The organism is Sphingomonas citricola, assembly GCF_019429535.1.
Classification (GTDB): Bacteria; Pseudomonadota; Alphaproteobacteria; order Sphingomonadales; family Sphingomonadaceae; genus Sphingomonas; species Sphingomonas citricola.
In genome coordinates this window covers 1-115343 of record NZ_JAHXZM010000004.1, presented here as the reverse complement: position 1 = coordinate 115343, position 115343 = coordinate 1, and the positions used below count along the sequence as shown (strand labels likewise).

Annotated in this window: 96 protein-coding genes and 2 pseudogenes (1 of these 98 running past the window's edge); 58 read left to right on the top strand and 40 right to left on the bottom strand. The window is 68.3% G+C overall.

What is annotated here, in order from left to right; genetic code table 11:
- Positions 1-1298: the 5' portion of a metalloprotease TldD gene (gene tldD, locus KZ810_RS11095; RefSeq protein WP_219769180.1), read on the bottom strand. The gene continues 130 nt to the left of window position 1, outside the view; the window shows 1298 of its 1428 coding nt (coding positions 1-1298); the start codon lies at positions 1296-1298; its stop codon lies off the left edge, out of view.
- Between the two features lie 65 nt (positions 1299-1363).
- Positions 1364-1606 carry a zinc-finger domain-containing protein gene (locus tag KZ810_RS11090; RefSeq protein WP_219769179.1) on the bottom strand — a complete coding sequence of 81 codons (243 nt, stop codon included), beginning with the start codon at positions 1604-1606 and terminating at the stop codon, positions 1364-1366.
- Between the two features lie 78 nt (positions 1607-1684).
- Here KZ810_RS11090 and KZ810_RS11085 point away from each other — a divergent pair, with 78 nt between their 5' ends.
- Positions 1685-2632, top strand: coding sequence for an ABC transporter ATP-binding protein (locus KZ810_RS11085; RefSeq protein ID WP_219769178.1), 948 nt, complete (start codon positions 1685-1687; stop codon positions 2630-2632).
- Positions 2633-2652: 20 nt separating this feature from the next.
- Here the strand turns inward: KZ810_RS11085 and KZ810_RS11080 are convergent, their stop codons facing one another.
- Positions 2653-3573: an ABC transporter substrate-binding protein gene (locus tag KZ810_RS11080; protein WP_219769177.1), complete on the bottom strand. Its 921-nt coding sequence runs from the start codon at positions 3571-3573 to the stop codon at positions 2653-2655.
- Entirely contained in the window at positions 3570-4103 is a 534-nt protein-coding gene (locus KZ810_RS11075) for a hypothetical protein (RefSeq protein WP_219769176.1), read from the bottom strand. The genes KZ810_RS11080 and KZ810_RS11075 overlap by 4 nt, the downstream gene beginning before the upstream one ends.
- Before the next feature lie 244 nt (positions 4104-4347).
- Between KZ810_RS11075 and nadB the strand changes: the two genes are divergently transcribed.
- The 4 genes from nadB (at position 4348) to KZ810_RS11055 (ending at position 11652) form a co-directional block, all read left to right on the top strand.
- The gene (gene nadB, locus KZ810_RS11070) at positions 4348-5934 is read left to right on the top strand and encodes an L-aspartate oxidase (RefSeq protein ID WP_219769175.1); all 1587 of its coding nucleotides are present in this window, start codon (positions 4348-4350) and stop codon (positions 5932-5934) included.
- Positions 5935-6150: 216 nt separating this feature from the next.
- Positions 6151-7239: a serine hydrolase gene (locus tag KZ810_RS11065; RefSeq protein WP_258044787.1), complete on the top strand. Its 1089-nt coding sequence runs from the start codon at positions 6151-6153 to the stop codon at positions 7237-7239.
- A gap of 97 nt (positions 7240-7336) precedes the next feature.
- Positions 7337-10120, top strand: coding sequence for a DNA polymerase I (gene polA / locus KZ810_RS11060; RefSeq protein ID WP_219769173.1), 2784 nt, complete (start codon positions 7337-7339; stop codon positions 10118-10120).
- Positions 10117-11652 (top strand): lipopolysaccharide biosynthesis protein, encoded by a 1536-nt coding sequence (locus tag KZ810_RS11055; RefSeq protein WP_219769172.1) that lies wholly within the window; start codon positions 10117-10119, stop codon positions 11650-11652. Before polA ends, KZ810_RS11055 begins: the two co-directional genes overlap by 4 nt.
- 69 nt (positions 11653-11721) lie before the next feature.
- On the opposite strand, the gene purH is transcribed toward KZ810_RS11055, so the two are convergent.
- From purH to KZ810_RS11035, 4 genes are read right to left on the bottom strand one after another with little or no spacing between them, the layout of a single operon-like run.
- Positions 11722-13293 (bottom strand): bifunctional phosphoribosylaminoimidazolecarboxamide formyltransferase/IMP cyclohydrolase, encoded by a 1572-nt coding sequence (gene purH, locus KZ810_RS11050; protein ID WP_219769464.1) that lies wholly within the window; start codon positions 13291-13293, stop codon positions 11722-11724.
- Positions 13294-13326: 33 nt separating this feature from the next.
- Positions 13327-15078 (bottom strand): heparinase II/III family protein, encoded by a 1752-nt coding sequence (locus KZ810_RS11045; RefSeq protein WP_219769171.1) that lies wholly within the window; start codon positions 15076-15078, stop codon positions 13327-13329.
- Positions 15075-15737 (bottom strand): ribulose-phosphate 3-epimerase, encoded by a 663-nt coding sequence (rpe, locus tag KZ810_RS11040; protein WP_219769170.1) that lies wholly within the window; start codon positions 15735-15737, stop codon positions 15075-15077. The genes KZ810_RS11045 and rpe overlap by 4 nt, the downstream gene beginning before the upstream one ends.
- 44 nt (positions 15738-15781) lie before the next feature.
- Positions 15782-17053 carry an RsmB/NOP family class I SAM-dependent RNA methyltransferase gene (locus KZ810_RS11035; RefSeq protein WP_219769169.1) on the bottom strand — a complete coding sequence of 424 codons (1272 nt, stop codon included), beginning with the start codon at positions 17051-17053 and terminating at the stop codon, positions 15782-15784.
- 99 nt (positions 17054-17152) lie between these two features.
- Between KZ810_RS11035 and KZ810_RS11030 the strand changes: the two genes are divergently transcribed.
- The 3 genes from KZ810_RS11030 to tal all read left to right on the top strand — a co-directional run bounded on the left by KZ810_RS11030 (position 17153) and on the right by tal (position 20726).
- Positions 17153-17314 carry a DUF1674 domain-containing protein gene (locus KZ810_RS11030; protein ID WP_219769463.1) on the top strand — a complete coding sequence of 54 codons (162 nt, stop codon included), beginning with the start codon at positions 17153-17155 and terminating at the stop codon, positions 17312-17314.
- A gap of 135 nt (positions 17315-17449) precedes the next feature.
- Complete coding sequence (tkt, locus tag KZ810_RS11025; protein ID WP_219769168.1) at positions 17450-19525, top strand: transketolase; 2076 nt, start codon at positions 17450-17452, stop codon at positions 19523-19525.
- A 94-nt stretch (positions 19526-19619) separates the two neighbouring features.
- Entirely contained in the window at positions 19620-20726 is a 1107-nt protein-coding gene (tal, locus tag KZ810_RS11020) for a transaldolase (RefSeq protein ID WP_219769167.1), read from the top strand.
- A gap of 68 nt (positions 20727-20794) precedes the next feature.
- Here tal and wecB read toward each other — a convergent pair whose 3' ends face one another.
- The 3 genes from wecB to KZ810_RS11005 form a co-directional block, all read right to left on the bottom strand.
- Complete coding sequence (wecB, locus tag KZ810_RS11015) at positions 20795-21955, bottom strand: non-hydrolyzing UDP-N-acetylglucosamine 2-epimerase (RefSeq protein ID WP_373369158.1); 1161 nt, start codon at positions 21953-21955, stop codon at positions 20795-20797.
- 67 nt (positions 21956-22022) lie between these two features.
- Positions 22023-23027 carry a GDP-mannose 4,6-dehydratase gene (locus tag KZ810_RS11010; protein WP_219769166.1) on the bottom strand — a complete coding sequence of 335 codons (1005 nt, stop codon included), beginning with the start codon at positions 23025-23027 and terminating at the stop codon, positions 22023-22025.
- Between the two features lie 99 nt (positions 23028-23126).
- Positions 23127-24191, bottom strand: coding sequence for an acyltransferase family protein (locus KZ810_RS11005; protein WP_219769165.1), 1065 nt, complete (start codon positions 24189-24191; stop codon positions 23127-23129).
- A gap of 185 nt (positions 24192-24376) precedes the next feature.
- Here KZ810_RS11005 and KZ810_RS11000 point away from each other — a divergent pair, with 185 nt between their 5' ends.
- From KZ810_RS11000 to KZ810_RS10955, 10 genes are all read left to right on the top strand, one after another.
- A complete protein-coding gene (locus KZ810_RS11000) occupies positions 24377-24844 on the top strand; it encodes a hypothetical protein (RefSeq protein ID WP_219769164.1) in 468 nt (155 codons plus the stop codon).
- Entirely contained in the window at positions 24814-26097 is a 1284-nt protein-coding gene (locus KZ810_RS10995; RefSeq protein ID WP_219769163.1) for an SGNH/GDSL hydrolase family protein, read from the top strand. Before KZ810_RS11000 ends, KZ810_RS10995 begins: the two co-directional genes overlap by 31 nt.
- Before the next feature lie 109 nt (positions 26098-26206).
- Positions 26207-27661 (top strand): O-antigen ligase family protein, encoded by a 1455-nt coding sequence (locus KZ810_RS10990; RefSeq protein WP_219769162.1) that lies wholly within the window; start codon positions 26207-26209, stop codon positions 27659-27661.
- On the top strand, positions 27654-28526 hold the full coding sequence (locus KZ810_RS10985; RefSeq protein ID WP_219769161.1) for a glycosyltransferase family 2 protein: 873 nt from the start codon (positions 27654-27656) through the stop codon (positions 28524-28526). Before KZ810_RS10990 ends, KZ810_RS10985 begins: the two co-directional genes overlap by 8 nt.
- Positions 28523-29827, top strand: coding sequence for a hypothetical protein (locus tag KZ810_RS10980; RefSeq protein WP_219769160.1), 1305 nt, complete (start codon positions 28523-28525; stop codon positions 29825-29827). Before KZ810_RS10985 ends, KZ810_RS10980 begins: the two co-directional genes overlap by 4 nt.
- Complete coding sequence (locus KZ810_RS10975) at positions 29812-31080, top strand: glycosyltransferase family 4 protein (RefSeq protein ID WP_219769159.1); 1269 nt, start codon at positions 29812-29814, stop codon at positions 31078-31080. The genes KZ810_RS10980 and KZ810_RS10975 overlap by 16 nt, the downstream gene beginning before the upstream one ends.
- A gap of 57 nt (positions 31081-31137) precedes the next feature.
- Positions 31138-32073 (top strand): SDR family oxidoreductase, encoded by a 936-nt coding sequence (locus tag KZ810_RS10970; protein WP_219769158.1) that lies wholly within the window; start codon positions 31138-31140, stop codon positions 32071-32073.
- Complete coding sequence (locus tag KZ810_RS10965) at positions 32055-33221, top strand: glycosyltransferase family 4 protein (protein WP_219769157.1); 1167 nt, start codon at positions 32055-32057, stop codon at positions 33219-33221. The genes KZ810_RS10970 and KZ810_RS10965 overlap by 19 nt, the downstream gene beginning before the upstream one ends.
- A gap of 39 nt (positions 33222-33260) precedes the next feature.
- Positions 33261-34358 carry a Gfo/Idh/MocA family protein gene (locus tag KZ810_RS10960; protein ID WP_219769156.1) on the top strand — a complete coding sequence of 366 codons (1098 nt, stop codon included), beginning with the start codon at positions 33261-33263 and terminating at the stop codon, positions 34356-34358.
- A gap of 8 nt (positions 34359-34366) precedes the next feature.
- Entirely contained in the window at positions 34367-35254 is an 888-nt protein-coding gene (locus KZ810_RS10955) for a hypothetical protein (protein WP_219769155.1), read from the top strand.
- 49 nt (positions 35255-35303) lie between these two features.
- Here the strand turns inward: KZ810_RS10955 and KZ810_RS10950 are convergent, their stop codons facing one another.
- The 5 genes from KZ810_RS10950 to KZ810_RS10930 all read right to left on the bottom strand — a co-directional run bounded on the left by KZ810_RS10950 (position 35304) and on the right by KZ810_RS10930 (position 40521).
- Positions 35304-37424 (bottom strand): GumC family protein, encoded by a 2121-nt coding sequence (locus tag KZ810_RS10950; RefSeq protein WP_219769154.1) that lies wholly within the window; start codon positions 37422-37424, stop codon positions 35304-35306.
- 64 nt (positions 37425-37488) lie between these two features.
- The gene (locus KZ810_RS10945; protein ID WP_219769153.1) at positions 37489-38778 is read right to left on the bottom strand and encodes an outer membrane beta-barrel protein; all 1290 of its coding nucleotides are present in this window, start codon (positions 38776-38778) and stop codon (positions 37489-37491) included.
- Between the two features lie 94 nt (positions 38779-38872).
- Positions 38873-39424 (bottom strand): polysaccharide biosynthesis/export family protein, encoded by a 552-nt coding sequence (locus KZ810_RS10940; RefSeq protein ID WP_219769152.1) that lies wholly within the window; start codon positions 39422-39424, stop codon positions 38873-38875.
- Between the two features lie 117 nt (positions 39425-39541).
- On the bottom strand, positions 39542-40084 hold the full coding sequence (locus KZ810_RS10935) for a glycosyltransferase (protein ID WP_219769151.1): 543 nt from the start codon (positions 40082-40084) through the stop codon (positions 39542-39544).
- A complete protein-coding gene (locus KZ810_RS10930; protein WP_219769150.1) occupies positions 40081-40521 on the bottom strand; it encodes a glycosyltransferase family protein in 441 nt (146 codons plus the stop codon). Before KZ810_RS10930 ends, KZ810_RS10935 begins: the two co-directional genes overlap by 4 nt.
- A gap of 355 nt (positions 40522-40876) precedes the next feature.
- Here KZ810_RS10930 and KZ810_RS10925 point away from each other — a divergent pair, with 355 nt between their 5' ends.
- The 5 genes from KZ810_RS10925 (at position 40877) to KZ810_RS10905 (ending at position 47845) form a co-directional block, all read left to right on the top strand.
- On the top strand, positions 40877-41596 hold the full coding sequence (locus KZ810_RS10925) for a metallophosphoesterase family protein (protein ID WP_219769149.1): 720 nt from the start codon (positions 40877-40879) through the stop codon (positions 41594-41596).
- Positions 41597-41718: 122 nt separating this feature from the next.
- Positions 41719-41991, top strand: coding sequence for a hypothetical protein (locus KZ810_RS10920; RefSeq protein ID WP_219769148.1), 273 nt, complete (start codon positions 41719-41721; stop codon positions 41989-41991).
- Positions 41992-42407: 416 nt separating this feature from the next.
- Positions 42408-44807, top strand: a complete 2400-nt coding sequence (locus KZ810_RS10915; protein ID WP_219769147.1) for an O-antigen ligase family protein — start codon at positions 42408-42410, stop codon at positions 44805-44807.
- 92 nt (positions 44808-44899) lie between these two features.
- On the top strand, positions 44900-45601 hold the full coding sequence (locus KZ810_RS10910; RefSeq protein ID WP_219769146.1) for a polysaccharide biosynthesis/export family protein: 702 nt from the start codon (positions 44900-44902) through the stop codon (positions 45599-45601).
- An 18-nt stretch (positions 45602-45619) separates the two neighbouring features.
- Positions 45620-47845, top strand: coding sequence for a GumC family protein (locus KZ810_RS10905; protein WP_219769145.1), 2226 nt, complete (start codon positions 45620-45622; stop codon positions 47843-47845).
- Between the two features lie 30 nt (positions 47846-47875).
- On the opposite strand, the gene KZ810_RS10900 is transcribed toward KZ810_RS10905, so the two are convergent.
- A complete protein-coding gene (locus KZ810_RS10900) occupies positions 47876-48271 on the bottom strand; it encodes a Rap1a/Tai family immunity protein (protein ID WP_219769144.1) in 396 nt (131 codons plus the stop codon).
- A gap of 54 nt (positions 48272-48325) precedes the next feature.
- Between KZ810_RS10900 and KZ810_RS17375 the strand changes: the two genes are divergently transcribed.
- Complete coding sequence (locus tag KZ810_RS17375; RefSeq protein ID WP_308461538.1) at positions 48326-49363, top strand: cell wall hydrolase; 1038 nt, start codon at positions 48326-48328, stop codon at positions 49361-49363.
- A gap of 4 nt (positions 49364-49367) precedes the next feature.
- On the opposite strand, the gene KZ810_RS10890 is transcribed toward KZ810_RS17375, so the two are convergent.
- From KZ810_RS10890 to KZ810_RS17250, 4 genes are read right to left on the bottom strand one after another with little or no spacing between them, the layout of a single operon-like run.
- Complete coding sequence (locus tag KZ810_RS10890) at positions 49368-50534, bottom strand: acyltransferase family protein (protein WP_219769143.1); 1167 nt, start codon at positions 50532-50534, stop codon at positions 49368-49370.
- Positions 50531-50827, bottom strand: a complete 297-nt coding sequence (locus KZ810_RS17370; protein WP_219769142.1) for a hypothetical protein — start codon at positions 50825-50827, stop codon at positions 50531-50533. Before KZ810_RS17370 ends, KZ810_RS10890 begins: the two co-directional genes overlap by 4 nt.
- Positions 50817-51239, bottom strand: coding sequence for a hypothetical protein (locus KZ810_RS10880; RefSeq protein WP_219769141.1), 423 nt, complete (start codon positions 51237-51239; stop codon positions 50817-50819). The genes KZ810_RS17370 and KZ810_RS10880 overlap by 11 nt, the downstream gene beginning before the upstream one ends.
- A 59-nt stretch (positions 51240-51298) precedes the next feature.
- Entirely contained in the window at positions 51299-52588 is a 1290-nt protein-coding gene (locus KZ810_RS17250) for a sugar transferase (RefSeq protein ID WP_258044784.1), read from the bottom strand.
- Positions 52589-53091: 503 nt separating this feature from the next.
- Here KZ810_RS17250 and KZ810_RS10870 point away from each other — a divergent pair.
- The gene (locus KZ810_RS10870; RefSeq protein WP_219769140.1) at positions 53092-54552 is read left to right on the top strand and encodes an O-antigen ligase family protein; all 1461 of its coding nucleotides are present in this window, start codon (positions 53092-53094) and stop codon (positions 54550-54552) included.
- On the opposite strand, the gene KZ810_RS10865 is transcribed toward KZ810_RS10870, so the two are convergent.
- Positions 54536-56515, bottom strand: coding sequence for an acyltransferase family protein (locus KZ810_RS10865; RefSeq protein WP_219769139.1), 1980 nt, complete (start codon positions 56513-56515; stop codon positions 54536-54538). The two genes, KZ810_RS10870 and KZ810_RS10865, sit on opposite strands and share 17 nt — an antisense overlap.
- 66 nt (positions 56516-56581) lie before the next feature.
- On the opposite strand from KZ810_RS10865, the gene KZ810_RS10860 reads away from it, so the two are divergent.
- The 9 genes from KZ810_RS10860 to KZ810_RS10820 all read left to right on the top strand — a co-directional run bounded on the left by KZ810_RS10860 (position 56582) and on the right by KZ810_RS10820 (position 68591).
- A complete protein-coding gene (locus KZ810_RS10860; protein WP_219769138.1) occupies positions 56582-57811 on the top strand; it encodes a glycosyltransferase family 4 protein in 1230 nt (409 codons plus the stop codon).
- Complete coding sequence (locus tag KZ810_RS10855) at positions 57808-58821, top strand: glycosyltransferase (protein WP_219769137.1); 1014 nt, start codon at positions 57808-57810, stop codon at positions 58819-58821. The genes KZ810_RS10860 and KZ810_RS10855 overlap by 4 nt, the downstream gene beginning before the upstream one ends.
- The gene (locus KZ810_RS10850) at positions 58818-60158 is read left to right on the top strand and encodes an oligosaccharide flippase family protein (RefSeq protein WP_219769136.1); all 1341 of its coding nucleotides are present in this window, start codon (positions 58818-58820) and stop codon (positions 60156-60158) included. The genes KZ810_RS10855 and KZ810_RS10850 overlap by 4 nt, the downstream gene beginning before the upstream one ends.
- Positions 60155-61348, top strand: a complete 1194-nt coding sequence (locus tag KZ810_RS10845; protein WP_219769135.1) for a glycosyltransferase family 4 protein — start codon at positions 60155-60157, stop codon at positions 61346-61348. The genes KZ810_RS10850 and KZ810_RS10845 overlap by 4 nt, the downstream gene beginning before the upstream one ends.
- On the top strand, positions 61345-62469 hold the full coding sequence (locus KZ810_RS10840) for a glycosyltransferase family 4 protein (RefSeq protein WP_219769134.1): 1125 nt from the start codon (positions 61345-61347) through the stop codon (positions 62467-62469). The genes KZ810_RS10845 and KZ810_RS10840 overlap by 4 nt, the downstream gene beginning before the upstream one ends.
- Before the next feature lie 9 nt (positions 62470-62478).
- Positions 62479-63840: an O-antigen ligase family protein gene (locus tag KZ810_RS10835; RefSeq protein ID WP_219769133.1), complete on the top strand. Its 1362-nt coding sequence runs from the start codon at positions 62479-62481 to the stop codon at positions 63838-63840.
- On the top strand, positions 63837-65144 hold the full coding sequence (locus tag KZ810_RS10830) for a hypothetical protein (RefSeq protein ID WP_219769132.1): 1308 nt from the start codon (positions 63837-63839) through the stop codon (positions 65142-65144). Before KZ810_RS10835 ends, KZ810_RS10830 begins: the two co-directional genes overlap by 4 nt.
- 233 nt (positions 65145-65377) lie before the next feature.
- Entirely contained in the window at positions 65378-66142 is a 765-nt protein-coding gene (locus KZ810_RS10825; protein WP_219769131.1) for a WecB/TagA/CpsF family glycosyltransferase, read from the top strand.
- A 34-nt stretch (positions 66143-66176) separates the two neighbouring features.
- On the top strand, positions 66177-68591 hold the full coding sequence (locus tag KZ810_RS10820) for a beta propeller repeat protein (protein WP_219769130.1): 2415 nt from the start codon (positions 66177-66179) through the stop codon (positions 68589-68591).
- Between the two features lie 27 nt (positions 68592-68618).
- Here the strand turns inward: KZ810_RS10820 and wecC are convergent, their stop codons facing one another.
- Positions 68619-69914 carry a UDP-N-acetyl-D-mannosamine dehydrogenase gene (gene wecC, locus KZ810_RS10815; protein ID WP_219769129.1) on the bottom strand — a complete coding sequence of 432 codons (1296 nt, stop codon included), beginning with the start codon at positions 69912-69914 and terminating at the stop codon, positions 68619-68621.
- Positions 69915-70020: 106 nt separating this feature from the next.
- Here wecC and KZ810_RS10810 point away from each other — a divergent pair, with 106 nt between their 5' ends.
- On the top strand, positions 70021-70221 hold the full coding sequence (locus tag KZ810_RS10810) for a hypothetical protein (RefSeq protein WP_219769128.1): 201 nt from the start codon (positions 70021-70023) through the stop codon (positions 70219-70221).
- A 1812-nt stretch (positions 70222-72033) separates the two neighbouring features.
- A complete protein-coding gene (locus KZ810_RS10805) occupies positions 72034-73809 on the top strand; it encodes a DUF885 domain-containing protein (RefSeq protein WP_219769459.1) in 1776 nt (591 codons plus the stop codon).
- Positions 73810-73813: 4 nt separating this feature from the next.
- Here the strand turns inward: KZ810_RS10805 and KZ810_RS10800 are convergent, their stop codons facing one another.
- Positions 73814-74290, bottom strand: coding sequence for a nucleoside deaminase (locus KZ810_RS10800; protein WP_219769127.1), 477 nt, complete (start codon positions 74288-74290; stop codon positions 73814-73816).
- A complete protein-coding gene (locus KZ810_RS10795; RefSeq protein WP_219769126.1) occupies positions 74287-74514 on the bottom strand; it encodes a hypothetical protein in 228 nt (75 codons plus the stop codon). Before KZ810_RS10795 ends, KZ810_RS10800 begins: the two co-directional genes overlap by 4 nt.
- Before the next feature lie 167 nt (positions 74515-74681).
- Here KZ810_RS10795 and KZ810_RS10790 point away from each other — a divergent pair, with 167 nt between their 5' ends.
- A complete protein-coding gene (locus KZ810_RS10790; RefSeq protein ID WP_219769125.1) occupies positions 74682-76778 on the top strand; it encodes a M13 family metallopeptidase in 2097 nt (698 codons plus the stop codon).
- A 97-nt stretch (positions 76779-76875) separates the two neighbouring features.
- Here the strand turns inward: KZ810_RS10790 and katG are convergent, their stop codons facing one another.
- Together katG and KZ810_RS10780 are read right to left on the bottom strand one after the other, a co-directional pair.
- The gene (gene katG / locus KZ810_RS10785; protein WP_219769124.1) at positions 76876-79149 is read right to left on the bottom strand and encodes a catalase/peroxidase HPI; all 2274 of its coding nucleotides are present in this window, start codon (positions 79147-79149) and stop codon (positions 76876-76878) included.
- A gap of 30 nt (positions 79150-79179) precedes the next feature.
- Positions 79180-79878: an MIP/aquaporin family protein gene (locus tag KZ810_RS10780; RefSeq protein WP_219769123.1), complete on the bottom strand. Its 699-nt coding sequence runs from the start codon at positions 79876-79878 to the stop codon at positions 79180-79182.
- A gap of 637 nt (positions 79879-80515) precedes the next feature.
- Here KZ810_RS10780 and KZ810_RS10775 point away from each other — a divergent pair.
- The 10 genes and pseudogenes from KZ810_RS10775 (at position 80516) to KZ810_RS10740 (ending at position 91010) form a co-directional block, all read left to right on the top strand.
- On the top strand, positions 80516-83572 hold the full coding sequence (locus KZ810_RS10775; RefSeq protein ID WP_373369157.1) for a TonB-dependent receptor plug domain-containing protein: 3057 nt from the start codon (positions 80516-80518) through the stop codon (positions 83570-83572).
- A gap of 574 nt (positions 83573-84146) precedes the next feature.
- The gene (locus KZ810_RS10770; protein ID WP_219769122.1) at positions 84147-84695 is read left to right on the top strand and encodes a hypothetical protein; all 549 of its coding nucleotides are present in this window, start codon (positions 84147-84149) and stop codon (positions 84693-84695) included.
- Positions 84696-84777: 82 nt separating this feature from the next.
- Entirely contained in the window at positions 84778-84873 is a 96-nt protein-coding gene (locus KZ810_RS10765; protein WP_219769457.1) for a hypothetical protein, read from the top strand.
- Entirely contained in the window at positions 84866-85435 is a 570-nt protein-coding gene (locus tag KZ810_RS10760) for a tail tape measure protein (RefSeq protein WP_219769121.1), read from the top strand. Before KZ810_RS10765 ends, KZ810_RS10760 begins: the two co-directional genes overlap by 8 nt.
- A 129-nt stretch (positions 85436-85564) precedes the next feature.
- A pseudogene (locus KZ810_RS10755) lies at positions 85565-86197 on the top strand (non-contractile tail sheath protein); the annotation flags it as partial.
- Between the two features lie 14 nt (positions 86198-86211).
- Positions 86212-86523: pseudogene (locus KZ810_RS17440) on the top strand (DUF2460 domain-containing protein); the annotation flags it as partial.
- 50 nt (positions 86524-86573) lie between these two features.
- Positions 86574-87758, top strand: coding sequence for a GTA baseplate fiber-binding domain-containing protein (locus tag KZ810_RS17245; RefSeq protein WP_258044882.1), 1185 nt, complete (start codon positions 86574-86576; stop codon positions 87756-87758).
- On the top strand, positions 87758-88255 hold the full coding sequence (locus KZ810_RS10750; RefSeq protein ID WP_219769120.1) for a DUF2793 domain-containing protein: 498 nt from the start codon (positions 87758-87760) through the stop codon (positions 88253-88255). Before KZ810_RS17245 ends, KZ810_RS10750 begins: the two co-directional genes overlap by 1 nt.
- Before the next feature lie 113 nt (positions 88256-88368).
- Positions 88369-89490 carry an OmpA family protein gene (locus KZ810_RS10745; protein ID WP_219769119.1) on the top strand — a complete coding sequence of 374 codons (1122 nt, stop codon included), beginning with the start codon at positions 88369-88371 and terminating at the stop codon, positions 89488-89490.
- A gap of 146 nt (positions 89491-89636) precedes the next feature.
- Positions 89637-91010: a glutamate--cysteine ligase gene (locus KZ810_RS10740; protein ID WP_219769118.1), complete on the top strand. Its 1374-nt coding sequence runs from the start codon at positions 89637-89639 to the stop codon at positions 91008-91010.
- A gap of 88 nt (positions 91011-91098) precedes the next feature.
- Here KZ810_RS10740 and KZ810_RS10735 read toward each other — a convergent pair whose 3' ends face one another.
- Both KZ810_RS10735 and KZ810_RS10730 read right to left on the bottom strand, forming a co-directional pair.
- Positions 91099-92406 carry a methyltransferase family protein gene (locus KZ810_RS10735; protein ID WP_219769117.1) on the bottom strand — a complete coding sequence of 436 codons (1308 nt, stop codon included), beginning with the start codon at positions 92404-92406 and terminating at the stop codon, positions 91099-91101.
- A 46-nt stretch (positions 92407-92452) separates the two neighbouring features.
- A complete protein-coding gene (locus tag KZ810_RS10730; RefSeq protein ID WP_219769116.1) occupies positions 92453-93034 on the bottom strand; it encodes a DUF2585 family protein in 582 nt (193 codons plus the stop codon).
- Positions 93035-93110: 76 nt separating this feature from the next.
- Between KZ810_RS10730 and KZ810_RS10725 the strand changes: the two genes are divergently transcribed.
- The 3 genes from KZ810_RS10725 to KZ810_RS10715 all read left to right on the top strand — a co-directional run bounded on the left by KZ810_RS10725 (position 93111) and on the right by KZ810_RS10715 (position 95464).
- Entirely contained in the window at positions 93111-93497 is a 387-nt protein-coding gene (locus KZ810_RS10725; protein ID WP_308461537.1) for a winged helix-turn-helix domain-containing protein, read from the top strand.
- Positions 93498-93566: 69 nt separating this feature from the next.
- Positions 93567-94688 carry an NADH:flavin oxidoreductase/NADH oxidase gene (locus KZ810_RS10720; protein ID WP_219769114.1) on the top strand — a complete coding sequence of 374 codons (1122 nt, stop codon included), beginning with the start codon at positions 93567-93569 and terminating at the stop codon, positions 94686-94688.
- Between the two features lie 71 nt (positions 94689-94759).
- Positions 94760-95464, top strand: coding sequence for a phosphatase PAP2 family protein (locus tag KZ810_RS10715; protein WP_219769113.1), 705 nt, complete (start codon positions 94760-94762; stop codon positions 95462-95464).
- A gap of 7 nt (positions 95465-95471) precedes the next feature.
- Here KZ810_RS10715 and KZ810_RS10710 read toward each other — a convergent pair whose 3' ends face one another.
- Together KZ810_RS10710 and galE are read right to left on the bottom strand one after the other, a co-directional pair.
- Entirely contained in the window at positions 95472-96302 is an 831-nt protein-coding gene (locus tag KZ810_RS10710; protein ID WP_219769112.1) for an HpcH/HpaI aldolase/citrate lyase family protein, read from the bottom strand.
- A 2-nt stretch (positions 96303-96304) separates the two neighbouring features.
- Positions 96305-97315, bottom strand: a complete 1011-nt coding sequence (gene galE, locus KZ810_RS10705) for a UDP-glucose 4-epimerase GalE (RefSeq protein ID WP_219769111.1) — start codon at positions 97313-97315, stop codon at positions 96305-96307.
- A gap of 63 nt (positions 97316-97378) precedes the next feature.
- Between galE and msrA the strand changes: the two genes are divergently transcribed.
- Together msrA and KZ810_RS10695 are read left to right on the top strand one after the other, a co-directional pair.
- Positions 97379-97927 (top strand): peptide-methionine (S)-S-oxide reductase MsrA, encoded by a 549-nt coding sequence (msrA, locus tag KZ810_RS10700; RefSeq protein ID WP_219769110.1) that lies wholly within the window; start codon positions 97379-97381, stop codon positions 97925-97927.
- A 92-nt stretch (positions 97928-98019) separates the two neighbouring features.
- Complete coding sequence (locus KZ810_RS10695; RefSeq protein ID WP_219769109.1) at positions 98020-98307, top strand: hypothetical protein; 288 nt, start codon at positions 98020-98022, stop codon at positions 98305-98307.
- Between the two features lie 37 nt (positions 98308-98344).
- Here KZ810_RS10695 and KZ810_RS10690 read toward each other — a convergent pair whose 3' ends face one another.
- On the bottom strand, positions 98345-99271 hold the full coding sequence (locus KZ810_RS10690) for an L-threonylcarbamoyladenylate synthase (protein ID WP_219769108.1): 927 nt from the start codon (positions 99269-99271) through the stop codon (positions 98345-98347).
- Between the two features lie 37 nt (positions 99272-99308).
- On the opposite strand from KZ810_RS10690, the gene KZ810_RS10685 reads away from it, so the two are divergent.
- Positions 99309-100979 carry an acyl-CoA dehydrogenase gene (locus KZ810_RS10685; protein WP_219769107.1) on the top strand — a complete coding sequence of 557 codons (1671 nt, stop codon included), beginning with the start codon at positions 99309-99311 and terminating at the stop codon, positions 100977-100979.
- A 12-nt stretch (positions 100980-100991) separates the two neighbouring features.
- Here the strand turns inward: KZ810_RS10685 and KZ810_RS10680 are convergent, their stop codons facing one another.
- From KZ810_RS10680 to KZ810_RS10665, 4 genes are read right to left on the bottom strand one after another with little or no spacing between them, the layout of a single operon-like run.
- The gene (locus KZ810_RS10680) at positions 100992-101477 is read right to left on the bottom strand and encodes an Ivy family c-type lysozyme inhibitor (protein ID WP_219769106.1); all 486 of its coding nucleotides are present in this window, start codon (positions 101475-101477) and stop codon (positions 100992-100994) included.
- Positions 101474-101896 (bottom strand): hypothetical protein, encoded by a 423-nt coding sequence (locus KZ810_RS10675; RefSeq protein WP_219769105.1) that lies wholly within the window; start codon positions 101894-101896, stop codon positions 101474-101476. Before KZ810_RS10675 ends, KZ810_RS10680 begins: the two co-directional genes overlap by 4 nt.
- A 51-nt stretch (positions 101897-101947) precedes the next feature.
- On the bottom strand, positions 101948-102304 hold the full coding sequence (locus KZ810_RS10670) for a GntR family transcriptional regulator (RefSeq protein ID WP_219769104.1): 357 nt from the start codon (positions 102302-102304) through the stop codon (positions 101948-101950).
- A gap of 37 nt (positions 102305-102341) precedes the next feature.
- Positions 102342-102914 (bottom strand): nitroreductase family protein, encoded by a 573-nt coding sequence (locus KZ810_RS10665; RefSeq protein ID WP_219769103.1) that lies wholly within the window; start codon positions 102912-102914, stop codon positions 102342-102344.
- Between the two features lie 128 nt (positions 102915-103042).
- Here KZ810_RS10665 and KZ810_RS10660 point away from each other — a divergent pair, with 128 nt between their 5' ends.
- The 5 genes from KZ810_RS10660 to KZ810_RS10640 all read left to right on the top strand — a co-directional run bounded on the left by KZ810_RS10660 (position 103043) and on the right by KZ810_RS10640 (position 110217).
- Positions 103043-104854 carry a peptide MFS transporter gene (locus KZ810_RS10660; protein WP_219769102.1) on the top strand — a complete coding sequence of 604 codons (1812 nt, stop codon included), beginning with the start codon at positions 103043-103045 and terminating at the stop codon, positions 104852-104854.
- Positions 104855-104878: 24 nt separating this feature from the next.
- Positions 104879-105565 carry an NnrU family protein gene (locus tag KZ810_RS10655; RefSeq protein WP_219769101.1) on the top strand — a complete coding sequence of 229 codons (687 nt, stop codon included), beginning with the start codon at positions 104879-104881 and terminating at the stop codon, positions 105563-105565.
- A gap of 88 nt (positions 105566-105653) precedes the next feature.
- On the top strand, positions 105654-106850 hold the full coding sequence (locus KZ810_RS10650) for an acyl-CoA dehydrogenase family protein (protein WP_219769100.1): 1197 nt from the start codon (positions 105654-105656) through the stop codon (positions 106848-106850).
- Between the two features lie 5 nt (positions 106851-106855).
- On the top strand, positions 106856-108502 hold the full coding sequence (locus tag KZ810_RS10645; RefSeq protein ID WP_219769099.1) for a long-chain-fatty-acid--CoA ligase: 1647 nt from the start codon (positions 106856-106858) through the stop codon (positions 108500-108502).
- A gap of 188 nt (positions 108503-108690) precedes the next feature.
- On the top strand, positions 108691-110217 hold the full coding sequence (locus KZ810_RS10640) for an MFS transporter (RefSeq protein ID WP_219769098.1): 1527 nt from the start codon (positions 108691-108693) through the stop codon (positions 110215-110217).
- A 13-nt stretch (positions 110218-110230) separates the two neighbouring features.
- On the opposite strand, the gene KZ810_RS10635 is transcribed toward KZ810_RS10640, so the two are convergent.
- The 4 genes from KZ810_RS10635 to KZ810_RS10620 all read right to left on the bottom strand — a co-directional run.
- Entirely contained in the window at positions 110231-110998 is a 768-nt protein-coding gene (locus KZ810_RS10635) for an ABC transporter permease (protein WP_219769097.1), read from the bottom strand.
- The gene (locus tag KZ810_RS10630; protein ID WP_219769096.1) at positions 110995-111924 is read right to left on the bottom strand and encodes an ABC transporter ATP-binding protein; all 930 of its coding nucleotides are present in this window, start codon (positions 111922-111924) and stop codon (positions 110995-110997) included. The genes KZ810_RS10635 and KZ810_RS10630 overlap by 4 nt, the downstream gene beginning before the upstream one ends.
- Before the next feature lie 157 nt (positions 111925-112081).
- Positions 112082-114106 carry a M13 family metallopeptidase gene (locus KZ810_RS10625; protein WP_219769095.1) on the bottom strand — a complete coding sequence of 675 codons (2025 nt, stop codon included), beginning with the start codon at positions 114104-114106 and terminating at the stop codon, positions 112082-112084.
- 92 nt (positions 114107-114198) lie between these two features.
- The coding region (locus KZ810_RS10620; RefSeq protein ID WP_219769094.1) for an MFS transporter at positions 114199-115343 on the bottom strand (1145 nt) is incomplete at its 5' end.

The following is a 115343-nucleotide window of genomic DNA, read 5'->3' as shown; positions in this document are numbered from 1 at the left end:
ACGCCTTCGACCTTGGTCAGCACGCTCGGCCCGTCGCCGATCAGCGTCGCACCCTTGATCGGCGCGCCGATCTTGCCGTTCTCGATCCAGTACGCCTCGGTGCACGAGAAGACGAACTTGCCCGACACGATGTCGACCTGCCCGCCGCCGAACGATTGCGCGAAGATGCCGCGCTTGACGCGGCTCAGCAGCTCGGCGGGATCGTCCTTGCCTGCCTTCATGAAGGTGTTGGTCATCCGCGGCATCGGCGCGTGCGCGAAGCTCTCGCGGCGGCCGTTGCCGGTCGGCTCGACCCCCATCAGCCGTGCGTTCAACCGATCCTGCATATAACCTTTCAGGAAGCCGTCCTCGATCAGGATCGTCTCGCTCGTCGGCGTGCCTTCGTCGTCGATCGACAGCGAGCCGCGGCGGTCCGCGATCGAGCCGTCGTCGACCACGGTGACGCCGCGCGCCGCGACCTGCTCGCCGATCCGGCCGGAGAAGGCGCTGGTGCCCTTGCGGTTGAAATCACCCTCAAGCCCGTGGCCGATCGCCTCGTGGAGCACGATGCCGGGCCAGCCCGGCCCAAGCAGCACCGTCATCTCGCCCGCGGGAGCGGCGACCGAGTCGAGGTTGACCAGCGCCTGCCGCAGCGCCTCGTCGACCGCGCGGTTCCACGTCTGCTCCTCGAACAAGCGGTCGTAGAGGTAGCGCCCGCCCATCCCGAACGTGCCCGTCTCGCGCCGGCCGTTCTGCTCGACCACGATCGAGACGTTCAGGCGGACGAGCGGGCGCACGTCGGTCGCGACGAAGCCGTCGGCGCGGACGATCTCGACCACGCTCCACGTGCCGCTCAGCCCCACCGACACCTGCGCGACGCGCGGATCGCGCGCGCGCGCCGCGGCGTCGATCGTCTGGCATAGGTTCACCTTGTCGGCGAACGGCACGAGGTCGAGCGGGTCGGCGTCGGTATAAAGGTGGCGGTTGGTGCTGCGCGGCGGCTGCGCCTTGGGCTTGGCCGACGGATCGATCAGCGCCATCGTCTCCGCGGCGCGCTTGATCGCGGCCTCGCTCAGTTCGTTGGCGTGCGCGAACGCGGTCATCTCGCCCGACACGGCGCGCAGCCCGAAACCGGCGTTGGTGTCGTAGCTGGCGGTCTTCAGCCGACCGTCGTCGAAGCCGAACGCCTCGGCCTTGCGGTACTGGAGGTAGAGTTCACCGTCGTCGGCCTTCGCCAGCGCGTCGGCGGTCAGCGCCTTCGCCGCATCGGGGTCGAGCGAGTCGCGGTACAGGAACGAGCGGGGGTCGAGTGCGGTCATTCACCCTAGATAGGACGGCGCGCCGCATTGGCAAAGCCGCCGCCCCCGCGCCAATCGCCGCACGATCAATGCACGTCGGGGCTGGCACCTTCGGAGATGTCGGGCAGCGTCGACTGGTCGACGCCGTCGGCCGCGCCGCCGATCAGCACGAAGCGGCGGTCGCAATAGCCGCAGTCGACGTAGCCGTGCTCGTCGATCTGCAGATAGACGCGCGGGTGGCCGAGCGCCGCACCGCCGGGAATGTCGCTGGCGCCATCGCAGGCGACGCGGGGTTGCGAGACACGGACGACTTCGAGCGGCGGATGCATGGGCCACGCGTTAGCAAGCGGGTGCGGCGGCGGCAATCGTTCTGGCATCGCGGTCGCGACGCGCCTATCGCGGCCCGCATGACCAGCGAAGCCGCGATCTCGATCCAGAACCTGTGCAAGACCTACGCTGCACCCGGCCCGGGCGCGGCCGAGAAGCGCGCGCTCGACGGCGTGACGTTCGACGTGCCGCGCGGCAGCGTGTTCGGGCTGCTCGGCCCCAATGGCGCGGGCAAGTCGACGCTGATCAACATCCTGGCAGGCCTGGTCAACAAGACCAGCGGGACCGCGTCGATCTGGGGGTTCGACATCGACCAGCATCCGCGCAACGCCAAGGCGTCGATCGGGATCGTCAACCAGGAGATCCTGTTCGATCCCTTCTTCACGCCGATCGAGACGCTGGAGATCCAGGCCGGGCTTTACGGCGTGCCAAAGGCGCAGCGTCGCTCGATGGAGCTGCTGCGCGCGGTACATCTGGAGGACAAGGCGAAGGCGTACGCGCGCACGCTGTCGGGCGGCATGAAGCGGCGGCTGATGGTCGCCAAGGCGATGGTCCACCAGCCCCCCGTCCTCGTCCTCGACGAGCCGACCGCGGGCGTCGACATCGAGCTGCGCCAGCAACTCTGGACCTACGTCCGCAGCCTCAACGACGCGGGCGTGACGGTGGTGCTGACGACGCACTATCTCGAGGAAGCCGAGGAATTGTGCGACCGGATCGCGATCATCAACGGCGGCCGCGTCATCGCCAACGAACCCACCGCCGAGCTGGTCGGCAAGGCGCAAGAGAAGGTCGTCGCGGTAACGGTCGACCGCGACGTCGCCGACCTGCCCGACGCGTCGTGCTTCGAGAAGATCGTGCTCAAGGGCACGCGAACGCTCGAGATCACCTATTCGAAAGACCGGGTGAACGCGGGCGAGGTGCTGGCGGCAGTGCAGCGCGACGGGCTCGGCATCGTCGACGTGACCACCAAGGAAGCCGATCTGGAGGACGTGTTCCTGAGCCTCACCCGCGCCGCCAACGCGGGGTAGGGCGCAGGGGGCGCGCTCGATCAGCCGAGCCGCACCCAACCCTCGCCCGCGTCGCGCCGCTCGTCCTGGTCAATGCACGCCGCCAGAATCTCCGCCGACTCGACCAGCCGAGGACCGGGGCGGTTGAAGAAATGGTGCCCGTCGGCGACGAACACGCGGTTCTCGCGCACCGCTTTCAGGTCGCGCCAGCGCGGGTGGTTCACGACCGGCCCCAACTCCCCCATCGTCTGCGGGATCTGGTAACCGCACGGCATTATCACGATCACATCCGGGTCAGCCTCGGCGAGCGCGTCCCACTCCAGCCAAGGCGAATGCTGCCCCGCGGCGGCGAACAGCGGCTCGCCGCCCGCGATCCTGACCAGCTCGGGCACCCAATTCCCCGCCGCCATCAGCGGCTGGGTCCACTCGATCGAGGCAACGGTCGGCCGCTCGCCCGAAGCCGCGACGCGCGCCTCGAGCGCCGCCATTCGCTCCTTGAGCAGCGCCACCGCCGCGGCGGCCTCCGCCTCGCGCCCGGTCGCTTCCCCGACGCGCGCGAAATCGCCCCACACGTCCGACAGGTCGTCGGGCGCGAGCGACACCAGCACCGGCTGCGTGCCGGTCCATTGGTTGAGCGCCTCGACCAGATCGGCGGGCGTCACCGCGCACACCGCGCATTGCGACTGCGTCAGGATCACGTCGGGGCGGATCGCGCGCAGCCGCTCGGTATCGACCGCGTAGACCGACAGGCCCTGGCGCACGATCTCCTGCACGCGCACGTCGATCTCCAGCGACGTCAGCCCTTTTTCCAGCTTGGTCGAGGTCAGCACCGGCAGGTCGCCGACGAAGCGCGGGAAATCGCACTCGTGGCTGCGACCGAGCAATTGCTCGCCCAAACCCACCGCGACCGCGATCTCGGTCGCGCTCGGCAGCAGCGAGACGACGCGTAAGGGAGCGCTCATGCGGCGCGCGGCGCGGCCGCGTACCAGCGCGGCGCCGCGCGCGTCAGCACCACGTGGAGCATGGTGAGGGCGCCGCACCACAGCGCGTCGTTGGCCAACAATTGCGCGACGATCGCGGGGGTGAAGGTCTCGGTTCCACCGACCGCAAGCGCGAAGGCGTAAAGCAGCGCCTCGTCGAGCACGAACGCCGCGGCGAACACCGCCAGTGCGCGCGGCAGCGTGACGCCGCCAGCGAAGGCGGCACGCGCGAACAGCCCCGCCGCGACGCTCGCCATCCCCAGCGCCACGCCCCAGCCGAGCGCGTAGCCGTCGAGGGGATAGCCGAGCAGGCCGAAGCCGAGCAGCTGGTTCACGCCCCAGGCGCCGACGATCGTCACCAGCATCGCGGGCGTCCGCATCGTCGCCGCCGCGACCACCGCGAGTCCGACGAACGGCATCATGCACGCAGTCGCGAGCGTCCCCAGGATCGTCGCCGCGGCGAGCGTCAGGGGCCACGCGACGTCGCGCGGACTGGAGTTCGAGGCGACCATCAGTTTCTCCCGGTTCACGCCACGTCGGTAACGGCCGACGGCAGGCTTGCCCAGCCTTCGCGGTACCCAGCCTTCGCGGTACCATGCGACGCCACGCCGGGACTGTCCTACGTCAACCGCTTGGTGCACAGACTGGCGCCATGCATCCGCTCGCTCCTCCGTTCCCGTCCGTTCGGCCATCCCTCGCGCGCACGCACGTATGGAGGTGCGACCTTTGTGACCTTCCGCACTGCGGAGCCCGGGTATGAGCGCGGCGAGCAGCGACGTGCTGATCGTCGGTTCGGGCGCGGCCGGCCTGACCGCCGCGCTCAATCTCGCCGATCGCTTCCGCGTCACCGTGCTCGCCAAGGGGGCATTGAACGAAGGATCGACCGCCTGGGCGCAGGGCGGGATCGCCGCGGTGCTCGAACCCGGTGATACGTTCGCCAACCACGTCGAGGACACGATGGTCGCGGGCGCGGGATTGAACGACCGCGACGTGGTCGAATTCGTCGTCGGCGAAGCACCGCAGGCGATCGCGCGGCTCCGCGCGCTCGGCGTGCCCTTCGCGGAAGAAGGGGGCGCGCTCCACCTGACGCGCGAGGGAGGCCATTCGCACCGCCGTATCGTCCACGTCGCCGACGCGACCGGCTGGGCGGTGCAGGAAGCGTTGCAACGCGCCGCCGAGGCGCATCCGAACATCACGCTCCTGCCCGACCGCTGCGCGATCGACCTCGCCACCAGCCGGCACGAGCAGCGTTATTCGGGCGCGGGCAACGTCTGGGGCGTCTATGCGCTCGACCGCGCGTCGGGGATGGTCGAGCTACATACCGCGCGCGCGACGATCCTCGCGACCGGCGGGGCGGGGCGCACCTACCTGTTCTCGACCGCGCCGCGCGGCGCGACCGGTGACGGGATCGCGATGGCGTGGCGCGCAGGGTGCCGCATCTCGAACATGGAGATGATGCAGTTCCACCCCACCTGCCTCTACAATCTGGAGGTCAAGAACTTCCTCATCACCGAGGCGGTGCGCGGCGAGGGCGGGCGGCTGATCAACCCGGCGACGGGGAAGCGCTTCATGGCCTATTACGACGCCGAGCGGATGGAACTCGCCCCGCGCGACGTCGTGGCACGCGCGATCGACGCCGAGATCAAGCGATACGGCCTCGACTATGTCCACCTCGACATCAGCCATCAGCCGGCGGATTTCGTGCGCGAGCATTTCCCCAACATCCACGAAAAGCTGCTCGGGCTCGGTATCGACATGACGGTGCAGCCGATCCCGGTCGTGCCGGCGCAGCATTACACCTGCGGCGGGATCGTGGTCGACCGCGACGGGCGCACCGACCTGCCCGGCCTCTACGCCGCGGGCGAATGTACCGAGAGCGGGCTGCACGGGGCGAACCGGCTCGCCTCCAATTCGCTCCTCGAATGCTTCGTCTACGGCGAGGCGGCGGCGCGCCATATCGCCGAATGCTGGGACACGCTGCCCGCCGTGCCCGCGATCCGCGCGTGGGACGAAAGCCGCGTCACCGATTCGGACGAGGAGGTGGTGATCAAGCAGAACTGGACTGAAATCCGCCGCTTCATGTGGAATTACGTCGGCATCGTGCGCACCACCAAGCGATTGCAGCGCGCCAAGCGGCGGATCGACCTGCTCACCCAGGAGGTCGAGGAGCATTACGGCCATTTCCGCGTCACCGCCGACCTGATCGAGCTGCGCAACCTCATTCAGACCGCCGACCTGATCGTCCGCTCCGCCCTCCATCGCCACGAAAGCCGCGGGTTGCACTTCACGCTCGATTACCCCGACATGCTCCCGCACGTGGTCGATACCGTGCTGGTTCCCTGAAAATCACGGCCGCTCAACCGCTTGTCCGCGCGTCGGCCTTGCGTGCGGCGCGCGGCGCCACAACATCTCGTCGTATGGATGAGGTCGGTGGTCGCAAGATGGTGGCCGGACCATTGCCGAGCGCGGCCGCCTCGGGGCAACGATCGCGCAGCGGGCGAGGTTTGGTAGCGAATGCGTAACGGTGGGGTTTGGGGGTCGGCAGCAGCGCTGTCGTTGATGGCCGCGTGCAGCGGCGGGGTGGTGCCCAATCCCGGCGGCCGCGCGCCGCTCGCGTCCGAAACGCAGGCTTATGCCGAACCGATCGTCAGCCTGCCCGTTCCCGCGACGCGCCCGCTGCCCGTCACCCGCGCCGCGCCCGCGGCCTTGCGCGCCGAAATCGACCGGCTGATCGGCGAATTCCCCGGCAAGGCGGGTGCCGCGATCCGCGCGGTCGACGACGGCTGGACCGTGCAGCGCGGCGGCGCGCTCAGCCTGCCGCAGCAGAGCGTCAGCAAGCTCTGGGTCGCGCTCACCGTCCTGTCGCAGCGCGACGCGGGGCGGCTGCGGCTCGACGATCCGGTGCTCGTCACCACGCAGGACCTGACGCTGTTCCATCAGCCGATCGCCGGTCTCGTGCGCGGCGAGGGCTATCGCACCACCGTCATGGGGCTGCTGACGCGCGCGCTGACGCAGAGCGACAATACCGCCAACGACCGGCTGCTGACGCTGGTCGGCGGGCCGAGCGCGGTGCGCGCCTTCATCACGCAGCATCAACTGGGTGCGATCCGCTTCGGTCCCGGCGAGCGCCTGCTCCAGAGCGGCACCGCGGGCGTCACCTGGAACCAGTCGATGGCGCTCGGGCGCGGGTTCGAGGCGGCGCGCGCGCGATTGTCGCCCGAGGTTCGCGCCGCGGCGATGCAGCGCTATATCGACAACCCGCCCGACGGTGCCGCCCCGCTCGCGATCGCCGACGCGCTCGCGCGGCTGGCCCGCGGCGAGTTGCTCAGCGAAACCTCGACCCGCGTGATGCTCGACACGATGGGCGCGTCGATTACCGGCCGCGCCCGCCTGCGCGCCGCACTGCCCGCGGGGTGGAAGATCGCGCACAAGACCGGCACTGGGCAGGAACTCGCCGGACGCAACGCCGGGTTCAACGACGTCGGCCTGCTGACCGCACCCGATGGCAAGCGTTACGCGGTCGCGGTGATGATCGGCGACACGCGCGTGGCCATGCGCGTGCGCCAGCAATTGATCCAGAACGTCTGCGCGGCGCTGACCGGCGGCCATGTCGCAACAAGCGTCAGCGAGGACCCGACCGAGGGCTGATCGGTGCAGCGTGACGGGCGTGGCCGATCCGCCACGCCCCCGCACCATCGCGCCGCACCTGTTTCGCGCGGGGCCGAAACCGCCTAAGCCGTCGCGCATGCCGCATCTCTATCTCGTCGACGGTTCGGGCTATATCTTCCGCGCCTATCACCGCCTGCCGCCGCTCACCAACAAGCATGGCGAGCCGGCCGGCGCGGTCTACGGCTATGCCTCGATGCTGTGGCGGCTGGCGGACGACGTCCACAAGGCCGACGGCCCGACGCACATGGCGGTCATCCTCGACAAATCGTCGGTCACGTTCCGCAACGAGATGTACGACGGCTACAAGGCGCACCGCCCGCCGCCGCCCGAGGATCTGGTGCCGCAATTCCCGATGATCCGCGACGCGACCCGCGCCTTCTCGCTGCCGTGCATCGAGGAACAGGGCTGGGAGGCCGACGACCTGATCGCCAGCTACGCCAAGGCGGCACTGGCCGAAGGCTGGCAGGTGACGATCGTGTCGTCTGACAAGGACCTGATGCAATTGGTCGAGGACGGCAGCCTCGACATGCTCGACACGATGAACAATCGCCGGCTGGGCGAGGCGGATGTCGAGGCGAAGTTCGGCGTCGGCCCGAAAAAGGTCGGCGAGGTGCTCGCGCTGATGGGCGATTCGGTCGACAACGTCCCCGGCGTTCCCGGCGTCGGCCCCAAGACCGCGGCCAAGCTGATCCAGGAGTTTGGCGACGTCGAGGGCGTGCTCGCCGCCGCCCCCGACATGAAGAAGAGCAAGTTGAAGGACAATCTGCTCGAACACGCCGAGAATGCGCGGCTGTCCAGGCGATTGGTCGAACTCGCCTGCGACGTGCCGCTGCCCGAACCGCTCGAGGATCTGGCGCTCAAGGGCATCCCCGAGGCGCCGCTTCGCGCCTTCCTCGAACATCACGGCTTCAAGTCGCTGCTGTCGCGACTGACCCAGGTCGCCGATGCGCCGACGCCCGAGGCGAAGGTGCCGGGTGTCGCGTTCGACGACGAACCTGCGTGCAACCACGACGGCTACGAGACGGTCGTTGACGAGGCAAAGCTCGACGAATGGATCGCGGCGGCGCACCACCAGGGCTGGGTCGCGCTCGATACCGAGACGACGGGCAAGGACCCAATGGCAGCCGACCTGGTCGGCATCTCGATCGCGCTCGCTCCCAACCGCGCCTGCTACGTGCCGCTGGCACACGGCGGGTCGGACATGTTTGCCGAGCGTCCGGCCCAGCTCGACGCCGCGCTGGTGCTGGGCAAGCTCAAGCCATTGCTGGAAGACGCGGGCGTCCTCAAGATCGGGCATAACTTCAAATACGACCTGATCGTGCTCGACCGCGCCTATGCCGCCGCCGGCCTCGGCCCCGTGACGATCGCGCCGCTCGACGACACGATCGTGATGAGCTTCGACCTCGATGCCGGTTTGCACGGCCACGGCATGGACGAACTCGCCGCGACGCACCTCCAGCATTCGTGCATCGCCTACAAGGACGTGGTCGGCACCGGCAAGAAGGCGCTCGGCTTCCATGAAGTCGATCTGAAAGCGGCGACGCGCTACGCCGCGGAGGATGCCGACGTGACGCTGCGGCTGTGGCGCCGCTTCAAGCCGCGTCTGCCGGCGGAGAGCGCCACCCGCGTCTACGAGATGGTCGACCGCCCGCTCGTCCCCGTCATCGCCCGCATGGAACAGCGCGGTATCATGGTCGACCGCGAGCGGCTGGCGGCGTTGTCGGCCGATTTCACGACGCAGATCGCCGCGCTGGAGGTGGTCGTCCACGAGCTCGCCGGCGGGCCGTTCACCATCGGCAGCCCCAAGCAGCTTGGCGACGTGCTGTTCGAGCGGCTGGGCTTGAAGGGCGGGCGCAAGGGCAAGAGCGGGGTCTATTCGACCGACGTCAACGAACTCGAACGCCTCGCCGCCGACAAGGATTCGGCCGGCGCCGAAATTGCGCGCAAGGTCCTCGACTGGCGTGGCCTTACCAAGCTCAAGAACACCTACACCGACACGTTGCAGGAACAGATCAACGCCGATACCGGCCGCGTCCACACCAGCTACTCGCTAACCGGCGCGCAGACCGGGCGGCTGTCGTCGTCCGACCCGAATTTGCAAAACATCCCGATCCGGCAGGAGGTCGGCCGCCAGATCCGCGACGCCTTCGTCGCACAACCCGGCCACGTCATCCTCGCCGCCGACTACTCGCAGATCGAGCTGCGGCTGGCGGCGCACATGGCCGACGTGCCTGCCTTGAAGCAGGCGTTCGCGAACGGCGACGACATCCACAGCCTGACCGCGCAGGAGCTGTTCGGCGAGGTGACGCGCGACAATCGCGCGCGCGCCAAGACGATCAATTTCGCGATCCTCTACGGCATCAGCCGCTGGGGGCTCGCCGGCCGGCTCGACATTTCCGCGGACGAGGCACAAGCGATGATCGACCGCTATTTCGATCGTTTCCCCGGCATCAACCGCTACATCGCCGAAACGCTGACCGGGGTGCGCGAGCGCGGTTTCACCACCACGCTGTTTGGGCGCAAGACGCACTTCCCACGCATCCGCAGCAAGGTGCAGAACGAACGTCAGGGCGCCGAGCGCGCCGCGATCAATGCGCCGATCCAGGGCACCAGCGCCGACATCATCAAGCGTGCGATGGTCAGGATGGAACCCGCCCTCGCCGCCGCCGGGCTGACGGGCACGCACATGCTGCTACAGGTCCACGACGAATTGGTGTTCGAGGTCGCGGACGGCGAGGTCGAGGCGGCGCGCGGTGTGATCGAGCACGTCATGGCGACCGCCGCTGAGCCCGCGGTCACGCTCGACGTGCCGCTCGGCGTCGAGATCGGCACGGGGGCGAGCTGGGGAGCGGCGCATTGACGGGCGCCGCCGCCGCGCCGGCTGATCAGAAGGACATCGCCGCGCTCGCCAAGGGCGGGCGCACCAACGTCGCGGGGTTCGTCCTCCGCCTCGGCGCGCGCATCCCGTTCCTGTTCATCGCCGGTCACCTCTACGGCGCGGCGCTGGTGGGCCGGTTCGCGATCGCGGTGGTGGTGGTCGAACTCGCCGCGCTGGTCGCGACGCTGGGATTGAAGCGTGGGCTGGCGCAGGCACTCAGCTCGACCGACCGGCCGCACAACGCGGTCGTCGCTGACGCGCTGACCGTCGCGCTGATCGTCTCGCTGTGCGCGAGCGCGTTGCTGTGCGCCTTTCCGCAGCTCATGTATCCGAGCAGCTGGATCACCGGGCTCGATCGCTTCTTCCCGCTGATCATCCTCGCGCCCGCCTTGTCCGACGTGAGTCTCGCGGCCCTGGCCTATCGCCACGACGTGAAGGCGAGCGTCACCGCGCGTGCGGTGGTGGAGCCGTGGACGCTGTCGGGCGCGGCCTACGCCTTTTCCTTCTTCACGCTGCGCGACGGGCTGATCCTGTCCTACGTCGCCTCGATGGTCGCGGCGCTGATCGCGAGCGTGGTGCCGCTGGTGCGCAGCTACGGCCTGCCGACCGGCTGGTCGCCGCAGTTGCGCGGGTTGTTCCAGCTCGCGCGCGCCAATGCGCCGCTCGCGGGGGCCGATGCGCTGGAATGGGGCAGCCGCAACGTCGATCGTATCGTGCTCGGCCTGCTGTTCGCCCCCGGCGTGGTCGGCATCTATTATATGGCGCAGCAGGTCGCGAGCCTGCCGCAGAAGCTGAAGACCAGCTTCGACCCGATCCTCGGCCCCGTCGTGACGCAGAGCCTCGCGCGGCGCGATTTCGGCGCAATCGCGCGGCAGGTGCGGCAGGTCGCGTTCTGGATCATCGCCGCGCAATTGTGCCTCGCGCTGATGGCGTCGATCCCGCGTAAGGCCGTCATGGCCTCGGTCGGCACGCAGTTCGAGAGCGGCGCGGCAGCGATGGTGTTCCTATTGTTCGCCGAAGTCTTCGCCTCGACCGGCGCGGTGAGCGAGTCGGCGCTCGTCTACATGGCGCGGCACCGCAACCTCGTCATCTCGGCGACGATGCTCGGCGTGCAGGTCGCGCTGTCGTTCGCGCTCGTGCTCGGCATTCGCGCGGCGGGCTTCGGGCTGACCGAGCAGGCCGCGGGTGCGCCGCTCGCGCTCATGCTCACGCTGCTGCTGACCTCGGTGATCAAGGCGCGCGTCCTGCGCGGCATGCTGGGCGCGTCGGTGTCGCCGCTGCGCTGGCCGCTCGCCTGGGCGGCCGTCGCCGCGGGGCTCGTCGGCGCGGCGTTCACGCTGCTGCCGCCGGGCTACCGCGCGGTCCAGCTCGCGGTCGGGATACCCGCGACCGCATTGGTCTATCTGTGGATGATCTGGCGCTACGCCTTCACCGAGGAGGACCGCGCATTGTTCACCAAGATGCCCAAGACCGAGGAAGCGACGCTGCCGAAAGAGGGCGGCTTCACGATCTGAACAGGGGGCTTTCCGGATCGCGCCGGGGTACCGAAAGGGGGGCGGCTGCCCCCCCCCCCCCGGCCTCGATCAGTGGCGGAAGTGGCGCATTCCGGTGAACACCATCGCCAGCCCCGCCTCGTCCGCCGCCGCGATCACCTCGTCGTCGCGGATCGAACCGCCGGGCTGGATCACCGCGGTCGCCCCCGCCTCGACTGCGGCCAGCAGTCCGTCGGCGAAGGGGAAGAACGCGTCGGAGGCGACCGCCGAGCCGATCGTACGCGGGCTCGCCCAGCCCGCCTTGTCGGCGGCGTCCTTCGCCTTCCACGCCGCGATGCGTGCCGATTCGAGCCGGTTCATCTGTCCCGCGCCGACGCCCGCGGTCGCGCCGTCCTTCGCATAAACGATCGCGTTCGACTTGACGTGCTTGGCGATCGTCCAGGCGAAGCGGCAGTCGACCAATTCCTGCGGCGTCGGCTGGCGCTTGGTCACGACCTTGAGCATGTTGTCGGTGAGGACACCGTTGTCGCGTCCCTGTACCAGCCATCCGCCCGCGATCGATTTGGCGAACAATCCGCCACGCGCCGCATCGGGCAGGTCACCGGTCAGCAGCAGCCGCAGATTCTTCTTGGCGGCGAACAGCGCGATCGCCTCCTCGTCGGCGTCGGGCGCGACCACCACTTCGGTGAAGATGCCGGTGATCGCCTGCGCGGTCGCCGCGTCGAGCCGCCGGTTGAGCGCGATGATACCCCCGAACGCCGACACCGTGTCGCACGCGAACGCCTGGGCATAGGCTTCTTCCAGGGTCGTCGCGGTCGCGACGCCGCACGGATTGGCGTGCTTGACGATCACGCAGGTGGGCGCAGCCTCGCGGAACTCCGCCACCAGCTCGAGCGCCGCGTCGGCATCGTTGTAATTGTTGTAGCTGAGCGCCTTGCCCTGCACCTGCCGCGCCTGGCCGATGCCGCGCACGCCGTCGTTCGCGGCATAGAAGGCCGCGGCCTGATGCGGGTTCTCGCCGTAGCGCAATGGGTCGCCCGCTCGGCGTAGCGTCAGCGGCAGCACGTCGGGGAACGCCGCGCCCTGGTCGACCTGCCCGAACCAGCGCGCGATCGCGCCGTCGTACGCCGCGGTCAGCGCGAACGCCTTCGCGGCCAACCGGCGGCGATCCTCGAGCGTCGTTTCGCCGCCTGCCACCAGCGCATAATCCGCCGGATCGGTAACGATCGCGACATAAGCGTGGTTCTTCGCGGCCGATCGCACCATGCTCGGCCCGCCGATATCGATGTTCTCGACCACCTCGTCGCGCTCGGCCCCCTTCGCGACCGTCGCCTCGAACGGGTAGAGGTTGACCACCACCAGATCGATCGCGCCGATACCGTGTTCCTGCATCGAGGCCGCGTGGCCCGCGTCGTCGCGCACCGCGAGCAGACCGCCGTGCACCATCGGGTGTAGCGTCTTGACGCGCCCGTCCATCATCTCGGGAAAACCGGTCAGCTCGGAGATGTCGCGCACGTCGAGCCCGGCGTCGCGCAGCGCCTTCGCGGTGCCCCCGGTCGAAACGAGTTCGACGCCGCGGCCGGCAAGCGCGCGGGCGAGATCGATCACCCCCGTCTTGTCGGACACGGAGAGAAGCGCGCGCTTGATCGTGATGCTGGTCATAGCCTTACCCATATTTTCGCGCGCCTTGGCCGCTCAGCGCGCGCGCTTCAAGACCCAGCTGATCGTCGCCCCGCCCGGCGCCGCACTGCTGCCGACCACGATCTGCTGCGTCGGCACGATCTCGCCCACGGCGTCGACCCACACGCTGTCCTCGATCAGCACGGTCCCGCCCGCCGCGCGGAAATGCCACACCGCGCCTTGCGGCGTCGACAGCGTTGCCCCCTGCGCGTCGGGACTGACGGTCACGTCCACCCCGGCGCCTAGGTGAAACCGTGCGGCGAAGGGCGCCGCACTTCGGCCTTGCCGCTTGCCCGCGGGGAGCAGCGAATCCTCACCGCGCAGATCCAGCCCGTCGCCCGTCATCGTCAGCGTGCGGTGATGCCGAAAGCCGAAGCGCCGCGCGTAGCCGTCATGGCGCGCCTCGATCCGGCTGCCCGCGTCCGACTCCTGCCGCGACAGATCGACCTCGCTCACCCCGCGGCCGAGTGATCCGTCGGGCAACAACGCGGTCGAATTGGTGTCGGCGAGCACCAGCGTCGAATGCGCCGCGGTCGAGCGCAGCCCGGCCGCCAGCGCCGCATCGTGAATCGCGAGTGCGCCGCCGCAATTGACGATCACGCGTTCCTCGCCGTCGGACAGTTCGAAGGCGAGCGTCGACGCGCACGCGCCCGCCGCGCTCGGGCTGGTCGGCGGGGGGGCGGCGTCCATCACCAGCACGCTGCGCGCCGCGGCGATCCGCTGGTAGCCACGGTCGCTCGCCTGCCGCAGCGGACGGCGCACGACGCGGCTCGCCTGCAACACCGCCTGCACCTCGTCGGCGGCGATCGGCCCCGCCCCCTGCCAGCTCGACAGTCCCGCATCGCCCATCATCGTGCCGAGCAGCGCCGACACCATCCGCGCCAGCACCTGCGACACCGTGTCGGGCAGGTCGAGCCGGCGTGCGTCATAGGCGGCACGCAGGCATGCCAGCAGCTCGATCGCGTCCAGCTGATCGCGCGGGGACCGGCTGGCGATCCCGCCGTCGCCGCCGATCGACACCGCCAACGCGCGCTCCAGCCCGGCCTCGCCGATCGCGCGGCGCGGGTCGCCGCCGGGGATTAGCAACCCGGCCACCACCACGCCGCACCACGCGGCGATCCGGCGCACCCCCGCGGGCGTCTTGTCGGCCGTGCGATCGAGGTGCCGCGCCCCGCGCGCGATCGCGCTCAGCACGCTGCTGCGGTAGATCAGGTCGGTCGATGACAGGAGCAGCGGCGCGTGCGCGGTCCACATCAGCATCCGCCGGCCCCACAGATCGGGGCGCCAGCCGCGCTCGGTCACGCGCTCGCCGTGCACCGCGAGCCAGCGCTGCGTCAGAATCTCCGCGGTGCGCGTCGCCGCAGCACGGTCGGGCGCCGTCCACAGGTCGCGCAACCAGGCGAAGCTCTGCGCGTGGTCGTCGAAGGACGTGCTGCCGATCGAGGCGGCGAAGGTCACTTCGTCGAGCGCGCGGAATTCATTGCCCCAGGCAAGCCAGCCCGCGGTCAGCGCCTCGCCGCGCTCGGGGTCGCCGGCCATCGGATCGGCCGGCACCGCGAGGAGCTTGCGCGGGTAGCGGCCCTTCAACCGCATGTCGTGGATCGGCGTGCGCCACGTCAGCCGGTCGAAATAATCGACGACGCGCTGGCCGAGCGACGCGCTGCCGTCGCCGGCAACGCGCACCATGCGGTGGCCGGCGCCGATCGTGTCGCGCGCCTGACGATCGCTCGTCCCGCCGGCGGGCTCGTCGGCGCGCATGTCGCTCATTCGCCGCGGATCGCCCGGATGTTGGCGGCATAGGCCTCGGGGCCGCCGCGGAAGGTGGCGGTGCCCGCGACCAGTGCGTCGGCCCCCGCGTCGATCGCGCGGCGCGCGGTCGTGGCATCGATCCCGCCGTCGACCTCCAGGTCGATGTCGCGCCCGGTCGCATCGATCATCTTGCGGATCGCGGCGATCTTTTTCAGCTGACTGTCGATGAAATGCTGCCCGCCGAACCCCGGATTGACGCTCATCACCAGCACCAGGTCGACCATGTCGAGCAGGTAGTCGAGCATCTTGGCGGGCGTGCCGGGGCACAGCACCACGCCCGCGCGCTTGCCGAGCGACTTGATATGCTGGAGCGAGCGGTGGATGTGCGGCCCCGCCTCCGGGTGGACGGTGATCGTGTCCGCGCCGGCCTCGGCGAACGCGTCCAGGTACGCGTCGATCGGCGCAATCATCAGGTGAACGTCGAACGGCTTGGTCGTGTGCGGGCGGATCGCCTTCACGATCGCGGGGCCCATCGAGATGTTCGGGACGAAATGCCCGTCCATCACGTCGATGTGAATCCAGTCCGCGCCGGCGGCGTCGATCGCGCGGACCTCCTCGCCCAGCCTAGCGAAATCGGCGGACAGGATCGAGGGGGCGATGCGGACGGGTTTCTGCATGGTGCCCGCACCTAGCGTGCCCGGCCCGTTACCGCCAGCGTGCGCTATCCGCCAGCACGACGCAACCGCGCGACGAAGAAGCCGTCGCACCCGCCCGCGTCGGCCAGCATCGTCGGCAGCGTGCGGACATAGCCGCGTTCTTGCGGGACAATCCCCTGCGGCAGTTCGTCGGGGCGCGCCGGCTCGATTGCGTAATCGCTACGTTGCCCGAGGAAACGGTCGAGCTGCGCCTCGCCCTCCTCGGGTTCCAGCGAACAGGTGGCGTAGACGAGCGTACCGCCCGGCACGACCCAGTCGGCGGCACGGTCCAGCACGCGCGCCTGCAACGCGGCGGCTTCCGCGATCACCGCGTCGTGCGCGCGGTAGAGCACGTCGGGGTGGCGACGGAAGATGCCCGTCGCGCTGCACGGCGCATCGATCAGCACCGCCTGCGCCGGCGCTGGCGGTGCCCAGTCGAGCACGTCGGCGATTGTCACGTCGAACGCGAGCCCGGTGCGCGCGCGGTTCTGCGCCAGCCGCTCGGCGCGCGTCTGAGACACGTCGACCGCCTCGACCTGCCAGCCGGCGGCGGCGAGCTGCAGCGTCTTGCCGCCGGGTGCCGCGCACAGGTCGAGCGCCTTGCCCGTCCCCCGCCCGATCAGTCGCGCGGGGATCGTCGCCGCGATGTCCTGCACCCACCAGCCACCCGCCTCGTAGCCGGCGAGGCCGGGTACGTCGCCGCCCTCGACGCGGACGTGACCGGGCGCGAGCGAGACGCCGTCCGGGTGCACCACCTCGTCGGCGCGCAACGTCAGGTCGAGCGGCGGCGGCACCGCGACCGCGCGCGCTGCCGCGGCCACCATGTCGTCACCCCAATGCGTGCGCCAGCGTGCCGCGACGTGCGCGGGCAGCGTCGGCTGCTCGGGTAGCGCCGCATTCTGCCGCATCAGCGTGCCGAACACGCCGTGGACCAACCGCTTGGGCCCACCGTCGATCAACGGCAGCACCGTCGCGATCGCCGCATGCGGCGGCGTGCCGAGCGACAGCGCCTGGACGAGCGCGATGCGCAGCACGAAGCGCGCCTTGGCATCGTCGGGCAGCCGCTGCCGCGTCGCCGAATCGATCAGCACGTCGAGATCGGGCAACCGCCGCAGCGTCTCCGCCGCGATCGCGTGGGCGAGGCCGCGGTCGGGCCCGCCGTGGAGCGCGCGCGTCGCGAGCGGCAACGCGGCGTCGAGCGCCTCGCCGCGCCGGAGCACCGCGTCGAGCAGGCGAAGCGCCGCACGCCTGGGCGCGGTACCCAGCGGCTCGCCCGCACGCGTCATGTCGCGCGCCATCAGCCGTGCGCTGCGCCGAAGTGGGTGGTCATCTTGAAGCGGTTCATGCCGGCCCATATGTCGCGGGCGCTCAACGCGTACAATCCGAAAGGCCGGTTCATGGGAAAGCGCCCCGACAACGTGAAGCCGCCCGAATATCTCACCCCCAACACGCCCGTCCCCGAACCCGAGCCGATGCAGCGCCCGGCCGAGGACCCGCTGGGTCGTGATCCGGTTCGCTACGGCGATTGGGAGAAGAAGGGCATCGCGATCGATTTCTAGGCGGCGGGGGCAGGCGGCATCCGCAAAGTCGTTACGTATCTGGAACGCGGTGGAACGAGCGTCTAAGGCGGCGGGCATTCGGCAACCGGGCGCGCATCGGTGCGTTCGCGCTTCAACCCGACAAGAGGCTTTCCGATGACTGACACCGCTACCGCCGCGACCACCGGCACCGATCTGCACGAGGACGGCACGCCGGAACGGCTGCAGATCGACACGATCCGCACGCTGTCGATGGACGCGGTGCAGAAGGCGAATTCGGGCCACCCCGGCACACCAATGGCGCTGGCACCGGTCGGCTGGACGGTGTGGAGCAATTACCTGCGCTACGATCCGGGTGCGCCGCAATGGCCCAACCGCGACCGCTTCGTGCTCTCGGTCGGCCACGCCTCGATGCTGCTCTACGCGCTGCTGCATCTCGCCGGCGTCGAGGAAGTCGACGGGTCGGGTAAGAAGACGGGCCACCCCGCGATCAGCCTCGACGACATCAAGCAGTTCCGCCAGCTGTCGTCGAAGACGCCGGGCCACCCTGAATACCGCCACACCACCGGCGTCGAGACGACCACCGGCCCGTTGGGGCAGGGCTGCGGCAATTCGGTCGGCATGGCGATCGCCGAGCGTTGGCTCGCCGCGCGCTACAACAAGCCCGGCTTCACGCTGTTCGACCATGACGTTTACGTCGTGTGCGGCGACGGCGACATGATGGAGGGCGTCAGCGCCGAGGCCGCGAGCATCGCGGGGCACCTGAAACTCTCCAACCTGTGCTGGATCTACGACAGCAACCATATCTCGATCGAAGGCGGGACCGACCTCGCGTTCGACGAGGACGTCGGCAAGCGTTTCCAGGCTTATGGCTGGAACGTCATCCACGTGAACGACGTCAACGATCTCGGTGCGATGAACGCCGCGCTCGACACGTTCAAGGCCACGAACGACAAGCCCACCTTCATCGTCGCGCATTCGGTGATCGGCTGGGGCAGCCCCAAGGCGGGCAGCGAGAAAGCGCACGGCGAACCGCTCGGCGCGGAGGCGATCACCAAGACCAAGCAGGCGTACGGCTGGCCGGCCGAGGATTTCTACGTCCCCGCCGATGCCAAGACCGCGTTCGAGCAGGCGGTGCGCGGCCGCGGCGAGAAACTGCGTACCGAATGGGAGGCGCTGCTCGCGAGATACAGGGAGCAATTCCCGACCGAGGCCGCCGAGCTCAAGCAGCTCCTGTCCGACGAGCTGCCCGATGGCTGGGAAGACACGATCCCGACCTTCGAGGCCGACGAGAAGGGGCTCGCCAGCCGCGATTCGAGCGGCAAGGTACTGAACGCGATCGTCAAGAAGGTGCCGTGGCTGCTCGGCGGCTCGGCCGATCTCGCGCCCTCGACCAAGACCGACATCAAGGAAGCCGCCTCGTTCGAGGCGAGCAACTACGGCGGCGCCAACTTCCACTTCGGCGTGCGCGAGCACGGCATGGGCGCGGTGGTGAACGGCATGGCGCTGTCGCACCTGCGCGCCTACGGCTCCACCTTCCTCGTCTTCATCGACTATATGCGTGCGCCCGTGCGCCTGTCGGCGATCATGGAGATCGGCTCGGTCTGGGTTTACACCCACGACTCGATCGGCGTCGGTGAGGACGGCCCGACGCACCAGCCGATCGAGCAGTTAGCGACGATGCGCGCGATCCCCGGACTCGACACGATCCGCCCCGGCGACGCGAACGAGGTCGCGGAGGCATGGCGCGCGATCATCAAGGATGGCAGCACCCCCGCCGCACTGGTCCTCTCGCGCCAGGCATTGCCGACGCTCGACCGCCGCAAGTACGCGAGCGCCGCGGGCGTCGCGCAGGGCGGCTACGTCCTCGCCGACAGCGAGAATCCGCAGGTCATCCTGATCGCGACCGGCTCCGAAGTCTCGCTCGCGGTCAACGCGTACGAGAAGCTCAAGGAAGAAGGCATCGCCGCGCGCGTCGTCTCGATGCCGAGCTGGTATCGCTACGAAAAGCAGAGCGACGACTACAAGGAGAGCGTTCTGCCCAAGTCGGTCAAGGCGCGCGTCGCGATCGAGATGGCGGGCGAGATCGGCTGGGACCGCTACGTCGGCTACGAGGGCAAGACGATCACGATGTCGACCTTCGGTGCCTCCGCCCCGATCGCCAAGCTACAGGACAAATACGGCTTCACGGTCGAGAACGTGGTGAAGGTCGCGAAGGAAGTGATGGGCTGACCCCGATCGGCGCGCCGCGGGCGGTCCGCGGCGCGCATCCCTATATCCGCACCAGGCGGTCCGGCGCGAACGGCGATCAAGAGGATTTCAAGGCATGAGCAAGCTCGAACAACTCCGCGACATCGGTCAGGCGCCGTGGCTCGACTTCGTCGACCGCAAGTTCCTCGATGCCGGTGGCCTGAAAAAGCTGGTCGAGGAGGACGGCGTGACCGGCGTCACCTCCAATCCGACGATTTTCGAGAAGGCGATGGGCGCGGGCGACGCTTATGCCGCCGGCTTCGCCGCGTTCGACAAGGCCAATCCGAACGCCGAGCCGATGGCACGCTACGAATCGCAGGCGGTGAAGGACATCCAGTCGGCGTGCGACGTGCTGCGCCCCGTCTATGACCGGCTTGAGGGCAAGGACGGCTACGTCAGCCTCGAGGTCTCGCCTTATCTCGCGCTCAAGGGACCGGAGACGGCGGAGGAAGCCGAACGGCTGTGGAAGGCGGTCGACCGCCCCAATCTGATGATCAAGATACCCGGCACCGACGACGGCGTCCGCGCGATCCGCGATACGATCGCCAAGGGGATCAACGTCAACGTGACGCTGCTGTTCTCGGTCGAGTCGTACCGGAACGTCGCCAACGCCTATGTCGAGGGGCTGGAGGAGCGCGTGTCGAAGGACATGCCCGTCGACAAGATCGCGAGCGTCGCCAGCTTCTTCATCAGCCGTATCGACGGCAAGATTGACGACAAGATCGATGCGGGTACCGGCGGTGACGAGGCCAAGGCGCTGAAGGGCAAGGTGGCGATCGCCAACGCCAAGCTCGCCTATGCCTGGTACGAGGAGTTCATCGCGTCCGATCGCTGGCAGAAGCTCGCCGCCAAGGGCGCGCAGCCGCAGCGGCTGCTCTGGGCGTCGACCGGCACCAAGAACCCTGATTATCCCGACACGCTCTACGTCGACGAACTGGTCGGCCCCGACACCGTCAATACCATGCCACCCAAGACGATGGACGCGTTCCGCGACCACGGCACGGTCGAGATTACTTTGACCAAGGACATCGAGGGCGCGCGCAAGACGATTGCCGATGCCGAGCGGCTCGGGCTCGACCTCGATGGCGTGACGAAGACGCTGGTTGACGAAGGCGTGGCGAGCTTCACCAAATCGTTCGACGACCTGCTCGCCGCGATCGGCAAGCAGAAGGCCGACGCCTGACCTGAACGATCGGTCCCGGTGGCGCCCCGCTCGCGCCGCCGGGGCCGTCCGTCCGGCGATCCGTTGCCTCAGGCGACCGCGCGCGGCGGCACCTCGTTACGCGCCGCCCAGGCGACCAGCGCGTCGATGATCCGCGGCACGGCACGGCCGTCGCCGTACGGATTGTGCACTCCGCTCATCGCCGCATAAGCGTCCGCGTCGGTCAACAGCCGCGATGCTTCGCGCACGATCGCTTCCTCGTCGGTGCCGACCAGCCGCACCGTGCCCGCGTCGACCGCCTCGGGTCGCTCGGTCGTGTCGCGCATGACGAGCACCGGCTTGCCGAGCGACGGCGCTTCCTCCTGGATGCCGCCCGAATCGGTCAGCACCAGCGTCGCCGCGTCGAGCATGGCGACGAACGGCAGGTAATCGAGCGGCGCGATCAGCTGGACGTTCGACAGCCCGCTTAGCAGCCGGTTGACCGGTTCCTGCACGTTCGGGTTGAGGTGGACCGGATAGACCCAGTCTACACCGGGAAAATCGCGCGCCAGCCGCGCGAGCGCGGCGCAGATACGCTCGAACCCGGCACCGAAATTCTCACGGCGATGGCCCGTCACCAGCACCATGCGCCGGCCCGCGGTGGGCAGCGGCAGCCCCGCGGTCACGCGCGCGTGGAGGTCGGCGTCGCCGCGCAGGCGTGCCACCACCTTCAACAGCGCGTCGATCACGGTGTTGCCGGTGACGGTGATGATCCGGGGGTCGATCCCCTCGGCGCGCAGATTGTGGCTCGCACGCGTCGTCGGCGCGAAATGGAGCGCGGCGAGGCTGCCGGTCAGCTTGCGGTTCGCCTCCTCCGGCCAGGGGGCGTAGAGGTCGCCGGTGCGCAGCCCCGCTTCGACATGCGCGACGGGTATGCGGTGCCAATAGGCCGACAGGGATGCCGCCAGCGTCGTCAGCGTGTCGCCGTGCACCAGCACCACGTCGGGGCGCTGGTGCGCGAACACCTCCGCCATGCCCGACAGCACCGCGGTCGCGACGCCCGTCAGATCCTGTCCCGGCCGCATCACCGCCAGGTCGTGGTCGGCGGTCAGATCGAACAGCCGCATGACCTGGTCGAGCATCTCGCGGTGCTGCCCGGTCACGCAGATCCGCGCATCGAAACGCGCGTCGTCGGCGAGCGCGAGCGCGAGGGGCGCCATCTTGATCGCCTCGGGCCGGGTGCCGAACACCGACAGAACCTTGATCAACACCGCAACCCCGCTTGGTCGTTCGCGCCGGAGCGTAGCGCGCAAGGTTTAACGAAGCGATGCCGCGCGATCAGTCCCGGATTGCGTGATAGTCGCGATACCAGTCGACGAAGCGGGGGATGCCGACGTCGATCGAGGTGGTGGGCGCGTAGCCCAGGTCGCGGTTGATCGCGGAGATGTCGGCGAAGGTGCGGTGCACGTCGCCGGGCTGCATCGGCTGGTGGTCGCGGATCGCGGTGCGCCCCGTCGCCTGTTCGAGCACGTCGATCATGCGGCCGAGCTGCTCGGCATTGTTGTTGCCGATATTGTAGATCCGGTGCGGGGCGACGCTGCCGCCCGCCTTCACCGCGCCGTCGTCGGCGGGCGGATGGTCGAGGCAGGCGACGACGCCCGAGACGATGTCGTCGATGTAGGTGAAGTCGCGCTGCATGTCGCCGTTGTTGAACACCTTGATCGGGCGGCCAGCGAACATCGCCTCGGTGAACATCCACAACGCCATGTCGGGGCGACCCCACGGCCCGTAGACGGTGAAGAAGCGCAATCCGGTCTGCGGCAGGCGATAGAGGTGCGCATAGGTTTCGCTCATCAACTCGTCCGCCTTCTTGGTCGCGGCGTAGAGCGAGACGGGGTGGTCGACGCGGTCCTCGACCGCGAACGGCAGCTTGGTGTTGCCGCCGTAGACCGACGAGGAGGAGGCGTAGACCAGATGCGCGACACCTCGCTCGCGCGCGAGCTCGAGCATGTTGAGATGCCCGACGAGGTTCGCCTGGACATAGGCGTGGGGGTTCTCGATCGAGTAGCGCACGCCCGCCTGCGCGCCGAGATGGACGATGCGGTCGAACACGTATCCGTGCAGCGCCTGCGTCAACGCGGCCATGTCGGCGAAGTCGAGCGGAATGAAGGTGAAGGCCTCGCCGTAACGCTGGGCCAGATGCGCGAGCCGCGCGTGCTTGAGCGCGGGTGGGTAGTAATCGTTGAGATTGTCGATGCCGATCACGCGGTCGCCGCGCGCGAGCAGCCGCTCGGCCACGTGCATCCCGATGAACCCGGCCGCGCCGGTCACCAACGTCGTCATGCTTGTTACCCCCCGCGGTCAGGTCGCCCCGTCGTAGCGTCGCGGCCATGCCTCGCAAGCCTGAAGGCTTCGTTGCCGCCGATCAGGCCAGGCGCGCGTTCACGGGGCGACGGCGATCACGGCGCGCGGACGATGCGTCAGCCGCTTCGCGCATCGGATCGTGGGCCGTTCGATCCAGCGATGAACCGCCGCGGCGACCACGAGCGTGCCGGCGAGCGTCGCGGCGAGGAACAGCAGCGCGCTCACCGCACCGTCGAGCGTGATCAGGCGAGCGACGACACGCGTCACCGGGATGTGGAACAGATAGGCACCGTAGCTGACCCCGCCCAGCCACAACAACGCCGGCGGCACCGCGCCGGCGCGGCGGTGAAAAGCAACGAAGCTCGCGCATGCCGCCACCCCGGCGAGCAGAACCCCCGTCGGCGTCGAGCGCGTGAAGCTGTGATCGCTCTGGCTCGCGAGCAGTGGCATCGCGAGGAGTGCGGCCACCGCGAGCGCGAACGCGTATCCCCTCGCGGCGCGTTGCTCGTGCGCGATCCGCAGCAACGTGCCGGTGAACAGGAACGACAGATGCGCGCCGAGATAGAGTAGCGGCACCGCGACACCGAGCGCACGCGCGATCACGCCCGCGACCGGCAGCGCGACGCAGACGAGGCCGAGCGCGAATACCGCGTCGGGTCGGCGCAACCAGCCGACCGAGAACAACGTGGCGCACAAGACGTAGAACGCGAACTCTACGAACAACGTCCAGTACACCCCCGATATCGGCACCGCGCCGAACAGCGTCGGCGCCATCGTCAGATTGGCGACGAGTTGCGCGGATGTGGGTGGGATCGCGCTCGTCGCCGCCATCACCGCGATCGATAGCCAGAAAGCGGGGTAGAGGCGCAGCACGCGGCTGATCGCGAAGCGCGGCAGCGCATGCGTGCCGTGCAGGCTGAACGGCACGACATAGCCACTGATCAGGAAGAACAGCACGACGCCGTAGCGGCCGAGATCGAAGCGATCGAGCGTGATCGCGGAAAGCCAGGTATGAACGGCGGGCGAGCGTACGGACGGCCCCGCCGCGGCGATGATCGGCTGCACCGCGTGCTGAACGCAGACGCATAGCGCCGCCACCCCGCGCAGCGCATCGATCGGTGCGATCCGATTTCCGTTCGCCAACACGTCCCCCATCCGCCCGGCAGCGCCCGCCATACGGCGAGCACGATGCAGGTGTGACACGCGCCCTCGCCCGCATCAAGCGGCGGCGCCGGCGCTTGATGCCGGCCCGCGCGCGATTGTCGCTGTCCTACACGCGAGGTGCCGCATAGCCGGAACAAACAGCGAACATACAAGGAGGCGACGTGATGAACGACGTACAGGTTGGCGCACCCGGCGGGTTCGTGCCGCAGATCGCGCTGACGCTCGGCGCACGCGATGGCACTGCGGTCGCGATCGATCCGAGCAATCCGCTGCCGACGCGAATGATGGCGGTGGCGGCCGGGTCGGTTTCAATCGCCGGGGTGATGACCGACAGCGGCATCGTCGGCCCGTTCACACCCGACCTGTTGCGCGCGATCATCGTCACGCTGGCGGGCGAGTGGACCGGTACGGTCAGTGTCCTGCGATCGAGCGACGGCGGCGCGACGCGGCAGCCGCTGACCTTCGTCGACGGCTCGGCGAAGGGGGTGTGGAGCGGCAACGTCAACACAGCGATCGGCGAGGAGAGCGTCGCGGGCGCGCGCTACTACCTCCAGTTCGCCCGTATGTCGGGCACGCTTTCCTTCCGCGTGGAGCAGCGACGATGGCGCTCGACATCGACGCACAGGGCCTAGCGCTCGGCGCGCGCGCGCTCGCGGAGGCGCGGCACGAGGGGTATTTCCCGGTCGCCTGCCGGACGGGCGCCGCGTTCGGGCGCGCGGTCGCTTCGAACAATCCCGGCGTCGCGCGGACGCGGCACATACTGCCGTACGGCGCGATCGACGTGATCCCGGTCTATGCCGGCTGGACGCTGCAACCGGGCGAGGTGTCGACTGCGGCGCTCGCCGGCATCCACCTCGGTATCGAGCCGACGTGGGGGGCGCAGTCGATGTGGGGTGCGACCGGCAACGGCGCGGCGGTGGTCCGGCGGGTCAGCGCGAACGGCAATCTGTCGCCGACCGTCCCCGCCGACCATCTGCTGCTGCCCGAACCGGTCGCGGTCAACCGCCGCGCGGGCGAGGCGATCGGCACGCGCATCTGGGTACCGAGCGGATCGGGCTATGCCGCCAGCCGATCGGTGCTTTCGGGGCAGGATTATTGCTACATCGGCGCCAACGCGACCGATTGGGCGTGGGGCGGGACGATCACGGGCGCGAGCCCACTCGCCGCGACGATTCAGCCGATCGCGATCCTCGGGCGGGCCCCCGATCGACGGCGGCACCCCGCGGTCGCGGTCGTCGGCGATTCGATCGGCTATGGCAATGTCAGCATGGCGGGCGGCGCGCTCGGCTGGGACAATGACGCCGACGGCAATTCGGGCTGGATCGAGCGCGCGCTGGCCAATCGCGTCGCGTGGAGCAACCTGTCCGCACCGGGCGACCGGCTCGATTACCTGACCAACGTCAACGGCGGCGCGGGCGGGCGCCGTGTCGGGCGCGGCAATGCGCTGCGCCGGCTCGGCTACAGCCATGTGATCCACGCTTTGTCGGGCACCAACGACGCCTTCGCCGGGCTGACGCTGGCGCAGATCCAGGATCGCTGGCTCAACTGGACCGACGAACTCGTCGGCATGGGACACCGCGTCTGGGCGGTGACGCCGTTGCCGCACACCGCGTCGAGCGACAATTGGTCGACGCTCGCCAACCAGAGCGTGACCGCGCCAGGCGCGGTGCTGGCGCAGATGGCGGACTGGATCCGCGCCAACGCGCGGGGGTTCGGGTGCGAGCGCGTGATCGATCTGGCGGCGCTGGTCGACAATGGCGCCGGGCGCTGGCGTGTCGACCTGGCCGCGCAACTCGCCGCACCGCCGACCTACGACGGCGTGCACCCCGGCAGCGCGATGACGCAGTGGATCGCCGCGCAGGGGCTGCTCGCCGGGCTGCGCTGACGCGATCGTCCGGCACGTACCCGCCGAATTGGACATCCCCGCAGTGGTATGCGCGCACGGCGCTGCGTACACCGGGTGCGGGAGAAAACGAGCGGGGGCTTGTTGACACATGCGCGCGGCGGCTGGCGGCAGCGATGGTTCGTGCCCGACCGTGCGGGCTGGGCGCGCGCCGTCGTTCGTTGCCGTCGACGGGTTCGGCGCCGGCGCCCAATTCGACGCGCTAGCTGACGTCGCGATCGAGGGCACGGCACGCCCGCGACGTCCGGGCCGGGGCGGAGAGCGTGTCTTCGGTGCCGAGCCGATCGCGCTGATCCCGCCGCGACGTCTCCGTCAGCGCCCGCGCGCGTGGCCGGTCGCGCTGGTGACCGCGGCGGTCACGTGGGTCGCCGCGGTCGGCTTGCAGCCGCTGCAGGATCGCGCCGATTTCGTTCAATATGCGGTGGTCGACCAGCGGCTCTACATGCCCTTCTACCTCGGGCTCGCCGCGCTCGCGCTCGTTGCGTGGTTACGCCTGCCGGCATTCCCGCGCCAACTGATCGACCCGCTGCTGCTCGGCTTTCTGTTGTGGGCGGCGGTGACCGTGATGGTCGCGCCCGAGCCTGCGCGGGCGGCGCTCAACTGGGGCAAGCAGGTCGCCTATCTGCTCGGCGTCGGCGCGCTGGTCACGCTGGCGCCGTCGCAGCGACTGCTGGTGCGCGTGCTCGCGGCGACGCTGCTGGCGATCGTCGCGATCGATCTGGTCGCGGTCGTGATCCGTCCCGATGTCGCAGTCCACCAGGCAAGCGATGCGGTCGAGCCGACGCTCGCGGGACTGTGGCGCGGCCTCCACCCGCACAAGGCGAAGTTCGGCGAAGCGCTCGCCTTCGCGTTTCTGTTGACGCAGTTCGAGGCACGCGCGCGGCACGAACGCTGGCGGCTCGTGCTGTTGCCGCTGCTCGTCCTGGTGATGGTCGCGGCGGGGGCGAAGACCTCGCTGCTCGCGCTGGCGCTCGCGCTCGTCACCACCGCCGCGCTGACGCGGGTCGCGCGTCACGTCCCCGGTCCGGTCGCGACGGTCGTCGCGGCACCGTTCGTCGCGGTGGCGGGTGTCGGTATCGCAGCACTAGTGCCCGTACTGCTCGCCGACCTGTTTGGCGACGTGACGCTCGCGGGGCGCACCAGGTTATGGGCGTTTCTCTGGCACTATGCCGCGGCGCACCCGCTGGCGGGCAGCGGGTTCATGTCGTTCTTCGTCGGGGAGGGCGGGCCGCTGTTTCGCTCGGGCGATGCGCTGCTGATGCGGATGGGGAATGCGCACAATTCGTTCCTCGACCTGCTCGTCACGACGGGCTGGCCCGGTGCGATGCTGGGCTGTCTCGCGCTCGTCGTCGCGCCTGTCGCGCGGGCGTACCGACGATTGCCCGACGACCGTTTCGCACGCTTGTGGGTGACGGTGCTGCTGTTCGGCGGAATCAGCAGCCTGACCAGCGTCACCCTGCTCCAGACCGAACGGGCGGCCGGGCTGATGATGACGCTCGCTTATGCCGGTCTGCGGCTGCGGCGCCCGGTCGCCGCCGATGGCTGAGCGCGTCACCGTGTCGGTGATCATCACCGCTTATCGTCGCGCTGCCGTGGTGGGCGCGGCGATCGCGTCGGCGCTGGCGCAGACGTACCCGGTGTTCGAGGTCGTCGTCGTCGACGATGCCTCGGGCGACGATACCCCGGCCGCGGTGCTGGCGGAGCGCGACCGCCGCGTACGACTGGTGCGGCTGCACGACAATCTCGGGCCGGCCGGGGCGATGAACGCCGGGATCGCGGCCGCGCGCGGCGACCTCGTCGCGCTTCTCGACAGCGATGACCTATGGCTGGCCGAAAAGCTCGAGCGGCAGGTGGCCGCGTGGCAGGCGCACCCGTCGCGCGACCGCGTGCTCGTCGCCTCGCGGGTGATCGAGGAGGTCGACGGGGTTCAAATCCGCGTTCGGCCCGATCGGGTGATGCGGCCGCGTGAGGACGTGGGCGACTATCTGTTCGTCCACGACGGGCTGATCCAGACGAGCACCATGCTGCTCCCGCGCACGCTGGCGCAGGCGGTCGGCTTCGATGCGGCGACCCGGCGCCATTCCGATCCGGGCTTCGTCCTGCGCCTGCGGGCGGCGGGGGCCACGATCCTTCATCTGCCCGATGCGCTGATTCGCTGGCGGGCGGTCGGCGGGGTCGCGCGCGTGAGCGGCGCAGATGCGCTGCGCCCGTCGCTCGACTGGCTCGACCGTCATGCCGCCATGCTCAGCCCGCGCGCACGCGTCGCGTTCCGGTATCGCAATCACATCCGCATCGTGCGACGCAACCGACCCGTGGCGGCCGCGTGGCTGACGCTGCGGGCGTTGTTCGCCGGGGTGATCGGCCGGCGCGAGATCGCCCGACTGATCCGCCGCGTCGGAGCGCGCGCATGACGGCGGCGCGCGCGTCCCGAGCGATCGCGGTCGTACCGGTGCGGGGCGAGGTGGCGGCGCTCGCCACGCGGCTCGCCTCGGCGGGTGCGGCGACGGCGCTGCTCAGCGGCTTCAACTTCCTGCTCGGCATCGTGCTGGTGCGGCGACTTCCTCCCGTGGCCTTCGGCGCCTGGGCCGTGATGACGACGCTGCAGGCGATCGCCGCCGCCATCGTCACCGCCGGGTTCGCGCAGCAGATGGCCTATGCCTTTCCGCGCTCGACCAGCCCTGCGTCGTTGCGCGCCGCGGCGGGTGTGTTCGACCGGATGATGTCGCTCGCGCTGCTGCTGTTGCTGCCGGTCACGATCGCCACGTTGGTCGCGCTTCGCCTGCCCGTCGCGGTCGTCCTGGCGGGATGCGCCTATACCGCCGCCGCGACGTACCGCGGATACGTGCGCGCGCGCGGCTTCGCGCTCAGGCGGCCGACCGAAGCCTTGCGCGGTGACGCGGTGTACGTCGTCGTCGCGACGGCGGGATTGCTCGTCCTGCGACACGACGATCGGCTCGCGCCGCTGCTGTTGCTGCTCGCGCTGGCCAACGTCGCGGCGCTGGGACGCAGCCACGGCATGCGCGCGACCAGCTTCGCGCAGTGGCGGCGCGCCGCGCTCGCCTATCGTCGACACCTTCCGCGCGTGCGCTGGTCGGTAGTGACGATCGCCTTGTCCACCGCGGTGATGCTCAGCCCCAATCTCGCGCTCGCCAGTCCGGGATCGCTCGTCGCGCTCGCGACCGTCGCCGCGCCCGCGGCGCTGCTCGCACCGCTTCGCCTCGTCGCGCTGACCGCGCAGGCGTTCCTGCGCGCCGAGTTCGCCGCGCTCATTCATGCCGGACGCGTGCGCGCCGCGCTCACGCTTTACGCCGCCGCCGGCGCGGCGGCGCTGCTGATCGGCACGCTGCTCGCGGGTGCGGTGTCGCTGGGGTGGGGGCAGGTCCACGCATATCTGTTCGCGAAGTACGACGATGGCGCGCTGCTGTGGCAGGTGACGACGTTGTCGCTGCTCGTCGCCACGGTCAACATCGTCCGGCTGCCGGGCGCGATGCTGCTGAACGCGCTCGGCATCTTTCGCGCCCCCGCGATCGCGCTCGCCGTGTTGGTAATGCCGGTACTGGGATGGACGTTCTGCGCCGCGCAGCGCGGATATGTCGCCCAGATCCTGTGGGCGCCCCTGCTGAGCGAAGCGTTGCTGCTGGCCGTCGAGGGTATCGTCCTCGCGCGCGCCGTGCGTGCGGGAAAGGAGCAACGCGCATGCGCCGGCTGCTGAACGTCAACACCTATCATTATCGCCGTGGCGGCGCCGACGCGGTCTATTTCGATCACGGCGCGATGTTCGCGGCCTCGGGCTGGCATTGCGGCTGGTTCGCGATGCACCATCCGCGCAATGAACAGACACCCTGGTCGCGCTTCTTCGTCGACGAGATCGAACTGGGGCACGATTACCCGCTGACGCGCAAGCTGGCGATCGCGAAGCAGGTGATCCACTCGCGCAGCCACGCCCGCGCGATCAACCGGCTGCTCGACGAATTTCCGGCCGATATCGCGCACGTTCACAACATCCGCCACCACATCGGCGCCAACATCCTCGCCGAATTTCAGCGGCGCGGCACCCGCGTCGTCCTGACGGTGCACGACCTGAAACTCCTGTGCCCGGCGTATCGGATGCACGACGGAAACGGCATCTGCGAGTCGTGCCGCCCGAACGCGGTGCACAACTGCGCGATGAAGCGCTGCATGCACGGCTCACTCGCACTCTCGGGGCTGATCGCGCTCGAATCCGCGATCCATCGCTGGACCGGCGCGTACCGACGCCACGTCGACCGTATCGTCTGCCCAAGCCGCTTCTACCTCGACCAGCACGTCGCCTGGGGTTGGCCGCGCGAGCAATTGGCCTACATCCCCAACAGCGTCAGTCTGCCCGCGCTGACCGACATCCCGCCGGTTGGTGAATACGCCTGCTATTTCGGCCGTCTGTCGTTCGAGAAAGGCGTATCGACGCTGATCCGCGCCGCCGCCCGTGCAGGCATCGCGCTTCACCTGGTCGGCGAAGGCCCGGAGGAGGATCGCCTGCGCGCGCTGGCGGCCGATGTCGGCGCGACCGTCACCTTCCACGGCCATTGTAGCGGCGAGGCCCTGTCCCGCATCATCCGTCACGCGCGCGTCTGCGTGCTGCCGTCCGAATGGTACGAGAACGCGCCCAAAAGCGTGCTCGAGGCCTTCGCACATGGGAAGGTCGTGATCGGCGCACGCATCGGCGGGATCACCGAACTGATCGACGAGGGTGAAACCGGCTGGCTGTTTCCCAGCGGTGACGTCGATGCACTTGCGGCCACGTTGCGACACGCATGGGCTATCGACCCCTCGGTCCTGCGCGACATGGGCGCGCGCGCCGCAGCACTTGTCCAACGGCGCTTCTCGACGGACCGCTATTTCAACGCAATGAATGAGCTCTACGACGAGATACGCGGTGATTCGACAACTGTAAGTAAATCCCGCCAGATACGACAATTGCGCAATTGACGATGATTAATTTCCGTTCATAATTATTTCCAAAGATCACATGGACGGGGCGGGCGCATGCGAATCTACGTCGCGGGCGGCGGGGGGATGTTGGGCGATGCAGTCTATCATGCGCTTCGATCGCGGCACGATCTTGCGATCGGGGATGTCGTGGATCGGGACGACTGGGTCCACCACTGTGACGTTCGCGACTTTTCCGATTACCGTCACCATGTCGACGCGTTCGCACCCGACATCCTGATCCATCTCGCCGCACATACCGACCTGGAATATTGCGAGACGGCGGTCGACGACGCGTATCGCACCAACACCCTGGGCGTCGAACACGCCGCGACGATCGCCGACATGCACGCGGTCCCGCTGGTCTATATCTCGACCGCCGGTATCTTCGATGGCCGCAAGGACAGTTACGACGACTGGGACGAGCCCAATCCGCTCAGCGTCTACGGCCGCAGCAAATTCCTCGGCGAGCGACACGTCCAGCGCTGCGTCCCGCGGCACTTCATCTTTCGCGCCGGCTGGATGATGGGCGGCGGGCTCGCCAAGGACAAGAAATTCATCGGCAAGCTGGTGCGACAGTTGATCGCGGGCGAGCGTCGCCTCCACGTCGTCGACGACAAGCTCGGTACACCGACCTACACCGTCGACTTCGCACGCAACATCGAACGGATGATCGGGACGCGCTATTACGGCCTGTACAATCAGGTATGCGGCGGTGAAACGAGCCGGCTTGAGGTGGCGCGCGAGCTGGTGCGATTGCTCGGCCTGGACACCACGGTTGAGGTCGTTCCGGTCGGCTCGGACCATTATGCCGCGGAATATCCCGCGCCGCGTCCCGCATCCGAACGATTGGTCAATTACAAGCTCGCGCTGCGTGGCATGAACCACATGCGCGACTGGCGCGTCTGCCTCGCCGAATATGTCCGCGAGCAATTCGCGGACGTGATCGCGCCGCTCAGGGTTCCCGCGCGTCAATGCGTGCACGCGGCATGAACGGCGGCGCGGCGGCGACATCGCGTCCGCTGCGTATCGCATCCTTCGGCTTCCGCAGCCTGCCGCCACGCGACGGCAGCGCCGGGGCCGACAAATTCGTGCTCGAACTGCTGCCGCGGATCGCGGCACGCGGGCATTGCGTCACCGGCTATAACCGGCGCTACCGCGGCGAGCGTTACTCACCGAGCACCGATTTTCGCGGCGTTCGGCTGCGCAACCTGCGGACCTTCCGTCGGGCCGGGCTGGAGGCCTGGTGTCACGCCGCGCGCGTCACCTTCGACATCATCCGGCACGATCGCGCCGACATCGTGCACATCCAGAACGGCGGCAACAGTCCGTTCGCGCTCATCCTGCGGATGTTCGGAAAGCGGACGATCCTGACCGAGGACGGCAAGGAATGGGAACGTCCGAAATGGTCGCGGCTCGCGCGGCGATATCTGCGCGCGGCGACCTGGCTGACCGCCCACGTCCACAACGCGGTGGTATTCGACAACGTCTACGCGCGGGAGGCTTTCACGGAGCGCTTCGGCCGCCGCTACGACCTGATCCCCTACGGCGCCGATGTCGCGGCACCCCGTGACGACGCCACCGATCTGCTCGAGCGGCTCGGCGTCGAGCGCGGGCGGTACCTGCTGTTCGTCGGGCGCTTCATCCCCGACAAGGGGCTGCACCATCTGCTCGCCGCGTTCGCGACGCTCGATACCGGGGTCAAGCTGCTGCTGATCGGCGGCGCTGCGGGGCGCAGCGATTATGCCGCGCGCGTGTGCGACAGCGGTGATCCGCGCGTGCTGACCCCGGGATATCTCTACGGCGAGCAGGTGCACGCGCTCATGCGCGATTGCCTCGCCTACGTGCAGCCGTCCGATCTGGAGGGTTTGTCGCCGGTGATCCTGGAAAGCGCGTTCGTCGGCGCCCCGGTCATCTGCTCCGACATCGCGATGAACCGCTACGCGCTCGAGGAACACGGCATCTACTTCGCCGCCGGCGACGCCGACGACCTGCGCCGGCAATTGCGCCGTGCCCTCGACGAGCCCGAGTGGCTGCGCGCGCGGGCATGGGCGCAGCAGCAGCACGTCACGCGCACTTATTCGTGGGAGCGCGTGACCGACCAATATTGCGCGCTGTTCGCCGCGCACGCGCCGACCTGACGATCCGGCGCATCGATAACAAGAAGGGGAGCGAGGACAATGGTGCGGATCGCGGTCGCCGGACTGGGGAAGATGGGGATCGCGCACCTGGCGCAGATCGCGCAGGTCGACGGGGTCGAGATCGTCGGCGTGTGCGATCCCGCGACGTATCTGCTCGGGCTGCTGCGCCACCAGACCGATCACCCGACCTTCTCCGACTATCGCGTGATGCTCGACACCGCCGCGCCCGACGCGGTCGTGATCGCGACGCCCTCGCACCTGCACGTCGCGATGGCGCGTGCGGCGCTGGAGCGCGGCATCCACGTCTTCTGCGAGAAGCCGCTGACGCTGTCACCCGACGACAGCGCCGCGCTGGTCGCGCTCGCCGCCGCGCGCGGGCTGGTCAATCAGGTCGGCTACCATCACCGCTTTATGGGCACGTTCCGTGAGATCAGGCGTCTGCTCGACGCAGGCGTGATCGGTGCGATCAGCCATGCCTCGGCCGAGGCGCGCGGGCCGGTCGTGCTGCGCGACAGCGGCACGACGTGGCGCACGCGCCGCGCGCAGGGCGGGGGGTGCCTGTTCGACTATGCCACCCATCCGATCGACCTGCTCGCCTGGTATCTGGGCGAGCCGCGCAGCGTCGGCGGCACCGCGCTGACGCGTGTTTTCTCGCGCGACACCGAGGATCAGGTCCACGCGACTTTGTTCTTCGATGCCGGGCGGACGGCGCAGCTGACCGTCGACTGGAGCGACGAATCGCAGCGCAAGATGTCGACGCGCGTCAACATCTGGGGCAGTCACGGCCATCTCTACGCCGACCGGCAGGAGGTGCGGCTGTTCGCGCGACGCAATGCGAACCTGCCCGATGGCTACCGCGTCGGCTGGAACACGCGCTACATCACCGACCTGACCGAACCCGTCGGCTTCTACATCCGCGGCGAGGAATATGCCGCGCAATTCGAGCATTTCGTCGCGCGCGTCGCGGGGCGGACGCTTCCGGCCCTCAACGATTTCGCCTCCGCCGCGGTGACCGACCGCGTGCTCGCGCTGCTGACCGCCAATGCGACCGCGCCGCGCCGATCGGTAGCGCCGGCGGCAGCGGCAGCGGCACCGGCCGCCCCGGCGCGTCGCCGCCGCTCGCTCTTCGCGCGCTGAGCCCCGCGATGCTCAACAGGCTGATCCTCGGCGACAATCAATTCTTCGGCATCAACCACATGTCGGAGGAGCGCGCCCGCGCGCAGGCGATCCAGTTCCAGGACGACGCCGCGGTGATCGACGTGCTCGACGCCGCGGTGGCGGAAGGCATCACCGGGTTCATGTGCACGACGCACGACCGGATCGCGCGCGTCGCCGCGCACGTGCGTGCGCATCCGGGCGCGTATCGCGATTTCGTCTTCTATCCCGCGATGCCCTACGCGCACAAATACGCCAATGCGGTGACCGAGGATGGCATGCTCGGCGCGCTCCAGCGGTTCGTTCCGGGGGAGGGCGGGGTCGGTCGCCTGATGCGCGGCGGGCTCTCGCTCGTGCGCGGCGACATCGATCATCTCGCAACCGTGCTGGTCGACGCGGAGATGGCGATGTTCGATCGCCTCACGACCCCGGTCGTCTTCCTCCAGAACAACATGGTCGACCTGCTGCTCGGGCTCGGCGCGCATGACGCTTTCGCGATCTTCGACCGCCACGTCCGCGCGCGTTACGGGGCGCAGGCGGGCTATGTGACGATGAACCTGCCGCGGCTGCTGCCCGTGCTCGATCGGCTCGGCATCACCGACCCGATCGTCTGCACGAGCCTCAATGCGCGCGGTTTCCGGATGGGTGGTGGCGACGCGATCGGTGCGGCGCTGCGTCGCTATCGCTGCCGCTGCATCGCGATGTCGGTCTTCGCCTCGGGCGCATTGCCCGCGGACGAGGCGATCGCCTGGGTCTGCGCGCAGCCGAACGTGGAGAGCATCGTGTTCGGCGCGTCGAGCGGGCGCCACATCCGCGCCACGCGCGATCTGGTCGAGCAGCATTGGGGCCCGCTCGCGCGCGCTACGGCAGACGCCTGATTGACGCGCTCAGGCGGCGGCGAGGATCGCCTCGCCGCCGGGGCATGCATCACGCCTCCTGATAATAATCGGCGTATTGCTTCGAATAATAATAATAGGATCCGACGCTCTGCGAGCTCGTGTCCACCATCGTGTACATCGAACCGACCAGGTTGGCGCCGTCACCCTTCAGCCACGATGCCGCTGACACGACCGCGTGCTTGGGCGTCTTGTTCCACTTGATGACCAGCGTGACCGCATCGGCCAGCGCGGCGAGGAAGCGGCCGTCGGCGAGCCCGACGAGCGGCGGCAGATCGAGGATGATCGTGTCGTAGCGTTCGGACAATTCCTCGAGTATCTTCGGCATCAGGTCGTTGCCGAACAGGTTCTCGGAGGAGAAATACGGCTTGTGGATGACGATCTGGTCGAGATTGTCGACACCGCTCGCCTCGATCACCGTGTCGAGCTCGACCTCCCCGTGGAGCAGCTCGACCAGCCCCTTGCCGTCGGGGGCGGTGGGCGTGATCATCCGCAACTGCGCGCGGCGAACGTCGGCATCGACGATGATCGTCCGGTCGCCGTTCATCGCCATCACCCGCGCGAGCGCGAGCGCGGTGGTCGTCTTGCCCTCGCTCGGCAGCGCGGAGGTGAGCGCGATGACCTTCGGGCGCGCCTGCCCGCGGACGCCCAGCAGCGAAGCGCGCGCGTTGCGCAGCGCTTCGGCATATTGCGACGTCGGCTTGTCGACGACGATGTCGGCGGGGCGTTCCTGCTTGACGCTCGGGATCGCCGCGATGAGCGGCACGCCCAGTTCCGCCTCGACCTCGTCGATGCTGCGCAAGCCCGTGATCATCAACTCCTGCGTGACGATGACGGCGACACCGACGCCCAGACCGGCGATCAGCGACAGGACGAACAGCAGCGGACGATTGGGCCAGCTCGGCGCCTGCGACGGCTCGGCATTGTCGATGATCTGCGCCTGCGCGATCGAGTTCTGCGCCGCCTGGCGCGATTCGAGTGCCAGCGCGGCGAGCTTCTCGTACGCGTCGTGCTTGCTGTCTGCGTCGCGCTGCAGGCTCGCCGCCATCACCGAGGCACGCGCGTTCGCGCCCTGCTTCTGCTCAAGCTGGTTCATCGAGGCGCGCAGGCTGGCGGCGCGTGCTTCGGCTGCTCCCGCATCGGCATCGAGCGAACTGACGACCCGCGTCATTTCCTTCTTCAACTCGGCGTCGAGCCCCGCCACCTGATCGCGCACCTTGATGAAATCGGGGTGCCGCTCGCCGTAGCGGCCACGCACGTCTTCCAGCGTCTGCGACAGCGTCGCGCGCTGGCGGCGCAGGTCCTGGATCGTCGCGGACTGCCGGACATCGGAGATGGTGTCGAGCGTGCCGCGGCGTACCTGCTGGCGTGCCGACTGCTCCTTGGCGCGGGCCTCGGCGGCGAAGGACTCGGCGCTCGCGAGCTGGAGCGACAGCGGCGCGACCTGCTGGTCGACGATCGTGCCCTGCTGGTTCGACGTGCCGCGAACGATGCCGGTCTGCGCCTGGAACTGCGCGACACGCTCGTCGGCGGCACGGATTTCCGCGGCGAGTTCGTTCTGGCGACGCTGGTACCACTGCGTCTGGCGCTCGGCCGTGCCGATCTTGTTGCCGACCTTTGTGTCGAGATAGGCGGCGGCGAAAGTGTTGGCGATGCGCGCCGCCTTGGTGGCCGACTGCGAATTGAAGCGGATGACGATGATGTAGGTCAGCTTGTCGCGCGACGCGTCGAGGTGATTGTTCACGCCGCGCGCGACCACGTCGAGCTTCGCCTCGGGCGACAGCGCCGGCTGACCCTCAGGGGTCGGCCCGCCGCCGAATTCGGGATCGTTGATGAGGTTGAGCCGCTTGACCACGACGCGGGCGAGATCGAGCGAGCGGATCACCGACACCTCGGTCTCCAGCGCCTCGCTCGCCAGCTGCGCCTGCGCTTCGCCCGCGCTTCGCGCGAGCGGATTGCGGCTCGGGTCGATCTGAAGCCGCGTCACGCCCTGATAGGTCGGCGTGATCCGCAGCGTCAGCACGACGCCGATGATCGTGATCGCGGCCGTGATCGCCAGCAGTACCCACAGGCGCCGGCGCAACACGTCGCGAACCGACCGGATCAGATCGCCCAGGCGGGTTTCGGGCTCAGCCGCGTTCACGACCTTCATGGCAGGGTTTTCCTAAACAATCGGAGGAATGGCCGCGACCGGCCGGCCAGGGGCAGGATTGGTATCATCGTCTGATCCGGATCGAGATACGACCGCGTACTTCGTCGAACGGGTTGCCGAGCCCGGTCCCGTTCGGCTTGTTCGATCCGTAGCCGACATCGGCGGACAGACCGAGCCAGCGCGTCATCTGGTAACGGCTCGACGCCTCGATCCGGTAGACGTCGGTCGATGTCGATCGCTCGGGATACTCGCGCTTCGCGATCTCGCCGCCGATCGTGACGATCATGTTGTACAGCAGCTCGTGGTCGACCGTGACCCGGACACGATTGTCCCACGAGGATCCGACGTTGGCGAGATCGACGTCGACGAGGCGACGCTGCAGCAGGACGCCGACCGTCGTCAGCTCGCTCGCGAACCAGTCGCCGCGCGCCTCGACCGAGAAACCCTTGGTGTTGCGGTACGTCCCCCGCGCATCGAAATCGCGGTAGCTGTACCCGATCCCCACCGTGCCGCGGGCGACGCCGGCGATATCGAAATTGGATCCGACGATGCCCCGGTAACCAGTCGAATCGCGATTGGGCCGACCGAATGACAAGGTGTCGTAGTTGTTCCGATCGACCTCACCGCGCACATAAAAGGACAAGCTCGGCGTAAAGCCCAACTCGTACGTCAGCGTACCACCGAGCGCGGTGCGATCGCGGTAGCGCTGACTGCGACGCGAACCGTCGCCGAAACGAATGTCACTGAAATCAAAGCGATTGCGGCTGATTGTCCCGACGACGCGCGATTGGCCGCCATCGTAGGTAAGCTGCCCGTTCACATTGTTGTTCAGGTAACGCGACGGGACGGTCAGGTTTGCGACGACATCCGAGGAGAAAGGTGATTCATACGTTTTCGAGACGCCGGTATCGATGCGCGCGGTGAGGCTGCTCGACACATCGATGCGACCGTTCTGCTGGACGTACCACGCATTCTGATTGCGCAGTGTCTGATTGGCGAAGCGGCGCAGATCGCCGGCGGCAACCAACCGAACCTGATGCACCGACCAGTCGGACGTAGCCGCGATATAGGGCTCGAAGCCGACAAACACGTCCGACTTCTTGTTGCGATTATCATTGAAGACGTTGTTGCTGTAACTGAGCGACGTAGCGAGCTGTGGGTTCAGGATGAAGCTGCCGAGCCGGATACCCAGCGCGTCATATTCGGGATGAGGGCGTTCGGCGACGCTGACATTGTGACCGCGATCGTAGGCGTCGTTGCTGCTGGTGGCGGGCGGTAACAGCAGGCTGCTGGTCTGCGCCGATGCCGCCGTCGCACCCACCAGCAGCCCGCCGCTCGCAGCGACGCACGCCATGTACCGGGAACGCCTGGCACGTAGCGTGTACCGGCTTATTGGTAGGAAGGTGGCCGGGTTCATCATCTGGCAAGCGTCAGGCGCGCCGCCGCGATCAGAAGAAGCGCTCGGTCAGGCGGATCGTATCGCCCGGATAGACGCGAAGGTCGGGCGTGAGCACATATTCCTGCTCGTATTGCTCGCCGAATCGCCGGATCAACACCGTCGACTTCTTCGCGCGCGGTGTGTAGCCCTGCGCCGTCGCGATCGCATTCATCACGGTCAGACCGCTGATGTATGGAAACTGCCCCGGTGAGCGAACTTCACCCAGGATAAAGAACGGGCGATAGGTCGCGACCTCCATGCTCACGCGCGGGTCACGCAGGTAGCCGTCGGCCAGCCGCATTTGGATGTCGCGCGAGGCGCGATCAACCGTCTTGCCGATCACCTTCACGTTGCCGATCAGCGGCAGCGAGATGTCGCCATCAGTGCTTACCGAAAAATCGCCGCTGAGCTGCGGCTCATTGTAGACGATGATGCGAACCTTGTCGCCGGCACCTAGCGCATAAGTGTCTTCGCTCGTCGTACCCGCGGTATAGCGTTCGCCACTGGAGATTGGCGGCGGCCCACCCTTGCCGCAGGCGGCAAGCGACAAGGCGGCCAGCATGGCGAAAGCCGCGCTTCGTTTCACGTAAACACCCCGATTTCTGGTAGTCATCGATCGTTAACACGCACCCTGCAGGTCATCAACCGCTTTCCGGCAATTTGCTGCATCGTCAATTCCTTACAAGTGCCTTGGTCGTCTTGTGAACAGCTTGTGGCGCAGTCGCAAGCCGGCGGGTTGCTTTGCCGACGCATGAACCAAGCACGCAAGCTGGTCGACGAAACTTGCCGGCGCGCTGGCGGCCAAGCTGGGAGAAGCAGTGAGTAGGCCTAGCTGCATGAGCAAGGCGGTCAACTGTTTCTCGTTCTCTGCCGGGTAAATGCCAGGGCGATCGCCGAAGGCGCGAAGCGTGGCAAACTGGTGTCCGTTACGATGTTCGCCCAAGCGATGGTCGCGTGGCATGATGATGATGGGCTTACCGAACTCCATCGCGGTTATGATCGACCCCATGCCCGCGTGACAGATCATCAGATCACACTCGCGCTGCAATTCGCGAAATTGATCATGCGGAATATGGGCAAAGCTCTTCATCGCGGTGGGGCGAAAAGCAGTCGGGCCGATCTGAGCGACAACATCGTCTCGCCCATTCGTCGCAGACCATTGATCGACCGCGCGGATCAGGCGATCAAACGGCAGCTGGGTTCCGACGGAAACCAATATCACAGAACCTGCCCCAGGTACCGAAGCGATCGATCACGATGCGCAAGATGCGCCCATTGCACCACGCGGACGTCGGCGACGGGACGTACCAGGCGACCCGACAGTGACATGCGCTCGCTATTGGCGATGCTGTCGATCCAGATCGTGCGCGCGCCAAACCACTTTGCGACCAGCAGTGCGAGCGCGCCCGGTGCGGCACCGGTCGATACGACAAGATCTGGCGCAAACGACCGTATGATACGGGCAAGCCGTATGAGGGTGGGGGCTACCCCTACGAGCGAGTCCCGTGCGGTATCGGGTATCTCCAGTACGGCGCGTGCGCCCAGCGGAGGTGTCATGCCAGACGACGTGCTGACGAACTGGCAGTCCATGCCAGTGAAGGCTTCACACAAGCGTTGAAGCTCGATCCAATGCCCGCCGGCCGAGGCAACCAGCAGCACTCGGGGCATTGGTGACCCGTCTTTCCGAAGGAGGGGAGCAAGCGGCCCGCATTCGCGCCCGTCGCCATCGCGGCTGGCCCGCTCGGTGTCCAACCGATCCGGAAGCGCGAGAGCAGCCGCTGATCGGATATCAGCCAAGTTTGTCCAGTCCACCGGTTGAGCGCTGCCGGGAATGGCGGCGCAAGCCTCCCTGTCACCGGCCGCAATCTCGTCCGGTCACGCTCTCGCAACGTCTATCTAGGATAGTCGGATTTGTGTATCCCGCCCTCGTTGTCCGGCCGTGCTGTTTCCTGCAAGCTGGACATCCTACCTCCCCCTTCGGCCCCTTCAAAAACGCTAGACCGGAGTTGCCTTGTTGCCAAGTACCGACTCGGGTGAGCGAATCTACGCTATCGGCGATGTGCATGGCTGCCTGACCCTGCTGCACCGACTGCTCGATCTTATAGGAAGTCACACGCGCGCGCTGCCGCCCGTTCGGTCTTTGTACGTAATTGTCATCGGTGATGTGATCGATCGCGGTCCGCACAGCGCCGAGGTCCTCAGGCTGTTATATGATCTGAGCCGGGAAAATCCGAACTTGGTCGTGCTCCTCGGGAATCACGAAGCGGCGCTATTGCAGGTGATGACCGGGGACGTGGATGCGCTGCGCCAATGGGTTGCGGTCGGTGGTGCGCAGACCTTGCGCAGCCTCGGCGTTTCGCCTCGCCGATCGGGTGAGCATTCGCGTGATTACCTGTCGCGCGTACGCGCAGCGATCCCGCCGGCATGGTTGTCATGGCTTGGCAAATGTCCCCTGAGTGTCCGGTCGGGTGATTACCTGTTCGTTCACGCGGGCGTTCGCCCGGGCGTGGCGCTCGACCGTCAGGCGCGTGAAGACCTTCTGTGGATACGCGAGGACTTTCTGGATGATCGCCGCGATCATGGAGCCGTGATTGTTCACGGACACAGCATCTCGGACGAGGTCGAGATACGGGCCAACCGCATCGGCATTGACACGGGGGCCTACAAATCGGGGCGACTCAGTGCAATTTACCTCGAAGGGTCGGTTCAGCAGATCATTACGGCGTCTGCATAAGTGAAGTCTCTTTTTCGCGTCTGTTGGAAGGAACTGCTCGGCGGTCTTGCTTGATTTTCGACGGCGAGCGTTGCATAGCAAGAGAGAGGGCGTTCACGCGCCGCCGTACAGGGGTGCAAGGTATGATTCGCAAGCTATTTCTAGGGGCGGCATTGGCCAGCCAGGCTTTTGTCGGCGTCGCGGCTGCCGCACCTGCGCGTCCGCAGGCGGTGAGTTTCGGTAGCGCCAAGCCGGTTGGGGCAATCTCCACTCCCGTGCGCGCGTCTGCTGCAACCAAGGGCGAAAGCGATCTCGTCGGAGTTCCTTTCCTGCTGCCGCTTCTGGGCGCCATCGCGGTCGTAGTGGTCGTGGCGGTTGTGGCGAGCGGCGGCGACAACAACTCCAGTCCGAACTGAGTTGACCGCGCGTATCGCGCGGTGTCGTAAGCTTATCAGAGGGGCGGATCGTTCAGCGATCCGCCCCTTTATGTATTGGCGACGAATTGTTCCCAAAACATGCCGGCTAATCTTATCGGCTCTGCCAGGCGAAGGCATTGGCTTGTTACGGCGCTGAAGTGCGTAGTTGATTGCAGCCATCAATTGGGCAAAACACTGATTTGAATCGACAAACGTGCCGGATCCTCACGGTGAAGCAGTTTGCGAAGTCAGGATATTAGCCTTCAGTGCCGCACCAGCCCAGACGGAAATCTTCACCTACCCAGCGGCATGGCGCGGTCACGAGACGTGGCCTTGCGACATTGGCCTTCGGTGCCTGTCTGCTCTTTGGCGGTGGTGCCGGTCTGGGCTACCCGCTGATCGAGCTGGCATGTCAGATGCTCGCAATCCTCATGATCGCGACGGTGCTGATCAACTCGCCGCCACATCTGAAGACCGCGGTCGTCGTCATGTTCGCCGCCGCCGCGGCTTTGCTAGGTCTCCAATTGATCCCCTTGCCGGGGGGTATCTGGCAGGCTCTGCCTGAAAACGAGATCGCGGGGCGTATCCTCGCACAGACGGGCCGCGGCGCGCGTTGGCACGCACTGAGCCTGACCCCCGATCGTACCTTGTCCATGCTATTCTCGCTCCTGGTACCGTTCGCGACCATGCTGGTGATCGCGGGTCTCAGTCTGCCGAAGCGGATCGTTGCGCTCCGACTGATCCTCGCGGGGGCGGTGATTGCCGCGGTTTTTGCCGCGCTGCAGGTGGCCGCAGGCGGAGCCGCCGCGCCGATCCTCTATGAAACAGCGCATCGCGGATATGGCGTCGGCTTTTTCGTCAATCGGAACCATCAGGCAACGCTGCTGCTGATTGCCATCGTGATTTCTGCCGTACCGGGGGTCACGGGTGAGCGACCGATGCGCCACGTGATCATGCTGGCGATCGACACCTTTCTGGCGATGGGTATTCTCGCGACGAGTTCGCGCACGGGTCTCGTCTTGCTGCCATTGGCAATACTCTGCGTCGCCGCGCTGACGTTGGGAGTGAGGCGCAGCGGACGTGCGATATCGATCGTGGGCGGGCTTTATCTGATCGTAGGGCTGTTGCTCACGCGAACCGAACTAGTCGGGCGGGTACTCGGGCGCTTCGACAGCCTCTCGGAAGAACTGCGATATCAGTATTGGGATAACACCCTTTACGCACTCCGGCATAGCTTTCCTTACGGAACCGGTTTCGGCAGCTTCGAGCGTGTTTATCGCAGTGTGGAGCCCATCGAACAGGTTTCGCCATTCAATGTGAATCATGTGCACAATGATTTCCTCGAACTTGCACTCGAGGGTGGGCTGCCAGCGGTGGTGTTGATGGTGGTCGCGGGGGTAGTGCTGGTTCGCGCGGTCGTCGCGGGGTGGCGCGGGGCGAGTGGGCGGCAGGAGCGATCAACCGTGGTCGCCGCCATCGTATCGATCGGGATCGTGCTGTTGTTTTCGCTGGTGGATTACCCGTTACGCATGGCGGGGATCGCGGGCCTGTTCGGTGCGATGCTGGGGCTGATCGTGGCGGCTGCCCGGTCCCGCGAGCCGGCGCGCCCCAACCCCGGCACGGATCACCAGCGTCGACGCTGGGCAGTAACGGCGCTGGCGATCGCGGTCGGTGCGACCGCAACGGCCGACGCGAGCGCGCGCTTCCTCGTCCTGCATGGCGCGGGGACACTTGCGAGCCAGATCGCGCCCTGGTCGGCCGACGCGTGGGCGGCGCGCGCCGAGGCCGAGCAACGTGCCGGACAGCAGGTCGCCGCGCGCGAATCGGCGGCGCGTGCGCTCGGCATCGTTCCGATCGATGCCAAGGCGGTTCGCGTGCACGGCTTCGCCGATCTGCTGCTGGGGCAAACGGCGCGCGGAACCGCATTGCTCGAAACCGGGGCGGCGCTCGGGTGGCGTGACACGCTGCTGCAATTGTGGCTGATCGACCGCGCACGACAGGCCGGCGCGAGTGCCATCGCTGCCGAGCGGATCGACGCGCTGCTGCGCCGCGCGCAGGTGCCCGAACCGATGATGCAGCAAATGCGTCTCGTCTACGCGGCGCCCGGCGGCGTCGACGCGGTCGTTGCGCGCCTGGGCGATCGACCGTCGTGGCGGCGCGGATTCTTCAATGCGGTTGCGGGCGATGCAGCGAACGACCTTGGCAGAACGACAATATTTCTCGACCGCCTGAGCGCGCGCGGCATTCCGGCGACCCCCGACGAAACGCTTCTGATCCGGGGTCGATTGGGTGAGCGCGGACAGGTGCAACAGGCGCGTGCGGTCTGGTTGGCGAGCGGCGGTGTGGGCGAGATCGCGGACGGCGGGTTCGAGCGAACCGCCTCGCCGCTGCCGACGGGCGTATTTCCCTATGCGTGGAGCCAGATCGCGACCGACGGCGTCAAAGTGATCCTCGCCGATCGCGGCGCGGGCGGTAGCGCGCACGCGGTCGAGATCGTCACCGACGGGCTGACGAGCGCTATACCCCTGGTACAGGCGATCGCGCTTCCCCCCGGGAACTGGGAATTGAGCGCGCAGGTGAGGGGCGGTGACGTTCCTGCCGCGCTGGTGCTGACCTGTGCCAACAAAGCGCAGACTGCTGCCGCGAGCCTTCGTCTCACGGGTTCGGGGCAGGACTGGCGACGCGTATCGGGTTCAGCGCGGATCGGGACCGACTGCCCGGCGCAGATCCTCGGCATCTCGATCGAGGGACATGACGCGCAGGTGAGCCCGATCTGGATCGACGACGTGCGTGTCCTGCCCGCCCGGCCGCATTGACGCTGTGCAATTTTACCAAAGATATCTACGTCCTTGACCCGGGCCGGGCGATGGTGCGATCGCTGACCCGGCGGGAAGGGATTGGTTGACGGATGAAAGCGATCTGGCTCGGCGCGATTGCGCTGAGCGCTACGCTGTGCGCGTGCGCTGATAACAATGTCGGGCCGAACCTGCGCACCGGTGAGAGCGCCTATGCGACGATCCCCGCGCCGGCGGGTGAACCGAGCGTACAGGATTACCGTATCGGCGCGCTCGACACCGTCGATATCACGGTGTTCCAGGAACCGGACATCTCCACCCGCGGCGTGGTGGTCGATGCCGCGGGCGTGATCTCGATGCCGCTGATCGGACGCGTTCAGGCGGCGGGCAAGACCACGACCGAACTGGCCGACCTGCTGGCGGCACGCCTTGCGGAGCGCTTCTACGTCAATCCGCAGGTCACGGTCACGGTCGCGAGTTCGGTGGCGCAGCGCGTGACCGTTCAGGGCGACGTGAAAGAGCCGGGCATCTACCCGATTTCGGGGCCGACGACGCTACTCGACACCGTGGCGCTCGCGAAGGGGGAGAGTGAGGACGCCGCCCTCAATCAGGTGATCGTGGTGCGCTATATCGAGGGCAAGCGGATGGGCGCGGTTTTCGATCTGAAGCGTATCCGGCGCGGCGACGACCCCGATCCCGCGATCCAGCCGCGCGACACGATCATCGTCGGCCATTCCGCGGGCAAATCGGCATGGCACGACATTCTCCGCGCGGCCCCGCTGCTCGCGGGCTTCGGCGTGTTCGCGCAATTCTAGGGACGAACGGGAACGATCATGGGGAGCCTGGACATCCCGTCGAGCGATCGCTGGCCCGACGAACGATCGACACCCGGCGCGGGCTTCGCGCGGGCCGAGCCGTCGTTCGGCGGGTATGAAATCGAGGAGGATGACGAGCCCGCGGTAGACCTGCGCGCTGCGTGGACGACCATCTACCGCCATCGCTTCGTCGTCGCCGCCATCATTGGGGTGATGCTGCTGATCGGCATCGCATCCATTCTGCTGATGCCGCGCAAATATACGGCGGACGCGAGCATCCAGATCGACCAGCAGGTCGCCAAGGTGCTCGGCACCGAGGACACCGAACCGCAGGTCGTCGGAAGCGACGCGGATCGTTTCCTGCAGACGCAGGTCGACGTGCTCAACAGCCGCGCGATGGCGAAGCGCGTGTCCGACAGCCTCGGTCTCGCTGCCAACGACAACTTCCTGAAGCGCATGACGGGGGCCAGCCAGATCGAGCTGAAGCCGGGCGGCGAGAGCCTGGCTGATCTGGTCGCCGACGTGTTGCAGCGCAATCTGTCGATCGACCTTCGCCGCAACTCGCGCGTGGTACGGATCATCTTCGTCAGCCGCGATCCCGTGCTCGCGGCCGAGATCGCGAACAGTTACGCCAGCAATTACATCGAAGCGAACATCCAGCGGAAGTTCTCGACCTCGTCCTATTCGCGACGGTTCCTGCAGAACCAGTTGGGTCTGGCCAAGACGCGGCTGGAGGGGTCGGAGCGTGCGCTGATCGCCTATGCGCGATCGGCGCAGTTGATCGATGCCAGTTCGGGCGCGAACCGCGACGAGCGCACCACCGGCCCGCGCTCGCTCGTTACCGCCAACCTGGTGCAGCTGAACGCGGACGCGGCGACGTCGGAGGCGACGCGCCTGCGCACGCGCGAGGCGTGGGAACAGGCGCGTCGCGCGCCGCTGATGTCGTTGCCCGAAGTATTGGGGAACGAGACGATCCAGCGTTTGTCGCAGAAGCGCGCGGAGGAACTCGCCAACCTGAGCGAGATCCGTCGTCGCCTCAAACCCGACCATCCGGTCGTCATTCAGGCAACCGCGGAGATCGCGACGCTCGATCAGCAGATCGAGCAACTGGCCGAAGGCATTCGCCGGTCGATCCGAAACCAGTATCAGGCGGCTGAGCGGCAGCATAACGCGCTGGCGCAGCAGGTCGCGACATTGAAGGGCGCGACGCTCGCCGAGCAGGATCGCAGCGTGCGCTACAACATCCTGCAACGCGAGGTGGACACGAACCGCCAGCTCTACGAGAGCCTGTTGCAGCGGTACAAGGAAGTGAGCGCGGAGGCCGGGATCACGTCGAACAACGTGACCAACGTCGACAGCGCGGAACCACCGCGGCGGCCGACCTCGCCCAAGCCGCTGCTCAATCTCGCACTCGCGCTCGCCGCCGGCATTGGTCTCGCCGCGCTCTACGCGTTCGGGCGCGACTACCTCGACGATTCGATCCGCGATCCGCAGGACGTGGAGGAAAAGCTGCACATTCCGCTGCTCGGCGTCGTGCCCGACAGCCACGGCGTGCTGCCGCTCACGCTACTGGCGGATCCCAAATCGGAGCTGTCGGAAGCGTATCACGCCATCCGCGCCTCGATCGAGCTGTCCTCCAATCAGGGGCCACCGCGCTCGATCCTCGTCACCGGCAGTGGAAAATCGGAAGGCAAATCGACCACGTCGTTCGCGCTGGCGCGCGATTTCGCGGCGCTGGGGCGGCGTGTCCTGCTGATCGACGCCGATCTGCGGCGCCCCTCGCTTCACCGTGCGTTGAACCTCGCGCTGCCCGAGGAAGGGCTGTCGACGGTGCTGGCGCGCGTCACGAATTATCAGGCGACGATCCTCGACACCGATACCGACGGGATGCGTTTCCTGCCGAGCGGACGGCTTCCCCCCGATCCGGCGACGCTTTTCGCGGGGACCGGGATGCACGAGCTGCTCGACACGCTGCGCGGCGACTATGACGTGGTGATCGTCGACGGCCCGCCGGTGCTCGCGCTCGCCGATGCGACGCAGCTCGCCGCCGCCGCGCAGGCGACGGTGTTCGTGGCCGAAGCGGCCGGGGCGCATTTCGGGCAGGCACGCAATGCCGTCTCGCGACTGCGGCGGGCGAATGCGAGCGTGATCGGCTGCGTCGTCACCAAATACGATGCGAAGAAAGCCGGGTACGGTCAGTCGTACAATTACTACCGCTACGACTACAGTAGCGCGGAAGCGTGATCGACGGTTCGGGCGGGTCGTGCGATGCGGTCAGTGAGCGGCGGGCGCAGCGGAGCAAGGATAGCGGACCTTGAGCGCGACCACCACGACCGACGCCGCCTCCCCGCTCGCGATATCGGGATGCGCCGCAACGTAATCGATGAAGGCGCGACGAAGCTCGCCCTGGGGCACGTGACGCGGTGCGCAGAACTCGCGCAGATTGAGCCACGCTTCGTAGGCGCGCACGGTGTCGTGGACGCCCGCGACATAGGCGAAACAATAGGACGCGTCGGCGGGAACGCTCGACTGGCAGCGATCGCGCAACTGGCCCGCGCTGAACAATCCGCCTGCGGTCGTTCCCGCGGGTGCCGCGGCGGGGCGGGTCTGCGCGACGGCGACGGGGGAGGCGAGGATCGCGGCGAGCATGAGCAGGCGCAGGCAGTTCATGCGGCCCGTTACGCGCTGGTGCGCGACGCGGCAACGCACTAGACCGCGCCCACGATGACGACCCGCGGCCCCGATGGATACGTCGCGACCGATGCCGGCGATGATCATCCGCTCGAACTGACCGCAGCGTTGCCGCGGTCGATGCGTCGTCGGCCGCGCGTGCTGATCTTCCTTCCCGCCTTGATTGCGCTGGGACTGATCGCCGCCTTGCTGGCGATCGCGGTGCATAGCCTGCAGCAACGTCCCGCAGGCGACGAGCCTGATAGCGGCGCGACCGTCACGCAGGTGATCGCGGCGGCGCGAAAGGCGCGGATCGAGGCCCCGTTCGCACCGTCGACGCTTCGGCCGCTGAGCGCCGATGAGGCGCGCGCGTTCAATGCCCGCCGGGCGGCGAGCGGGCCGGTCGCGTCGGCGGAGGCGTTCCTGCTGCGCAGCGGCGACGCGAACGACTATGCCCGTTCGCTCCAGTGCATGACGATGGCGGTCTATTACGAGGCGGGGAGCGAGAGCGACGACGGCGAGCGCGCGGTCGCGCAGGTCGTGCTCAACCGGTTGCGCCATCCCGCTTATCCCAAGACGGTGTGCGGCGTCGTGCTCGACGGCGCGCAACGCCGCACCGGATGCCAGTTCACTTTCGCCTGCGACGGGTCGCTGGCGCGCGCGCCATCGGTGCCGGGGTGGGCGCGCGCGACCAGGATCGCCGCGGCGGCGCTGGGCGGGGGGGTGTATCAGCCGGTCGGCTGGGCGACGCACTATCACGCGAACTACGTCGTCCCCTATTGGGCGGCGAGCCTGATCAAGGTTGCATCGATCGGTGCGCACGTCTTCTATCGCTGGAACGGCCTCGCGGGCACAGCCGCCGCGTTTCAGGGACGCTATTCGGGGCACGAGCCGGCGGTATCCTCGGTCCTTGCGCCCGGCGCGGCGCCGTCGCCCGTCCCCGCGGAGGCGAACGACGTGGCGGTTGCGACGCAGGACCGTCCGATCCTGTCGGGGGTGGCGCCGTCCGCGGCGGAGACATCCACCGTCGTGACGCTCGACGAACGGCGGATTCTCGCCCGGCCCGCGACCGACGAAAGGGCGGACCGCTAAGTGGTCAGGGGGCGACCGTCTCGAGCGCTGGACGTCGCCGTTGCAGTTTGCGCGTGACGGGTAGCTCCACGAAGCGCCACGTCAGCCATCCGGCAACGAAGCAACCCTCACACGCGATGACGGCCAGGAAGGCCAGTCCCGCGAAGCTCTGCGCGGCGAACCGGGCGGTCGTCCACGCGAATGCCCCCAGCAGGAAACTGTGCGTCAGATAGATGCTGTAGGAGGCATCGCCGAATGCACGCGAGAACCGGTTCAATCGCCCGGCATGATCCTCGCGCCGTGGGCGCAACAGCACCGTACACGCGAGGGCGATGGCGATCGCGGGCATGGCAACGAAACGTCGGTCACTTGTGGTCGCGGTGACGAACGCGACGACCGCGAGCGCGATGATGAGGGACGCGGGGACGGCGGGCAAATGCGTGCTGACGCGATGGCGGAGGAAGGCGATGGCAATGCCGATCGCGAAATAGGCCATGATCGGGCGCGTGAAGACGTAGGCTGCGAGCGCGAAGCTCGCCCGGTCGGGTGGCGCGTCACGCCCGACGCCCGCGACGATCAGCAGCACGAGCGTGGTCAGGACGAGCGCCGCGCCATGCCGCCGCAACAATGCCAGCCCCGCCGCGAAGAGCAGGTAGAAGAACATCTCGTAGTGAAGCGTCCAGCCGAGTTCGTAGACCGGCTGTATCACCCCGTTGGCGCCGCGGTGGGGAATGAAGGCGAACGAATAGATCACCTCCATGACGGTCGGCTGCCGCCGCGACGCGGACGCCAATTGCTGCGTGAGCAGTCCGAACGCGATGATCAGCAGCGTCGTGAGATAATAGAGCGGCGCCACGCGCAGGAAGCGATGGCGCAGGAAGGCTCGGCCGGTCGGCACGCGTTGGGAATCGCGCAGTGCGATATAGACCATGATGAAGCCGCTGATCGCGAAGAATGTCGCCACCCCGACCTGTCCGAAGCGGGTGGTGAAATCCGGTATCGCGCCCGGCAGGGCCCCGCGCCGCGCGTAGCGCTCGAGCAGATGCTGGACGACCACGCCTGACGCGGCGATGCCGCGCAGGAACTGGAGCGGCACGATCTGATCGCGCGAGAGGTCGTCGCTCCGGCGGGCGAGACGGGCGCGGAGGCGCGCGGCGATCGACACGTCCGACCGGGCCGCCGCCGCGGTCACGCCAGCCGCAGCATCACGATGGTGGCGTTGAGGGCGAAGCCCAGCGCCACGCTCTTGATCATCTCGCGCGGGGTGACAGGCAGATTGGCGTTGATCACCGCGGCGATCAGCGACGTCGCGGCGGCGAACAGCAGCAGCGACCACCATTTCGGCCAGGCTGCGTTGGTCATGTCGGTCAGATCGGTGATGAGCGGCAGCAGCACCATGAGAAAGTGCCCGAAGCACGCCGCCAGCCAGTGCGAAAGGAATCGCGGCAGGCTTTCACCCAGTTCGAGATGCGGGTCACCGTTCACGCACGACGCTTTCCTGTTCGTATTCGGCGTAGCGCACCAGCGTACCGACGAGCATCTCGTAATAAGCAGCCGACTCGGGCTCGATATCGGCGGCCTGATCCTCGCCAGGTTGCGCCCGCGAGACGCGCGCGCGCGCTGCCTGGATCTGCCACTCCGCCATGGCCCGCCAGGTCGCGACGTCGCGCGCGGCGATCGCCTGCTGCGCGAGCCCGATCAGGATCACAATCGCGCCGATCACCGCGACCCCGACCGCGAGAAAATAGCCCTTCGCCCAGATCGCGCGCAGCCAGAAGCCGTAGATGACGGTCGCGATCACCGCGACGAGCGCCACGAGGCAGATCAGGTTGATGACCCAGCCGATCCGGTCGGACCACCGCGTCCGGCTAAGACCTGCGTCAGCACGCGTCGACACGGAAGCTCCCTTTCATGACGCTTGTTGCGCCGCGTTGTGCCAGCGGTCCATCGACACGCCTAGAAGGCGTTGTGATGGAAGATCACGCGCACGGTGAGAAAGATGATCTTGAGATCGCGCCAGATCGACCAGTTTTCGAGATATTCCAGATCGGCCTGCAGGCGATTGCGCAAATCGTCCTCTATCAGCGTCGCGCCGCGAAATCCGCGAACCTGCGCGAGCCCGGTCAACCCCGGCTTCGCGGCGTGGCGGTCCCAGTAACGCTGGTCGACCTCCCAGAAAAGCTTGTCGGCCGCGCGCGAACCGAGCGCGTGCGGGCGCGGGCCGACGATGCTCATGTCGCCTTTCAGGACGTTGATAAGCTGCGGCAGTTCGTCGAGGCTGGTGCGGCGGATCATGCGGCCGACCGGCGTGATGCGATCGTCGTCGCGCGAGGCGGAGCGATGGCCCGCACCGTCGAGCTGCTGGACGTACATCGAGCGGAACTTGAGCACCTCGAACATCTGGTTGCCGCGACCGATCCGCACCTGCCGGAACAGGATCGGCCCCTCGCTGGTCAACCGAACCGCCAGCGCCGTGATGGCCAGAAGCGGCAGCATGCACAATAGCGCCACCCCGGCAACGAGCAGGTCGAACAACCGCTTGACGAGGCGGTCGCCTAGGCCGAGCGGTCCGGTCGCGACGATCACCGTGGGGGTGGAGCGGTCGGGCCCGAAACCGAGCGGCGCCATCACGGCAAGTTCGGGTACGATGATCTCGCCCTGGACGTTCGCGCCGCGCAAGGCGGCCGCCCAGGCGCTGCGGCGCTGCGGTGTGCAGGCAACGACCACCCGGTCGGCGCTCGCGATCAGTGTCGCCAGCCGGTCGTACATGTGCGGATCATGTTCCTCGGGGTCGAAATACGATTCGGCCGCCATGACCATCGAGTAGCTGCCGCGCGGAATCGCCACGCCGGGATCGTACAGCAGCACCGAGCTGAACGGATTGCCGCCGATCAGCTGGGCGAGATGGCGAACGAACGCGTAACGGATGCCGGCGAGGAACGCGGCCGACAGCGCGGAGCCGACGCCGATCGTCAGGCGCGGAAAGATGGTGCTCGACTTGAGGTAGAAGATCACCAGCGTCACGCTGCCGATCGCGAGCGCGAACCCCTGCAGGCTCCGCCTGATGGCGCGAAAAGGGTCCTGCAGCGTCGCGATCTCGAACGCCTTGAAGTTCGACGCGAACAATCCGTACGTCGGGACGAGCACGAGCACGAAGATCAGCCAGCCTAGTTCACGCGACGGCGCGGCGCGAAGCGAGGCGGCGACGCCGAAACCGGCGACGACCGCCAGGGTATCGGCGAGCATCAAGTAGCTAAGCGCGCGGAATTGCAGCAGTGCTGTGCGCGGCCGCCACTGCGCACCGGATCGGCGCTCAGTCACCTGATGCGTTTCCGCTGCGACGGAGTGTCGCGCATCGCATGGATCGACGTTCCCCAACATGCCGACACACACCCTGCCAGAACACCCGTCCACACAAGGTGAACGAGGCGCTCGCCATCAACGTAAGCCGCCCCTGATCCGCCCCCGACCATGCGGCACGCCAATGTTCATGACAACGGACGGGCCGCTTCCTCTGAAGCGAAATGGCTGAGTAGCCAAAACCGGAGGCTTTCGGAAGACGTGATCGGGAGTTGGTCTCAACGAGTTACTGTATTGTAAGGATTTTTGATCGGAGGTGTTGCTGCTGAAACAGGCCGGCACGTCGGGTGCCGGCTGGACGATGTCGGGGGCGGGCGATAGAAACGGCGATCAAGATCATCGACGGGGCCGGCGGCGTGCGCCGAGCGTGTCGAAGCGGGACACAGATCATGCCTTCAGGTTCAGGCGGTGGGTATGAGGCAGGGCCGTACGAGGCGGCGTCGGTTAAGGCCGGATCGTTTAGGCCTGGATCGTTTCGGGCCGACTGGCTGTCGCAGTTCGGTGGCGGCGAACGCGGCGATGCATCGCCCACGTTCACGCAGGCCGACCATCTCGCGCCGTTGAAGATCGCGATCGTCGCGCTGGTCGCGATGGTGCTGCTCGGCCCGCTGATGACGATCGAGGACGGCCTGGCCGCGGGCGAGGGCAGCGTGGCGCGGCAGATTGGCTATCTAATGATCCTCGCGCTGACGATCTACGCGGTCCGCCCGGTCGCACGCGGGGCTTCCTGGATCGCATTTCCCTGGCCGGTGCTCGTCGCTTTCGCATGGTGCTGGATCAGCCTGTCGTGGGCGCTCGATCCCGGTGTCGCGGTGCGGCGCGTGTTCCTGACCACCTTGGTCGGCTGGATGGCATTCAGCCTGGTGCGGCACGGCGGATATCAACTTAGCGCCCAGATCCTGCGCTACGCACTCCTTGCCTCGGTACTGATCAGCTATCTGTTCGTCTTCATTGACCCGAGCGTCGGCATTCATCCGGCGAGCGAGGCCGGAAATTCGTTGACCGGTGACATGTGGCGCGGGTTTTTGGGGCACAAGAACTTCGCCGGTGCGGTGGCGGCATTGTGCGTGGTGATGTTCACCTTCGATGCCAAACAGGTCAGGCGCACCGTGCGGATCTTCGCGATCGTCGCGTCGGTGTATTTCCTGTGGCGCTCGCAGTCGAAGACGTCGGCCGGCATGCTGGTGCTCGCGTTGATGGGCGGCGCAGTGTTCGAGTTCGTCAATCGCCGGCTGCGCGCGTATCTGATCCCGCTGATGACGATCGGCGCCGCGTTGATCCTGTACCTGCTGACCGCGTACAAGGACGTGTTGCAGGCGGATCTGACCAGCCCCAAGGCGTTCACGGGGCGCGGTCACATCTGGTCCACGCTGCTCAGCTACGCGAGCGAGCATCCGCTCGGCGCGGGCTTCGGGTCGTTCTGGAACATTGAGGCAGGAAGCCCGGTGTTCCAATATGGGCAGGGTTTCGTCACCACGATCTTCGTCGGTCACTCGGGCTATCTCGACCAGCTGGTGACGGTCGGACTGCCGGGCGTGCTGTTGATGGTGTTCGCGATGGCGGTGTGGCCGCTCGCGCGGTTGCTGGTGAGCGAGCAGGCGCCCAAGGGGCAGGGCGCGCTGATCTCCGCGATGCTGATGTTCTGCATCGGGCACAATACGACCGAGACCGGCATGTTTGAACGCGACGCGATCGTCAGCACGATCTTCTTCTTCGCGGTCGCCTTCGCGCATTACGCGACGCTGGGTGAGCGGCGAACGGTGAAGAAGGACGCGGGCGACGCGGTGATGCGCGAACTGCGCCAGCGCACGCGCCGCAGCGCGCGCCCGGTCGTCACCGCGGGGAAGTGAGCGGCACCACCGCGAGCACGCGCCCGAGCACCAGTCGCGCGCCCGCGGGGGTGAAGTGCGAATGGTCGAAGTGGAGTGGCGTGCCGTCGCGGGTCGTCAGCGGGCACGACGTGGCCCGGTCTGGGGATGCGCACTCGGCCGCGATCACCGAGACGTAGGTGGCCCCCGCCGCGCGCACCGGCGCGGCCATCACGCGGTCGAGCGCGGCGCGTGCATCGATACGATACCGGTCGGCGAGCCGCGGGTCGCCTTCGCGCGCGCCGCGCACCACCAGGATCGGCAGGTCGGTGTCGTACTCGACCGAGGGGCCGAGCACGACGACTCGCACGCCGCGCGCGCGCAAGGATCGGATCGTATCGAGCAGGGTGGGCTGCTCGAATGGCAACCACAGCGCCGAGAGAATCACCGTGTCGACGCGCGTGAAATCGGTCTGGGTGAACGCGCGCTCCATGACCGCGCGGCAGCGCGCGATCCCGCCGCCACGCAGCAGCGGCCGGCACCCCGCCGCAGTCGCCTGGACCACGTGGACGTCGGGGCGGAGCAGGCGCAGTGCTTGTGAGAAATGCGCGGCGTGGCTGTCGCCGATCAGCATGACGTTCGCGCGCGTCGCGGAGAGCGCGAGGCAGGCGGGGTCGAACGCGGCACCGGTCGGGATCGTAAAACAGCGGTCGGTGCCGAACTGTCGTCTGCCCGCGGCGGTCGCGTCCCAGCCGATGTAGCTCGCCGCGCGCGCGAGCCGTGGCGGCAGCGGGCGGATACGATCGGCCGCGTCGGCGATCCCCAGCCCCGCGAGCGCGGTGAGAACGAGCAGCGCGACCGCGACCGCGTGAACGCGCAGTCCGCTGCCGTCGCGCCAGCGCCGGCTCGCCGGGCGTTCGACCAGCGCGTAGCTGAGCACGGCGGCGCCGAGCGAGAGCGCCAGCAGCAGCGCGGTTTCGCCGATGCGCAGCGTCGAGCCGTGGCGGCTCTGGTACAAAGCGATGATCGGCCGGTGCCACAGATAGGCCGAATAGGAGACAAGCCCGACCGCGCGGAGCGGTGCGCTGGCGAGCAGCCTGGCGCTGGGTCCGTCCCGTCCATAGGCGATCAGGATCGCGGCGGCGAGCGCGGGGGGCGCGGCGAACGGCACCGGGAACGGCCAGCGGCTGGAGATCGCGACCGTGCTGAGCGCGATCACGACGAGCGCGGCCAGGCAGAGCGCGGCGCGCCAGCCCGGGCGGCGGATGGTCGGCACCGCGCCGAGCGCGACCAGGGCGCCGAGCGCCAGTTCCCATACGCGCGCGGGCAGCAGGTAGAAGCCCGCCGACGGGCGCGTCACCGCCAGCCACGCGCCGGCGAGAAACGACACCGCGGCGAGCCCGGCGATTACCGCGATCAATCGCTCGCGCGGCGCGCGGCGCATCGCCCAGAGCAGCAGCGGATAGACGAGGTAAAATTGCTCCTCGACCGCGAGCGACCAGGTGTGGACCAGCGGCTTCGCGTCCGAGGCGGCGGCGAAATAGTCCGACGTCAGGTAGAAATAGACGTTCGAGCCGAACGCGCTCGTCGCGGCGACGCTGTGCCCCAGGTCGCGGATCTGGTTGGGGAGCAGCAGCGCGCAGCCGAGTGCGAGCGTGACCGCGATCATCACCAGCAGCGCGGGCAGGATGCGGACGATGCGGTGACGATAGAAGCGCGTAATCGAGAACGCGCCGCGCTCGATGTCGCGCGTCATGATTGCGGTGATGAGATAGCCCGAGATCACGAAAAAGACGTCGACGCCGACGAACCCGCCGCGCAGCCCGGTGACACCGCAATGAAGCAGCAGGATCGGCAGGATCGCCAGCGCGCGCAGCCCGTCGATGTCGGGACGGTAGCGGATCGGGGCCGAGATGCGGGCGGATGGGGCGGCGCCGGTCGCCGGATAATCGGCCGGTGCCCCGCGCAGATCAGCCGGCGTGACCACAGGCGCTGTGATGGACAATTCTACGCTCCCCCGCTCGTCCGTCATTCTATAGGTGAAGCTGGGGCGCTGCTAGGGACGACGAGGATGACCGCGGGGGGCGGGAAGGAATTGACGCCGGCGCAAGCCTGTGGCCGCCATGTCGGCGAGGACCGGCGGCCGCGGGTGCTGCACGTCATCACGCACCTCGACATGGGCGGCGCGGAGATGGTCGCGCTCGACCTGATCGACCGTTTGCGCGACCGCGCCGATTTCGCGCTGTTCGCGGTGCTGGGCAGCGAGCGACGAAGCGCGGTCGGGCAGGACATGGCGGCACGGCTGGATCGCTGGGGCGTCCCCCACACCACCGGCACCAGCCGCGGGTTCAAGTCGGGCGGTGTCGTGCTCGCCGCGCGCGCGCTTGCCCGCACCGTCGCGGACGTGCGGCCCGACGTGATTCACGTCCACACCGAGATCCCCGAGCTGACGCTGGCAATTGCAACGTTGCTGTCGCGTCGGGCTCGTCGCACGCCGTTGCTGCGCACGGTCCACAATTGCGAATTGTGGATCGACTGGGGGATGATCGGGCACTGGGTTACCGCGCGGCTCGACTACGGCACCGCGGTGGCGGTGTCGCGCAACGCTGCGCGTGCCGATGCGGCGATCGCGGTGCGCCGCCCGCGCGCCACCGACGTGATCTACAACGGCGTGGCGCGCCCCGCGCCCGCGCAGCAGCGGGCGTCTGGCGACAATCGCTCGGCAAAGGTCCTGTTCGCTGGACGGCTCCACCAGCAGAAGGGCGCCGACCTGCTGCCCGCGATCCTCGCCGACGCGCGCACGCGAACGCCGCGCGCCGACGTGGCAGTGACGATCGCGGGCACGGGCGTGCTGCGCGACCGCGTCGCGGCGGCGGCCGATGAAGCAGCGTGGGACGTGCGATTGGTCGATCCGATCCCGAACCTGGCCGAGCGGCTGGATGACTATGACGCGGTGCTGTTGCCATCGCGGTTCGAGGGGTTCGGGCTGCTCGCGGCGGAAGCGCTGCTCGCCGGCGTGCCCGCGATCACGACCGACGCGCCCGGGCTCGACGAGGTGGTGCCGGCGGATTACCCGTTCCGGGCCGCGGTCGACGACGTTCCCGCACTGGCGGCGCTGCTCGCCCAGGTGATCGACGATCCCGCAGCCGCGCGGCGTCGCGTGGCGCCGTTTCGCGACGTGATCGCGGCGCGCTTCAGCCCCGATACGATGGCATCCGCGTATCTGGCGCGCTATCGCGCGCTGGCGGGAAGCGGCGCGAGAAATGGCGCGGGGGGCCGTGCAGGAGGCGGGGCAGCGTGACGGTTGCGGTCGGGATCAAGGCGCTCAACGAGGCGGCGCACATCGACGCGGCACTCTCGAGTGCGCGCGCGGCGCTCGACCGGGTCGGCGGCGGTACGATCGTGCTCGCTGACAGCGGATCAAGCGACGACACCGTGGCACGCGCGCGGACGCATCCGGGCGTGCGCGTGTTGCAGCTCGCCGACCCCGCCGAGCGATCGTGCGGGACGGGCGCGCAGCTAGCTTTCCAGTCGGTCGACGCCGACTATTTCTACCTGCTCGACGGCGACATGGTGCTCGACGCCGATTTTCTGGTGGCGGGTGTCGCTTTCCTGGAGGCCAATCCGGGCCATGCCGCGGTCGGCGGGCGCGTACGCGAGGCGAACACCGACAGCATCGAGTTCGAACTGCGCGCGCGCAACGACCGCGTGAAGGGCAGTGCGGTGGCGGGCGACGTCGACCGGCTCGACTGCGGTGGGCTCTACCGCGTCGCGGCGGTGCGCGCGGTGGGGCATTTTGCCGACCGCAATCTCCACGCCTTCGAGGAATTCGAGCTGGCGGCGCGGCTCCGCGCCGCGGGCTGGCGGCTGGCGCGGATCGACGTCGCCGCGGTCGAGCATCACGGCCATGCAACGGGCGGGTATCGCCTGATGTGGCGACGGCTGCGCAGCGGTTACGCGGGCGGGGCGGGTGAGGTGATCCGCGCCGCCTGGGGACAGCCGCACTGGCGGCAGGTGCTGCGCCAGTTCGCGCAGCTGCGCTATAGCGTGATCGTCTACGGCTGGTGGCTGGCGGTCCTCGTTGCGGGGTTGAGCGGTCGCTGGGCCATCCTGCTCGCGGTGTTGCTGCTGCCGCTCGCGTTTCTTTCGATCCGGCGCGGAAGTTTGCGCGTCGGGTTGTACTCGTTGGTGACGTGGAACGTGATCGCGATCGGGACGCTCCAGGGGCTGGCGCGACCGCGCCGGCCGGTGACGGCGCCGGTCATAGCCGTCGACCTGACGGCCGACCGTTCAGCCGGAACCGCGACTTGACGCGCGCGCCGGGCGGGTATTTCGCCAAGTTCGTCTGGACCGCGGGGACGTTCGTCGTGTCCGCCGCGCTCAAGTTCGGGCTCAACGTCACTTTATCCTATCTGCTCGCGCCCGAGATTCTGGGGGTGATGGTGGTCGTCAACGCGGTGCGGCTGGGGGTGGAGCTGCTGACCGACGTCGGCATCGAGCAGAACATCGTCCACCATCCCGACGGCGCCGAGCGCGCCTTTCGCGATACCGCCTGGACGTTGCAGCTCCTGCGCGGTGCATTGTTGAGCCTGCTGTTCGCGGCCGCGGCGCCGTTCCTCGCGCGCGCGTACGGCATCGACGTGCGCATCTTCCTGCTCGCCGCCTTGTCGCCGGTGATCGGCGGCGCGCATTCGACCGCGATCTTCGTGCTGGTCAAGCAGGTGGAGGTGCGGCGGCGCAATCTGTTCGAGCTCGCGTGCGAAGTCCTCGCCTTCGCGGTGCAGGTCGCGCTGGCATGGTGGCTGCGATCGGTCTGGGCGCCGGTGATCGGGCTGGTGCTCGCGGTCGCGATCCGCTCGGCGCTGAGCTACGCGCTTCCCGATCCGGGGCAGCGGCTGCGGTTCGACCGCGTCGTGGCGGGGCGGATCATCCGCTTCGGCAGGTGGATCGCGATCACCTCGCTCGTCATGTATGCCGCGACCAACCTCGACCGATTGTATCTCGGACGGGTCGCGCCGCTCGCGCTGCTCGGCATCTACGGCATCGCGCGCGCAATCGCGGAATTGCCGACGACGCTGGCGCGGCGGATGAGCTATCAGATCATCTTTCCCGCGCTCGCAGGCATCGCGACCGACGACCGGCGCGCGCAGATGGCGGCGATCGGGCGTTCGCGCACTGCCTTGGCATTGGGCGTGTGCGCCTCGCTGGCGGGGGCGGCGGGGATTGCCGACGTGCTGATCCGCGTGATCTACGACCCCCGTTACGCCGCGGCGAGCTGGATGCTGGCGGTGCTGCTGCTCGGCGCGGTGTTCGCGGTGCTGTCGAACCTGAACGAAGCGCTGCTGCTGAGCGCGGGGCAGCCGTTCTACAGCAGTGTCGCGAACGTCACCCGGCTGGCGACGCTCGCGCTGCTGTTGCCGACGGGATATGCGGTCGCCGGGTTCGGCGGTGCGGTGGGGGCGGTGGCGGCGACCGAGCTGCTGCAATACGGCTATATCGCGGTCGGGCTGCACCGCGTGCGGATGGCATTCTGGCGCGAGGACGCGTTGGCGATCGGCGTGGCGATGTTGCTGTTCGTCGCGATCCTGCTCGTGCGCGCGCACTTGGGGCTCGGCGACCCGCTCGCAGGCTGGGGGAATGCGGCGTGACGCGGGTGCTGATGGTCCATTACGCCGGCGATTACCGCGAGGCCGACCGGCTGCGACGCGAGGAAGGCAAGGAGATGTATTACGGGCACGGCTACGTGCTCGATCAACTCGCCGCGTTGCGCGCCGAACACGACGCGGTCGGGTTCCTGTGTGCGCTCGCGCCGCGATATTGGGAGATGCTGGAGACTGGGGTCACGGTGATCGGCGCGGACACCGATCCCGACCGGAACCCCGACGCGGTGATCGCGCTGATCGAGCGGTTCGCGCCGACCCACCTGATCCTGTTCGGACCGATGATGCCGCTGATCCGCTGGGCACGGGCGCAGCCGTTCCGACTGGGCGTGGTGATGGCCGATTCGTTCGCCAACCCTTATTATCGGTGGATACGGTTTCGTACCCTGCCGGAATCGCTCAACGACGCGCGCGTCACGCTGGTCGCCAATCACGGTCTGAATGCCGCGCGCGGTCTGGTCGATCTCGGCGTCCGCGCCGACAAGGTACTCGCCTGGGACTTTCCGCATCACCGCACCCCCGATGATCTTTCGCCCAAGACCGCACCCGCGGCGCGTCCGTTCGAGCTGCTGTTCGTCGGCTCGATCAGCGCGAAAAAGGGGGTCGGCGACCTGATCGACGCGGTCGCGCTGTTGAAGCCCGCGCACGACGTGCGACTGAGCATCGCGGGCGTCGGCGCGCGGGACCGCTTTGCTGGGCGCGCCGCCAAACGCGGGGTGGGCGACCGCGTCACCTTTCTGGGGCTGGTGCCGAACGGCGAGATCGCGGCGATGATGCGCGCGGCCGACGCGGTGGTGGTGCCGAGCCGCCATGCCTTTCCCGAAGGATTGCCGCTGACCCTGTTCGAGGGGCTCGCCTCGCGCACGCCGGTGGTGGCATCGGACCATCCGATGTTTCGCGGACACCTGGAGGACGGCGCGAGTGCGATGGTGTTCCGCGCCGGACGCCCGCGCGCGCTGGCGGCGGCGATCGCCGCGCTGATCGCCGACCCGGCGCTGTACGCGCGCGTGTCGGCCGGCGGAGCGGCGGCGTGGCACCGGATGCAGAGCCCGGTCAAATGGGGCGAAATGATTGCGCGCTGGGTCCGCGATCGCGACGACGATCGCGCGTGGCTGTCCGCGCACACCCTCGCGGAGCAAATGCTTTCCGAACGAGCGCTGGCGGCGAAACAGCGGTGAACCAGGCGGGCGCGATCCATTTCGCGATCACCCATTCGGCGGCGGGGGGCTTGCGCGAATTGTGGGACGACATCGCCGACGGGCTCGCCGCGCGGGGATATGCGACGAGGCGGTTCGTCCTTTATCCCCCCGCCGACGCGGCGGGCGAGCACGTCGACATGGTGGGATGGCACCACATCGCCCCGGCCAAGCCGCGGACGCCGTGGCAAGCCGCGCGCATGATTGCCACGCTGGTGCGCTATCTACGGCGCGAGCGCCCGGCGGTGATCGTTTCGTCGATGCCCGCCGCCAACGTATTGCTGCCGGTCGCGGTCACGCTGGCGCGTGTGCCGACCCGCGTGATCCTGTCGCACCATTCGCCGACCGACACGCACAACCCGCTGCTCGACCGCGTCGACGGCTGGACGGGGATCCTGCGCTGCGTCGCACGGGTGGTCAGCGTGTCGGACGCGGTTCGCGCGACGCTGGCACACAAGCCGCGGCGATATCGGGCCAAGGCGCTGACGATCCACAATGCCTTGTCCGAACGGCTGGAACGGATGCTCGATGCGCTGCCGCGGCGGCGGTCAAACGACGGGGTGCTCCGGGTCGTTGCGCTCGGTCGGCTGACCGCGCAGAAGAACTATCCCATGCTGATCCGCGGGATGGCGGCGGTGCCGGGTGCGCGACTGGAAATCGTCGGCGGTGGCGAGGACGAGGCGGCGCTGCGCGCGTTGGTGGCGGAGCTGGAGCTGGGCGATCGCGTAACGTTCAGCGGGCTGGTCGCGCGTGAGGCAGCACTGGCGCGCGCCGCCGCGGCCGACGTCTTCGTTCAGGTCAGCCGTTACGAAGGGCATAGCCTCGCCTTGATCGAGGCCGCTCGGCTTGGCCTGCCGCTGGTCGTGTCCGACGTGGCCGTGCAGGTCGAGGGGGTGACCGCCGCGGATGGCACGCGCTGCGGCATCGTCGTGCCGCTCGACGATCACGGCGCGCTTGCGGCGGTGCTGCGGCGGCTGCGCGACGATCCCGCGGCGCGCGCGCACTGGGCGGCGCTGGCGGCGCGTTTGGGGCGCGAAGCGTCGAACGCGCACATGCTCGATCGCTACGAAGCCGTGCTGGCCCCGCTCGTGCGGGCGGGATAGGACAAAGTCATGGCAACCGCGATCACCGGCATCGAGCGACGCCGCGCCGCCGGCCCGGCCCGCCGGGCTGGCCCGCGCGCGCGCCGGCGTTTCGCGGTAGCGAATGCCACCTTCGCGCTGTTCCTCTGGCTGGTGTTGATCGGCACCGCGCCGATGCAGGAATGGGCGGGGCAGAATTCGAACAGCACGGGGGATGCACTCAACCAGATATTGTATGTCGGCATCATGCTCGTGCTGCTGGTCGGCAGCGGCATGATCAGCCGGCGCGAGTTAATCTGTATCCCGACGGCACTGCTGCTGCTGCTGGCATTCTGCCTGTTGAGCGTATCGTGGGCGATCGCGCCGCTAATCGCGTTGCGCCGTGTCATTCAGACCACGATCGTCATCTGGATTGCCTTCCGCCAGGTCAACGACCTTGGTCCGGCGCGGACGCTGCAGCTGCTGCGCATCGCGATGATCGCGCTGCTGGTCATCAATTATCTGGTCGTGTTCTTCACGCCCTACGGCATCCACGGCGAGGTGTTCGGCGAACAGTCGTCGGTCGTCGGCGACTGGCGCGGCATCATTCCGCACAAGAACATCACCGGCGCGGCGTGCAGCCTGACGATCCTGCTGTTCCTGTTCGACAATCGCCAATTCGGGCGCGTCGTCTCGGCACTGGTGATCCTCGGGGCGGCGGTGTTCCTGTTCTACACCAATTCGCGCACGTCCGAGGTGATCCTGATGCTCGCGGTCGCGCTCGGTTTCGCGATCCGGCCATATAGTGCGAGCTACCGCTCGACGATGGTGGTCATCCTGCTGGTGTTCGCAGGGATCGCATTGCAGGCGGTGTCGGCGAATATCCGTTTCCTGGCCGACACATTCAACGATCCCGGCGCGCTGACCGGGCGCGGCGCGATCTGGCCGCTGTTGATCGAATATGCGGGTGAGTATCCCTGGACGGGCGCAGGGTTCGGCTCGTTCTGGCAGATTGGTGACGCGAGCCCGATCTGGACGCTGACCAGTGGCTGGGTCGCGATCTACGCGCCGCACGGGCACAATGGGTTCCTCGACCTGCTGGTCACGATCGGCGTGCCCGGGCTGCTGCTGGCGATCGCGGCGCTGGCGGTGTGGCCGCTGCTGCGGTTGCTGCTGAGCCTGTCGATCGACAAGTCGCGGCGATCGTTGTTGCTGGCGTTGATGGCGTTCTGCTTGGGGCACAATCTGACCGAATCGAGCCTGCTGAGCGGTGCCGCGGTGGTCGAGGTATTCCTGATCCTGACGATCGCCCTGATCTACCGCGAGTCGGACGCTAGTGCCGGGGCGCACCAGTTGCTCCGCCGCCGCATGGCCCGGCTGGTGCGCCGGTCGCGTCCGCGCCTGATCCGGTGAGGCCGAGCGCCGCACGCCTGCTCCGCCCGCCCAGACCCGAACTGGCGTTGTGCGCGGCCGGTGTGGCGGAGCGGATCGCCTGGACATTGTTGCAACCCGCGCACGGGGCGGCGGGCGAGGCGATGAATGTCGCGATCTCGCTCGGCGCGGGGCGCGGGTTCGCCGGCGCCTACGGCGTCGGGCACGGCGCGACCGCGCACCTGCTGCCGCTGGGACCGGCGTTGGGCGGGCTGGTGTACAGCGTGTTCGCGCCGCGATCGGTCGCGGCGGAGGCGATCCTCGCGACCTGGTCGATCGGGCTGGCGATCGGCACATACCTGCTGCTGTTTTACGCCTTCGCCTACCTCCGGATCGCGCGCGGCGTGCGGTTGGCATGTCTGGCGCTCGGCCTGCTCGCGCCGGCGTATCTGACCGTCGAGACGGTCGATTTCCGGGTGTGGGAAGGTGGGCTGGCGACCTTTCTTGCCGCCTTGTTCCTGCATCAGCTGCTGGCCGCCCGTGCGGGCGTCGACGAGGTTCCGCGCGATGCGCGGCGTTTCCCGCTCGGATTGCTGGCGTCCGCGAGCGGGCTGTTTTTCGTCCACCCGCCGCTCGGCACCAGCGCGTTCGTTTGTCTCGTCGTGTTCGGTGTCGTGCACATGACGTGGCGGGCCAATGTCATCGGCGCGGGGATCGCGCTGGCGTTGGTCGCGATGGCGGTGGTGCCGTGGACGATCCGCAACGAGCGCGTGCTGGGCGCGTTCGTGTCGCTACGCAGCAATGCCGGGCTCGAACTCGCGCTCGCCAACAACCCGGCGATGGCGAACACCGCTGATCCGGCTAGGACGCTCGAGGAGCGATTGCGTGCGATCCATCCTACCGCCAGTCCGGCGGCGCGCCGCGCGGTGATCCGCATCGGCGAGGTCGCTTACGCACGGCAACGCGGCGACGAGGCCAAGGCGTGGATCGCGGCACATCCCGCAGATGCGGCACGGCTATGGCTGCGTCACGTCCGGCAAATGCTGCTGCCCGAACAGTGGATGTCCGATCCGCACGGAACGATCTTCGGCACATTCAAAGCCAACTTCATGCAAATAATCGGCATTGTAGGATTGCTGGGGTTGATCACGCTGCTACTCAGAAGGCGAGAGGCAGGCGCGGGCTACCTCGCGATCACGGTTGTTCTGACCACGGTGCTGCTGGCGCCGTTCCAGCCGGTGACGCGCTACACCTACATCTTGTATCCCGGCCTGAGCTTCTTGGTCGGCGGTATCGCGTTATGGATGCCGGGAGCGTCACGGCCGTGCATGCCGCGGCAGTCCTGATCGCCGTTCCATCAGGGCCGGCCGTTGGACAAGATTGATGTCGTTGCGGCCGCTCAGGGCTTGTCACGCCCGCGTCCGCTCGCGCATATGCTCCGTGTCGGCCTCGTGCTGCCGCGCGCCGGTCGGTGCCGGCGACCATAATCGCACGTGGCGACCGGCGCGAAGTCAGGAAAAGGGACGGAGTGGGGCAGGAGCCGTTCAGCCGTGACGAGGAGCGGGGAGCGGGGAGTGGCATGGCCGCGATCCGTACCGCGACGATCGGCGGGATAAGAATTGCGCGGCTGGGACTCGACGAACTCGCCGCGCTGATGCGGGCGGATGTTGCCCGCGCGCGCAGGGGCGATCTGCGGATTCCGCGCGTCGTCACCTCGGCGAACGGCAGCGTTGTCGCCGCATTCAACCGCGATCCGGCTTATCGGGCGACGATCGAGCAGGCGGACATCGTCGACGCTGACGGCATGCCCCTAGTCTTCGCCAGCAGGTTGAGGTGCCGCGAACCGCTGGAGGAGCGTACCGCGACGACCGATTTCCTTCTGGACGCCGCCGCGATCGCCGCGACCGAAGGGATCAGGTTCTACTTTTTGGGCGCCAAGCCGGGGGTCGCGGCGCGCGCGGCGGAGCATCTGCGCAGCCGCTTTCCCGGATTGAGGGTGGTGGGCGCACGCCACGGCTATTTCGCACCCGACACGATCCCAGATATATGCGCCGCCGTGCGTGCGTCAGGGGCCGACGTATTGTGGCTGGGGCTCGGCACGCCGATGCAGGAACGGATCGCCGTCGAGTACCGCCACCTGCTCGGCGGGGTGGGATGGGTGCGGACCTGCGGCGGTCTGTTCGACCATTATGGTGGCGGCGTATCACGTGCGCCGGGATGGATGCAGGCGCTGGGGCTGGAATGGCTATACCGTGCCGCGCGCGAGCCGGTGCGGCTGGGGTGGCGTTATCTGGTCACCAGCCCGGTGGCGATATATTACCTACTGACCAGAACGCATGATTGATCGACGCGGCGCGTCGGAATCGGCAGGGAGTTCGATGCAACCGCATGCACGTCGCACCGTCCGTTACGATGATTTCGTCGCCAGGCCGCGGCGGCGCTGGCCATGGGTGGTCGCCGTGGTGATGCTGATCGCAATCCTGGGTGCGGCGGCCGCGTTCTTTCTGCCGGGCAGCAGCCAGTCGTATAGCGCGCCGGTGGCGTTGTCGCGCGCGGGCGCGCCGGTCGCGGACGAGCGTTACCAGTGGAAGCATGTCGCGATCGGTGGTGGCGGCATGATCTCGGGCCTGTCGAGCGACGCGGCGGGGCAGACGCTTGTCGCTCGATCGGACGTGTACGGCGCGTACATCTGGGACAAGGGTGCGAACCGCTGGGCGCAGCTCGTCACCGCGGCGACGATGCCCGATACCGCGCGTGCGCAGAACGGCGCGGCGGCGGGGGTCTACGAGATCGTGGTCGCGCCATCGCGGCCCGGACGGATCTACATGGCATTGCAAGGGCGGGTCTACCGGTCGGATGACACTGGTCGCCACTGGATGCAGCCGCACGCGGGCAATCCGTTTCCCCTGATCTGGGACGCGAACAGCGAGTTCCGCCTGCATGGGCCGTTCATGGCGGTCGACCCCGCCAACCCCGACGTCGTCCTGCTCGGCACACCCGGAACGGGGTTGTGGCGATCGACCGACGCGGGCGCGTCGTGGGATCGCATCTCCTCGATCCCCGTCAGCAAGGACCGCAGCCCCAACGCCGGCGCGCAGGCGCCGGGCACAATGTTGTGGTTCGAGCGTCCGGCTGGCGGCAAGCCGACCGGGCGGCTGTTCGCGCTGTCGTCGGGCAATGGGATGTTCGTGTCAGCGGACGGTGGCGCGACCTTTCATGCGCTGCCTGCCAGCGGCGCGCAGCCGTTGACGTTGCAGCGCGGCGCATTCGATCGCCGCGGCACGTTCTTCGGGGTCGATGACGTGACCAAATCGATCTGGTCGTACCGCGACGGGCGCTGGCGCGATCTGACTGCCGAGCTGAACCTGACCGTGCGCGAATACGCCGCGGTGGCTGCGAACCCGCGCGCCGACCAAGTGATCGTCGTCGATCGCGGGGGCAAGGGGTATGTCAGCACTGACGGCGGTGAGAATTGGAGCAGCGTGACGCACAGTTCCGCGGTGGGAGCGGGCGATCCGCCGTGGCTGCGCGTCGCCAATTCGCCATTTTTCACTACCGCCGACCTGATGTTCGACGCGGCGGTGCCCAACCGATTGTGGGTGGGGGCGGGCATGGGTGTGTTCTACGCCGACGTGCCGCCTGGGACCGCCGCACTCGATTGGGTGAGCCAGACGCGCGGGATCGAGGAGCTCGTCGCGAACGACGTGATACAGCCCGCGGGCGGATCGCCAATCTTCGCCGCGTGGGATTTCGGCATCCACGTGAAGGACGATCTGAACGCCTATTCCTCCACCTTCGCGCCGGGCGAGCGAACGCTGATGTCGGTGCAGCAGCTTGACTGGACGCCGGCCAAACCGGGCTTCGTCGTTACGAACGCGAGCGACGCGCGCACGTGCTGCGCGGAGGATGGCAACGCGGTGATGGCGGGCACCAGCAGCGACGGCGGGCGAACGTGGCGCAAGTTCGCGTCGCTGCCGACGCCGCCGGGTACCAAGGCGGATGATCCTTGGCGGATGTCGTTCGGTACCATCGCGGTATCGTCCAGCGATCCCAGGTCAATCGTGTGGGCGCCCGCGCGCAATCGCCAGCCCTTTGTCACGCACGACGGCGGCGCCAATTGGGAGGCGGTTCGCCTGTCGGGCGCGGTTGGCGACACGCCCGGGTCGTTCGAGCACACCTGGTTGCAACGCAAGACGGTGACTGCGGACAAGGCAGCGCCGGGCACGTTCTACTTCTATCATAGCGGCGAGGGCGCGAACGCGGCGCTGCAAGGGCTGTGGCGCTCGCAGGACGACGGCCGGTCGTGGAGCAAGGTGTTCAACGGCGAAATCGCACCGGTAAGCAACATGGCGGCGAAGCTACGCTCGGTACCGGGGCACGCCGGACACCTCTTCTTCACTTCGGGCTTCGAACATACCGGCGACACTGGCCTGCGCCGCAGCCGCGACGGAGGTGCGACGTGGCAGGTCGTGGCGGACGTGACGCGCGTCGACGATATCGCGTTCGGCAAGGCGGCAAAGGGAGCACGTTACCCGACGATCTTCGTGTCGGGGCGCATCGGTGGCGAATACGGCATCTGGCGCTCGGTCGACGATGCACAAACGTGGCAGAGGCTGATCGATTTCCCCGCGGGCACACTCGATCAGGTCAGCGTCGTCGGTGCCGACCCCGACGTCTTCGGGCGCGTGTACCTAGGCTATGTTGGGTCGGGCTGGATTTGGGGCGAGCCCGCGCCGTGCACGCCAGCGCCGCTGGGTGCGCGCAACGACACGCAGTGTGTGGCGGTGCGCTGAGGGGGCATTGGCGGACCGTGCGGTGCCTCAGCCCGCCAGTCGGACCTGGCGCGTGTCCGGGGCGGCGGGTTGATCGGGCCAGATCCCGCGCGTGTCGTAGACGTATTTGTCGGCGCGCTCCTCGAGCGGGACCGAGCGAAAAACGTCGTGGTCGACCAGCGCAATCATGATGCCCGTGCGTTCCAGGGCATCGTCTAGGTCGGCCAAGGTTGCGCCGGTGCCGTCGAACGCGAAAGGAAGGACGTTTGCATAAGGCTCGACGATCCGCACACGCGTGCCAAACCGGTGCGCCAGCGCAGCCGCGATTTTCAGGGCGGGGCTTTCTCGGAAATCGTCGATGTTGGCTTTGAATGCGAGGCCGAGGCAGGCGACGGTCAGGCCCGGGTGCGCGGCGATGAGCGCGGAGGCGTGCTCGATCACGTGGTCGCATTTCGCGTCGTTGACCTCGCGCGCGGCGCGGATCAGTTTCGTATCGTCGGGCGCGCCGTGGACGAGGAACCAGGGGTCGACCGCGATGCAATGGCCGCCGACGCCGGGGCCGGGCTGAAGGATGTTGACGCGCGGGTGGCGGTTGGCGAGGCGGATCACCTCCCACACGTCGACGCCGAGCGTTTCTGCGACGCGCGAGAGTTCGTTCGCGAAGGCGATGTTGACGTCGCGGAACGCATTCTCGGTCAGCTTGGTCATCTCGGCCGCGCGCGCGGTGGTGGTGACGCAGGCACCGCGCACGAAACGGCGGTAGAACTGGAGCGCGCGGCGCGCGCAGCGCGGGGTGATGCCCCCAATCACGCGGTCGTTGTCGATCAGTTCGACGAGGATGCGGCCGGGCAGGACGCGTTCGGGGCAATAGGCGATCGCGACATCGGCACCCTCGCCGGTGCGGCCGGGCACCTTCAGGTCGGGGCGCAGGTCGGCGACGAAGTCGCGCACCTGTTCGGTGGTGCCGACGGGCGAGGTCGATTCGAGGATCACGGTATCGCCCGGCTTCAGCACGGTCGCGACCGCGGTGGCGGCTTTCAGCACATAGCCGACGTCGGGGACGTGATCGGCACCGAACGGGGTCGGCACCGCGATCACGAAAACGTCCGCTGGCTCGATTTGCGTCGACGCGCGCAGCGACCCGCGCGCGACCACGCCCGAGACGAGCCCGTCGAGATCGACCTCCTCGATATGGACGCGGCCCGAATTGACCGTGTCGACGACGTGGGGCGACACGTCGACGCCGAGCACCTGCGCACCGGTGCGCGCGATCACCGCCGCGGTCGGCAGGCCGATATAGCCGAGGCCGAGTACGCAGACCTTCAATTCCGTTCCGCCGAGCACAGGCTACCTCTTCGTCCACCATCCCGCGCGAGCAGCGCGCGAGGTCGATGTCCGCCATGACGCAGCAGTGGTTGCTTTTTCGGTAACGCTGGCAAGCGCGAGGCAGGTGATCGCGCAAGATGTCGCGACGACCGATCCAGGAACCATCATGGGGTTCGCACGTACTATTGTTGCCATGACAAACTATTCAAAAGCAGAGAGAGGATTTCCCGCCCCCGCGCATAAGATGCCGCCGATGACGGGCGTGTTCATCGGCCTAGCATTGTGTGTGCCGTTCTGGGCCGTGGTCGCGGTCGTATTGACCTAAGTTCGGTTCAACGAGTTACGTCGCGGGTGCAGCGCCGATATCGGCGCGTCTGCTCTTTGCCCGCGCAGCTTAATCCGTTTCGGTCGGTTAGATATATACGGACGCGCCCGGCGGTGTGTGAGGCGTCAGAACGTTCATCGTGGTCAACAGGATGGCGGGCGGTCCTCCCTACTCCGTGATCCGCGCCTACGATCCTTTGAATTTGGCAGAGATTATAGGCTCTCGCGATCCATCGATAGTGGGAGCGAACGCATCGATGGCGGCCTCGCATTCCGGGCGCTGTGTGCCCGCATCTGCACTGGCGGTGGTACCGGTGCCCATGCGCGGACGAATAGAGTGGCTATCACCGCCGGTACGGCGGCCAGCGCCGCATGCGGCGTTGCAACGCTTTGTGTAAGGCAAACGGTTTTGCCTGATGAGCAGGACGCTATCGTCACCAGCGAGCAGCTTATGGCGCATCAACCGAGGCTCGAAGGCTCTGCGGTGCTGGGCACGGTTGCCTCCCCGCGTCCACGTCGCAGCGTACGCGCTGCCATCAGTACCTGCAGCCGCGCCGGCAGTGACTCCATCGCTGGTGCGCCGTGTCGCGCGGACTACTGGAGTGCCGGTCATCGCCGCTACGATGGCGGGCGCTGGATGCCGCGTAGCCACGATCTGTGGAGGGCAAACGGTTTTGCTCAATGAGCAGGGCGCTATTATTGTCAGCGAACAGCGTATGGCGCATCAACCGAAGGTCTTGGGGCCTGCGGTGCTGGGCAGGGTTGCCTCCCCCGCGTCCACGTCGCAGCGTACGCACCGCCATCAGTACCCGAAGACGCGCTGGAAGTTACACCATCGCTGGTGCACGGTGGCGCGCGGACGACTGGAGTGCCTGTCATCGCCGGTACGACGGCGGGCGTTGGATGTGGCTTCAAGACGTTCGGCGGCAGGCAAACGGTTTTGCTTAATGAGCGGGACGTTCTCGTCACCAGCGAGCAGCTTATGGCGCATCAATAGAGGGTCGCGGGCCTGCGGAGCTGGGTACGGTTTCCATCCCTGTGTCCACATCTCAGCGTACTTACCGCCATCAGTGCCAAAAGCCATGCTGCCAGTGACACCATCGCCGATGCGTAGTGGTGCGCGGACGAGTGGAGTGCGGTCATCGCCGAGGCGTCGGCGGGCGCTCGAAGGCTCTCGCGACCGTTTCGGTGAAGGTGACTGGCTTTCGCGGGGAGCGAGGCGTGATCGTCGTGGGTGGGGCGGCATGGGTATCATCCGAGGGGCGCGCTCGCGACCTAGCGGTTCGCGGGTGGATTGCCGGTGTCGGTTATCGCAGCGCTGGGCCGATCGCCGTTTTTGCCTGTGTACGCGCAGCGTTACGGTCGCCCGTGTGCGACGGCATGCGAGCGCGTGGAGCTTGCATGGCGGCCGGTCGAACGGTGGCGATCGTCGCGGGGTCCGTGACTTTTTCGTCGCGAGCGACCGACCTTTGCTTGGTCGGGATGGCGTGATCGTTACCGGTGGAAGGTTCGTCGAGCATCTCGCGGGAATTGCGGGTGCTCGCGTTGTCAGCGGTGGTGGTCACTTCCGCGGCCGTCGTCGTGGCAGCCGCGCGGAACCCGTACCTGCATCCGCGCTCATGGTGACGCCGGTGCCTGTGCGCGATTGCGTGCGGGCGAGGGGAGCGCCTATCACCCCGGACACGACGGCGGGCGATCGGGGTGCCGCTGCGACACGGGGCGGATGATCATGCGATACGGGACGAGATTTGCACGCGCTGCGTTGCTGTTGACGGTGGCGCTGCCCGCGTCGGGTGTCGCGGCGCCCGCGGCGATGGCGGTCGCCGCGCCCGCGTCCGCGCCCGCGCCCGCGCCCGCGGCGGCAGCGACCCCTGCGCCCGCGTCGGCACCGGCCGCGCGCGCGCCGAGTGCGGCGGATCGGCGGTTGAAGGCGATCTACGATGCCGAATGGACGTGGCGGCAGAAGGAGTTCGCGCAGGTCAGCGACGGGCTGCGCAGCGAGAGCGACGACCATTTTCCCGCGGTGGCACCCGCGGACTGGGCGCGGCGCCGCGCCTATTGGCAGGACGTGCTGGACCGCGTCGCGAAGATCCCGGTCGAGCAATTGTCGCCTGAAGAACGGTTGAACGCCGCGGTGCTGAGCGAATCGCTGCGCGCGGAGATCGCGAACATCGACTTTCGCAGCTACGAAGCGCCGCTCAACAGCGACAGCTATTTCTGGGGCGAGGTGAAGCCCTATTCCGCGCTGGAGAGCGCGGACGATTACCGCCGCTACATCGGGCGGTTGCGCGACGTGCCGCGCTGGTTCGACGGCAACGTCGCCAATATGCGCGCCGGGCTGGCGCGCGGGTTCACGCCGCCGCGCGTGACGCTTTCGGGGCGCGACAAGACGATCGAGGCGTATGTGATGACGGGCGCGGCGAACCCGCTGTTCGATCCGTTCAAGGAAATGCCCGCGTCGATCCCCGCGGCCGAGCAGGCGCAGTTGCGCGCACAAGCGCAGGCGGCGATCGACACGCAGGCGGCGCCCGCCTTTGCGCGGTTGCTGACGTTCTTTCGCGGTACCTATCTGCCGGGCGCGCGCGCGACGCTGTCGGCGGCGGCGCTGCCCGATGGTCCGGCATTCTATCGCAGCCAGATCCGCGAATATACGACGCTGGACCTCACGCCCGAGCAGATCCACCGGATCGGGCTCGCCGAAGTCGCGCGGATCGACCGCGACATGAAGGCGACGATCGCGCAAACGGGGTTCAAGGGTAGTTTCACGCAGTTCCTGGCCTTCCTGCGCAGCGACCCGCAATTCTACGCGCGCACGCCCGACGAGCTGCTCGGTTTCTCCGCGCTGGTCGCCAAGCGGATGGACGGGCGGTTGAAGGACGTGTTCACGACGCTGCCGCGCTACCGCTTCACGATCCAGCCGGTGCCCGACGCGATCGCGCCGGTCTATACTTCGGGGCGCGGCGGGTTGAGCGCGTGCCTGATGAACACCTATGATCTGAAATCGCGTCCGCTCTACAATCTCGTCTCGTTGACGCTGCACGAATGCGTGCCCGGGCACAGCCACCAGGCGGCGATGGCGCTGGAGGCGCCCGACCGGCCGGCGTTCCGGCGGCAGACCTATTTCTCGGGCTATGGCGAGGGCTGGGGGCTGTATTCGGAGTGGCTGGGCACCAAGCTCGGCATGTATCGCACGCCGTACGAGGAGTTCGGGCGCGAGACGTTCGAGATGTGGCGCGCGGCGCGGCTGGTGATCGATACCGGCATCCACAGCATGGGTTGGACGCGCGCGCAGGCGATCGATTACCTGTCCTCGCACACCGCGCTCGCCAAATTGGACGTCGAGATCGAGGTCGACCGCTACATCAGCTGGCCGGGGCAGGCGCTCGCCTACAAGCTGGGCGAGATGAAGATGCGCGAGCTGCGCGGTGCGGCGGAGCAGGCGCTAGGGGCCCGGTTCGACCAGCGGCGGTTCCACGACGCGCTGCTCGGCATGGGATCGGTGCCGCTGCCGACGATGGAGGCGGAGATGCGGCGCTGGATCGCGGCGGAGCAGGCGCGGCCGGCGCCGGCTCCGGCTCCGGCCGCCTGACGCGTCAGCCGGCGGCGCGGGCGTGGAGCGCGCGCACCGCGTCGGCGAGTTCGGGGACCGGCCCCGCGACCTCAGCCCCGGGGACGATCGCGGTGATCGGCAGCGGCTCGATCCCCATCGGCGAGCGGCCTAGTTCGCGCATCCACTGCGTCAGTTGCGCGGTCGAGGTTGCGTAGACGATCCGCCCGAGCCCGACGAGGCCGTGCGCGGCGGCGCACATCGCGCAATGTTCGCCCGAGGTGTAAACGGTGGCGGCGCGGCGATCGTCGGGCGACAGATGCGCGGCCGCCCAGCGCGCGATCGCGAATTCGGGATGCCGCGTCGGGTCGCCGCCGCCGACGCGGTTGCGATCCCCGAACAAGATGCGCCCGTCGGCGGCGACGAGGAGCGAGCCGAACGCCTCGTCGCCGGCGTCGACCGCCTCGGCGGCGAGCGCGACGCAGCGGTCGAGATAGGCGCGGTCGCGCGCGTCGATGCTCACCGGCGGCCCCGCATCTGGAAGCCCGCGCCGCCTTGTTCGCCGTCGTCGTCGCGCGCGCGGCCGGCGAGGACGTTCTCGAGCTCACCCAGCGTATGCGGCACGTCGAGGTGCTGCGCGCCGAGGAACAGCCGCGTGCCCGCTTCCTGCGGGACCGCGTGGGTCAGCTTGTCGATGTCGACCAGCGCGCGGCCGGCGGGCAACATCTCGATCTGGACGAAGCGCATGTCGGGATCCTTCGTATTGGGTGACCGCACAAAGCGCGAGGGCGGTGCGGCGATCCCTCGCGCGTGCGGTGCGGCGCGCGCGAAAGGACAGGGATGTTGCAACATATGTTCGGTTATGGCAGCGTGGTTACCAGCGATACTATCTGTCGTTTTGCGGAGATTAGTTCTTGTCCAGAAAGCCTTTTTTCCTCGCCGCCGCCGCGGCAACGGTTGCGCTAGCAGCCCCCGCGCTCAGCCGGGTCGAGCAGGCGAGTGCCCCCGCCGCCCCCGCCGCGCAGACGCCCGCCGCCGCGCCCGACGCGACGGCGACGAGCTACGGCCCGTGGGGCTTCGACGTGTCGGGGATGGACCGCAGCGTGCGTCCGGGCGACGACTGGTTCCGCTTCGTCAACGGCACCTGGGCGAAGAATACGCAGATTCCCGACGACCGGAGTTCCTACGGCGCGTTCGCGGTGCTGCGCGACCTGTCGGAGCAGCGGCTGCGCACGTTGCTGGAAGGGTATAAGGTCAACGACACCGCCAATCCCGACCGGATGAAGGCGGCGATCCTCTATACCGGGTTCATGGACCAGGCCGCGGCGGAGAAGCTCGACGCCAAGCCGCTCAACGAACGGCTGGCGGCGATCAAGGCGGTCGGCGACAAGAACCAGATGGCGGCGGTGATGGGGCGCGCGATCGGCGGGTTCGGCGGCAGCTTCTTCGGCCCCGGCGTGTCGGACGACGCGAAGAAGCCCGACACCTACGCGCTTTACCTGCGCCAGTCGGGGCTGGGGCTGGGCGACCGCGATTTCTACGTCGACCCGAAGTTCCAGCCGCAGGTCGCGCGCTATCGCCAATATGTCGCTCAGATGCTGACGATGGCGGGGTGGCCGAACGCCGACGCGGCGGCGAATAACGTCGTCGCGATGGAGACGCGGCTGGCGCAGGCGCACTGGACGCGCGCGCAGAGCCGCGACCGCGACAAGACCTACAATCTGACGATGCTGGCCGAATTGAAGGCGCAGGCGCCGGGCTTTCCGTGGGATCCGTTCTGGCAGGCCGCGGGGCTGGGCAAGTCGGAGCGCGCGATCGTCGCGCAGAACACCGCATTCCCCAACATCGCCAAGGTCTATGCCGACACCGACCTCGACACGCTGAAGGCGTGGGAAGCGTTTCGCACCACCGACCAGATCGCGCCGTTGCTGTCGAAGCGGTTCGTCGACGCGCAGTTCGAGTTTCGCTCGAAGTTCCTGAACGGCCAGCCGCAGCAGCGCGAGCGCTGGAAGCGCGCGGTCGCGTTCGCGGAGAACGGCGTCGGCGAGGGGATCGGGCGCGATTACGTCCAGCTGTATTTCCCGCCTGAGTCGAAGGCGAAGATGGACACGCTGGTCGCGAACCTGCGTGTCGCGCTGGCGGGCCGGATCCAGAACCTCAACTGGATGAGCCCCGCGACCAAGGCGCAGGCGCAGGACAAGCTGAAGGGCTTCACGGTCAAGGTCGGCTATCCGAGCAAGTGGCGCGATTATTCGGGGCTGCGGATCGTGCCGGGCGACCTCGTCGGCAATGCCGAGCGCGCGTCGCGGTTCGAGTGGGATTACGACCGCAACCGCATGAACATGCCGGTCGACCGCGCCGAGTGGGGCATGACGCCGCAGACGGTCAACGCGTACTACAGCTCGGTCAAGAACGAGATCGTATTCCCGGCGGCGATCCTGCAACCGCCGTTCTTCGACCCCAAGGCCGACGACGCGGTCAATTACGGCGGCATCGGCGGGGTGATCGGGCACGAGATCACGCACGGGTTCGACGACCAGGGGCGCAAGTCCGACGGTCGCGGCGTGCTGCGCGACTGGTGGACGCCTGCCGACGCACAGAAGTTCGAGGCACAGGCGGCGCGTTACGGCGCGCAATATGAGGCGTACGACTTCGCGGGGCTGCCGGGCATCCACATCAACGCCAAGGCGTCGATGGGCGAGAATATCGCCGACCTGGGCGGCGTGCTGATCTCGCTCGACGCGTATCACAATTCGCTGAACGGCAAGCCCGCGCGCGCGATCGACGGGTTCAGCGGCGACCAGCGCTTCTTCCTCGGCTGGGGTCAGGTGTGGCGCACGCTGTTCCGCGACGAGGCGCTGCGCCAGCAGTTGGTCAGCGACCCGCACTCGCCGGGGCAGATCCGCGCGGTGAACCCGCTGCGCAACGTCGACGCGTGGTACCAGGCGTGGAAGATCACGCCCGACCAGAAGCAATATATCGCCCCCGCCGAGCGCGTACGCATCTGGTAATAGAAAGCGCCGGGCCCGCGATCGGGGCCCGGCGCTTCCAACGTCAGGTTACCGGACCGGTCGGGCGGGTCGCGCGTCGACCCGCCCGGTTCCGGCATCACTGATGGACGTCGTAGCGATCGGCCATCATTACCTTGTCCCACACGCGCACGAAGTCGCGCACGAAGCGTGCCTCGCCGGTGGTGGCGGCATAGACTTCGCTGATCGCGCGGAGCTGCGAATTGGCGCCGAAGATCAGGTCGAGCCGCGTCGCGGTGTAGCGCTGCTCGCCGCTGTCGCGGTCACGAAGCGCGAAGGCGTGGCCCTTCTCGTCGGTCTTCGACCAATCGTAATCCATGCTGGTCACGACGGTGAAGAAGTCGTTCGACAAGGTGCCGGCGCGGTCGGTCAGCACGCCCGTCGTCGAGCCGTCCCAATTGGCGCCGAGCGCGCGCAGGCCCGCGGTCAGCACCGCCCATTCGGGTGCGCTGAGCCCCAGGAGGTTCGCGCGGTCGAGGAACATCTGCTCGGGTGCGAGCTTGCCCCCGGTCACGTCCTCGAACCGGTCGTCGACGTAGTTGCGGAAGCCGTCGACCATCGGGCGCAGCCATTCGAAGCTGTCGGCGTCGGTGCGGTCGTCGGTCGTGTCCATCCGCCCGGGGGTGAAGGGCACCGAAACCGCGTGGCCGCCGTCCGCCGCCGCGCGCTCCACCGCCGCGCAGCCGCCGAGAACGATCAGGTCGGCGAGCGAGACGCGCTTGCCGCCCGCGGCGCCGGCGTTGAAGTCATCGCCGATCGCGCGCAGCCGCTCGATCACGGGCATCGCGCGCTGGTTGACCGCCCAGTCCTTCTGCGGGGCGAGCGCGATGCGCGCGCCGTTCGCGCCGCCGCGCTTGTCGGTGTCGCGGTAGGTCGAGGCGGCCGAGAAGGCGGTGAAGGCGAGGTCGGACACCGACACGCCGCTGCCCAGGATCGCCTGCTTCAACCGTTCGACGTCGTTCGCGTCGATCAGCGCGTGGTCGACCGGCGGGATCGGATCCTGCCACAGCAGGTCGTCCTCAATCGTCCGCTCTTCGCCGAGGTAACGCTCCTTCGGGCCCATGTCGCGGTGCGTCAGCTTGTACCACGCCTTCGAGAATTGCAGCGTGAAATAGTCGAAGTCGGCGAGGAAGCGCTCGCAGATCGGGCGATAGACGGGGTCGTCCTTGAGCGCGATGTCGCTGGTCATCATCATCAGCGGGTGCGTCTTGCCCGGGATGTGCGCGTCGGGGGTTCGCGGCGCGTTCGGGTCCTTGGGCGTCCATTGCAGCGCGCCCGCGGGGCTCTTGGTCTGTTCCCATTCGTATTTGAACAGGTTTTCCAGATAGCTGTTGTCCCACGTCGTCGGATCGGGGGTCCAGCTACCCTCGATGCCGTTGGTCATCGTGTTCTCGGCGTTGCCTTGGCCCTGCGGGTTGTGCCAGCCCAGCCCCATCTGCTCGATCGGGGCCATTTCGGGCGGTGCGCCGATGCGGTCGGGCGCGACCATGCCGTGGCTCTTGCCGAAGGCGTGACCGCCCGCGATCAGCGCCACCGTCTCCTCATCGTTCATCGCCATGCGCGTGAAGGCGATGCGGATGTCGCGCGCCGATTCGAGCGGCACGCCGCTCTTGTTCGGGCCTTCGGGGTCGACGTAGATGATCGCCTGATTGGTCGCGGCGAGCGGTTGTTCCAGATCATAGTCGGCGTCGCCGTTCTCACCGCGCCAGCGCTCGGACCGGTCGGTCATCTTGTCGAACGATTCAACGGTGGACATGTTGACGTATTCGGGACCCCAATAGGTCGCGTCGTCCGCCTCCCACGCGTCGTGGCGCCCGCCGGCGTAACCGTAGGTCGGGAAGTTCATGATCTCGAGCGCACAATTGCCGACGAGCACCATCAGGTCGCCCCACGACAGTGCGTCGCCGTATTTCTGCTTGATCGGCCAGATGAGCCGGCGCGACTTGTCGGTGTTGCCATTGTCCCACCAGCTGTCGATCGGGGCGAACCGCTGCATTGCCTCGCCCGCGCCGCCGCGCCCGTCGGCGATGCGGTAGGTGCCCGCGGCGTGCCACGCCATGCGGATCATCTGCGGGCCGTAATTGCCGTAATCGGACGGCCACCACGACACCGAGGTCTGGAGGAACTGCTTGATCTCGGCCTTGAGCGCCTGGAGGTCGATCGCCTCGAACGCGGCCTTGTAGTCGAACTCCTCGCCGAGCGGATTGGCGCGCGGGCCGTTGCGGTGGAGCTGCTCGACCCGCAGACGATTGGGGTACCAGTCCTGGAGCGTCGGCTTGCTGCCGAACGCGCCGCCCAGCCGGTCGCCGCCGAACGGGCATTTGCCCGCCAGAACGTCCTTATAGTCTTCCATTCAATTGCTCCGCTTCGCTGAAAGGGGTGTTCAAAATGCGGGTTCCGCGCGCACGGCGTGGTCCGCTTCGTCACCGACCGGATTGGCGAAGACGAGACGGTACAGCAGCGCGGCGACGATCGCGCCGACGAATTGCGCGGCGAGATAGGGGAATACTTCCTGGTAATTGCCCGCCGCGACCGCCGGGCCGAGCGTGCGCGCGGGGTTGATCGACGCGCCCGTGGTCGAGCCGAAGCTCATGATGCACAAGGCGACCGTCATGCCGATCGCGAAGGGAGCGAAACGCCCCGCCGCCTTGCGCAGCGCGGTGTTGAGCACGATCGTCATCAGGAGGAACGTGCCGAGCCCTTCGAGCAGCAGGCCGCTCGGAAGCGAGGTAGTGCCGGGGGTGATCGTGGTCATGCCGAGGTGGTGCGGTGCGGCGGGGCCGTAGACCTGGAGCAGCACGAGCCCGCCCGCGACGCCGCCGAGCATCTGCGCGACGAAGACGGGAAGCGCGGCCGCTGCCTTGCCTTCCCCCGCCAGGACGACGCCGACGGTGAGCGCGGGGTTGAGATAGGTGTTGCTCTCGTTGCCGAAGGCGTAGGCGAACGCCATGATGACGAAGCCGTGCGCGAGCGCGATCGCGGCCATGTTGCCCGGCGCGAGCGAGATCACCGCGCCCGCGCCGATGAAGATCAGAAAGAACGTCCCGATGAATTCGGCGATGAGCGCTTTGGTCAGATGCATCGTGCCCGCTCCGGTTGGTGCACGCGCACCGGGGCACCGGCATCGGCCACCTGGCATGATGCGGTGTCGCGCGAGCGTGGCGTTGGATGCCGGGTCAACGGGTATGATCCAGATCAGTTCTCTAAAATCGGGTTCATCGAGTGGGCGTAGGGGCGGGGTTTTGCGTGGCGCGGATTGGGGCAAGGCGCGTGGCTGGGGTGGGCGCGCGATCGGGCGCGGGCGTGCGAGCCGGTCCGTCGATATCGCCCTGCATCATTGATCCTCATCAACCCCACGATCCGCCACGGCTATAAAGCGGGAAACGGCGCAGGGTTGCGTGGGGGGTGGGCGGATCGCGATCCTGTGCGCGGCCAGAGCGTAGCTCGTCGGAGGCATCCGGACAGCGCGGGGAGTGTCAGGAGACCGTGAGCCGCGGGCGGGATCGGGCAATGTTGCTGCGCAATATTTTTATGCTGCAGATGCTAAACGTAGCATTTGTGCAACAACCCGCCACTTTTCGCTGAAACAATGTCATCCTCGCTTACCGATCGATGAAATCTGCGTCATACAGCAATCCTGACCTAATCGAGCGGCCGTCAGCGCTGCCGGTGAGGGTGAGGAATGGGTGCGCGGCGCGCACGACGATCAATCGTGGTCAATGATGACATCGTTCAACAAGCGACACATTCTCGCCAGCACGTCGGTGCTCGGCCTCCTGCTGTCGATGACGGCGCCCGCGACGGCGCAGACCGCGCCTACTCCGGCGCAAAATGCCGAGAATCAATCCGCCGAGCCGACGACGCAGGTCCAGACGGTGACCGATCCGGCGGGGCAGGCGACCGCGGGCGAGGACATCGTCGTGACGGGGTCGCTGCTGCGGCAGACCGACGCGGCGACGCCGTCGCCGGTGACGACGCTGACCTCGGCGAACCTCGACGCGCGCGGCATCAACACGGTGCAGGGCGCGATCCAGTCGCTCGCGTCGAACAACGGCCCGGCGCTGACCAATTCGTTCACCGCGAACGGCGCGTTCGCGGGCGGCGCCTCGGCGGTGTCGCTGCGCGGTCTGTCGACCAATTCGACGCTGGTCCTGTTCGATGGCCTGCGCGCGGCCTATTACCCGCTCGCCGACAATGCGACGCGCAACTTCGTCGATCTGAACACGATCCCCGATGATATCGTCGACCGGATCGAGGTGCTGCGTGACGGCGCTTCGTCGAGCTACGGCGCGGACGCGATCGCGGGCGTGGTCAACGTCATCACCAAGCGGTCGTTCAACGGCATCAGCGGCCGCGCCGAGGCGGGCATCAGCCAGGACGGCGTCGCGGCGAACCAGCGCCTGACGCTGACCGCGGGTACCGGCGACCTCGATGAAAAGGGGTATAACGCCTATATCAGCGGCTTCTATTTCCGCAGCGAGGGCGTCTACAACCGCGACCTGCCGTATCCGTTCAACTCCGCCGACCAGCGCGGCGTCGGCACGGGTGGCCCGAACAACATCGTCAACGGGCTCCAGTCGAACGGACTGCTGACCAACAACGGGCCGCAGGCGGGTGCCAATTTCTACGTCCGTCCGGCGAATGGTGCGACCGCGGTCACCGGGTCGCGCTTCCAGTTGCTGACGCCGGGCTGCCTGAACGGTACGCCGTACACCACCACGCTCGCCGACCGGACCCAGCCGGGTCAGGCGACCAACAACAACGCCGCGATCGCGCCGGTCGTGTGCCAGCAGGACGCGACCAACCAGTACGGCGTCGTATCGCCCAACATCGAGCGTTTCGGCGGTTCGGCGCGCTTCACCGCGAAGGTCGGTTCGTCGGCCGAGGCGTATTTCGAGGCGAATTTCCAGCAATCGTCGTCGAACTACACCGGTGACCCGTCGGTGATCCGCGGCAATGCGCCCGCGGGTATCCTGTTTCCGCAATTCTCGACCTCGTCGGCGGCGGCGCAATATGCCGCCGGGTCGGCACCGCTGTCGCTGCCGGTCTACGTCTGCCCGCGCGGCACGGTGAACTGCACCGCGGCGAACGGGACGCTGAACCCCAACAACCCGTTCGCGGCGCAGGGGCAGACCGCGCTGCTGCTCGGCACGCTGCCCGATTCGGTCACGTACAATGCGACGCGCAACCGCGTGTACCGCGCGGCGCTGGGCATCAACGGCACGATCGACGGTGGCTGGAACTACCGTGTCGACGGCACCGCGATGCACACCGACCTGCGTCGCACGCAGGCGGGCTACGTGTTCATCCAACACCTGCTCGACGTCATCAACGACGGCAGCTACAATTTCATCAACCCGGCGAGCAATTCGCAGGCGACGCGCGATTACCTGACGCCGACGAACATCTCGAACTCGAGCTCGGACCTGTACCAGATCCAGGCGTCGGTTTCGAAGGACCTGTTCGCGCTGCCGGGCGGCAACGCGCAGCTCGCGGTCGGCGGATCGGTGTTCTATGAAGCGATCGACGCGCCGTCGGCGAACCCCGACAACAACGGCCCGACGCAGCGTTATTTCACGATCAACGCGTTCGGCACGAGCGGCAACCGTACGGTCAGCTCGGCATTCGGCGAGTTGCAGTTGCCGGTCCTCGACCAGTTCCTGGTCAATGCATCGGGCCGCTACGACCATTATTCGTCGGGGCAGAGCAATTTCTCGCCCAAGATCGGCGCGAAGTTCACCCCGTTCCGCCAGCTGGCGATCCGCGGCACCTGGTCGCGAGGCTTCCGTATCCCGAGCTTTGGTGAAGCCAACGCGCTGCCGACGACGGGTTACGTGACGAACAACGCGACGTTGTTCTCCGACGCGTATCTGGCGCAATATGGCTGCACGGTCGCCACCTTCTCGTCGTGCCCGACCTATATCCGTTCGGGCAGCTACGGGCAGACCACGCTCGCCAGCCAGAACCTCGATCCCGAGAAGTCGCGCAGCTTCACCGCGGGCATCGTGTTCGAGCCGATCCGCAACGTGACGTTCACCGCCGACTTCTTCGACATCAAGAAGACCGGCGCGATCACGACGCTGACCGCGGGTGACGCGTTGCAGGCCTATTACGCCGGGCAGCCGATCCCCGCCGGGTTCGAGGTGATCCCCGACGCGGTCGGTGTCGGGTTCGAGAATGCGACGCCGCGCGTCGGCCTGGTCCGGTCGCAGTTGGTCAACGCCAACACGATCCACTCGCAGGGCATCGACTTCGGCGCCACCGGGCGGTTCGACCTGTCGGACGCGGTGCGCTACACGATCTCGGGCGAGGCGAGCCTGCTGCTCGATCTCAGCACTACCTTCCCGGGCGGTCGCAAGGAAAAGTACGTCGGCACGCTCGGCAACTACAATTTGACCGCGGGCACCGGGACGCCGCGCTGGCGCGCCAACGTGACGCAGACGCTGGCGGTGCAGGACACCTATAGCCTGAGCGGCACGGTCAACTATGTCGCGGGCTACAATCTGTCGGCGGAAGACCAGGGCGGCGTGCGCGGCGACGGCGGACTGGGGGTCGATTACCTGCCGCCCAATGTCGACGGCTATATCACGCTCGATTTGGTCGGCACCGCGAAGATCAACGACCGCGTGAGCTTCTACGTCAACGTGCTCAATGTGCTGAACGACCTGCCGCCGATCGATCCGGCGACGTATGGCGCTTATCTCTACAATCCGGTGCAGGGCGGCGAGGGTATCTTCGGCCGGCAGTTCCGCGCCGGGATCAAGTTCGGCCTGTGACGGCCACGGTCGGGGGCAGCGATCGGGCTGCTCCCGGCTGCACGGCCCGGTCGGGTTCGGGTGAAACAGTGCTTGACAGCGTGACGCTGTTTGTGTACAAAACGGGAACATCGAGATGATGTGACACCCGATCGGGTGTTCGAAGGGCCGGGCGGTTCGGGGTGATGCACCCCGCCGCGCCGGCCCTTCGTCGTTTCGGGCGTCTGCGCGTCGGAATGGGGCGGATCGGGTCGAATGGATCGCGGCGGGGGCCTGCGGGCGGGCGTCAGCGGCACGGGTTAGGCGCGGGGGCGTTTTACCGGTTCGGCGGCAATGCGCGCCCGGGGGTAGGATCGTCAGGGCTAGGGCCAATAGCGGGCTCGAAGGCGCGCCGCCCCTACGGGGGGCGGGCCGCGCGTGTGGTGCGTCTTCGGTGCGACCCGAGGCTGCCGCGTTGCGGGGGCCTGCTCACGGGGGGCGTGGGGCGCGCAGGGCGACGAGCCGTGGGCGGCGGGATCGGGAAACGGAGACCGGGGCGCGCGCAGGACGCTGAGCCGGGCGCGGCGGGATCTGGACACAGAAACGGGGGGCGGGGATGGATGACGGGGCGAGGGGCGCGTTGATGCTGCGCGGGGGGAAGTCGCGGCGGGTGCAGCGCGCAGTGGTGAAGCGCAGCAGCTTCACCGAGGCGCGGCGTGCGCGCTTCATCGAGGTGCTGGCGGCGACCTGCAACGTCGCGCTAGCGACCAAAGCGAGCGAGGTGGGCGGGGGCACGGTATACAAGACGCGGCGAAGCGATCCCGCCTTTGCCGCCGAATGGGACGCGGCGCTGGCCAGCGGGTACGACCGGCTGGAGGCGGAGGCGCTGCGCTACGCGCTGGAGCGGCTGCCCTGCAGCGTCGACCCGGCCGGGGAGGGCGGGGACGCGGTGGCGCGCGCGGTGATCGCGGATAGCCCGGCGGCGGCGCTGGCGGCGGGACGCGCGAGCGAGGCGGACCTGAAGTTCGTGCTCGCGATCCTCGCCCGGTACGCGGGCGCGGTGCGCGGCGAGGGCGCGATCCGGCGCGCGCGGCCGAGCGAGGCGGAGACCGACGCGCGGCTGGTGCAGTTGCTCGACACGCTCGAGCGGCAGAGGGCGCGGTGACGCGCGGGGCGGGAAGCGGGGACGACGACGCCGGCGATGGGGCTGGTCGCCCGACGCATTCTGGCGCGCGACACCCGACGAGCTGGCGGCGCTGGTCGACGCGGTGAGGGGGGATGCGGGCGAGCCGGCCGACGGCGGCGTGCTCGCCCGGTTGCGGGAGCAATATCCGGATGGATGAGGAGATCGAGCGGCTGGTGATCGGCGTGCGCGCCGACACGCAAGGGTTCGCGCGCGACGTGGGCGAGATGCGCGCCGCGTTGGAGGGACCGTTCGCGGCCGGGGCGGACCGCGCGGGGCGCGCGGTCGAGACCGCGCTCGCGCGGGCGGTCAGGACGGGGAAGCTGGGGTTCGACGACCTGCGCGGCGTGGCGCTGTCGACGCTCGCCGAGATCGCGCGCGGTGCGGTGACGGCGGGGATCGGCAGCCTGGGGGTGAGCGCGCGGGGCGGCGTGAGCGGCGGATTGCTGACGGGGCTGCTCGGACTGCTGGGACTGCCCGGACGCGCGACGGGCGGGCCGGTGTCGCCCGGGCGCGCGTACATGGTCGGCGAGCGCGGGCCGGAGATGTTCGTGCCGACGAGCAGCGGGCAGGTGGTGGCGGGCGGCGCCGCAGGCGGCGCGCGCGACGTGCGCGTGGCGATCACGGTCAACGCGCCGGCGGGGGCGGCGGCGACGACGATGGCGCGATCGAGCCGACAGGTCGCGCGCGCGGTCAGGCGCGCGCTGGACGACGCGGGGTGAGCGGCGCGTGGACGCATGATCGTTTGCACCCGAGATGGCGTCTGCGCGCGGTCAGGGATGGTGCGCGGGCGTGGTGGCACTCGTCCGCGGCCGCGTGACGGGCGGGCCGAGGTGGGGGGAGCATGGCATATGAGGACGGGATTTCACCTGCACGCCGCGCGCGGGGCGCAGGCGAGCGACGTGATGTCGCGATTCGACCCGGTGTTCTGGACGGTGAATTTCCCGCGCCCGATGATGGCGGCGGTGACGACGACCGCGCCCGACGCGCTGCGCGTCGACGCGGTGTTCTACGCGCGTGATGATCTGGCGGGATTGATCTGGGAGAGCGTCGACACGCACGATCACCCGCTGCTGGCGTACGAGACCGCGCGCGATTACCGCGATTGCCGATGGTCGTTCCGCTGGCGATCGGGCGGGGTGATGCCGCTCGACGCGGTCAACGGCCCGGTGCTGACGATCGAGGGACGCGACGCCGCGGGCGTGCCGCGCAGCTGGTACGTGCGGCTGTGGAACTACGCGAGCGGCACGCCCGAGAACGCGGTGGTGGCGATCGATTTCGCAACGCTCGACGGCGGGTTCCTGTGGCCGGGCGAGGCGGACCCGGTATGGGCGGGCGACGTCGACCGGATGTTCGTGTCGCTGGTCGCGCCGGGGTACGATGCGGGGGGCGGCGCGTTGCCGAACGCGCAGGAGGGCTGGGTCGAGCTGAGCCACATCGCGTGCGAGGGCGCGGGCAGCGTGATCGCGATCGGCGACGCGGTGAGGGGGAGGACGAGATGCAGGCGTTCGACGACGTGGCGTTCCCGCTCGCGCTGGGGCGCGAGGCGGAGGTGTCGCCCGCGTTCGCGACCGACGTGGTCGAGGGGGCGGGCGGGTACGAGATGCGCAGCGCGCGCTGGGACGGCGCGCGGACGGCCTATGATGTAGGGCCGGGGGTGCGCAGCGAGGCGGATGTCGCCGCGCTGCTCGATTTCTTTCGCGCACGACGCGGGCCTGCGCGCGCGTTCCGGCTGCGCGACCCGTTCGACCACGATGCGCACGGTGTGGCGATCGGGACGGGCGACGGGGTGACGCGCGCCTTCGCGCTGGTCAAACGCTACGGCGACGCGGCGCGGCGGATCACGCGGCCGGTGGCGGGATGCCCGCGGATGCGGCGAAGGCGGTGGCGCTGTCGACGCTGCTCGCGCGCGAGCGGATGCGCGAGACGCGGCGGGTGGTGGCGGACGCGCGCGCGATCGCGGTCGCGCCGGGCGATGCGGTGCGGCTGGGCGGTGATCCGCGCGCGTGGCGGGTGGTGCGCAGCGACGTCGAGGCGATGCGGGTGACGCTCGACCTCGTGCCACTGGTCGAGCGCGTCGCGGCGCGGCCGGCGGACGCGGGCGCGGTGGCCGCGACCCCCGACGTGGTGATCGGGCGCACGATCGTCGAAGCGTTCGAACTCTACCCCGACGGCGAGGAAGCGTGGAGCGCGCCGCGGATCGCGATCGCGGCGGCGGGGGACGGCGCTGGCTGGCGCGGCGCGGCGGTGGAGATCAGCCGCGACGATGGCGCGAGCTGGGAGACGCTCGGCCGCATCGCCGCGCCGACGGTGATCGGACGCGTGACCGCGCCGGTCGCGCGCGGCAGTGCGACGCTACTCGATCGCGCGAGCGTGATCGAGCTGGCCCTGACCAACGACGCGGCGGCGTTGCAGAGCGCCGACGCCGCCGCGCGCGACCGCGGCGCGAACCTGGCGCTGCTGGGCGACGAGGTGATCCGCTTCGCACGTGCCGAGCAGGTCGCGCCGGCGCGGTGGCGCCTGTCGGAGCTAGCGCGCGGGCTGAACGGCAGTGCGGCGTCGTCGCACGACATAGGCGCGCGGTTCGTGCTGCTGACGCGCGACTCGCTGCTGGTTCCCGCCGCCGGCGCGGTGCGACTCGGCGACCGGGTGCGGGTGAGCGCGCGCGGCGTCGGCGACGGCGATGTACCGGCCGTGGCGGAGACGATCGTGACCGGGCGGTCGGTCGCGCCGCTCGCCCCGGTCCACACGCGTTGGACCGCGCGCGCCGACGGCAGCGCGCGAGTGACGTGGATCAGGCGCAGCCGGCTCGGCTGGCGCTGGGCGGACGGCGAGGTGCCGCTGGCGGAGGAGCGCGAATGCTACCGCGTCGAGGTGGCGAGCGCGGCGGGCACGCGCGTGATGCTGACCCCCGAGCCGGGCGTGACGATCACGGACGCGGAGGTCGCGGGCGGCGGGGTGCGCGTGTCGATCGCGCAGGTCGGCACGCTCGCCGCGTCGCGCGCGGTGACGATCATGCAAGGCAGCGTCGAGGGGAACCAATAATGACTGAGGATCACACGCCGCGGTTGCGGCTACCAGTGTTGCAAATTGGCCAGGCGGCCAAGGAAGTGACGCACAATGAAGCACTTGCGCTGCTCGACATCGCGGTGGCGGGGGTCGTGGAGGACATGAATGTCAACGTGCCGCCCGCCGATCCGTCGCCCGGCGCGTGCTGGATCGTGGGTGACGCACCGGTCGCGGAATGGGCGGGGCACGCGCGCGCGATCGCTGGCTGGACCGACGGCGGCTGGCGCTTCGTCGACGCCTTCGCGGGGCTGTCGGTATGGTGCGCCGCGCGCGAGCGGCGCGTGTCGTTTCGTGGCGGATGGGAGGACGGCGTGGTGCGTGCGGCGCGCGTGATCGTCGACGGCGAGCCCGTACTCGGCGCACGGCAGGCGGCGATCCCCGACGTCGCGGGGGGCACGACGATCGATGCGGAAGTTCGCGCGACGGTGAGCGCGATCCTCGCCGCGATGCGCACGCACGGCCTGATCGCGTGACCGAAACTGTGTCCTTGGCGCCACACTCAGCTATTTTGATCGCTTGTGCGGAAACCTAGGCTCGGATAGTGGGTTTGCGCTGTCCGTAGTGACACCAAGGAAAGGGGAATAGTATGCGGAAGCTTGCCATCACTGTGGCGCTCGCTTCGACCGCGCTCGCCTCGCCCGCACTGGCCCGCGACAAGGCGTGGTACGTGGGCGTTGAGGGCGGTGGGATGATCGTCGAAGACATCGACTACAACGTCAACGGCGCTGCCACCACGCTGAGTGGAACGACCTCCATCGATCACAACTACGGTTATGATCTCGATGGCGTGATTGGTTACGATTTCGGCGCGTTCCGCCTCGAGGCGGAAGTCGGCTATCGCGAAGCAACCGTCGACGGCATCCGTTCGTCGGGTCGCATCCCGTTCGGTCCGAACGCTGCGCAGACCGTACCGGCTGGCGCCTACAACTATGGCGGCGGTAAGAGCTCGGCGCTCAGCTTCATGATCAACGGCTTGCTGGACTTCGGTCCGGACGATGGCCTGCAGGGCTTCGTCGGCGGCGGTGCCGGTGTGGCGCGCGTGAAGGGCAAGTACGCCCTGACCCGCAGCTACGACCTGGTAGACGACTCCGACACCGTGTTCGCCTATCAGGCGCTGGCGGGCATCCGTGCGCCGTTGAGCGACCGGGTCGACGTGTCGGTCAAGTACCGCTTCTTCAACGCCGACAGCGTCAACCTCGTCGACGCGCGCACCAGCGGCTACGACGGCCGGTTCCGTTCGCACAGCATCCTGGGCGGCGTGACCTACAACTTCGGCGAGCCGGCTGCACCGCCGCCGCCGCCGCCGCCGCCGCCGCCCCCGCCGCCGCCGCCGCCGCCTCCGGCGCCGGAAGTGGTCTGCTCGCCGGGTCCGTTCATCGTGTTCTTCGAGTGGGACAAGTCGGACGTCACCCCGGAAGCAGCGTCGATCCTCGACAACGCGGTCACCCAGTACCAGAACTGCAGCAACGCGCAGGTCATGCTGGCGGGTTACACCGACACGTCGGGCTCCTCGCAGTACAACGTCGGCCTGTCGCAGCGCCGTGCGGATGCGGTGAAGTCCTACCTCGCGTCGAAGGGTATCCCGGACGGCGTGATGACCACGGAAGCGTTCGGCGAGACCCGCCTGCGCGTCCAGACCGCCGACGGTGTGCGCGAAGTGCAGAACCGTCGCGTGGAAATCACCTACGGTCCGGGTTCGGGCCAGTAAGTCGATCGTCACTGACGTACGATTACGGGGAGGTCGGCATCACGCCGGCCTCCCTTTTTCGTTGTGGGACGCCCGCGTCGACGACGACGGCCCTGCCACCACGCAGCCACTAGCGCTGTCGTTCATCCGCGCGTAAGCGCGCCGCTATGACGACGAAGACCGTTTCGAACAGCAACGCAGCGGTCATTGAATCGCGCGATCAACTGGTTGGCCATTTCGCCTCGGGCGAGAAGCCGCGCGCGCGCTGGCGCATCGGCACCGAACACGAGAAATTCGTCTACGCGCGCGGCGACTATCACGCGCCGTCGTGGGACGAGCCCGCGGGCATCCGCGCGCTACTGGGCGAGCTGGAGCAGCATGGCTGGCAGCCGGTCGAGGAGAACGGCAAGGTCATCGCGCTGACCGGCGCGGACGGATCGGTCAGCCTCGAGCCCGCGGGTCAGTTCGAGCTGTCGGGTGCGCCGCTCGACCATCTGCACCAGACCTGCGCCGAGACGGGACGCCACCTGGCTCAGGTGAAGGCGGCGGGCGAGAAGCTGGGGATCGGTTTCCTGGGTCTCGGCATGTGGCCCGACAAGACGCGCGCCGAGCTGCCGATCATGCCCAAGGGCCGCTACGCGATCATGCTGCGCCACATGCCACGCGTCGGCACGATGGGGCTCGACATGATGCTGCGCACCTGCACGATCCAGGTGAACCTGGATTATGCGTCGGAAGCCGACATGGCGAAGAAGTTCCGCGTCGGGCTGGCGCTGCAACCGCTCGCCACCGCGCTGTTCGCCAACTCGCCGTTCACCGAAGGCAAGCCCAACGGGTTTCTGAGCTATCGTAGCCATATCTGGTCGGACACCGACCCCGCGCGCACCGGCATGCTGCCGTTCGTGTTCGAGGACGGTTTCGGCTACGAGCGCTACGCCGACTATATGCTCGATGTGCCGATGTACTTCGTCTACCGCGACGGCCAGTATATCGACGCGGCGGGGCTGAGTTTCCGCGATTTCTTGCGCGGCGAATTGTCGGTGCTGCCGGGCGAGCGGCCGACGATCGACGACTGGAACGATCATCTGTCGACCGCCTTTCCCGAGGTGCGGTTGAAGACGTTCCTGGAGATGCGCGGCGCCGACGGGGGACCGTGGAACCGGATCTGCGCGCTGCCCGCATTCTGGGTCGGGCTGCTGTACGACGATCAGGCGCTGGATGCGGCGTGGGACGTGGTGAAGGACTGGACGCTCGAGGAGCGGCAGAATCTGCGCGACGCGGTGCCGGCGCAGGGGCTGTCGGCGCCGATCGCGGGGGGCGGGCAGTTGCGCGACGTGGCCGGGCGCGTGCTCGACATCGCGCATGCCGGGTTGAAGGCGCGTGGGCGGCTGAACGACGCGGGCGACGACGAGACCGGCTTCCTCGATCCGCTGCGCGAGATCGTACGGAGCGGCAAGGTGCCCGCCGAGATGCTGCTGGAGCGGTACCGCGGCGCGTGGAACGGCGACGTGTCGAAGGTGTACGACGAGGCGAGCTTCTAAGAAGACGCGCTGTCCGGCGGCGGGCGGCGGCGGTGCCTGCCGGACTTTCCCGCCAGTCGGATTGAGGCGTGCGGGTACGGCGCTCCAGTCAGGCGGTCGCAGGCGCGGGCGCTGCATCGCCGCCGCCCCGCGCCCAGCGCAGGAAGCGCGGCACCGCGCCGCGGCGTGCCATCCAGGCGTGGTAACGCTGGTAATCGGGGTCGAGCAGCAGGTGGCGCTCCTCGGTTCGCGCGCGCCAGTAATAGATGCCGCTGACCGCGGCCATCAGGATCGTCGCGCGCGAGGCATCCGCGAGGCTGCCGGTGGTGAGGAAGGGGATCGTCGAGATCCACCAGAACATGTTCTTCGACAGATAGGCCGGGTGACGCGATAGAGAATAGGGCCCGTGCGTCAGGATACCGCGGTTGGTGAGGTTGGAGAAACGCAGCCCGAACGCGACGGTCGACCAGGCGTAGATGCCGGTCAGCACGACGAGCACCGCGCCCGTCACCGCGAGCAAGGTCGGGTGCCCCTGCATCCAGTGCGTCCAGTCAGCGGTGCCGGGGCGGTAGTCGAACGGCCGTCCGTCATCCATCATGATGAACGGCGGGTAGCAGATCAGCGCGGCGGTCCAGCCGGCCATGAAGGGATTGGCCGAGCGGATATGCGCGTCGAGCGGGCGCATCGTCAGCAGATACCCGACGGTCGCGAAGGCGACGTCGACTACGAACATGAAATTGATCAGCCAGTTGGCGAGCGCGGTCGGCGAGCCGAGCAAATTGGCCGTGTCGGCGTTGACGAAATCGGCGAAGCCCGGCGGCACGATGGCGAGCATGAAGGCGAGGAAGAACGCCTTTACCCCCCAGCCGCGCAGATGCGCGTAGATCGCCTCGCGGTCGGCCGGCGCGACGCCGGTGATCCACGCGCCGAGCGCCCAGGCACCGTCGCGCGGCGCGACGAGATAGCGGTCGAGCCACATGACATAGGGGATCGAGGCGGCGAACAGCCACGGCGCGGCGCTTTCCAGGCACCACATCGCGAACCGGTAATTGCCGTCCCAGTAGAAGCGCCCGGTCATGTAGATGATCGCGAGCCCCGCCCAGGTGATCCAGAGCCCGGCAAGCTTGACGAGGCTGATGTCGATCGTCTCGCGCCACGGTTTCGCCCGGCGCCAGTCGATCCCGGTCGAGGCGTGGCGGTGGACCTTGTCGACCAGCAGTGACCACAGCACCATGGGCAGCGCGCAGGCGGCGACGTTGGCAAGCGCGGCGTAGGTGCCATCCATCCCGAAGTGCCGCGCGACCGCGACCCAGGCGATCAGCCCGGCGAGACCCGCGACCCCGACGCCGTGGCTGACCGCGCTGTCGGGGCGGGGGTCGGTGCGGGTCGTGTCCGCGAGGGCTGAGTCGTGAAACATGACCGACGCCCTAGCAGCCGATTGGTAAGCGCGGCGTGAAGCACGCTCAGCCGCCCGCCTGCTGCCACGCGACGATGCGCGGGTCTGGCGCGATCAGCATCACCACGTTGAGCGTCAGATTGTCGCGGATCGTGGCGAGGAGCATCAGCTCGATCGTGAGCGCCAGCGCGACCGCGGCGCGCCACGGCAGTGCGCGCGCGATCAGGAACCCGGCGATCATGCACGCGATGTCGCCGACCGAATTGAGCACGCTGTCGCCGGTGTAGCCGAGCGCGGCGGTGACGCTGCGGTAGCGGTCGATCACCGCGGGCGAATTCTCCGCCACTTCCCACGCTGCTTCCACCACCACCGCGACGAGCAGCCGCGTGCGCCAGCCGAGCCGCCGGAGGAGCAGCCAGCCGGCGGCGTAGAACAGCAGGCCGTGGACGAGGTGCGTCGCGCTGTAGGGATCGAGCAATTGCTGGCTGTTCTCGGCCGAGTTGACCTGCCCGTGCCACAGCGCGACGAGCCCGCAGGTGCAGATCGCGCTGCGCCCCATCGTTAAGAGGATCGCGGCGGTGAGCGCGACGACCCCCGCGATCGCCGCCCAGATCCGCGCGTCCCCGCGCCTCGCCGCCGTGACATCCATGCGCGCGAGCGTAGCGCGCGGCGGCCGGAAGCGATATGTCCGCGCGCATGGCCCGCACATGCCCCGAGGCGCGACCGTGAGGTTGGGCGCGCTCAAGCTCAAGCTGCAGCTCGTGTGCGGCGACGGGTTCGCGATGGGGCCGGGCAAGGCGGACCTGCTCGAGGCAATCGACCGCGAGGGCTCGATCTCGGCCGCGGGACGCGCGCTCGGCATGAGCTATCGCCGCACGTGGTTGCTGGTCGACGAGATGAACCGCTGCTTTGCCGACCGGTTGGTCGAGGCGTCGGCGGGGGGCGGGCAGAACCGCGGCGCGCGGTTGACCAAGGACGGGCGCGCGGTGCTCGTCGCCTATCGCACGCTGGAGCAGCAGGCGGCGGTGATCGCCGACAGCGACGCGTATCGCGCGCTGACCCGCAACCTGCTCGACACGCCGCAACCCCAGCCACCGTCGTCGCGCGCGTGAGGTGAGCGCGGCGCCGCATCCCAAATCGGCGCGGTGCGTTGGGGCGGCTCCCTGACGAGAGCGGACGATATGAGCGGACCCAAGTTGTTTGAGCGTTTCGAGCTGGGCGGCCTGTCGCTCGCCAACCGCATCGTGATCGCGCCGATGTGCCAGTATTCGGCCGAGGACGGCTGCATGACCGACTGGCACCTGATCCATCTCGGCCAGCTCGCGCTGTCGGGGGCGGGCGTGCTGACGATCGAGGCGACCGCGGTGGTGCCCGAGGGGCGGATTACCTACGGCGACGTCGGGCTGTGGGACGATGCGACCGAGGCGGCGATGAAGCGCGTGGTCGACGGGATACGCGCGCACTCATCGATGCCGATCGCGATCCAGTTGGCGCACGCGGGGCGCAAGGCGTCGACCGACCTGCCTTGGAAGGGCGGCAAGCAGATCGCCGCGACCGAGGCGAACGGCTGGCAGACGGAGGCCCCGTCGGCGCTCGCGTTCGGCGAGGGCGAGGCCGCGCCGGTGGCGCTGACGCGGGCGCGGATGGACGCGATCCGCGATGCCTTCGCCGAGGCGGCGCGTCGCTCGGCGCGGCTGGGGCTCGACGCGGTGCAGATTCACGCCGCGCACGGGTACCTGCTGCACGAATTCCTCTCGCCGCTCTCCAACCGACGCGACGACGATTATGGCGGCAGCCTCGAGAACCGGATGCGCTATCCGCTCGAGGTGTTCGACGCGGTGCGGGGGGCGTTTCCGGCTGACAAGCCCGTGACGGTGCGCGTGTCGGGAACCGACTGGGTAGAGGGCGGCTGGGACGCGGCGGGGACGATCGCGTTCGCGCAGGCGCTGGAGGCGCGCGGGTGCGCCGCGATCCACGTGTCGAGCGGCGGGCTCGATCCGCGGCAGGACATTCCGGTCGGCCCCAATTACCAGGTGCCGCTCGCGCGCGCGGTGAAGGGGGCGGTGTCGATCCCGGTCGTCGCGGTGGGCCTCATCACCGATTACGAGCAGGCCGAGGCGATCGTCGCGACGGGCGACGCCGATCTGATCGCGCTGGCGCGCACGATCCTCTACGATCCGCGCTGGCCGTGGCACGCCGCGGCGCATCTGGGTGGGCGGGTGCGCGCGCCCGACCAGTATCTCCGCTCGCAACCGCGCCGGTTCAAGGACCTGTTCGATCAGCCCGACGACGCGACCTATTGAGGCGGGTGCCGCGGTGCGCACGGCCTGTTGCGGGGTTACGCGCCGCGGCTCGCGCCCTTAGAGGCGGGCGGATGACCGATCACCCGACCATCGCCCCCGCGCTGACCGCGGCCGAACCCATCCAGGAGGCGCGGCGCTGGCATCTGCCGTCGGTGCTGCGCGCGGCGGGGCTGTGCGCGGGCGCGATCGCACTGTTGCTGGTGGTGGGGTTCGCGCTCAGCCGGCATCCGTTCGGGTTCGATGCGGCGATCAGCAACGCGCTGCGCGGCGCGGGGCCGGCGTGGCTGCGAAAAGCGATGATCGACGTGACGGCGCTGGGCGGTGGCACCGTGCTGACGATCGTGACGGTGGGTGCGGTCGCGATCCTGATCGCGCGGCGGTTGGCACTCACCGCGGGGATGGTCGCCGCCGCGGTGATCACGGGGACGGCGGGCAGTAACCTGCTGAAGCTCGTCTTCATGCGTCCGCGCCCGCCGATCGCCGACCGGTTGATCGAGGTGACGGGGGACAGTTTCCCGAGCGGGCACGCGGCCAATTCGGCGATCGTCTATTTGACGCTCGCCGCGCTCGTCACGCAGGTGACGCCGGGACGCGCGACGCGCAACACGGTGCTCGGCCTCGCGATCATCCTGGTCGGCGCGGTCGGCACGAGCCGCGTCTATCTGGGTGTCCACTGGCCGTCCGACGTGCTCGCGGGGTGGAGTTTCGGTACGTTATGGGCGATCGGGTGGTGGCAGATCGCACGGCAGACCCGGCCGCTGCTGGCGACCGCCTGACCCGACCCTAGCCGCCGGCGAGCGCGAGCAGCCGCTCGGCCGCTTTCAGGTGCGGCGCGTCGACCATCTTGCCGTCGAGTTGCAGCGCGCCCGCGCCCGGATTGGCTGCGAACAGATCGACTACCGCGCGGGCGTGCGCGACCTCGGCGTCGCTGGGGGAGAAAGCGGCGTTGATGACCGCGACCTGCGCGGGGTGGATCGCCATCATCCCGGCGAAGCCGTCGCGCCGCCCGCGCGCGGCATAAGCGGCGAGCCCGTCGAGGTCGCGGAAGTCGGGATAGACCGTCTCGATCGCCGGCACCCCCGCGGCATGCGCGCCGAACAGCGTAAGCGCACGCACCATCTTGTACGGGTCTGTGTAGCTGCCGTCGGCCTCGCGGCTGGTCGACGCGCCGATCGCGGCGGGCAGATCCTCCGCGCCCCAGGTCAGACCGGCGAGGCCATCTCCGTCGTAATCCCCGAGCGTGAACACCGCGCGCGGCGTCTCGCTCGCGATCGGCAGGACGAGATAGTCGCCGGGCAGGCGGCGGCGTAGTTCGGCGACCGAGGCACGCCCTTCCGCCTTGGGCAGCACCACGCCCGCCATCGGCGCGTCGGCGAGCGCGGCGAGATCGTCGGCGATGAACGCGCTGTCGAGCGGGTTGACGCGGACGAACAACGTCACCTCGGCGCTGCGCATGTCGACGAATTCGCGCACCGCGGCGCGGGCCGCAGCCTTGGCGCCGGCCGCGACCGCATCCTCGAGATCGAGGATCAGCGCATCGGCGCCGAGCCCGGCGGCCTTTTCCATCCGCTCCGGCCGGTCGCCCGGCACGAACAGCAGCGATCGCAGCCGCATCGTCAGCGTCCCATCTCGGCGAGCTTGCGCTCCCACGCCAGCGCGTCGCGGACGATCCCGTCGAGGTCGGCGCGGCCGGGCGTCCAATCGATCGTCGCGAGGATCGCGGCGTTGTTGGCGACGAGCTCGGCCGGGTCGCCCGCGCGGCGGCCCTCCATCCGGCGCTCGACGCGCACGTTGGTGACGCGGTCGACCGCGTCGAGCACCTCCAGCACCGAGAAGCCGCGGCCGTAGCCAGCGTTGAGCGTCACGCTGTCGCGCGGATGCTCGACCAGCCAGGCGAGTGCTGCGACGTGCGCGTCGGCGAGGTCGCTGACGTGGATATAATCGCGCACGCCGGTGCCGTCGGGGGTGGCGAAATCCTGTCCGAAGACGCTGACCGCGGTGCGCTTGCCGGTTGCCGCCTCTACCGCGATCTTGATCAGGTGCGTCGCGCCCACGGTCGACTGCCCGCTGCGCCCGCGCGGGTCGGCGCCCGCGACGTTGAAATAACGCAGCGCGGCGTAGTTGATCGGGTGCGCCGCCGCGATGTCGCGCAGCATCGCCTCGCTCATCAATTTCGACATGCCGTAGGGATTGATCGGCACGGTCGGGTCGGTCTCGGTCACGGGCACGCGCTCGGGCGTGCCGTAGGTCGCGGCGGTGGAGGAAAAGATGAAGTGCGGGACGCCCGCCTTCACCGCGCTCTCGATCAGGCTGCGGGTCGCAGCGGTATTGTTGCGATAATATTTGAGCGGATCGCTGACCGATTCGGGCACCACCACCGATCCGGCGAAATGCATGATCGCGCGGACGTCGTGCTCGGCCAGCACGTCCGCAACGCGCGGATCCTCGACCGCCATCTCGACCAAAGTCGCGCGGTCGTCGACCGCCCAGTCGAACCCGGTGACGAGATTGTCGATCGCGACGACCCGGTATCCGGCGTCGAGCAGCGCGAGCACGGCGTGGCTGCCGATGTACCCCGCGCCCCCGGTCACCATTACCTTGCCGTCGAGCTTCGCCGTCTGCGCCATGTGCCACTCCCTTTCCGGCGCGTTAGCGGCTTCCTACATTCTTCTCAAAGGAGACTTCTTCACATGACCGAATACGCGATTGTTGCCGGCGGTTGCTTCTGGTGCACCGAGGCCGTGTTCAAGGACGTGATCGGCGTCGAGAGCGTCGAGAGCGGCTATATCGGCGGGCACGTGGCCAACCCGACCTACAAGCAGGTCTGCGGCGGCGACACCGGTCACGCAGAGGCGATCAAGGTCGGGTTCAATCCCGCGCAGTTGAGCTACGGCGACCTGCTCGACATCTTCTTCGCGACGCACGACCCGACGCAGTTGAACCGTCAGGGCAACGACGTCGGCACGCAATATCGGTCGGCGATCTTCCCGCAGTCGGACGAGCAGGCCGCGGAGGCCAAGGCCGCGATCGCGCGCGCGCAGGGTGACCAGTCGAAGCCGATCGTCACCACGATCGAGGCGAACGACACCTGGTACCCGGCGGAAGGCTATCACCAGGATTATTGGGAAACCGAGGGGCGCAGCAATCCGTATTGCATGGCAGTGATCCCGCCGAAGCTGCAGAAGCTGCGCAAGAGCTATGCCGCGCGCACCAAGAGCATGGCCGAAGCGCAGGGCTGATCGCCGAACAGGCGCGGCGAGGGAACGGGGCCGGCTGATCTGTGTTAGTACGCCGCCGGAATGACCGGCCGCGTATCGACAGGGAAGAGATCATGTCCACGTTCCGCCTCGCCGCCGCCGTCCTGCTCCTCGCCACACCGCTCGCCGCCTGCGGTGGTTCGGGCGACGACAAGCTCGCGCATCAGGTCAAGAAGGCGGCGGATAACCGTGCCGACCAGCTCGAGCAGCGCGCCGATGACCTGAAGGATCAGGCCGACCAGGTGCGCAAGACGGGCGAGAAGCGCGGTGACGCGATCGACGCCGCCGACCTCAACACGCACGCGATGAGCCCTGAGCAGAAGGCCGCAGTCGTCAACGATCAGGCACCGGCGGTTCGCTGACCGGCTTGTCCGGCCCGTCGCGCGACGGGCCGGGCCGCTAGCGATGCGCGGCGCGGCGCAGGCGGTCGTTGATCGCGACGCCGACGCCGTCGTCGGGCACCGGCGCGACCGCGATCCGTGCCGCGGCTGATGCATCCGCACGGTGGAGGGCATCGAACAGCGCCGCTGCTGCCTCGACGAGATCGCCGCGCGACGACAGAGTGTCGTCGCCGGTGACGTCGCCGAAGCCGATCAGCCACTCGTCGGCTTCGCGGTCGCGCGCGTTCAAACGCAGCGGCTTGGCGGGCGCGTAGTGGGTCGCGAGTTGTCCCGGCGCGCTGACGTGCGCGGTTGTGCCCGGCGCGACGGGTAGCACGCGGCCGAGCATGTCGGCGGTGATCGGTCCGGGGCGCAGGATCGTCCGCCCCGCCACGATCGTCGATTCCACTCCCGCCTCGGTTGCGCCGTCGTCGATGATGAGCGGCGCCCGCGCGCCTAGGCTGGCGGCGACATGTTCTGCGCGGGTCGGGCTGAGGCCGTTGCTCGCGTTCGCCGACGGTGCGGCGAGTGGCGCGTCTGCGGCCGCGATCAGCGCCTGGATCGCGCGATGCGCGGGCACGCGGATCGCGATCGTGTCGAGCCCGGCGGTGACGAGCGAGGCGATCCCTGCACGGTCGCGCAGCGGCAGCACCAGCGTCAGCGGTCCGGGCCAGAAGCGCGCTGCCAGCGCGTGTGCGTCGGCGTCGAAGACCGCGATCGCCTCCGCCGCGGCGAGATCGGCGACATGGACGATCAGCGGGTTGAAACTCGGGCGCCCCTTCGCCGCGTAAATGCGCGCGACCGCCTGCGCGTCGCGCGCGTCGGCGGCGAGGCCGTAGACCGTCTCGGTCGGCACCGCGACGATCCCGCCGGCGCGGATCAGCACCGCCGCCTCGGCGATCGCGGCCGCGCCGAACGCGCGGATCACGGGTGGTTGAGCCTCCATGCGCGCACGCTATAGCGGGGGCGACCAGGAGATAGAAATGGCCTTCACCGCCCCCGTTTCCGAGCAGCGTTTCGTCCTCGACACCGTCGCGAACATCGGCGAGCTCGCCGAGACCGAACGCTTCGCCGCCGCGACCCCCGACGTGATCGACGCGGTGCTGGAAGGCGCGGCGCAGTTTGCGGCGGGCGAATGGGCGCCGCTCAACCGCGCGGGCGACACGGTGGGCGCGAAATGGACCCCCGACGGCGTGGTCATGCCCGACGGTTACCGCGCGGCATATCAGGCGTACGTCGAGGGCGGCTGGGGCACGATCGGCGTGTCGGAGGCGTTCGGCGGGCAGGGGCTGCCCTTCGTCGTCCAGGCGGCGGTGCTCGAAACGCTCGGCAGCGCCAACATGGGGTTCGCGCTGTGCCCGACGCTGACGGTCGGCGCGATCGAGGCGATCGAGCATCACGGCACCCCCGAGCAGCAGGCACTATACCTGCCCAAGCTCGCGACGGGCGAGTGGACCGGCACGATGAACCTGACCGAGCCGCAGGCGGGCAGCGACGTGGGCGCCTTGCGCGCTACCGCGACCCCGCGCGGCGACGGCACGTTCAGCATCAAGGGCACCAAGATCTACATCTCGTTCGGCGACCACGACATGGCGGACAATATCGTCCACTTGGTGCTCGCACGCACGCCCGACGCGCCTGCGGGCACGCGCGGTATCTCGCTGTTTCTCGTCCCCAAGGTGCGCGCGGACGGCTCGCTGAACGACGTCCGCGTCGTCTCGATCGAGCACAAGATGGGGCTCCACGCCTCGCCGACGTGCGTTTTGTCGTTCGGCGACCACGACGATTGCGTCGGTGAGCTGATCGGCCCCGAGTTCGGCGGCATGCGCGCGATGTTCACGATGATGAACAACGCCCGCCTCAACGTCGGATTGCAGGGCGTGCAGGTCGCCGAGGCGGCGACGCAGAAGGCGGTCGATTACGCCAAGGAGCGCGTCCAGGGCGCGCGCGCGGGCGCGCAATCGGCGATCATCGAGCATTCCGACGTGCGCCGCATGCTGCTGCGGATGAAGGCGCAGACGATGGCGGCGCGCGCTTTGGTCTATTACGCCTGCGGGCAGGTCGACCGTGCGGGGCTAGGGGATACGGCGGCGAAGGAGCGGCTGGAGATCACCACCCCGCTCGCCAAGGCGCACGCGACCGATCTGGGCAACGAGATCGCGAGCATCGGCGTCCAGGTGCACGGCGGGATGGGGTTCGTCGAGGAGACGGGCGCGGCGCAATTCTTCCGCGACGCGCGGATCACCCCGATCTACGAGGGCACGAACGGCATCCAGGCGGCCGATCTGGTCGGGCGCAAGCTGTCGCTGTCGAACGGGGCTGCGTTCGCGAGCCTGATCGCAGACATGCGTGCCGAGGCGCAGCACCCGCGCCTCACCGCACTGGTCGACGCGTGCGAGAGCGTCGGGCGGCGGTTGCAAACCGCGGACGCGGACGATCGCCAGGCGGCGAGCTATCCGTTCCTGACGATGCTGTCGATCGCGACGTGCGGCTGGCTGCTCGAACGGCAGGCGCGCGCGGATGGCGCGGACGCGGTCAAGCAGGCGAGCGTCGCCTTCTACCTCGATCAGATCGTGCCCGAGGCGATGGGGCTGGAAGCGGCGGCGAACGCGCCGGCGAGCCAGCTCTACGCGCTCACCGCCGACGCGTTCTGACCGGGGCGGCTCTTATTCGCCCGACGGGCAGCCGTCGGGCGAGGGCGCGCGGTAGTTCGCGGGATACCAGCGCGACACGCCCGCGTCCTGATCGTGATAGCAGACCGCGGCGTCGCGCCCGTCGCGGGTGATCGCGATCGCCCAATTGTGCGGGCCGCAATTGTGCGCCTCGCACGCCCAGGACAGGATGCGCCCATCCTCGTTCGCGACCGGGTTGGCGGTCGCGTCGCGGCTGAGCACCATGTCGCGTACCGCGGCGTCGGGGACGACGCGCGCGACCGCGGCGCGGACCGCTGGTTCGTCGACGAAGCGCCGGCCCGCGACGAGATCGAACGGATATTTGCCGACGTAGCGCGAGAGATCGGTGTCGGCGAGCGTCGCGCTGGGTGTCGGGGCGGGCGTGGGGGTGGCGCGTGTCGGCTGGGGCTGCGGCGGCTCTGGCGCGCGGTTGCACGCCGCGAGCGCGCCCAGCAGCAAGAGGGCGGTTGTGCGCTTCATCGCCGGCGCAGCGATGCGCTGTTCAAATGCCATTGCCGCTGTTCGGGCGTCGAGCCGTCGATGTCGTTGACGCGGCGCAGCGTGTAGCTGCCGCTGAACGTCTGCGCGGTACCGTTCCTCAAGGTCGCGCGGACGGTCACCGGCACGCGGATATAGCTCGATCCCGCCGCCCCCTCGGGCTCCATCGGTACGCCTGCGGTGACACGCGTGTGGCGCGTGGTCGCGAAGCCGCGGACGAACTGCGCGTAGGTCTTGCCGCTCGCCTGCCCGCCGCGATCCCACAGGCGGTAAGCGGTGCGATAATCGCGCCGGTCGAGCGCGGCGTAATAGCGCTGAACCGCGACGCGCGCCGCGGCGGGGGTGGCGGATGGCGCGGCCGTGGCGGCGCCGGCGAGCAGGATGGAGACGATCAGGCTCATACAGGCTTTAACGGCCGAGCCCGCCGCGTGGTTTCGCGCTCCCGCGGTCGCTCAGGCGTCGTGGCGTTCCATCAGCTCGGAAAGGTCGAGCCCGAGCAGGTCGATATAGCCGCGGATGCGCGGCCACTGGTTGGCGACGAAATTCTCGCGCTCGGCGTTGCGCAGCCGCTCCGACGCGCCGGCGAGCACGAACATGCCGACGCCGCGGCGTACCTCGACATAGCCGTCGTCCTGGAAGCTCTGATACGCCTTGGCGACCGTCAGCGGGTTGGCACCGTGTTCCGCCGCGAGCGCGCGCACCGAGGGGAGTTGGTCGCCCGCCACGAAGTCGCCGCGCAGGATCCCCGCGGCGATGGTTGCGCGCAGCCGGATGTAGACCGGGCTGTCCTCGTTGCTCAGTGCTGCCATGGTGCGTTAATACAGCAAATGGGGATCAAGTCGAGCCTCACCAATCGCTCCACACCTGTTCGATCGCGGGACGCGGCCGTTCGTCGAGCGCGCGACCCGGGGTGCCGATGAAGACGAAGCCGGTGATCCGTTCGTGCGGCTGCCCGAACGCGTCGCGGACGCGCGGGGAGAAAGCCGGCCACCCGGTCAGCCAGCCGGCGGCGTAACCGTGCGCGTGGACGGCGTGGAGCAGGTTCATGCACGCCGCCCCGGCGGATAATTCCTGTTCCCACAACGGTATCTTGTTGTCGGTCTTGGGCGAGGAGAGTGCGACGACCAGTGCGGGTGCTTGCGTCGCGAACTGCACCATCCCGTCGAGCTCGGCCTGCCGCGCCTCGGGCTTTTCGGCGCGGTACGCCTCGACCAGCAGGTCCGCCAGCCGCGCGCGCTGGTCGGCGCCGACGATCACGAAACGCCACGGTGCGAGCTTGCCGTGATCGGGGGTGCGCGCGGCGAGCGCGATCATCTGCACGAGTTCGGCATGGTCGGGGCCCGGCGCGACGAGATCGCGCGGCTTGCCCGAGCGGCGGGTGGAGAGATGCGCGATGAGCGAGGAGCGGTCGTTGAACATGCGCGCGCATCTAGGAAGTGTTAACGCGTATTTACAGCACGGGCTTTGCCGCTAGTCTCCCCTGCAACCATCGCGCGCGCCGCGTGTGCGCAAGCGCGATACTGAAGTCCAGGGAGCGTATTTCGAGAATGGTGGACACCCCGACGGCCGACAACCGCGCCGAACCCGATATCACCCACACCAATCCGGCGGCCGAGGAAACCTGGTTCGGCCACCCGCGCCAGCTCGCGCGGTTGTTCACCACCGAGATGTGGGAGCGGTTCGGTTATTACGGGATGCGCGCGCTCCTCACGCTGTATCTGACCAAGCATTTCGTGTTCGGCGACCGCGAGGCGACGGGGCTGTACGGCGGGTTCACCGCGCTCGTCTATCTGACGCCGCTGGTGGGCGGATATCTCGCCGACCAGTATCTCGGCTCGAAACGGTCGGTGAAGTTCGGCGCGATCATGATGGCGGTCGGCTATCTGACGTTGTGCTTCGGCGGCGAGACCGCCAAGCCCTACGCGACGATCGACGGGCAGCGTTACGCGGTGCAGGTCGACGGTTTCCGCGACGCGCCGACGAGTGCCTCGGCCGAGGTGCGCTATCTCGTGACGCCGCAGGAGCGGCTCGAGATCAAGGGCAACGAGGACGGCTCAGTCTCGCTTCTCAACCCCGACAAGAGCGTGTCACGCACCGTTGCCAAGGGCGGGTTCGAGACGGGTGGCGAGCGCAGCGCGCTGCTGACCGCGATCCTGCTCCTCGCACTCAGCCTGATCTCGGTCGGCAATGGCTTCTTCAAGCCCAACATCTCGACGATGGTGGGCGAGCTGTACGCGGGCGGCGACCGCCGTCGCGACGCGGGGTTCACGATCTTCTACATGGGGATCAACCTCGGCTCGCTCGGCTCGCAGCTGCTCTGCCCGCTGCTCGCCGACAAGGTCGGCTGGTGGGCGGGCTTCGGGCTTGCCGCGTTCGGCATGCTGATCTCCTGGGCGCTGATCCAGTTCAACGGCGGCAAGCTGAACGGCATCGGCGAGGCGCCGGTGCGCCAAGGGCCCGACCGCACGCTCGCGATCTTCGCGGGCGCGATCCTCGCGGTGCCGGTGTTCTATTTCCTGTTCGTCAACCTGATGAACTCGACCGCGCCCGAGCCCGGTTCGGGGATCGTCGGCTATATCGCATCCTTGTCGCTGATGGGTAAGCTGCTGTTCGGCACCTTCCTGGTCAGCGTGCCGGGCATCCTGATCTGGTCCTATGCCAAGGGGAGCAAGGCCGAGTTCCAGATGATGCTGGCGGCGATGATCCTGATTGTGTTCAACGTCGTGTTCTGGACGCTGTTCGAGCAGGCGGGGTCGAGCCTGACGCTGTTCGCCGACCGCAACACCGACCTGACGATCGCAGGCAGCTTCGCGATCACCGCGCCGCAGACGCAGTTCTTCAACGCGTTCTTCATCGTGGCGCTCGCACCCGTCATGTCGATCCTGTGGACCAAGCTCGCCGCGCGCGGGATCGAGCCGACGATCCCCGTCAAGTTCGGCCTCGCGCTGATCGGGGTCGGGCTGGGCTTCCTGTTCCTCGTCTGGGGCGGGCAGTTCGCGGGCAGCGACTTCAAGGTCGCGATCTGGTGGCTCGCGGGGCTGTACCTGATCCACTCGGTCGCCGAGCTCTGCATCTCGCCGGTGGGGCTGAGCATGATCACCAAGCTGTCGATCGCGCGTATCGTCGGGTTGATGATGGGCGTGTGGTTCCTGTCGATCTCGGTCGCGCAATATGTCGCCGGCATCGTCGCGCAGGTCGCCTCGGTCGAGACGGTCGGCGGGCAGGTGACCAACCTGAAGGTCAGCCTCGACACCTACAACCAGGTGTTCTGGACGATCGGTCTGACCGCGGCGGTGATCGGCGCGGTGCTGCTGGCGCTGTCGCCGCTGATCAAGCGCTGGATGCACGGCGTTCAGTAAGGTCCTCGCATAAGGGAGCAGGGCATGGGGGAAGTGCTGGTCGCCGCGGTCGCGTTCGTGGGAACGCACTTCCTCCTGTCGCACCCCTTGCGCGCGCCGTTGGTGGCGCGCGTCGGCGAGCGCGGGTTCGCCGGCCTCTACAGTCTGGTCGCGTTCGCGACGCTGATCTGGCTCGCGCTCGCCTATCGTGCCGCGCCCGCCAGCGACCCGTTATGGGGGGTCGGCGATGCGATCTGGGCGATCGCGACGATCGTCATGCTGGTGGCGAGCGTGCTGTTCATGGGCTCGCTGGTGCGCGACCCCGCGCTCCCCGATCCGGGCGGCAAGGCGAAGCCGGTGCCCGAGGCGCGCGGCGTCTACGCGATCACGCGGCATCCGATGATGTGGGCGTTCGCGTTGTGGGGCGGGGTGCACATCCTCGTCTATCCCGATCCGTCGAACGTCGTGCTGGCGGGCGCGATCATCGTCCTCGCGCTGGTCGGCGCGCATTTGCAGGACCGCAAGAAGGCGCGGCTCCAGCCCGAGTTCTGGCCCGAGTGGGAACGGCGGACGAGTTATCTGCCGTTCGCCGCGATCGCGCGCGGTCGCGCGCAGATCGGTGGGCTGGGCGCGCACGCGCTAGGCGGCGGCGTGGTGGTGTGGCTGGCGGCGACCTGGGCGCACATCCCGCTCGCGGGCTGGGCCGCGGGGATCTGGCGCTGGATCGTCTGAACCGTGCGCAACAAATGTTGCGCTTGAGGGTGGCGACACGAAACGAAACAGGACATGGAGGCGCAGAACCGGCAATCAGGAGCGCGCCATGACCCGCGGAACCGACATCGCAAAAAAGGTCGCCGCGTTCGTGCGCGGGACGGTGGCGCCGTTCGAGCGCGACCCGCGCTGCGGTGCGCACGGCCCGTCCGACGAGCTGGTGCAGGAGTTGCGCGGGCTGGCGCGCGCGGCGGGGGTGCTGACGCCGCACATCCTGGACGACGGCAGTCACCTGACGCATCGCGAGACCGCACAGGTGTTGCGCGCCGCGGGGCTGTCGCCGCTCGGTCCGCTCGCAGTCAACGTCATGGCGCCCGACGAGGGCAACATGTACCTGCTCGGGAAGGCAGCGAGCGCGGAACAGAAGGCGCGCTTCCTCGACCCGCTCGTCAGCGGCGAGGCGCGCTCGGCGTTCTTCATGACCGAGCCGGCGGCGGACGGCGGCGCGGGTTCCGACCCGTCGATGATGCTGACGACCGCGGTGCAGGACGGCAACCATTGGGTGGTGAACGGGCGGAAGGCGTTCATCACCGGTGCGGGAGGCGCGCGCGTTGGCATCGTCATGGCGAAGGCCCCGGAAATCACCGATGGATCAGGCGCGACGATGTTCCTCGTCGACCTGCCCGAGGCTTACGCAGCCGGTGCGATCACGATCGAGCGCGTACTCGACACGATCGATTCGTCGATGCCCGGCGGCCACGCGGTGGTGCGGATCAGCAATCTTCGCATCCCCGCCGACCAGATGCTCGGCAATCCGGGCGAGGGGTTCAAGCTCGCGCAGATCCGCCTGGCGCCCGCGCGGCTGACGCACTGCATGCGCTGGCTGGGCAGCTGCCAGCGCGCGCACGAGATCGCGACCGATTACGCCAACCGCCGCCACGCCTTCGGCAAGCCGTTGATCGACCACGAGGGGGTCGGCTTCATGCTGGCGGAGAACCTCATTGACCTCAAACAGGCCGAGCTGATGATCGACTGGTGCGCCGACGTGCTCGATACCGGCGCACTCGGCACCGCGGAGAGCTCGATGGCGAAGGTCGCGGTGTCGGAGGCACTGATGCGGATTGCCGACCGCTGCGTGCAGGTGATGGGCGGCACCGGGGTCACCGGCGACACGATCGTCGAACAGGTGTTCCGCGAGGTGCGCGCCTTCCGCATCTACGACGGGCCGACCGAGGTGCACAAATGGAGCCTCGCGAAAAAGGTCAAACGCGACTGGCGCGACAGCCAGCACCCACAGGAGAGTTGATCCCCATGACGCAGCCGCTGTTCGGATTGATGCAGGACGTGCCCCTGACGGTGGACCGCTTCCTCGACCATGCGGCGACGTGGCACGGCGCACGCGAGATCGTCTCGCGCGAGGGTGACGGCAGCCTGACGCGGCTCGATTACGCCTGGCTGCACCGGACCGCCAAGCGCGTGTCGAACGCACTCGCGCGCGCCGGGATCGGGCAGGGCGACCGCGTCGCGACGATGGGGTGGAACAGCGCGCGCCATCTCGCCGCCTGGTACGGCGCGACGAACATGGGCGCGGTGCTCCACACGCTTAATCCGCGGCTGTTCGCCGAACAGATCGCGTATATCGCCGATCACGCGGGCGACCGAATCCTGCTCGCCGATCCGGCGTGCGCGCCATTGATCGGCCCGCTCCTCGCCGCCGCGCCCCGGATCGAGCAAGTAGTATTCCTGTGTGCCGCCGCCGAATTGCCCGCGACCGATTATCCCGCGGTCGCGTTCGACGATTGGATTGCCGACGAGCCGACCGAATATCGCTGGGGCGGGTTCGACGAGCGGCTGGCGTGCGGGCTGTGCTACACGTCGGGGACGACGGGGAATCCGAAGGGCGTGCTCTACTCGCACCGCTCCAACTATCTCCACACGATGATGACGCTCCAGGCCGACGCGCTCGCGCTGACGACGCGCGACACGGTGCTGCTGATCGTGCCGATGTACCATGCCAATGCCTGGGGCGTGGTCTATTCCGCGCCCGCGGTCGGCGCGAAGCTGGTGCTGCCGGGTGCGCGGATGGACGGCGAGTCGATCTACCGCCTGATCGAGGACGAGGGCGTCACCTTCTCCGCCGCGGTGCCGACGGTGTGGCAGGGGCTGCTCCATTACCTGCGGCAGAGCGGCGCGCGTTTCTCGACGTTGAAGCGTGTCGTGATCGGCGGCTCCGCCCCGCCCGAAGCGCTGATCCGCGCGTTCCAGGACGAATACGGCGTCGACGTGATCCAGGGCTGGGGCATGACCGAGACGTCGCCGCTCGCGACGCTGTCGACGCCCAGCCCCGAGGTGCTCGAGCAGTCGTACGACGAGCAGGTACGCCGCAAGGGGATGCAGGGGCGGCTGGTGTGCGGGCTCGAATTCAAGCTGACCGACGACGAGGGTAACCGCCTGCCACACGACGGGCGCACCGCGGGGCGGCTCAAGATCAAGGGGCCGACGATCACCAGCGGCTATTTCGGCGGCGAGGGCGGAAACGTGCTCGACGCGGAAGGCTTTTTCGACACCGGCGACGTGTCAACGATCGACGCGGCGGGCTACATGCAAATCACCGATCGCGCGAAGGACATCGTCAAGTCGGGCGGCGAGTGGATAAGCTCGATCGAGATCGAGAATATTGCGGTCGGGCACCCGGAGGTCGCGCTCGCCGCGGTGATCGGCGTCGCGCACCCCAAATGGGACGAGCGACCGATCCTGCTGGTCCAGCGCCACGCCGAGGCGACGTGCGGGCGGACCGAATTGCTCGCGTTCCTCGACGGCAAGATCGCGCGCTGGTGGATGCCCGACGACGTCGTCGTGGTCGACGAGATTCCGCTCGGTGCGACGGGCAAGATCGACAAGAAACTGCTGCGCCAGCGGATGGCGGGCTACGTCCTGCCCGAGCTCGCGTCGCGCTAGCGGCAGACACCACGCGCGCGATTTGCATAATCGCGCGATGAGGCGCATCGGGTGCGTGCCGGTGGACAGGGCGCCGGCGGCGGAGAGGCTCAACCGATTGGTCGAGATCGCCGAGCCGCGCGACGCCGCGCGTGCGCGTGATCGCACCCGTGTTTCCACGCGGGCGACCGAGCATCCGGGATCGTTCCATGAGATTGCGCCGCCGGGGCCTCGCCTCGATCAACAGTGAGATACGCGACGGCATCCTGCCCGCCGCCGACGGCATCGCGCGCGTCGCGATTCCGGCGGGGGCGCCGCTCCACACGCCGCGCAATTACCGCGTCACCGCGCTGATCATTGCCTGCGCGTTGTTCATGGAACAGATGGACGCGACGATCCTGTCGACTGCGCTTCCGACGATGGCGCGCGATTTCGGCGTGCCCGCGACCAGCATGAGCTCGGCGCTGACCTCCTACCTGCTCGCGCTCGCGATCTTCATCCCGGCGAGCGGGCGGATGGCCGACCGGTTCGGGTCGCGCACGGTGTTCCGTGCCGCGATCCTGATCTTCGTCGCAGGATCGGCCCTGTGCGGCATCGCACCGACGCTGCCGTTCATCATGGCGGCGCGATTCCTGCAGGGTCTGGGCGGCGCGATGATGATCCCGATCGGGCGGCTGGTGCTGCTGCGCAGCGTCGCGAAGGAGGACATGGTGTCGGCCATGTCGTGGCTGATCATGCCCGCGCTGATCGGCCCGATCATCGGCCCACCCGTGGGCGGCGCGATCGTGACCTATCTCGACTGGCGGTGGATCTTCTATCTCAACCTGCCGATCGGGTTGCTGGGCGTGATGCTGGTGACGCGGTACATCGGGGACATCCGCGAGGATCGTCCCGCGCCGTTCGACCTGCCCGGTTTCGTGTTGTCGGGCGTGGCGCTCGGCTGTCTGCTGTTCGGGTTCGAGATGACGAGCCGGACGGGCGAGCTGCCGACCGCGCTCGCGCTGATCGCGGTCGGCCTCGTCGCGGGCGCGCTGTACATCCGTCACGCGCGCCGCCGGGCGCAGCCGATCCTCGACCTCACCCTGCTCGCGGTGCCGTCGTTCCGCCTGTCGGTGATCGGCGGATCGCTGACCCGCATCACGCAGGGCGCGCAGCCATTCCTGCTGCCGATGATGCTGCAACTCGGGTTCGGAATGACCGCGGCGGCGAGCGGTGCGATCACAGTCGCGGGGGCGATCGGATCGCTCGCGATGAAGGGGCTGGCGCCGCGCGTGCTGCGCCGCTGGGGCTTTCGCCGCAGCCTGATCGTCGGCGGGTTGGGCGCGAGCGCGGGTTACGCGGTGTGCGGGCTGTTCCGCCCCGACTGGCCGGTGCCGCTGATCTTCGCGGTGCTGATGACCTCGGGCTTCTTCATGTCGTTCCAATTCTCGGCCTACAACACGATCGCCTACGACGAGATACCGCCCGAGCGGATGAGTTCGGCGACGAGCTTCTACGCGACGTTCCAGCAGTTGATGCTGTCGCTGGGCATCTGCGTCGGTGCAGCGTCGCTCCACGTAGGGATGCGAACGGCCGGGCACGCGCGGCCGCAACTGGCCGACTTTACGCTCGCCTTCCTCGTCGTCACCGCGGTTTCCGCCGCGGCGACGATCTGGAACCGCCGCTTCGCACCCGACGCCGGCGCGCAGTTGAGCGGACACGTCGAACGCCCAGCCCGGCGCGCGACTGCGGGGTGACAGGGGGCGGCGATCAGCTCTTCAGCCGCCACCCGCTCTTGAAGATCCACGCGATGACCGCGAGGCAGGCGAGGAGGAACGCGAGCGTGACCCCGAGGCTGAGCGCGATGTCGACGTCGCCGCGCCCGAAGAAGCTCCAGCGAAAGCCGCTGACGAGGTAGACGACGGGATTGAACAGGCTGACCGTGCGCCACGGCTGCGGCAGCATGTCGATCGAGTAGAAGCTGCCGCCCAGGAAGGTCAGCGGGGTGATGAGGAGCAGCGGCACGAAGTTCAATTGCTCGAAACTGTTCGCCCAGATGCCGAGGATGAAGCCGAACAGGCTGAACGCGACCGAGGTCAGCACGAGGAACGCGATCATCGCGAGCGGATGCTCGACCACGACGGGTACGAAGAAGGCCGAGGTGGCGAGGATGATCGCGCCGATCACGACCGACTTGGTCGCCGCCGCCCCGACATAGCCGATGACGAGCTCCATCGATGAGATCGGTGCGGACAGAAGCTCGAAGATCGTGCCGGTGAACTTCGGGAAATAGATGCCGATCGAGGCATTGCCGACGCTCTGCGTGAGGAGCGACAGCATGATGAGGCCGGGCACGATGAAGCTGCCGTAGCTCACCCCGTCGACGCTCTGCATCCGGCTGCCGATCGCGCCGCCGAAGACGATGAAATACAGGCTGGTGGTGAGGACGGGACCGACGAGGCTCTGCCACAAGGTGCGCAGCGAACGCGCCATCTCGAAACGGTAGATCGCCCAGATGCCGTGGAGGTTGAGGGTCACGCGCGTTCCTCCACCAGGTCGACGAAAATGTCCTCGAGGCTCGATTTCGATGTCTCCAGATCCTTGAACGCGACGTGCCGCGCGGACAGTTCACGCAACAGCGACGGGATGCCGGTGTCTTCCTGCGTCGCATCGAAGACGTAGCGGAGCGTCCGGCCCTCGTTGACGAGGCTGAGCTGCCATTGCTCGAGCCCGGCGGGGACCCGATCGAGCGTGTCGACGAGGGTCAGGTCGAGCTCGCGCTTGCCGAGTTTCTGCATCAAGGCGGCCTTGTCGTCGACCAGCAGCAGGCGGCCCTTGTTGATGACGCCGACGCGGTCGGCCATCTCCTCGGCCTCCTCGATGTAGTGCGTCGTCAGGATGATCGTCGTGCCGCGCTCGCGCAAGGCGTGGACGAGTTTCCACATGTCGCGGCGCAGTGCGACATCGACGCCCGCGGTCGGCTCGTCGAGAAACAGCACCTCGGGCTCGTGCGCCAGCGCCTTCGCGATCAGCACGCGGCGCTTCATGCCGCCCGACAATTCCATGATCTTGTTGTCGCGCTTGTCCCACAGCGACAGGTCGCGCAGCACCTGCTCGATATACGCGCTGTGCCCCGAACGCCCGAAGAGGCGACGCGAGAACGTGACGGTCGCGAGCACGGTTTCGAACATGTCGACCGACAATTCCTGCGGCACCAGCCCGATCAGGCTGCGCGCGGCCTTGTAGTCGGCGATCGCGTCGTGCCCGCCGACGTGGATCGTGCCGGTTGAGGGCGTGACGATGCCGCAGATGATGCTGATCAGCGTCGTCTTGCCCGCGCCGTTGGGGCCGAGCAGCGCGAAGATCTCGCCCTTGTTGATCGCGAGGTCGACGCCGTGGAGCGCGGTGAAGCCGCCCTTGTACGTCTTCGAGACGCCGGAAAGCGTGAGGATCGGTTCGGTCATGAAGCCCCCTGATCGCCGTTGTTCGGCGACCGCCCGCAGATAGGACGCGCGCCGCGGGATACGAGGGGGCAGACGTGAAAGGCGCGCGATCGGATGGTCGTAGTCGGCGCATGTCGCGCGGGCGGGTGCCCACGCGACATCCGCTAGTTCGGCCCGGTTACTGCCACACGCTGACCCGCTCAGCCGGGGCGAGGTACATCGCGTCGCCGGGCCTGACGTTGAAGGCGGTGTACCAGGGCGCGAAATTGCGGACGATGCCGTTGACGCGGTATTTGTCGGGCGAGTGGGGGTCGCTCAGCAACGCCTGGCGCGACGCCTCGTCGCGGCGCTTGCCTTGCCACGCCTGCGCGTAGGCGAGGAAGAAACGCTGGTCGCCGGTCAGCCCGTCGAGCACCGCGGGCTCGCCGTGGCGCGCGACGTAGCGGCGGTAGGCGGCGTAAGCGGTCTCCAGCCCGCCCAGATCGGCGAGGTTCTCACCCAGCGTCAGCCGGCCCTTGATTCTAACGCCGGGGATCGGCTCGTAACCGTCGAACTGCGTGGCGAGGCGATCGGCCTGGACGGTGTATTTCGCCGCGGTCTCCTTGCTCCACCAGTCGCGCAGCCGCCCGCGCTCGTCGAACTGGCGGCCCTGATCGTCGAAGCCGTGACCCATTTCATGCCCGATCGTGGTCGCGCCCGTTTCGGCGTAATTGACCGCGGGGTCGGCGTTGGGATCGAAGAACGGCGGCTGCAGGATCGCGGCGGGCAGCGTGATCTGGTTCATCGTCGGGTCATAATAAGCGTTCACCGTCTGCGGCGTCATGTACCACAGCCCGCGGTCGACCGGCTTGGGGAAGCGCGCGAGCTGCTGGCGCCACTGGAAGTCCGCGCTCGCGAAATAATTGGCGAGCGGATCGGTGCGGCTGATGCGCAGCCCCGAATAGTCGATCCACTTTTTCGGGTGGCCGACGCGCGGATCGAAGGTCGCGAGCTTGGCGAGCGCGGCGCGGCGCGTGGCGTCGTCCATCCAGGTCGCGGCTTCGATCTTGGCCTTGTATGCCGCCTGCATGTCGGCGACGAGTTCGTCCGCCTTCGCCTGCGTTGCGGGCGACCAATATTGCTGGACGTAGATCGCGCCGACCGCCTCGCCGAGCGCGTCGTCGATCAGCGCCATGCCGCGTTTCCACCGCGCGCGCTGTTCGGGCACGCCGCGCAGCGTCTTGGAATAGAAATCGAAATTCGCCTGGTCGAACGCGGCGGGCATGAAGGGGGCGGCGTTCGAGAGGAAGCGCGCGGTCATCCACTCCTTCCACACCGAGAGCGGCACGTCGCCGATCCGCTTCGATGCGGCGGCGACCGCGCTCGGTTCGGACACGTTGACGCGCTCGGCTGAACCCAATCCCATGCTGGCGAGCGTCGGCGTCCAGTCGAGTTCGGGTGCGAGCTCGGTCAGCGCGGCGCGCGTCATCGGATTGTGCGTCTTGACCGGATCGCGGCGCTGCTCGGGCGTCCACTGGTCTTGGCTCAACCGCGTCTCGAGCGCGATGATGCGGTCGGCGCGGGCGGGCGCGTCGGGGATGCCGGCGAGCGTCTGGATGCGGATCAGGTAAGCGCGGTAGGCGCGGCGGATCGCGTCGTATTTCTCGCCGCTGAGCAGGTAATAATCACGCGTCGGCAGGCCGAGCCGCGCCTGCCCGGCATCGACCATGTAGCGCGTCGGATCATCGGCGTCGGTCGAGATCCCGATGTTGATCGGCGAGGCATAGCCCGGGCGCATCATCAACTGGAAGAGCTGGGGACGCGTCGCCACCGCGTCGATCCGCGCGAGCCACGGCTTCACCGGCGCCAGCCCGCGCTGTTCGATGCCGGGCGCGTCCATCCACGCGGCGTAGAAATCGCCGACCTTGCGTGCGGTCGCGTCGCCGGGACGCGCGGCGGCATTCTCGACGATGCGGCGGACCTGCGCCTCGATCTCGTCGGGAAGGTCGTAATTGTATCCGGCACCGACCTTGTCGGCGGGGATCGCGTGGTCGCGCAGCCACGTCCCCTCGGCATAAGCGTAGAAGTCGTCGCCCGGCTTCACGCTTTTGTCCATATTCTGCAATTCGAGCCCCCACGCGCCGTAGCGCGGCGCGGCCGCCTGCGCGGCGAGGAGGGCGGGGACACTCACGAGGGCGAGGGCGAGCAGGGCTTTATGGCGCATGATGGCATCCGAAAAAGGCGTGTGGACCGGATCTTAGGCCAGCCCGTCAGCCTCCGCCATGCCCGCGGATGCGATTTGCGCCGCGGTTGCGCTTACCGCGCGCGCTTCGTTTCGGGCATCGCCACCACGTACAGCGCCAGCCCCGCGCCCGCGATTGCGGCGAGCGTGAGGAAGCTCGCCGAATAGCCTGCCCAGACGATGATCGACCCAGCGAGCGTCGCCGACAAGGCAGCGCCCAGCCCCTGCGTCGTCGCGACCGCGCCCTGGCTGACGTTGAAGCGACCCGAGCCCTCGGTCAGGTCGGCGATCACCACCGGGAACAACGCGCCGAAGATCCCCGCGCCGACGCCGTCGAGCGCCTGGACGCCGACCAGCCAGTACGGGTTGTCGGAGAAGGTGTAGAGCGCACCCCGCGCGGCGAGGAACGCGAAGGCGACGAGGAAGATCGGCTTCGTGCCCCATCTATCGGTGTTGCGCCCGACGACGATCGCGACCGGCACCATCACGAGCTGCGCGGCGACGATGCACGCCGCGGTCAGCGAGGTCGCCTGATCCTTGCCGACGCTTTTCGCCAGCAACTGACTGACCGAGGTCAGCATCGCGGCATTGGCGAGGTGAAACAGGAACGCGATGACCGCGAAGATCAATAGCGGCTTGTTCTCGACCAAAGTCTTCCACCCGCTCGGCTCCTCGCAGCCCTCCTCGGGCTCGCAGTCGAGGCCGCGCGCGACGGCATTGTCGATGTCGTCATTGCGGATGCGCGTAGCGCTGACGATGCTGGCGACAGTCAGCGCGCCCATCAGCCAGAACACGACGACGGGGCCGAATTTCCACGCGAGCGCGCCGGCGAGTGCGGCCGACACCGCATTGCCCGCGTGGTTGAACGCCTCGTTTCGTCCGACGCGCTTCGCGAACAGCTTGGGTCCGACCAGCCCCAGGGTGATCCCTGAGATCGCGGGCGCGAACACCGCGCCCGCCGCCGCCGCGATCGACTGGGTCGCGGTCACCATCGCGAAGCCGTGGACGAAGGGCAGCGACACGCTGGTCAGCGTGACGAGCAAGGCTGCGAGCATGACGATGCGCGGCTTGTTGCGGCTCTTGTCGATCAAACTGCCCGCGGGCGTCTGCGCAAGCAGCCCGACGATCCCGGCGATCGTCAGCACCATGCCGACCGTCGCCTCGTTCCAGCCGTGGGCGGGCCCGCCCCCCCCGACGAGATATATCGCCACAAAAGGCC

Coding starts and splice junctions, on each gene's coding strand:
- KZ810_RS11090 (WP_219769179.1), bottom strand. CDS start 1,606: ATGCATCCGCCGCTCGAAGTCGTCCGTGTCTCGCAACCCCGCGTCGCC.
- KZ810_RS11085 (WP_219769178.1), top strand. CDS start 1,685: ATGACCAGCGAAGCCGCGATCTCGATCCAGAACCTGTGCAAGACCTAC.
- KZ810_RS11080 (WP_219769177.1), bottom strand. CDS start 3,573: ATGAGCGCTCCCTTACGCGTCGTCTCGCTGCTGCCGAGCGCGACCGAG.
- KZ810_RS11075 (WP_219769176.1), bottom strand. CDS start 4,103: ATGGTCGCCTCGAACTCCAGTCCGCGCGACGTCGCGTGGCCCCTGACG.
- nadB (WP_219769175.1), top strand. CDS start 4,348: ATGAGCGCGGCGAGCAGCGACGTGCTGATCGTCGGTTCGGGCGCGGCC.
- KZ810_RS11065 (WP_258044787.1), top strand. CDS start 6,151: ATGGCCGCGTGCAGCGGCGGGGTGGTGCCCAATCCCGGCGGCCGCGCG.
- polA (WP_219769173.1), top strand. CDS start 7,337: ATGCCGCATCTCTATCTCGTCGACGGTTCGGGCTATATCTTCCGCGCC.
- purH (WP_219769464.1), bottom strand. CDS start 13,293: ATGACCAGCATCACGATCAAGCGCGCGCTTCTCTCCGTGTCCGACAAG.
- KZ810_RS11045 (WP_219769171.1), bottom strand. CDS start 15,078: ATGAGCGACATGCGCGCCGACGAGCCCGCCGGCGGGACGAGCGATCGT.
- rpe (WP_219769170.1), bottom strand. CDS start 15,737: ATGCAGAAACCCGTCCGCATCGCCCCCTCGATCCTGTCCGCCGATTTC.
- KZ810_RS11035 (WP_219769169.1), bottom strand. CDS start 17,053: ATGGCGCGCGACATGACGCGTGCGGGCGAGCCGCTGGGTACCGCGCCC.
- KZ810_RS11030 (WP_219769463.1), top strand. CDS start 17,153: ATGGGAAAGCGCCCCGACAACGTGAAGCCGCCCGAATATCTCACCCCC.
- tkt (WP_219769168.1), top strand. CDS start 17,450: ATGACTGACACCGCTACCGCCGCGACCACCGGCACCGATCTGCACGAG.
- tal (WP_219769167.1), top strand. CDS start 19,620: ATGAGCAAGCTCGAACAACTCCGCGACATCGGTCAGGCGCCGTGGCTC.
- KZ810_RS11010 (WP_219769166.1), bottom strand. CDS start 23,027: ATGACGACGTTGGTGACCGGCGCGGCCGGGTTCATCGGGATGCACGTG.
- KZ810_RS11000 (WP_219769164.1), top strand. CDS start 24,377: ATGAACGACGTACAGGTTGGCGCACCCGGCGGGTTCGTGCCGCAGATC.
- KZ810_RS10995 (WP_219769163.1), top strand. CDS start 24,814: ATGGCGCTCGACATCGACGCACAGGGCCTAGCGCTCGGCGCGCGCGCG.
- KZ810_RS10990 (WP_219769162.1), top strand. CDS start 26,207: ATGCGCGCGGCGGCTGGCGGCAGCGATGGTTCGTGCCCGACCGTGCGG.
- KZ810_RS10985 (WP_219769161.1), top strand. CDS start 27,654: ATGGCTGAGCGCGTCACCGTGTCGGTGATCATCACCGCTTATCGTCGC.
- KZ810_RS10980 (WP_219769160.1), top strand. CDS start 28,523: ATGACGGCGGCGCGCGCGTCCCGAGCGATCGCGGTCGTACCGGTGCGG.
- KZ810_RS10975 (WP_219769159.1), top strand. CDS start 29,812: ATGCGCCGGCTGCTGAACGTCAACACCTATCATTATCGCCGTGGCGGC.
- KZ810_RS10970 (WP_219769158.1), top strand. CDS start 31,138: ATGCGAATCTACGTCGCGGGCGGCGGGGGGATGTTGGGCGATGCAGTC.
- KZ810_RS10965 (WP_219769157.1), top strand. CDS start 32,055: ATGCGTGCACGCGGCATGAACGGCGGCGCGGCGGCGACATCGCGTCCG.
- KZ810_RS10960 (WP_219769156.1), top strand. CDS start 33,261: ATGGTGCGGATCGCGGTCGCCGGACTGGGGAAGATGGGGATCGCGCAC.
- KZ810_RS10955 (WP_219769155.1), top strand. CDS start 34,367: ATGCTCAACAGGCTGATCCTCGGCGACAATCAATTCTTCGGCATCAAC.
- KZ810_RS10950 (WP_219769154.1), bottom strand. CDS start 37,424: ATGAAGGTCGTGAACGCGGCTGAGCCCGAAACCCGCCTGGGCGATCTG.
- KZ810_RS10945 (WP_219769153.1), bottom strand. CDS start 38,778: ATGGCGTGCGTCGCTGCGAGCGGCGGGCTGCTGGTGGGTGCGACGGCG.
- KZ810_RS10940 (WP_219769152.1), bottom strand. CDS start 39,424: ATGCTGGCCGCCTTGTCGCTTGCCGCCTGCGGCAAGGGTGGGCCGCCG.
- KZ810_RS10920 (WP_219769148.1), top strand. CDS start 41,719: ATGATTCGCAAGCTATTTCTAGGGGCGGCATTGGCCAGCCAGGCTTTT.
- KZ810_RS10915 (WP_219769147.1), top strand. CDS start 42,408: ATGCTCGCAATCCTCATGATCGCGACGGTGCTGATCAACTCGCCGCCA.
- KZ810_RS10910 (WP_219769146.1), top strand. CDS start 44,900: ATGAAAGCGATCTGGCTCGGCGCGATTGCGCTGAGCGCTACGCTGTGC.
- KZ810_RS10905 (WP_219769145.1), top strand. CDS start 45,620: ATGGGGAGCCTGGACATCCCGTCGAGCGATCGCTGGCCCGACGAACGA.
- KZ810_RS10900 (WP_219769144.1), bottom strand. CDS start 48,271: ATGAACTGCCTGCGCCTGCTCATGCTCGCCGCGATCCTCGCCTCCCCC.
- KZ810_RS17375 (WP_308461538.1), top strand. CDS start 48,326: ATGACGACCCGCGGCCCCGATGGATACGTCGCGACCGATGCCGGCGAT.
- KZ810_RS17250 (WP_258044784.1), bottom strand. CDS start 52,588: ATGCTCGCCGATACCCTGGCGGTCGTCGCCGGTTTCGGCGTCGCCGCC.
- KZ810_RS10870 (WP_219769140.1), top strand. CDS start 53,092: ATGCCTTCAGGTTCAGGCGGTGGGTATGAGGCAGGGCCGTACGAGGCG.
- KZ810_RS10860 (WP_219769138.1), top strand. CDS start 56,582: ATGACCGCGGGGGGCGGGAAGGAATTGACGCCGGCGCAAGCCTGTGGC.
- KZ810_RS10835 (WP_219769133.1), top strand. CDS start 62,479: ATGGCAACCGCGATCACCGGCATCGAGCGACGCCGCGCCGCCGGCCCG.
- KZ810_RS10825 (WP_219769131.1), top strand. CDS start 65,378: ATGGCCGCGATCCGTACCGCGACGATCGGCGGGATAAGAATTGCGCGG.
- KZ810_RS10820 (WP_219769130.1), top strand. CDS start 66,177: ATGCAACCGCATGCACGTCGCACCGTCCGTTACGATGATTTCGTCGCC.
- KZ810_RS10805 (WP_219769459.1), top strand. CDS start 72,034: ATGGCGGTCGCCGCGCCCGCGTCCGCGCCCGCGCCCGCGCCCGCGGCG.
- KZ810_RS10795 (WP_219769126.1), bottom strand. CDS start 74,514: ATGCGCTTCGTCCAGATCGAGATGTTGCCCGCCGGCCGCGCGCTGGTC.
- katG (WP_219769124.1), bottom strand. CDS start 79,149: ATGGAAGACTATAAGGACGTTCTGGCGGGCAAATGCCCGTTCGGCGGC.
- KZ810_RS10780 (WP_219769123.1), bottom strand. CDS start 79,878: ATGCATCTGACCAAAGCGCTCATCGCCGAATTCATCGGGACGTTCTTT.
- KZ810_RS10775 (WP_373369157.1), top strand. CDS start 80,516: ATGATGACATCGTTCAACAAGCGACACATTCTCGCCAGCACGTCGGTG.
- KZ810_RS10770 (WP_219769122.1), top strand. CDS start 84,147: ATGGATGACGGGGCGAGGGGCGCGTTGATGCTGCGCGGGGGGAAGTCG.
- KZ810_RS10760 (WP_219769121.1), top strand. CDS start 84,866: ATGGATGAGGAGATCGAGCGGCTGGTGATCGGCGTGCGCGCCGACACG.
- KZ810_RS17245 (WP_258044882.1), top strand. CDS start 86,574: ATGCCCGCGGATGCGGCGAAGGCGGTGGCGCTGTCGACGCTGCTCGCG.
- KZ810_RS10750 (WP_219769120.1), top strand. CDS start 87,758: ATGACTGAGGATCACACGCCGCGGTTGCGGCTACCAGTGTTGCAAATT.
- KZ810_RS10745 (WP_219769119.1), top strand. CDS start 88,369: ATGCGGAAGCTTGCCATCACTGTGGCGCTCGCTTCGACCGCGCTCGCC.
- KZ810_RS10740 (WP_219769118.1), top strand. CDS start 89,637: ATGACGACGAAGACCGTTTCGAACAGCAACGCAGCGGTCATTGAATCG.
- KZ810_RS10735 (WP_219769117.1), bottom strand. CDS start 92,406: ATGTTTCACGACTCAGCCCTCGCGGACACGACCCGCACCGACCCCCGC.
- KZ810_RS10730 (WP_219769116.1), bottom strand. CDS start 93,034: ATGGATGTCACGGCGGCGAGGCGCGGGGACGCGCGGATCTGGGCGGCG.
- KZ810_RS10720 (WP_219769114.1), top strand. CDS start 93,567: ATGAGCGGACCCAAGTTGTTTGAGCGTTTCGAGCTGGGCGGCCTGTCG.
- KZ810_RS10715 (WP_219769113.1), top strand. CDS start 94,760: ATGACCGATCACCCGACCATCGCCCCCGCGCTGACCGCGGCCGAACCC.
- KZ810_RS10710 (WP_219769112.1), bottom strand. CDS start 96,302: ATGCGGCTGCGATCGCTGCTGTTCGTGCCGGGCGACCGGCCGGAGCGG.
- galE (WP_219769111.1), bottom strand. CDS start 97,315: ATGGCGCAGACGGCGAAGCTCGACGGCAAGGTAATGGTGACCGGGGGC.
- msrA (WP_219769110.1), top strand. CDS start 97,379: ATGACCGAATACGCGATTGTTGCCGGCGGTTGCTTCTGGTGCACCGAG.
- KZ810_RS10695 (WP_219769109.1), top strand. CDS start 98,020: ATGTCCACGTTCCGCCTCGCCGCCGCCGTCCTGCTCCTCGCCACACCG.
- KZ810_RS10690 (WP_219769108.1), bottom strand. CDS start 99,271: ATGGAGGCTCAACCACCCGTGATCCGCGCGTTCGGCGCGGCCGCGATC.
- KZ810_RS10685 (WP_219769107.1), top strand. CDS start 99,309: ATGGCCTTCACCGCCCCCGTTTCCGAGCAGCGTTTCGTCCTCGACACC.
- KZ810_RS10680 (WP_219769106.1), bottom strand. CDS start 101,477: ATGAAGCGCACAACCGCCCTCTTGCTGCTGGGCGCGCTCGCGGCGTGC.
- KZ810_RS10675 (WP_219769105.1), bottom strand. CDS start 101,896: ATGAGCCTGATCGTCTCCATCCTGCTCGCCGGCGCCGCCACGGCCGCG.
- KZ810_RS10670 (WP_219769104.1), bottom strand. CDS start 102,304: ATGGCAGCACTGAGCAACGAGGACAGCCCGGTCTACATCCGGCTGCGC.
- KZ810_RS10665 (WP_219769103.1), bottom strand. CDS start 102,914: ATGTTCAACGACCGCTCCTCGCTCATCGCGCATCTCTCCACCCGCCGC.
- KZ810_RS10660 (WP_219769102.1), top strand. CDS start 103,043: ATGGTGGACACCCCGACGGCCGACAACCGCGCCGAACCCGATATCACC.
- KZ810_RS10655 (WP_219769101.1), top strand. CDS start 104,879: ATGGGGGAAGTGCTGGTCGCCGCGGTCGCGTTCGTGGGAACGCACTTC.
- KZ810_RS10650 (WP_219769100.1), top strand. CDS start 105,654: ATGACCCGCGGAACCGACATCGCAAAAAAGGTCGCCGCGTTCGTGCGC.
- KZ810_RS10645 (WP_219769099.1), top strand. CDS start 106,856: ATGACGCAGCCGCTGTTCGGATTGATGCAGGACGTGCCCCTGACGGTG.
- KZ810_RS10640 (WP_219769098.1), top strand. CDS start 108,691: ATGAGATTGCGCCGCCGGGGCCTCGCCTCGATCAACAGTGAGATACGC.
- KZ810_RS10630 (WP_219769096.1), bottom strand. CDS start 111,924: ATGACCGAACCGATCCTCACGCTTTCCGGCGTCTCGAAGACGTACAAG.
- KZ810_RS10625 (WP_219769095.1), bottom strand. CDS start 114,106: ATGCGCCATAAAGCCCTGCTCGCCCTCGCCCTCGTGAGTGTCCCCGCC.